Below are 111322 nucleotides of genomic sequence, written 5' to 3'. Positions count from 1 at the left end.
TCCGCGCCCGCCTGGCCCAGAGGGCGCGCCACTTCGCTCGCGGTGGTGCGGGCAAAGGCAAAGGCTTCCGGGTTGAACATCGAGACGCCAAGCACGACGAGACCCGCCACGACGCCGACAACGGCGATCACGTAGCCAGTAAAGATCCCGTATTGCGCCCTGCGCGAAAAGCCCGGGCGCCGGTCAGGCGACCGCGCCATGATATTCTACCCCTGATACTCTACACTATGCCAAAGCCAGAGACGCGATGAAGGCCGGCTGAACCGTCCTGGCACCGCGTGCATCCCTGGTTCCAAATCCGGCATTCCTCAGGCGGTCATCAGCACGCCGCGATAGATCGGATCTTCCATGGCGCGGCCGGTGCCGAGCGCCACGCACGACAGCGGATCTTCCGCCACGCTCACCGGCAGGCCGGTTTCCTCGCGCAGGTGCTCGTCCAGCCCGCGGATCAACGCGCCACCACCGGTCAGCACGATGCCCTGGTCGACGATGTCGGCGGCCAGTTCGGGTGCGGTGTTTTCCAGCGCGATGCGCACGCCTTCGACGATGGCGCCGATCGGTTCAGACAGCGCCTCGGCCACGTTGGCCTGGGTGATGGTGATTTCCTTGGGCACGCCGTTGACCAGGTCGCGGCCCTTGATGTGGATGGTTTCACCAATGCCATCGGCCGGCATCGTGGCGATGCCGTAATCCTTCTTGATCCGCTCGGCCGTGGCTTCTCCAATGAGAAGATTGTGGTGCCGGCGGACATAGCTGACGATGGCTTCGTCCATCTTGTCCCCGCCGACACGCACCGAGGTGGTATAAGCCAGGCCGCGCAGCGAGAGCACGGCCACTTCGGTGGTGCCACCGCCGATGTCGACGACCATCGAGCCGACCGGTTCGGTGACGGGCATGTCGGCGCCGATCGCGGCGGCCATCGGTTCCAGGATCAGATAGACCTGGCTGGCGCCGGCATTGCTGGCCGCGTCGCGGATCGCGCGGCGTTCCACCGAGGTGGAGCCCGAGGGCACGCAGATCACGATTTCCGGGTAGCGCAGCAGGCTCTTGCTGCCGTTCACCTTGCGGATGAAATGCTTGATCATTTCTTCCGCCACTTCGATGTCGGCAATCACGCCGTCGCGCAGCGGGCGGATCGCCTCGATGCTGTCGGGCGTCTTGCCCATCATCATCTTGGCGTCATCGCCGACGGCCTTGACCTTCTTGATGCCGTTGAGCGTTTCGATGGCAACGACCGAGGGTTCGTTGAGAACAATGCCGCGATCCTGGACATAGACGAGGGTATTCGCCGTGCCGAGGTCGATCGCAATGTTCTGGGAACCGAACTTGAAGAATCGGGAAAACATCGATGCCATCAGAAAATCCGTGTGATTCGCGCGCGGTACCAACCGCAATGGGTGGCCTATGCGCAAAAGTGAGCGCCCGGGGAAGGCGGCTCATTAGCGCAAGCGGGGGGGAAAACCCAATATTTTGTGCACTGCCGGCATGGGATAACTCATGCTGCCCGTCTCGAAAAAGGGCACGTTCGTCGCTACCTTGCCGGGATCATGGCCAGCACACCCCGCGTCATCCGCCGTCTGCCCGACACGCTGATCAACCGCATCGCGGCAGGCGAGGTGGTGGAGCGCCCCGCCAGTGCGCTCAAGGAGCTGGTGGAAAACGCGATCGACGCCGGCGCCGGGCAGATTTCGGTGCGGCTGGCCGAAGGCGGGCTGGGCCTGATCGAGGTGACCGACGATGGCTGCGGCATGCGCGCGGACGAGATCGCACTGGCGCTGGAACGCCATGCCACCTCGAAATTGCCGGACGAGGCGATCGAGCTGGTCGCAACACTGGGCTTTCGCGGAGAGGCGCTGCCTTCGATCGCCTCGGTCGCGCGCGTCACCATCGAAAGCCGCAGCCGCGCCGATGGCGAGGCGTGGAAACGCACCATCGACCATGGCACGCTGGTGAACGAAGGCCCCGCCGCGCTGCCGCCCGGCACGCGGGTGCGGGTGGAAGACCTGTTTGGCAAGATCCCGGCGCGGCGCAAGTTCCTGCGCAGCCCGCGTTCGGAATGGGCCTCCAGCCTCGATGTCGTGCGGCGCCTGGCCATGGCCAAGCCCGATATCGGTTTTACGCTGGAGCATGACGGGCGCCGCGCGCTGCATGTCCAGCCTGGTGACACCCTGGCCGCGCGCGTGGCGCAACTGGTGGCACGCGAACTGGCCGACAATGCCGTGGCCGTCGATCTGCTGCGTGGCGACTATCACCTGATGGGGGTTGCGGGCCTGCCGACCTACAACCGTGGCGTGGCCGATCACCAGTACCTGTTCGTCAACGGCCGGCCGGTGAAAGATCGGCTGCTGCTCGGCGCGGTGCGCGGCGCCTATGCCGATATGCTGGCGCGTGATCGCCATGCCGTGCTGGCGCTGTTCCTTGATGTGCCGGCCGCAGAGGTGGACGTGAACGTCCATCCTGCCAAGACCGAAGTGCGCTTCCGCGACAGTGCGCTGGTGCGCGGGCTGATCGTCACCGGCCTGCGCCAGGCGCTCTCCACCGGCGATCGCCGCTCTGCCCAGGCGCCCGATGCCGGCGCGATGCGTGCCTGGCAGGCCGAACCGGTTGCGCCGGCGCCACTCGTCACCCCGCCACCCGCGCCAGAACCGGCGCGCCAGGGCAGCATCTTCACGCCGTCCTATCAGCCCGCCCGCGTGAGCGAGGCGGGGCAGGCCTGGCGCGGCTATGAGGCCGGCGTGATGGCGCCGCCCGTGGCCCGCGCCGAAGCCGCGGCCGAGCCGGTGCCCGAGGCGGTGGAGCATCCGCTCGGTGTGGCGCGGGGCCAGGTGGCCAAGACTTACATCGTCGCTGAAGCCAGCGATGGCCTGGTCATCGTCGACCAGCACGCCGCGCACGAACGCCTGGTGCTCGAACGCCTGCGTGCCGCCGGCGCGGGCGAGGGCACGGCCCCGGCCCAGGCCCTGCTGCTGCCCGAAGTGGTCGACCTTGATGAACCATCGTGCGACCGGCTGGAAGAAGCCGCGCCGCGCCTCGCCGATTTCGGCCTCGCCCTCGAACGCTTTGGTCCGGCCGCGATGCTGGTGCGCAGCGTGCCGGCGGCGCTGGCCAAGGGCGATGTCCAGGCCCTTGTGCGTGACGTGGCTGATGACCTCGCCAAGCATGGCGACGCGCTATTGCTGGGCGAGCGGCTGGACCTGGTGCTGGCAACGATGGCCTGTCACGGCTCCGTGCGCGCTGGCCGCGTGCTGTCGGTGCCGGAAATGAACGCCCTGCTGCGCGAAATGGAAGTGACCCCACGCTCGGGCCAATGCAACCACGGCCGGCCGACTTGGGTGAAGCTGGCGCACGGCGATATCGAGAAGCTGTTCGGGCGGAAATAAGATCCTCCCTCCGAATGGCGGGGGGAGGGGGACCGCGCGCGTAGCGCGTGGTGGAGGGGGCGCCCCCTCCGTCGGGCCTGCGGCCCGCCACCTCCCCCGGTGGGGGAGGATTTGATGCGTATTGCTGTGGGAGAGAGATCATGCGTTCGATTGTTCTGGCCCTGCCTCTGGTTTTGCTCGCCGCGTGTCACAAAGCCCCGCAGCAAAGCGACGATGCGGCGATTGCCCAGGTGGAGGCGGCGCAGAAGGAGCGGGCACCGGCGCAAGAGATCAGCCCGCAGGTCATCGACTTTTTCGACATCACCAAAGGCAAGCTGACCGGATCGGGATGCAACTTCGTGCCCGACAATGGTGGCATGGGGGCGGTGCTGCTGGCGCAGGAGGATCGCGGCCTCATCAAGATCAAGGATCAGATCGTGGTATTGGCCGCCGACAAGGGCAGTGCCACGCTGCCGCAGCACGGCTGGTCGCACTATACCGGGCGCGAATGGGCGCTGACGCTGACGCGGCTTGATGATGGCAAGGCCAAGACGATGGGCGTGATCGACAGCTTTGACGGGCAACTGGTGATATCCGACGCCGACAGCCGCCCGGTTTATACCGCCAAAGGCAATGTGCAGTGCAAGCCGATGTAGGTTTTGGCGTCACATCCTGCAAAAGCACCAATCTGGCGCGTTTCGGTCCATTTCGGCGTGACTCTTTGCCCTCTCATGCGTCTTGCATCGCGCGGGGGCGCCAAAGACTAAGGGAAACGCCTATGAACAAGGGTCGTCACATCGTGTTGCTTTCCGCACTTCTGCCAATGGCGCTGGCAGGGTGTGCAACCACCGGATCGGTTATGCGAGCCCAGGCTGCGGCCGATCAGGCGCAGGCGCGCGCTGATGAAGGCGTAACAACGGCGCAGCGTGCGCAGGGTTCGGCCGATTCCGCAGCACAGGCTGCGGCACAGGCACAGGGTTCGGCCAACAACGCGATGACTGCTGCGCAGAGCGCCGGTTCGGCCGCCCAGGCTGCCTCGATGGCGGCGCAATCGGCCGGTAGCCGGGCTGACAGCCTGGAAACGCGCCTGCGCTCGCTCGAGCGGTGGAAGTGGGCCAAGACCCACCCCAAGAAGGCCAAGAAGCACCACGCGCGTCATCACCACGCCAAGCACAACGCGGCGCTGCATCGTCCGGTCACCGCCGATCAGACCTCTGCCCAGAAGATGTGATCACGCACATCTGATGCAAGGAAACGGGCGCGTGTGGCCAATGCCACGCGCGCCCTTTTTCGTGGACCCTGCCTGTTCAGTCGGTGCCGTTGGGGTCGCGCGTGCTCACCATGGCGTTGCTCACCATGGTCAGTACGATCACGTCATCCTGGTTGAGCACGCGGGTTTCGGCACGGAACAGGCCCATTTCCGGGCGCGACTGGCTGCGCCGCTTGCTCAGGATCGTGGTTTCCACGCGCAGCGTGTCGCCGGGATAGACCGGGTGGCGCCAGCGCAGTTCGTCGATGCCGGGTGAACCAAGGCCCTGGTGGCCGGCGCGGTCCTGCTCTTCCACGATCATCGCCATGGTCATGGCACAGGTGTGCCAGCCACTGGCGGAAAGCCGCCCAAAGTGCGTGGCGGCGGCCGCCTCGTCAGACAGGTGGAACGGTTGCGGGTCATATTTTCCCGCAAACTCGACCACTTCCTCTCGCGTGACGTGGCGTTGCCCGAACCGGGCAACGGCGCCCACTTCCAGATCTTCATAGTATCGCATGGGGGCAGGGTGAACCTGCTTTCCCCATGCGTCAACCATCCGATCGAACAGGTTCAGACGTTGAACTTGAAGTGCATCACATCGCCGTCCTTGACGATGTATTCCTTGCCTTCCTGGCGCAGCTTGCCGGCATCGCGCGCACCCGCCTCGCCGCCCAGCGAAACGAAATCGTCAAAGGCGATGGTTTCGGCGCGGATGAAGCCGCGCTGCATGTCGGAGTGGATTTCGCCGGCAGCCTCGGGGGCCTTGGCGCCCTGGTGGACGGTCCAGGCGCGGGCTTCCTTGGGGCCGACGGTGAAGAAGGTCAGCAGGTGCAGCAGATCGTACCCGGCGCGGATCACGCGGTTGAGACCGGTTTCATGCAGGCCCAGTTCGGCCAGGAACGCCAGGCGTTCCTCGCTGTCCATGCCGATCAGGTCGGCCTCGATCGCGGCGGAAACCACCACGGCTTCGGCGCCTTCGGCCTTGGCCTTTTCAAACACGCGGGCAGAGTGGGCATTGCCGCTGGCGGCGCTTTCTTCTTCCACGTTGCAGACATAGAGCACCGGCTTGGCGGTGAGCAGCTGCGCCTGCTTGAACAGGCGCTCTTCCTCGTCGTCCTTGGGCTGGGTGAGGCGGGCGGGCTTGCCTTCGCGCAGCAGTTCCAGCGCCTGGCCCAGCACCGAGGCCATGGCCTTGGCTTCCTTGTCGCCGCTGGTCGCCTTCTTGGCGGCGGCGGGTACGCGCTTTTCCAGGCTTTCCAGGTCGGACAGCATCAGTTCGGTTTCCACCGTGTCGGCGTCCGACAGCGGATCGACGCGGTTATCGACATGCTGGATATCGTCGTTTTCAAAGCAGCGCAGCACGTGGATGATCGCATCCACTTCGCGGATGTTGCCCAGGAACTGGTTGCCCAGGCCTTCACCCTTGGATGCACCGCGCACCAGGCCGGCGATGTCGACAAAGCCGAGCTGGGTGGGGATGATCTTCTGGCTGCCGGCGATCTTGGCCAGGGTATCGAGCCGGGCGTCGGGCACGCCCACGTTGCCCACGTTGGGTTCGATCGTGCAGAACGGATAGTTGGCGGCCTGGGCCGCCTGCGTTTCGGTCAGCGCGTTGAACAGCGTCGACTTGCCGACATTGGGAAGGCCGACGATCCCGCAACGAAAACCCATCTTCGTGTCCTTGGCTATGGCCCCAAGCCGATGCGGGGCCGCATATTGCCGGCCGCGATGGTGGCTTGTAGGCCCAAGGTCAAGGGGGCAGCGCCCTGTGGCAAGGGGTTTTGCGTGGCCGGTCGGCAATCTTCACCGAAGTTTCAGGCCTTGCTGGCATGGCAACCGGCATGAGGCGCGCTATCCTGCCATCGTTTTTGCACCGCCATGCCCGTGCCGGTCTGCCGCGCGGCGCGCTGATCACGCCGGCATTGGCGCTGGCCCTGGTGCTGGCCGGCTGTGGCGACAATCCCGCCGCCCATGCTGCCAAGGCCCGCAGCGCCTTTGCCGCGCAGGATTTCGTGACGGCGCGGATGGAAGCGCTGAGCGCGCTCGACTCGGGCAAGCTGCCCGCCGCCGACTCGCAGGCGCTGCTGCGGCTGCTCGCCCGTGCGCAGTTGCAGATGGGCGATGGCGATGGCGCGCAGGCAACGCTGACGCGGCTGGAAGATGCCGGCGGTGGCGGGCCGGCGGTCAACCGCATGAAGGCCGAAGCAGCCCTGCTGCGCGGCCTGCCGCGCCAGGCGCTGTCGCTGCTGGGCCAGGATGGCGATGCCGATGCCTGGCGCCTGCGGGCCGCAGCGCACCAGGCTCTGGGTGACAATGCCCAGGCACTTTCTGCATTTCGCCAGGGCATGGCCGCCGGAGACAATGTGCAACTCGCGCGCGACTATGCCCGCTTCCTGATCACGGCCGAAGATTTTGCCGGGGCCGACCAGGTCCTGGCCGTGATGCAGCGGCTCGATCCCAAGGGCCTCGATACCGCGATGGTCGAAGGGGCGCTGCGGGTCCGGCAAGGCCAGCTAGACGCGGCCGGCGCTGCCTATGACCGCGCAATCGCGGCCTATCCCCGCCGGATCGAGCCGCTGATCGAGCGGGCCAACCTGGCTGACATGCAAAGCCAGCTCGACCGCGCGATCGGCCTCATCGGCAAGGCCGCGCGCCTCGCGCCGGGCGATTCACGCGTGCTCGATCTGCAGGTGCAGTTCGCCAGCGAAAAAGGCGATTGGGAAAAGGTACGCCAGCTCTTGGCGCCGCATGAGGTCGATCTCGATCCACGCACCCCCAACGGGCTGACCTATGCCGAGGCGTTGCTGCGTCTGGGCCATCCCGAGCAGGCCCGCGTGATCTTTGCCCGCGCGCTGCTGCTCTCGCCGCAAAATCCCTATTCGCGCATGATGCTGGCCGAAGCACAACTGGCCACCGGCGATCCCGGCACGGCGCTGCGCACGATCCGGCCCTTGTCGGATTCGCTGCTGGCTGGCCAGCGCGAACTCGATCTGGCCCTGCGTGCGGCGCGGGCAGCGGGTGATCCCTCGGCCGATGCGCTGGCGGCGCGGCTCCGCTCCGGCCAGTGGCAGCAGGACCAGCGCCTGGCCGCCGATGGCCAGGCCGCGCTGGGCCGGCGCGATTGGGCCGCAGCAATCACCGCCTATACCGCGTTGCTGGGCAATGGCAGCGATCCCGAAGTGCTCAAGCGGCTGGCGGTGGCCTATACCAGCGCTGGTCGCCACCAGGAAGCGATCGCCTATGCCGACCGCGCCCTGGCCCAGGCGCCGCGCGATCCCGACATGCTGCATATCGCTGGCCTCGTGCGGCTCAACGCCGGGCAGGACATGGCCGCCGCGCAGCATCTGTTGCGCCGCGCGGTCGATGCCGATCCGGCCAACCGCCTGTTCCGCGCCGATCTCGCCCGCGCCCAGGCGCGCTGAGGCCATAGACCTCTTCCGAACGCAAAAATGCCGCCCAAGCCAGGCTTGGACGGCATTTTTGGAGAAACATCGCTTGGCGGCGGGATTTGGGCCAGCCGGGCGGCATGCGCAAGGCGTGCCGGCCCGTCCCTGTGCTGGTGCCCCCAGGCCCGCGTGCCGCGATCAGCGGCGGCGACGACGCACGAACGCCAGGCCAGCCAGGCCAGCGCCCATCAGGCCCAGCATGCCCGGTTCCGGCACGTCGGTGCCACCGGTCGACGACGAGGTAGTGCTGCCGCCCGAGGTCGACGAGGTGGTCGAGCCGCCGGTCGAGGTCGAAGTGGTGCTGCCACCCGAAGTCGACGACGTGGTCGAACCGCCCGAGGTGGACGAGGTGGTCGAAGACGTGGTGCTGCCACCCGAGGTCGAGGTCGAAGTCGACGAGGTGCTGCCGCACATCGCGGCGCCGGCCGAGTGGCCGCAGTTGCAATAGTGGGTGTGGAAGAAGGTGGCGTGGGCCGGGGCAGCAGCGATGGTGGTGGTCAGCGCGGCGGCGAGGATGGCAATCGAACGCTTCATGGTCAGTCCCCTGTCAAACTTGAAGTTTCAAACTGGAAGGCAGACGTTCGAACCATTAGATCCGAATGCACTGTCTTGGTTGACAGAGGTAAAAGCAAAAGCGGTGCCAATTGCAGAAATCAGCGCTTTTTGGTGGTTAACGCCGTTTCACGGGTGTGTCGGTTGTAAGCGATTCCGACGGTTTTTCCGGAAATTCGCGTTAACCTTTTCAGGACATTTCAATCTTGCTGGCGCGTTTCAATCCTGCTGGCGCCGGGCCACATCGCTCATGAAGCGAGTATCGTCGCCTTGGGCCAGCCGATCGGCTTCTGCTGCCACGGCGCCCAGCATGGTGACCAGGTCATCGTGCTCCGCCTTGGCAAAGGGGCCCAGCACATAACCGGTCACGCGGTCCTTGTGGCCGGGGTGGCCGATGCCCAGGCGCACGCGGCGGAATTCCGCGCCACAGTGCTGGTCGATCGAGCGCAGGCCATTGTGCCCGGCATGGCCGCCGCCCTGTTTCACTTTCACCTTGAACGGCGCCAGGTCCAGTTCGTCATGAAACACGGTGAGGGCATCGGTGGCGAGCTTGTAGAAGCGCAGTGCCTCGCCCACGGCGCGGCCGCTTTCGTTCATGAACGTGGCGGGCTTGAGCAGGATGATCTTCTGCGCGCCGATGCGGCCTTCCTGCACCCAGCCCTGGAACTTCTTCTGCACCGGGCCAAAGCCGTGGACATCGGCAATCGTGTCGAGCGCCATGAAGCCCACGTTGTGGCGGTGCAGGGCGTATTGCGGGCCGGGATTTCCCAGGCCAACCCAGACTTGCATGGCAGACGCTCCGGTTGTGGTTGGAGTTTGCAGGGTGTTTTGCGGTGAGGGCGCGCGTGCCTATTGCATGGGCGCGGCGCAAAAAAGAACCCCTCCCGGTTGGGGAGGGGTTCCTTGAACCGATGCGACAGCCCGAAAGCTGCCGTGCCGGAAAGATCAGCCTTCGCTGGCTTCGCCAGCAGGAGCTTCTTCCTCGGTCAGAACGGTCGGCGTGGCGATCGTGGCGATGGTGAAATCGCGGTCGGTGATCGCCGAGCGGGCGCCGGCCGGCAGCTTCACGGCGCTGATGTGCACCGAATCGCCGATTTCCAGGCCCGAGAGATCGACGATGATGTCATCGGGGATCTTGTTGGCTTCGCACACCAGTTCCAGTTCGTGGCGCACAACGTTGAGCACGCCGCCCTGCTTGATGCCGGGGGCCTTTTCTTCGTTCTGGAACACCACGGGCACGTTCACGTGCACTTCGGCGTTCGCGCTCACGCGCAGGAAGTCTGCGTGCTGCGGACGGTCGCTCACGGCGTGGAAAGCCACGTCCTTGGGCAGAGTGCGGACCTTCTTGCCGCCGATGGTCAGTTCGACGATCGAGTTGAAGAAGTGGCCGGTGCCCAGGGCACGTGCCAGTTCCTTTTCTTCGAGGTGGATGGCAACCGGTTCCTGGTTGCCGCCATAAACCACGGCAGGAGTGCGGCCTTCGCGGCGCAGGGCACGGGAGGCTCCCTTGCCTGCCCGTTCGCGCAGCTCAGCCGACAGGGTCAGCGTCTCGCTCATGTGAAATACCTTCCGAAATGAATCTGTTGCATGTTCCTTCCGCCACGCCTCCAGGGATGACCATGACGGGGAAGCGGCGGCCCTTAGCGGATCGGGCCGAAAAAGCAAGGGGCGTGCGCGATCACTCCACCCGGCGCACCAGCCAGCCCTTGGCCTGGAGCAGCGCGGGCAGGCCATCGCTGCCGGCCACGTGCGCCGCGCCCACGGCGATGAAGGGGGCGGCGCCATCCTTGAGCATGGCATCGATCTGGCTGGCCCAGGCCGCATTGCGCGCAGTGAGCAATGCCTGGTGCAGCGTGGGATCAGACAGAAAGCCCTTCTGGCTTTCGCGGGCAATGCCCAGGTCATCGCCGCGCAGCCACAGGCGCACCATGTCGGCATCATCATCGCGGCTGTCTGCCGCTTCCACGGCGATCTGTTCCAGCAGGGTCTGCTGCGCGCGATCGGGCAGGGCGTCGAATATGCCAAACTGCCCATCCAGCGTTTCCAGGCCCGCTACCGGCTTGGTGCCGATCAGCTTGCGCAACTGCGGCTCCACCCCGCTGGCTGGGTCCATGCCTTCCTTCTGCCCACCGATCGCGGCGATCTGCAGGGCAACCGCCCAGGATTCCTCGTTCTGGAATTGCGCGTCGGTCAGGTTGAGGTCTTTGTAGACCTTGGCCAGGGCATCGCGATACTTCATGGCGACGCGCGCCGAGGGCGGCGGCAGGCCGGGCGTATAGGCAAGGCGCGCCAGGGCGACGCCGGCGACATTGCCATCGAGCGGCTGGGCGATTTCCAGCACCAGGCGATCGGCATTGGCCAGCGCGCGGTCGATCGCCGGGCGGCGCCATTGCACGCCGGCGGGCAGGGCATGGACAGTGCCGAATATCCAGCCGCGCGTGCCGCTGGTATCGGCGATTTCCCACAACGCCACCTTGGCCGGCAGCGGCGGCGGCGCGGCCTTGTGGCACGCCGCCGCGAGCAGGGCGAGGGCAGCGACGAGGAACGGTTTCCAGCGCATGGTCATGCTCATTGCACCCGCGTCACAGTGATGCCGTCGCGCGCCAGGTCTTCCTGCACGCTGCCCTTGCCGGCCAGATGCCCGGCGCCCACGGCCACGAACACGGTGCCCGGCGTTTTCAGCCGCTGTTCGATCCACTTGGCCCAGGTGGCGTTGCGCCGGATCAGCAGTGCGTCGATCAGGCGGGGATCGTCTTGCATGTCGGCGGTCATCAGCTTGCCCAGTTCCTCGGCATTGCCCTGGCGCCAGGCAGCAACGATGCCGGCGATCTGTTCGCCGATCGTGTCGTACTGGGCGATCACGCTATCGAGCCAGGCGATCTGGGCATCCTGGGGCAGGCTGTCGATCAGGCCAAGCTGGAACGCCACGGTTTCCAGCCCCGCTTGCCGTTGCGGGTGGGCCGCCTGCAGTGCGGCTTCCACGCCGTGCGAAGGCTGATAGCCACGCTGCACCAGTGGCAGCATCGACAGCGCGGTGGCCGCCATCCAGGGCTTGTAGCCATCCAGTTGCGTGGCCGGCACGCCCGACGCGGTGAGCGTGGCCGCCAGCCGCGCCGCGCGCTGTGGCCCCAGCAGGGCAGTCAGGGTCTGCCCCTTGGGCAGCAGGCCTGGCGCGGTATCGACGGCGGCGTGCATATCGGCCTGCGTAACCTCGGTCACCAGCGTGTCCGATCTGTTCAGCGCCTGGGCCACCGGGCCCACCAGCCACGGCGCGCCACCCTTGGGCAGCATGTGGATCGTGCCGAACAGCCAGATCGTGGTATCGGCGTCAGCCACTTTCCACAGCGCCGGGCGCGAGGGCGCCGCATCGGCGGCGGCCTCTTGCGGCGCAGGCAGCGGGATGGTCTGCGCATCGGCAGAAAAAGGGGCCTGCAGCAGCGCCATGGCGGCACAGGCGGCGATGCGGGTGGGGATCTGGGCAAGGAAGCGGCGCATGCCTTGTCCCATGCACAGGGCAGCGCGCAATGGGAAGTCCCCATGTTGCGCCTGCTGGCGGTTGATTTGCGCTGCGCCATCGGCCATGGGCGGCACACCATGGCCGATACTGCACCAAAGCCGCTCAGCCTGCAGGACATGATCCTGCGCCTCCACGCTTACTGGAGCGACAAGGGCTGCCTTGTCCTGCAACCCTATGACATGCGCGTGGGCGCGGGCACGTTTCACCCGGCCACCACGCTGCGCTCGCTGGGGCCAGAGCCGTGGAACGCGGCCTATGTCCAGCCCAGCCGCCGGCCGACCGATGGCCGCTATGGCGAAAATCCCAACCGGCTTCAGCATTATTACCAGTATCAGGTGATCATGAAGCCGAGCCCGGCCGACATGCAGGATCTCTATCTCGACAGCCTGCGCGCCATTGGCGTCGATCCGCTGCAGCACGATATCCGCTTTGTCGAGGATGACTGGGAAAGCCCGACGCTGGGCGCCTGGGGCCTGGGCTGGGAAGTGTGGTGCGACGGGATGGAAGTGACCCAGTTCACCTATTTCCAGCAGATGGGCGGGTTTGATTGCAAGCCGGTGGCCGGCGAGCTGACCTATGGCCTGGAACGCCTGGCTATGTACATCCAAGGCGTCGATAACGTCTATGACCTGGCCTACAACAGTCACGGCGTGACCTATGGGCAGGTGTTCCTGGAAAACGAACGCCAGATGTCGAAGTGGAACTTCGAGATCGCCAACACCGACGCGCTGTTCGACCTGTTCAACAAGGCCGTGGCGGAATGCCGCAACTGCCTCGATGCCAAGCTGCCGATCCCGGCTTATGAACAGGCGATCGAGGCCAGCCACGTGTTCAACCTGTTGCAGGCGCGCGGCGTGATCTCGGTGCAGGAACGCGCCAGCTACATGGGCAAGGTGCGCGACCTCGCGCGCGGTTCGTGCGAAGCCTATATGGACAAGTACAAGGACGAATGGGCGCAGAAATTCCCGGGGTGGAGCGCATGAGCCGGTTGGTTGCGCGTGGGGCTTCGACAAGCTCAGCCCCAACGGACCTCTGGATCGGTTCTCACACCCCGTTCGCCCTGAGCCTGTCGAAGGGCGCTGACACCACCTTGAACACACTCAAGCGAGACGCCGCATGACCGCCGATTTCCTGCTCGAACTGCGCAGCGAAGAAATCCCCGCGCGGATGCAGGCCGGCGCGCGCGCCGATCTGGAAAAGCTGTTCGTCAAGGAACTGACCGCCGCCGGGCTGACGCCGGGCGCGATCACGGTATGGTCCACGCCGCGCCGGCTGGCGCTGATCGCGCGCGATCTGCCGCTGGGCACGCAAGCCGTTAGCGAGGAAGTGAAGGGGCCGCGTGCCTCGGCCCCGCCGCAGGCATTGGAAGGCTTCCTGCGCAAGACCGGGTTGACCCGCGAGCAACTGACCGAACGCGATGGCGTGCTGTTTGCCATCACCGAAAAGCCCGGCCGCGCGACCAAGGAGGTGCTGGCCCAGGCCATCCCGGCGATCGTTCGCGCCTTTCCCTGGCCCAAGTCTCAGCGCTGGGGCGCCGCCTCGTTCAGCCCGGAATCCTTGCGCTGGGTGCGCCCGCTCTCGGGCATCATCGCAATCCTGGGCGGCGAGGCGATCGACCTCGAAGTGGGCGGCATCCGCTCTGGCACGGTCACGCGCGGGCACCGTTTCCACCACAGCGGTGACATCACGATCACCGGCGCGGCCGACTATGCCGCCCGCTTGCGCGAAGCCTTCGTGATCGTCGACCACGCCGAGCGCGAGGCGCTGGTGCGCGATGGCGCGCGCGCCGCGGCGCAGGCCGCTGGCCTCGTGCTGGTGGACGATGAAGGCCTGGTCGTGGAAAACGCCGGCCTCACTGAATGGCCCCAGCCGCTGCTCGGTCGCTTTGACGAGGCATTCCTCGACGTGCCGCCCGAAGTGATTCAGCTGACCGCGCGGGTCAACCAGAAGTATTTCATCTGCCGCGATGCCGCCGGCAAGCTGGCCAATGCCTTTGTCTGCACCGCCAATATCGCCGCCACCGATGGCGGCGCGGCGATCGTGGCGGGCAACCGCAAGGTTCTCGCCGCGCGCCTGTCGGACGCCCGCTTCTTCTGGGAGCAGGACAAGAAGGTTCCGCTCGCCCGCCAAGCTGAAAAGCTGGCGCGCATCACGTTCCACGAAAAGCTCGGCTCCGTGGCTGACAAGGTGGCCCGCGTGGCCGACCTGGCCGAATGGCTCGCCCGCGAAGGCGTGGTGCCCGGCGCCGATCCGGCCCTGGCGCGCCAGGCGGCGCAGCTGTGCAAGGCCGATCTCGTCACCGACATGGTTGGCGAGTTCCCCGAACTGCAGGGCCTGATGGGCGGCTATTACGCCCGCGCCGAAGGTCTGGGTGATGCCGTGGCCGACGCGATCCGCGATCACTACAAGCCGGTGGGGCAGGGTGACGATGTACCCACCGCGCCGGTTTCGGTCTGCGTCGCGTTGGCGGACAAGCTCGATACGCTGCGCAGCTTCTTTGCGATCGACGAAAAGCCGACCGGGTCGAAAGACCCCTTCGCGCTGCGCCGCGCGGCGCTTGGGATCATTCGCCTGATCACCGAAAACGGCCTGCGCTTTGCAGTGGCCGAAGGCGACCTACTCGGCTTCTTTGCCGACCGTCTCAAGGTGCAGCAGCGTGAAGCCGGCGTGCGCCATGACCTGATCGATGCCGTGCTTGCCCTCGGCGGTGAAAGCGATCTCGTGCGCCTGCTGGCGCGCGTGTCGGCGCTTCAGGCGTTCGTCGGCACCGAGGATGGCGTCAACCTGCTGGCGGGCTACAAGCGCGCGGCCAATATCCTCAAGAAGGAAGCGGCAGCAACCGCTGGCGCGCAAGGCGAAGGCGTGGTGCCGCCCACTGGCGAGGAAGACCCTCTGGTCTTGGTCGATGATCCCCTGTTCAAGGATGTCGCGGCCGAATTTGCCCATGGCGAAGCGGCGCTGTCCTACACCCCCGAACCGGCCGAAGCGGCGCTGATGGCGGCGCTTGCCCAGGCCGAGCCGCAGGTGGCCGAGGCTGTGGCGCACGAGGCCTTCACCACCGCCATGGCCGCGCTGGCCTTGCTCCGCGCGCCGATCGATGCGTTTTTCGATGACGTTACGGTCAATGACGCAGATGCGGAAAAGCGGGCCCATCGCTTGGCCCTGCTTGACCAATTCCGTGCTGCGGTGCACAAAGTAGCGGACTTCTCGCGGATCGAGGGCTAAGCGCCCTCGGTCCATTTCCTGGACCTCGCAATGACTGACCTTTGCTCAAGGAACGGACTGTAATCATGAGTGCATACGTATTCCATTTCGGCGGTGGTGCGCGCAACGACGATCCTCGGGCCAAGGATAAGACCATTACCGGGGGCAAGGGCGCCAACCTGGCCGAGATGGCGGGCATCGGCCTGCCGGTGCCGCCGGGCTTCACCATCAGCACCGAAGTGTGCACGCAATACAATTCGGCCGGCAAGCAGTTTGACGCCGACATCAAGGCCGGCGTTGCCGCCGGGCTCTCGCACATCGAAGCGGCGACCGGCCGCGTGTTTGGCGATGCGGCCAATCCGCTGCTGGTCTCGGTGCGCTCGGGCGCGCGGGTGTCGATGCCGGGCATGATGGATACCGTGCTCAACCTCGGCCTCAACGACGTGACGGTGGAAGGGCTTTCGGCCGATTCCGGCGACGCGCGCTTTGCCTGGGACAGCTATCGCCGTTTCATCCAGATGTATTCCGACGTGGTGCTGGGCGTGGACCATCACCGCTTTGAAGATGCGCTCGAAATCGCCAAGGAAGACAACGGCTATTACGCCGATGTGGAAATGAGCGCCGACAACTGGCGCAAGCTGGTGGGCGAATACAAGGCGATCGTCGAAGAGGAACTGGGCCGCCCGTTCCCGCAGGACGTGCACGAGCAGTTGTGGGGCGCGATCGGCGCGGTGTTCGATAGCTGGGAAAGCGAACGCGCCAAGGTCTATCGCAAGCTCAATGACATTCCGGCCGAATGGGGCACGGCGGTCAACGTCCAGGCCATGGTGTTCGGCAACATGGGCGATACCTCGGCTACGGGCGTTGCCTTCACCCGCGATCCGGCGACCGGCGAAAAGGCCTATTACGGCGAATGGCTGGTCAACGCCCAGGGCGAAGACGTGGTGGCCGGCATCCGCACCCCGCAATACCTGACCTTGGCCGCGCGCGAGCGGGCCGGGGCCAAGCCGCTGTCGATGGAAGAGGCCATGCCGCAGGCCTATGCCGAGCTGGCCAGCGTGTTCGAGCTGCTGGAAAAGCACTACAAGGACATGCAGGACATCGAATTCACGGTTGAAAAGAACAAGCTGTGGATGTTGCAGACCCGTTCGGGCAAGCGCACTGCCAAGGCCGCGCTCAAGATGGCGGTGGACATGGTGGGCGAGGGCCTGATCGATGAAGCCACCGCGATCGCCCGGGTCGATCCCATGGCGCTCGACCAGTTGCTCCACCCCACGCTCGATCCCAAGGCCCCGCGCGACGTGTTGGCCAAGGGTCTGCCCGCCTCGCCGGGCGCAGCCAGCGGCGCGATCGTGTTCGATGCCGATACCGCCCAGGCGCGCGCCGAACGTGGTGACAGCGTGATCCTGGTGCGCGTGGAAACCAGCCCCGAAGACATCCACGGCATGCATGCGGCCAAGGGCATCCTCACCGCGCGCGGCGGCATGACCAGCCACGCTGCGGTGGTGGCACGCGGCATGGGCCGTCCCTGTGTGTCCGGCGCGTCGGGCTTGTCGATCGACATGGCCGCGCGCAAGGCGCGGATCGGCACCCGTGACCTGGCCGAAGGCGACGTGATCACGCTCGACGGTTCGACTGGCGAGATCATGGCCGGCGAAGTAGCGATGGTGGAACCCGAACTCGTCGGCGATTTCGCCACGCTGATGGTCTGGGCCGACAAGCACCGCCGCATGAAAGTGCGCACCAACGCGGAAACGCCGCTGGATTGCCAGGTGGCGCGCCAGTTCGGCGCCGAAGGCATCGGCCTGTGCCGCACCGAGCATATGTTCTTCGAAGCCGGGCGCATTTCCGCCGTGCGCCAGATGATCCTGGCCGAAGACGAAGCCGGCCGCCGCGCCGCGCTGGCCAAGCTGCTGCCCGAACAGCGCGCTGATTTCATCGCGATCTTCGAGGTGATGGCCGGCCTGCCGGTGACTATCCGCCTGCTCGATCCGCCGCTGCACGAATTCCTGCCGCATGCCGATGCAGAGTTCGAGGAACTGGCCGAAGTGACCGGCCTGGGTGTCGACCATCTCAAGCGCCGTGCCGGGGAACTGCATGAATTCAACCCTATGCTGGGCCATCGCGGCTGCCGCCTGGGGATCACATTCCCCGAAATCTATGAGATGCAGGCCCAGGCGATCTTCGAGGCGGCGGTGGAAGTGGCCACCAAGTCTGGCGAAGCGGTCGTGCCCGAGGTGATGATCCCGCTCGTCGCCACCAAGAAGGAACTGCAGATCCTGCGCGCGCTGGTCGATCGCGTGGCCGCACAGGTCTTTGCCGACAAGGGCAAGACGCTGGATTACCTGGTCGGCACGATGATCGAGCTGCCACGCGCCGCGCTGATGGCCGGGGAAATTGCCGAGGAAGGCACGTTCTTCTCGTTCGGCACCAACGACTTGACGCAGACCACCCTCGGCGTAAGCCGCGACGATGCCGCGCGCTTCCTCAACCCCTATGTCGACCAGGGCATCTATCCGCGCGACCCGTTCGTCAGCCTCGATATCGAAGGCGTGGGCCAGCTGGTGGAACTAGCGGCCGAGCGCGGCCGCAAGACCCGCCCCGATATCAAGCTGGGCATCTGCGGCGAACACGGCGGCGATCCCGCCTCGATCGCGTTCTGCGAAAAGGTTGGTTTGGATTACGTCTCGGCCAGCCCCTACCGCGTGCCGATCGCGCGCCTGGCCGCAGCGCAGGCGGCGTTGAAGGCGTAAGGATCAAAGCCCCTCCACCAGCCTGCGGCTGGTCCCCCTCCCCACGTTGTGGGGAGGACCTTGGCGATCCTCCCCATGGCATGGGGAGGGGGACCGCCGCGCAGCGGTGGTGGAGGGGGCGTTCCGCCTAAAACTTCGGCGCGCGCAGCGGCTTGGCCCAGCCGCTCAGCGTCAGGATCTCGAACGTCTCGGTAACCCGCCCTTCTGCATCAGCAGCGGCGGCAAAGGCGTCTTGCGCGCGCGCCAGGGCAGCCTTGCCGAGCGGCGCGCCGGGGCGGGCGAGGCAGTTGGACAGGCCCTGGTCGCGCAGGTCCTGCACCAAGCGCGACAGGCTGCGATAGCGCACCGCCAGGCTGCGGCTGTCGATCACCGGATCGGCAAAGCCGGCGCGCTGCAGCAATTGACCGCCGGCGCGCACATCCACCTGCGGGTGTACGCGCGGGGCAGGCCGATCCGCGTCAGCAGCCAGCATCACGCTGCGCAGCGCCGGCAGGCTGCCGGCGGCGGTAAAGCTCACCATCGCCAGGCCATCGGGCGCCAGCGCGCGGCGCAGGTGGACCAGCGCGCCGGGCAGATCGTTCACTGTGTCGAGCGTACCCAGCACGGCGATGAAATCAAACCCCTCGGCAAAGGGTAGGGGGGCTTCCTGGTCCACCCCGGTTTCGCCGGGCAGCGCGGCGGGATCAGCGTGGGTGACGGCCACGCCTTGCGCGGCCAGCGCGGCGCCCAGAGTATGGTCCACATCGCCGATAATCAGCGCGGTTTGTGGCGTGTGGCGCAGGAACGCGAGGCGATCGAGCATGTCCTCGATCATGTCATCGGCCAGAAAGCGCGCGGCATCGGGCCGCGTTGCCAGGCGGCGCATGCGCGCGCGCTGGGCCAGGCGGCGGTGGCGGGCAAAGATTTCGGGCGGGGCGGGGGGCGTGGTTTGGGCCATGCCGTGCTGCCTGCCCGCAAGCTGCGCGCTTGCCAAGCCTCTTGCGCTGGTGGAAGCATGGTCGGCGATGGTGCGCCCCGCGTTTCTTGCCCCGGTCGTTGACCTGCTGTTTCCGCCGCGCTGCCCGCTGTGCGGGGAAACCCTGGCCACGCATGGCGGGCTGTGCGCCGCGTGCTGGGCCAACCTGGAAATTCCCGGGGAGCCGAGCTGCCACTTGTGCCAGCGCCCCCTGGAAACCAGCCTGGCGCGTGACGAGACAGCGCTGTGCGCCCCCTGCATGGCGCAGCCGCCACGGCATGATGGGATTGCTGCCGCCACGCTCTATGGCGATGCCACACGCACCCTGGTGCTGCGATTCAAGCATGGCCGCAAGGTGGGCCTTGCCGGGCTGATGGCACGCCTGATGGTGGCGCGGCTGCCGCCACTCGACGGGGAATGGCTGATCGTGCCGGTGCCGCTGCACCGCTGGCGGCTGTGGCAGCGCGGCTATAATCAGTCAGCGTTGCTGGCAACGCAGATTGCGCGGGCGATCGGGCAGCGCCTGCTGGTCGATGCGCTGGTGCGGCGCAAGCGCACGCCTTCGCTCGGCGGTTTGGGTGCCAAGGCGCGCGCGCAGGCGCTGGCGGGCGCCATCGCGCCTCATCCGCGCCACGCCCCTGCGCTGCGCGGCGCGCAGGTGCTGCTGGTCGATGACGTGCTGACCAGCGGCGCCACCAGCGATGCCTGCGTGCGGGCGCTTCGCCGCGCCGGCGCGGCCAAGGTCAAGATCGCCTGCTTTGCCCGCGTGCTGCGCGAGGCCGAAGGGCGGGGGTAAAAAAGGAGAGTTGATTCGCGGGCGACAGGCGCGATGCAAGCGGCATCAAACCGAAAACGCCCGGAACCTTGCGGCCCGGGCGTTTCGTGACGAAACCTTGTGATTGACGGGGCTCCCTCTCGGCCCTGACCGTAACCCCGTCGCTCAATATCTCCAGATGGCTGCGCCTTCCTAGTCAGAAGGTCGAACCAGCCCCCCGGTCCCTCGCGTGTCCCTGAACTTTGGCGCTTGCCGCGCCGCCTTTCGGCGGTTCAGATCGCGGTTCCCTCAAACCGCACGTTCTTTCTTGACGATTGCGCCGCCGGAAGGAAGGGGGACATGCGTATGCCGCCGATTTTGCCCAGGCCATGTGGTTATCGTGCAACAATGTATGCTGTGGCAGCCCGTTTGCAGAAGGGAATTACCTACCGTGTCGGTCGATAACGATTCGCTACAGCGCGAACAGGGCAGCGCATTCATGCCGCGCTTCGATTCTCACGGCCTGGTCACCGCCGTGGCGATCGATCACCGCACCGGGCAGTTGCTGATGCTGGCGCACATGGATGCCGAGGCGATCACCCGCACGCGCGAAACCGGCCTGGCGCACTTCTGGTCGCGCTCGCGCCAGAAGCAGTGGATGAAAGGCGAAACCTCGGGCCACGTGCTCAAGGTGCTCGAAATCCGCGTGGACTGTGACCAGGATGCGCTTGAACTGCGGGTCGAGCCGGCTGGCCCGGCCTGCCACACCCTGGCGCAAAGCTGCTTCTATCGCCGGATTACCCCGCAAGGGACGCTGGAGCGGATTGAGGTTTGACGTTTACGTAAGCTGCGCGGTATCGTGGCGGGCATGGACACCGTGCCCGCCTCTTCCCACACCGGCCATCTCGACCGGCCCGATGCCCTGGCCCGCGACCAGTTCACCATCACCGACCTGTCGGCCGAATTCGGCGTAACCGCGCGTGCGCTGCGGTTCTACGAGGACGAGGGCCTGATTTCGCCGACGCGGCACGGCACGACACGGATTTATTCCCGGCGTGATCGGGCGCGGCTGGCGTGGATCATGCGCGCCAAGAATGTGGGTTTCAGCCTGGCTGACATTCGCGAGATGATCGATCTCTACGATCTGGGCGATGGCCGCGCGCAGCAGCGCAAGGTGACGATCGCCAAGTGCCGCGAACGCATCGCTGCTCTGGTGCGCCAGCAGGCCGATATCGCCAGCACGATTGCCGAGCTGGAAGGCTTCGTCGCGCAAGTGCAGCAACTGGAAGGTGCCGAGGGCGGCGGCCCGGCCTGATCGGCCGGCCACCGCCCCGCGGCGGATGGGTATCAGCTATAGATTTCGTCGAGCAGCGCGGTCAGCGCCAGCCACGATTGGCGGTCGGCGCTGGCGTTGTAGCCGAGGAAATCCTTGCCGCGCGCCTCGCTGTCGGGATCGGTGAACCCGTGCTTGACCCCGGCATAGGCATGGAAGTGCCAGTTGCCGCTGGCGGCATCCATTTCCTTCCAGAAATCCAGTACCTGCTCGCGCGGGACGAGCGGATCGGCATCGCCGTGGCAGATCAGCAGGCGCGGCTTGATCGGGGTTTCCGCCGTGGCCGGGCGATCAGAGGTGAGCAGGCCGTGGAAGCTGGCCGCCAGCACGATCGGTGCGCCCATGCGCGCCAGTTCCAGCGCCGCCTGGCCGCCCATGCAATAGCCGATCGCCGACAGCGTCAGCCCCCGCGCCGCCTTGGCCAGCGCGTCGAGCCCGGCGGTGATGCGGGCGCGGTAGTGATCGACATCGGCACGCAGGGCATTGCCCAGCGGGAACGACGCTTCAAAGCTTTCCACCGGCTCGCCATAGAAATCGGCGACCATGGCAACAAAGCCTTGATCGGCCAGCATGCGCGCACGCTGTTCCATTCCGGCGTTGACGTTGGCGATGGTGGGCAGGATCAGGATCGCGCCGCGCGGGGTGCCTTCGGGGCGGGCAAGCCACCCCGTCAGCGCCACGTCACCATGCGCATAATCGATGCGTTCAAGGCTCAAGGCTGGTTACTCCGGAAGAAAATCGGGCACCGAGAGGTAGCGCTCGCCGGTGTCATAGTTGAAGCCGAGCACGCGGCTGCCGGCGGTCAGTTCGCGCAGCTTGGCGGCGATGGCGGCCAGCGTCGCGCCAGAGGAGATGCCGACTAGAAGGCCTTCCTCACGCGCCGAGCGGCAGGCCCATTCCTTGGCATCGGCCGGATCGACCTGGATCGCACCGTCGATTGCCTGGGTGTGCAGGTTGCCCGGAATGAACCCGGCGCCGATGCCCTGGATCGGGTGCGGCGCGGGCTGCCCCCCGGAAATGACCGGCGAGAGCGTCGGTTCCACGGCATAGGCCTTGAAATCGGGCCAGTGCTTCTTGAGTTCCTCGGCGCAACCAGTGAGGTGGCCACCGGTGCCAACCCCGGTGATCAGCACGTCGATCGGGCTATCTGCGAAATCGGCCAGGATTTCTTGCGCGGTGGTGCGCACGTGCACGGCCACGTTGGCGGGATTGTCGAACTGCTGGGGCATCCAGGCGCCCGGCGTTTCGGCCACCAGTTCCTTGGCGCGCTCGATCGCGCCCTTCATGCCCTTTTCGCGCGGCGTCAGATCGAACGTGGCCCCATAGGCAAGCATCAGCCGGCGCCGCTCGATCGACATCGATTCGGGCATGACGAGCACGAGCTTGTAGCCCTTGACCGCCGCCACCATGGCGAGGCCAATGCCGGTATTGCCCGAGGTCGGCTCCACGATGGTGCCGCCGGGCTTGAGGCTGCCGTCGGCTTCGGCCGCCTCGATCATGGCCAATGCGATCCTGTCCTTGATCGAGCCACCTGGATTGGTGCGCTCGCTCTTCACCCATACCTCGTGGTCGGGAAACAGGCGGGACAGGCGAACATGCGGCGTGTTGCCGATCGTGGCGAGAATGGAATCCGCTTTCATGTCGCGTGTGCTCCTTGGTGTTGAGCGGGTCAGGATTGGTATTTTGCAGCAAAGGTCCGGGCGCGGCGCAATTCGGGAAAGCCGATCGCCCAGGCCAGAGTAACGACTATCGCACCCACCCCGCCAAACACAACCGCCCCGGTTGCGCCAAGCAGGGCCGCAGCCACGCCCGATTGCATGTCACCCAGTTCGTTGGAGCAGGAAATCGCCAGGCCCGAGATGGCCGAGACGCGGCCGCGCACGGTGTCTGGCGTGTGCAATTGCACCAAGGTGGTGCGGATATAGACCGAAACCATGTCCGCCGCGCCGATCAGCACCAGCATCGCCAGCGACAGGAACAGATTGCGCGACAGGCCAAAGCCGATTGTCGCCACGCCAAAGGCGGCGACCGCCAGCAGCATCTTGGCGCCGACCTCGCGCTCGACCGGGCGCCGCGCCAGGAATGCCGCGACCAGCGCCGCACCGAGCCCAGGCATGGCCCGCATCACGCCCAGGCCATAGGAACCCACGGAATGGCCATCGAATGTCAGGATATCGCGGGCATAGACCGGCAGCAGCGCGGTTGCGCCGCCCAGCAGCACGGCAAAAAGATCGAGCGTGATACAGCCCAGCAGAAACCGATCGTGCGCCACGAAGCGAAAGCCATCGGCGACCTGCCGAAACGGGTGCGTGCGGCGATTTTCCGCTGGCGGGGGCAGGCGGCGAATGCCGAATGCGCCGAACGCGGCCAAGGCCAGCAGCGCCACCGAAACGCCATAGGGCAAGGCGGGAGAGAAGGCGAAGAGCACGCCGGCCAGCGCTGGCCCGCCCATCGAACCGATCTGCCAGGCCATGGAATTGATCGCCACCGCCCGCGGCATGAGCTTGGCCGGCACGATGTTGGGCGCGATCGATGACAGGGCCGGGCCGATGAACACGCGGCTGGTGCCATGCGCTGCGGCCATGGCAAACAGCAGCGGCAGAGACAGCGTGCCACTGGCGGTGGCGATCGTCAGCACCAGCGCGATCAGCGCGTCGAGTACCATGGTCAGCCCGGCGATCACCCGCCGGTCGAACCGATCGGCGACGACGCCGGCGACGGGCGTAAGCACGAACTGCGGCAGGAACTGCACCAGCCCCATCAGGCCAAGCTGAAACGCCGCTTCCTTGATGCCCATGCCATATTGGCCGCGCGCGACGTCATAAAGCTGGTACCCCAGCACCACGACCATGCCGGACGTGGCCAGGACGGAAAACAGGCGTGCCACCCAGAACCGCCGGAAATCGGCAATCTGGAACGGTGATGAAGGGCTATCGGGCGCCGGGGCAGGGGTGTCGGTCACGGCTTGGTCTGTGGCAGCGGCCCAGTGCTTTGCCAAGCCAACAATTGTTTGTCGTCGTTTCAGAAAATCATGATCGGCGCCAATCGCGCCGGGCCCCGATCAGCCCCCCGCCCGATCAGCCCTTGCCGCGCAGGCGGGTGTTGGGCTGGAGCTGTTTGATCATCTTGGCAAAATCATCGTGCCGCACGATCCGCTCGAACTGGAAGCCAGCACGGCTTTCATCGCTCCACACCAGAAACGCCTCGATCCGGCCGATCTGGGGCAGGCGGATGGTCACCCGCTCACCCCGGCCAAGGTCGAGCGTGTCGCGCACCATGAAGCCGGTCGTGGAAATATTGACGATGTTCAGCATCACGTCGCCCAGGCGGCGATGCTCCCCGATCACCGGCAGGTGAACGGGGTGGCGGGTAGACCGGCGCAGGTCGGTCACTGAAAGCTGCGCGCCGCCGGACATGGCTTCTCCTGCCGGTATGAGGGATTACAGGCGGGAAAAATACATCCAGATTGACTTAGATTTGGTTAATGGGCGGCAGCGGCCTGCCGCCGCCCTGCAACGGCAAGTCGTTAAGCGGGCTTGATTATGCCGTGCTTCTTCTTGCCGGAAGACAACCGACGCTCGGCCGAAACCGCGATAACGGCGGTATCGTCGGTGATCGCCTCGCCATCCAGCCGGGCGCCGCCGCCGGCGATCAGGCGCTTGGCCTCACCCCGGCTCGCGGCAAAGCCCAGGCCGATCAGCGCTTCGATCACGCTGATCGTGGGCTCGCCCACTTCAAGCGTCGGCAGGTTCTGGCCCAAGCCACCGCCGGCAAACGTGGCCTTGGCCGTTGCCTCGGCAGCCTCGGCAGCCTCCCGCCCGCGGATCAGCGCAGTCACCTCGTTGGCCAGCACCGTCTTGGCGGCGTTGATCTCGCTGCCTTGCAGCGCTTCCAGGCGGGCGATTTCATCGAGCGGAACGTCGGTGAAGATGCGCAGGAAACGGCCCACGTCGCGGTCGTCGGTATTGCGCCAGAACTGCCAGAAATCGTAGTTGGGCAGCTGTTCCTCGTTCAGCCAGACCGCGCCGTTGACCGACTTGCCCATCTTGGCGCCATCGGCGGTGGTCAGCAGCGGCGTGGTGGCACCGAACACCTCGATCCCATTCATGCGCCGGGTCAATTCGATGCCATTAACGATGTTGCCCCACTGGTCAGACCCGCCGAACTGCAGGCGACAGCCATGGCGCAGCGCCAGCTCGCGGAAGTCATAGGCCTGGAGAATCATGTAGTTGAATTCCAGGAACGTCAGCGGCTGTTCGCGATCCAGGCGCAGCTTGACCGAATCGAAGGTCAGCATGCGGTTGACGGTGAAGTGCGGCCCCACGTCACGCAGCAGGTCGATATAGCCGAGCTTCGACAGCCATTCGTCGTTGTTGACCAGCGTGGCCCCGGTGGCGCTGTCGTCGAACGTCAGCAGGCGGTCGAACACCTTGCGGATCCCGGCGATGTTGCTGGCGATGATCTCTTCGGTCAGCATCTGCCGGCTGGTGTCCTTGCCCGAAGGATCGCCGATCTTGGTGGTGCCGCCGCCCATCAGCGCAATCGGCTTGTGCCCGGCCTGTTGCAGGCGGCGCAGCAGCATGACAGAGGCGAGGTTGCCGACATGGAGCGATGGCGCGGTGGCGTCATAGCCATTATAGCCCACCACGATTTCCTTGGCCGCCAGGGCATCCAGGCCCTGCGCATCGGTCAACTGGTGGATATGGCCCCGCTCGGACAGCAGGCGCAGCAGGTCGGACTTGTATTCGGTCATGGTTGCCTCGATGTGGAGCGGGGCGCCTAGCATGAAAGGACGTGCCTTGGAACCGGCGCTGCTTGTTGCCCATCCCGATCACCCGGCACTGGCCGTGCGGCAGGTTGCGGCGCGCATCATCTCGATGGACGATCACTGGCTGTGCCTGCGCTGGCGCGTAGAGGGCACCTCGGCGTTGGTCGTGCCGCCGTTTTCCGGCCGTGCGCGCACCGATGGCCTGTGGCAGTCGACCTGCTTCGAACTGTTCCTGGGCGAAGACGATCCGGCCGCCGGCGGCGCCTATGCCGAATTCAACTTTGCCGCTTCGGAACGCTGGGCGGCTTATGACTTTGATGGCTATCGCGAGGGTATGGCGCCGCGCCCGATCCCGCGCGAGCCGGTGATCACGCCGCGTCGTGGGCAGGATGTGCTGATCTTCGATGCGGCGCTGCCGATTGCCGGCCTGCCGCCGCTGCCCTGGCGCATGGGGCTCAGCGCGGTTCTGGAAGAGGCAGGCGGGGTCAAATCCTATTGGGCGCTGGCCCATCCACGCGGCAAACCCGATTTCCACCATGCAGCTTGCTTCGCCGCGCGGGTTGAGGCACCCCACGCGCCATGAAGACCGGACTTGATCGCCTGCTGGCCGAGCCTACGCTGCGTGCGCCGCTAGCCGGCCGCCGCGTGGCCCTGGTGGCCCATCCCGCCTCGCTTACCGCTGGCCTGGTCCACGCGCTCGATGCGCTGGCCGCATGCCCTGACGTGACGCTCAGCGCCGCGTTCGGGCCGCAACATGGCCTGAAGGGCGACAAGCAGGACAACATGGTCGAATCGCCCGACTATCGCGATCCGGCCTTGGGCATTCCGGTGTTCAGCCTCTATGGCGAAGTGCGCCGGCCGACGCCCGCGATGATCGATACGGCCGATGTCTTCCTGTTCGATCTGCAGGATCTGGGCTGCCGCATCTACACGTTCGTGACCACGCTGCTCTATCTGCTGGAAGCCTGCCACGGCACCGGCAAGGCGGTGTGGGTGCTCGATCGGCCCAACCCGGCCGGGCGCCCGGTCGAAGGCACGCGGCTGGTGCCGGGCTGGGAGAGCTTTGTCGGTGCCGGGCCGATGCCGATGCGCCATGGGATGACGCTGGGCGAAATGGGCCGCTGGTTCATCGCGCACTACAACCTTGATGTGGATTACCGCGTCATCACGATGGAAGGCTGGCACCCCGATGCCGCGCCGGGCATGGGCTGGCCGCAGAACCGCATCTGGATCAACCCGAGCCCCAATGCGGCAAGCCTGGCCATGGCGCGCGCCTATGCCGGCACCGTGATGCTTGAAGGCACCACCCTTTCCGAAGGGCGCGGCACCACCCGCCCGCTCGAAGTGCTGTTCGGCGCGCCGGATGTCGATGCATTGGCCGTGAAGGCAGAAATGGCCCGGCTGGCGCCGCACTGGCTGGCCGGCACCGCAATCCGCGAATGCTGGTTCGAGCCGACGTTTCACAAGCATGTCGGCCACCTGTGCCACGGCCTGATGCTGCATCCCGAAGGCCCGTTTTACGATCACGCCGCGTTCCGCCCCTGGCGGCTTCAGGCGCTGGCGTTCAAGGCCATCCGCAACCTCACTCCCGATTATCCGCTGTGGCGCGATTTCCCCTATGAATACGTGCTCGACAAGCTGGCGATCGACGTGATCAACGGCGGCCCGGCCTTGCGCGCATGGGTCGATGACCGCGCCGCGCAGGCCGGTGATCTCGATGCCGTGGCCGACCCGGACGAGGCCAGCTGGATCGAAGAACGCGCGCCCTTCCTGCTTTATTGAGCCGGCTGGCCGGGCGCGGGCGGTTGCCCGGCAAAGCTGGCGGCGCGCTGGTCGATCTGCGCCCAGGCCGGCGCATCGTCGGTCCAGATCACCGCATCGGGTTCCAGCCCATGGCCGGGATCGAGAAAGCCCAGGCGCACCGTGCGCAGATGCATGCGACCCGATGACTGGGCCATGACCCCGGTGCCGCAGGCCGGGCAGAAAAACTGGGTGAGCGTGTTCCCCGATGGCGCCACATAGGAAAACGATCCCAGGGTTCCCGCGATGGCAACGGCCTCGGCCGGGAACACCGCATTGTTGGTGCAGCCGCCGGCAGCGGCCTGCTGGCACTGCCGGCACCAGCACTGGCGCACGGCCACCGGCTCGTGCGCAGAAATGGTGGCGCTCACCGCCCCGCATGCACAGTGTCCGGTAAAGCTCATGCGAATTCTCCGATCGGGTATTGTTAGGTTTGCAAACAATCGTTAGGCTGCGTGGACAAGACCGGGCCGCAGCCCGGGAGAGGATATCAGGCCCGAGGATAACAGGCTCCATGCTCAAGCTCTACAGTTTCGGTCCCGCCGCCAATTCCATGAAGCCCTTGCTGACCCTGTTCGAAAAGGGGCTGCCATTCCAGGCCAATCGGCTCGACCCGGCCAAGTTCGAGCATCATTCCGACTGGTTCAAGGCCATCAACCCGCGCGGGCAGGTTCCCGCGCTGGTCGATGGCGACAAGGTCATCACCGAAAGCACGGTGATCTGCGAATACCTGGAAGATGAATATCCCACGCAAGTTTCGCTGCGTCCGGCTGACAGCTTTGGCCGCGCGCAGATGCGGGTGTGGACCAAGTGGGTGGACGAATACTTCTGCTGGTGCGTCTCGACCATCGGCTGGCACCGCTATGTCGGCAAGATGGTGCAGGGCCTGTCCGACCAGGAGTTCGAGAACAAGGTCAAGGCCATCCCCGTGGTCGAGCAACAGGTGAAATGGCGCCGCGCCCGCGAAGGCTTCCCGCAGGACCTGCTGGACGAGGAAATGCGCAAGATCGCCTTTTCGGTGCGGCGCCTGGACGATCACCTGCGCGATCATGAATGGCTGGTGCCGGGGCAATATACCCTGGCGGATATCTGCAATTTCGCCATCGCCAACGGTATGCAGTTCGGGTTTGCCGAGCTGGTCAACCGCGAGGATACGCCGCACCTGGTGCGCTGGATCGAGCAGATCAAGCAGCGCCCCGCCGTGCGCACCATGTTCGACAGCGTGGAACTGGAAAAGCTTGGCCCGCGCGATTGAGGTGGCTATCCTTTCCCGCGCACTGCTTTTTTTCTGGGGCTGGCGAAGGGTGGGACGCAATCGGAGGGTTTTGTCAGTGGCAGCCTTGGTATAGGGCGGCCGCTTGCAGGAGTGTCCGCGCGCATGCGCGGCGCACGGGCACCCTGCGGTGACGGAGCCTTGATGCAAGACGTGCTGCTTGCGGAAGGGGGTGGGCGCTATGGCGCAGACCCTCGCCGCCGTTCCATCTCGTTCGTGCTGGCGTTGGCCATGTCGCTGCTTTTGCTGGCGGCACTTCTCTCCGTGGGCCTTTACGAGCCACCGGCCAAGCATGAGGGGGGCACGCTCACCGCGGTCAATCTGTCCGCTGCGGCCGGCGACAAGAGCGAAAACCCCACACCCAAGCAGCAGAAGGCCGCCCAGCAGGCCACCCATGCCACGGCGACCGCGCCCGCTGCTGCCATTCCGCCGCGCGTGGTCGTGCCGACGGACAACAAGGTGGTCTGGCCCGAGGGCTTCATCCCGATGAAGCGGTCAGACTTTGCCGCGTCCGACATTTCCAAGCTGGCCGGCCCCGCTGGCACCGGCAGCGCGGCGCAGCAGGCCTCGGCCGGCGGTGGCGGCGGCGGCACCGCCGGCACCGCGCCCGATGGTTCGCGCCTTTACAATGCGCAGTGGTATCGCGAGCCGCGCGACGCAGAAATCGATGGCTATATGCGGCCGGGGCAAGCCTCGGGCCGGTGGGCGATCATCGCCTGCCGCACGATTGCCGATTACCATGTCGACGATTGCCAGGAACTGGACGAAAGCCCGCGCGGCTCGGGCATGGCCCGGGTGCTGCGCCAGGCTGCCTGGCAATTCCTGGTCCGTCCCCCGCGCATCAACGGCACGCCCCAGGTCGGCGCCTGGGTGCGCATCCGTTTCGATTTCATCCGTGGCAAGCGCAACGATGACGCCGGCGGCAGCGACGGCGCCAGCGGTCCCAGCGGCGACGGCTGAGCCGAGCGCCCATCAGAACTCGGACCAGTCTTCCATGCCGCTGCCTCCGCCGCCAGCCGCGCTGATCTTGCGCGGGGCGGGGGTAGCGGCGGGGGTGGGCAGGGCGCGCGGCGCCGGTGCTGCCACTGGCGTGGGAACGGGCAGGGGGGCAGGGCCCGCCGAAGGGACGGCAACAACCGCTGGCGCGCGGTGTGCGGGGCCGCTGCTGCCCGCGCGGAAGCGGGCGACCAGGTTGCCCAGCGCGTCGGCCTCGCTCGCCAGGGTGCGGGCGGCGGCCGTGCTTTCTTCGACCATGGCGGCGTTCTGCTGGGTCATCCGGTCGAGCGAGCCGACGGTTTCATAGACCTTCTTCACGCTGTCAGATTGATCGGCGGTGGCTTCGGCAATACCCGCGACAAGGCCGCGCACGTTGCCGATGCGGGCGATGATCGCCTCCAGTGCCTCGCCGGTGCGGGTCACCAACTGGACCCCGGCGGCGACCTGGCCGGTGCTTTCCCCGATCAACCCCTTGATATCGCGTGCGGCGTCGGCCGAGCGGCGGGCGAGGGCGCGCACTTCGGTGGCGACCACGGCAAAGCCCTTGCCGGCGTCGCCCGCGCGCGCCGCCTCCACCCCGGCGTTGAGAGCAAGCAGGTTGGTCTGGAAGGCAATACCATCGATCAGGTCGATGATCTGGTTGATCGTCTGCGACGAGCGGGCAATGCCATCCATCGCCGCCACTGCTTCGGTCACCACCTGGCCGCCGTCGCTGGCAGCCAGAGCGGTTTCCTCGATCGTGTGGCGCACGGCTTCGGCCTTGGCCGCGCTATCGTCCACCATCGCCGTCACGTTGCGCATGGCGGTGGCGGCGGTTTCCAGTTGCGCCGCCTGGGCCTCGGTACGGTGGGCAAGATCGTCAGACGCGGCGCGGATCTCGGTCGATCCGGTGCGCACGTTATCGGCCGCGCTGGTCACCGCGCCGATCACTTTGCCCAGTTCGGCCGCCATGGTGTTGAAATCGTCGCGCAGCTGGGCAAACGGGCCTTCGAGCCCGCCCTCGATCCGCGCCGCCAGGTTGCCGCTCTTGAGGTCGGCCAGGGCCACGCCCAGCGTGCGCACGATCAGGTCCACCTGCGCTGCCTTGGCCGCGTCGGCCGTGGCGAGTTGGTCGCGCAGTGCGCCAAAGGCACGGGCCAGGTCGCCGAGTTCATCCGCGCTGTCAGCGTGATCGACCTGCGCTGTGCGGTCTCCCGCGCCCAGCCGGGTGAGCGCCTGGGTCACCTCGGCTACCGGGCGGGCGACCAGGCGTTCGAGCAGGCGGTAGCTCCACACCAGGACCGCGATCAGCCCAGCCAGCGCGCCCAGCCCGGTGATCAGCGAAAACCAATATGCCTGGTTGGCCGCGGCCGTCGCCTGGGTGATATGGCCACGCTGATAGTCGATCAGCTTGTCGAGGCTGGAATCGATACCCTGGGCCAGTTCCTCGTTTTGCTGGATCAACCCCTGGGCTTCGGCCATGTGGGCCTGGCCGGCCAGGGCCTGCACCTGTTCGGCCGCAGTGGCATAGCTGGTCCAGCCCTTGGCGAAATCGCCGACAAAGCCGGCTTCGTTGGCATCCAGGTCGGTGGCCTTGAGGCTGGTCACCGCCTTGTCGATCATCGCGCGGTTTTCGGCGATGCGCGCGGTGTAGCGGGCGGCCGTCTGGCTGGATGACGGCATGGTGAGCGCGCGCAGATCGGCGTCGATCTGGGCAATCGCGGTGTCCATGCCATTGGCCAGGAGCGCCTGCGGCACGTGGTCGCCGGTGATTTCAGCGTCGTTGGCGCTGATCTGGTGCAGCCCGGCACTGATCATCGCCAGGGCCGCCATGATCATCGCGGCAATGATCACGAAAAGCCGCGACAGCTTGCGGCGGATCGGCGCGTTCTTGAGATATTCCATCGACACTCACCTGGCCAGCCGGCAGCGCAGGCCGCCGGTTCTCGAACAGATGAAATGCCACAGTCTGCTTAGGTGCCTTTCAATGCCGGGCTAAGCGAAAGCGCCTAGTCCGGACAGCCGCGCCAAGCCTCAGGCGTCGATCAGGTCGCGGTCCAGATCGCCGGCGCGGTTCTGGATGAACATGAAGCGGTGTTCGGGGTTGCGGCCCATCAGGCGGTCGACCAGGTCTTTCACTGCCGCGCGGCCTTCGTATTCGGGCGGTAGGGTGATGCGCAGCAGGCTGCGGCTGGCGGGCGCCATGGTGGTTTCGCGCAACTGGCCGGGGTTCATTTCGCCCAGGCCCTTGAACCGGCCCACGTCCACCTTCTTGCCCTTGAACTTGGTCGATTCCAGTTCGGCGCGGTGCGCGTCGTCGCGGGCATAGGCCGAAACCGTGCCGGCGGTGAGGCGATAGAGCGGCGGCTGCGCCAGGTAGAGATGCCCGCGCTTCACGATCTCGGGCATTTCCTGGAAGAAATAGGTCATCAGCAGCGTGGCGATGTGCGCGCCGTCGACGTCGGCGTCAGTCATGATGATCACGCGGTCATAGCGCAGCGCGTCGGGGTTGCAGTCCTTGCGCGTGCCGCAGCCGAGCGCCAGGCACAGATCGGCGATTTCCTGGTTGGCGCGGATCTTGTCGGCCGTGGCGCTGGCGACGTTGAGGATCTTGCCGCGAATGGGCAGGATCGCTTGCGTCTTGCGGTCACGCGCCTGCTTGGCACTGCCGCCAGCCGAATCGCCTTCGACGATGAACAGTTCGGTTTCGCCGCTGCCTTCGCCCGAACAATCGGTCAGCTTGCCGGGCAGGCGCAGCTTGCGCGCATTGGTGGCGGTCTTGCGCTTGACCTCGCGCTCCGCCTTGCGGCGCAGGCGATCGTCCATCCGCTCCATCACCGCGCCGAGCAATGCGCGGCCACGGTCCATGTTGTCGGTAAGGAAATGGTCGAAATGGTCGCGCACTGCCGCTTCCACCAGCCGTGCGGCTTCGGGCGAGGTGAGGCGGTCCTTGGTCTGGCTCTGGAACTGGGGATCGCGGATGAACACCGACAGCATGATCTCGCTGCCGGTGATCATGTCTTCGGGCGTGATATCCTTGGCCTTTTTCTGGCCAACCAGTTCACCAAACGCGCGAATGCCGCGCGTCAGCGCCGCGCGCAGGCCCTGCTCGTGCGTGCCGCCATCAGGGGTGGGAATGGTGTTGCAGTACCAGGAATAGGCCCCGTCAGACCACAGCGGCCAGGCGATCGCCCATTCCACGCGGCCCATTTCCTGCCCATCGGGCCCGGCGGGAAAGTCCTGCCGCCCGGCAAAGGGCAGGGCCGTCACGCATTCGCGGCCCTTGACCTGTTCGGCCAGGTGATCGGCCAGGCCGCCGGGGAACTGGAACACCGCCTCGGCCGGGGTATCGTCGGCAATAAGCGCGGGATCGCACTTCCAGCGGATTTCCACCCCGGCAAACAGATAAGCCTTGGACCGCACCAGGCGGAACAGGCGCGCCGGTTTGAACTTGGCGTCGGCGCCAAAGATCGTGGCGTCGGGAATGAAGGTGACGGCCGTGCCGCGCCGGTTGGGCGCATTGCCGACGCGGGCCAGCGGGCCCTTGGCCAGGCCGCAGGAAAACTCCTGCGCATAGAGTTCCTTGTTCCGCGCGACTTCCACCCGGGTGAGGGTGGACAGCGCGTTGACCACCGAAATCCCCACGCCATGGAGACCGCCCGAGGTGGCATAGGCCTTGCCCGAAAACTTGCCGCCCGAATGCAGCGTGGTGAGGATCACCTCCAGCGCAGACTTGCCGAGATACTTGGGGTGCTCGTCAACCGGGATGCCGCGCCCGTTGTCGGTGATCGTCACCTTGCCGGCGGCGCCATCGGCAGCTTCCAGGAAAACCTCGATGCGGTTGGCATGGCCCGCGACGGCTTCGTCCATCGCGTTGTCGAGCACTTCGGCAACCAGATGGTGCAGCGCGCGCTCGTCCGTCCCGCCGATATACATGCCGGGGCGGCGTCGCACCGGTTCCAGCCCTTCAAGCACCTCGATGGCAGAGCCATCATAGCTTTCTTGCGGGCTGCCCTGGGGCAGCTTGTCGAACAGGGAGCTGGAATCGTCTGTCGCCATGAGAACGGCTATAGAACACGCGCGAATTGCCGCGCAAGCCGTGCCGGCCCCCTTATCCGATGGAATCGCCTAGTTCGTGAACTTTTCCGGCGCGCGCGACACCGTCACCACGGTGCCGCCCGAAACCTCGCGCACTTCCAGCGCGCGCTCGGCCACGCCATTGGCGTTAAAGCGGAAAACGCCATCGGTGCCGATGAAGCCATCGGTGGCATAGAGCTTGGCCGTGGGGAACAGCGTGCCCGGCTTCCAGCTGCGCGCGATATTGAGCGTGAGCAGCACCGAATCATACCCCAGCGTGGCGATGCGCGCGGGCGCGGCGCCAAACCGCTGGCGGTAGGACTGTTCAAAGCGCGGCAGGCGATCATCGGAAATCGCGGCGAACCACGCGCCCTTCATCGCCGGGGTGCGGGCGAGCGTCGGATCACCCTTCCACAGTTCGGTGCCCAGCAGGCGGGTGCCCTTGGCAAAGGGCGCGGCCTGCACCGCGATGCGCGCGCCATCGCCGATCAGCAGCGCATCGATCGGCCCGCGCGCCTTGACCCGGCGCACCGCGCTCGCGGCCGAGGTATTGCTGCGGTCATAGGTTTCGATGGCAGTCAGGCGAATGCCCTGCATCCGTGCGGCATCGGTCAGCGCGATGCTCACCCGCTGGCCATAAGTGCCGCTTGGCACGATCGCACCCACGGTGCGGATGCCCTGGCTGTGGGCATAGCCGATCACGCGGGCGATCGATTGGCCGGGCACCTGGCCCAGCACGAAGACATCGCGATCGGCCACCGCGCTGTCGTTGGAATAGGTGATCATCGGCACCTTGGCCTGGCGGGCTACACCAGCCACGGCGCTGACATCTTCCGAGGTCAGCGGGCCCAGGATCAGGCGGTTGCCATCGAGTACGGCCTTGCTGGCCGCTGCGGCAGCACCAGCGCCGGTATCATAGGTGGTGATGCGCAAGGACTGCGCATTGGTGTCGAGCAGGGCCATCGTGGTGGCATTGGCAATCGCCTGGCCCACCGCGGCGTTGGGGCCGGTCAGCGGCACCAGCAGCGCCACGCGGTGGCGGCCGGCATCGCTCGGCAGCACATTTTCTTGCGGCGCGGTTTCGCGCGGCGGGGGCGGGGTGCCTGGCGTTCCGGGCTTGGGAATGACCGAACAGCCGGCCAGCAGCGCCGCCGGCAGCGACAGCGCCAGCCACTGGCCCATGCGGCGGCGGCTCAAGCCGGAAGGCGCCCTGCTGCCGTCCGCAATGCCGTTGTTGCCGCTCTTGCCCATCATCATCTGCTTGCCGCTCCCGTAAGGCCGGTCCATGGAAAAGGAATGGATACACCACCCCTTGCGCCCGGGCTCTATATCGTGGCCACGCCCATCGGCAATCTTGGCGATATCACCGCCCGTGCCGCCGACATCCTCGCCCGGTGTGACGTCATAGCCTGCGAAGATACCCGCGTCACGGGCAAGTTGCTCAATCATCTGGGAATCCGCAAGGCCATGCGCCGCTATGATGACCACGCCTCGGCCGATGTGCGCGAGCGGCTGCTCGGTGAAATGGCCGAAAAGTCGGTCGTGCTGGTATCTGACGCCGGCACGCCGCTGATTTCCGACCCCGGCTATCGCCTGGTGCGCGAGGCACGTGAACTGGGCCTTGCCGTCACCAGCGTGCCGGGGCCGAGCGCGATGATCGTGGCGCTGACGCTGGCAGGCCTGCCGACCGACCGCTTCATGTTTGCCGGTTTCCTGCCGTCCAAGGACAAGGCGCGCGGCGATGTGCTGGCCGAACTGGCCGCAACGCCGGCCACGCTAGTGTTCTATGAAACCGGGCCGCGTCTGGTTGCCTCGCTCACGGCGATGGAACAGCATCTGCCGGGGCGCGAACTGGCCGTCGCGCGCGAATTGACCAAGCTGCACGAGGAATGCCGCAGCGGCACGCCCGAAGAACTGATCGCGCACTACTCTGCCCATCCGCCCAAGGGTGAGATCGTGCTGCTGGCCGGCCCACCGCCCGCGCCTGCTGCGCCAGCGGGCGATGACGTCGACACACTGCTGCGCGCCGCGCTGGAGCACCTGTCGCCCTCGCAGGCGGCCGGGCAGGTGGCCAAGGCGCACGGCCTTGATCGCAAGGCGCTTTATGCCCGTGCCATGGCGCTGAAAGAGGCCCCGTGAAGAGGGTGGCATGAACCGCGCCCGGGCGGAGGCACAGGGCCGTCGCGGCGAATGGCTGGCCGGGCTCTACCTGATGCTCACCGGCTGGCGCGTGCTGGCGCGGCGGGTGAAGATCGGCGTGGGCGAGGTGGACCTGGTCGCGCGGCGGGGCCGCACCGTAGCCTTTGTCGAGGTGAAATGGCGGGCCAGCGCGGCCGCGCTCGATACCGCGATCGACGCCCGCCGCCTGGCGCGGGTTGCCCGTGCGGCGCAGGCACTGGCGCCGCGCTATGCTGGGCCAGGCGATGATGTGCGCATCGATGTGATCCTGATTGCGCCGGGCCGCTGGCCGCGCCGCATCGTCAACGCCTGGCAGCCGTGACCATCAGGCGTGTACCAGGCCCGGCACGTCGATCAGTACCACCGCGCAGGCAATCAGGCACAGAAACGGGGTGATAAGCCGGGCGGCAAGCATGGTTGATTTTTCCTGATGCGGTTGCGGCTCCTTTTTGGTCGCGCTGCTGCCAATTCGCCTTTAAACGGGCCACCCGCAAGACCACGGATATCATTCGGAGCACTGCCTTGACCCTGCGCGTTGCGGTCCAGATGGACCCTCTCCATTCGATCAAGATCGGTGGCGATTCGACCTTTGCCCTGATGCTGTCCGCCCAGGCGCGCGGGCATGAACTGTGGTATTACCACGTCACCAGCCTGGCCTGGGAAGCGGGCCGGGTAACGGCCGATGCGGCGCCAGTCACGGTGCAGCACGTCGAAGGCGATCACTATCACCTGGGTGAGACGCGCAAGATCGATCTGGGCCGCGATGTCGATGTCGTGCTGATGCGGCAGGACCCGCCGTTTGACCTGGGCTATATCACCGCCACGCACTTGCTGGAGCGGCTGGAGGGCGAGACCCTGGTGGTCAACGATCCCCGCTCGGTCCGCAATGCGCCCGAAAAGGTCTATGTCCTCGACTATGCGCGCTTCATGCCGCCCACGCTGATCACGCGTTCGGCGCTCGACGTGCGCGCGTTCCAGCACAAGCATGGTGACCGCGCCGTGGTGGTCAAGCCGCTGCATGGCAATGGCGGCAAGGCGGTGTTCAAGATTGATGCCGATGGCGGCAACCTGTCGGCGCTGGCCGAACTGTTCGGCCAGGTCTGGCCCGAACCGTTCATGGTCCAGCCCTTCCTTCCCGAAGTGGCCGAGGGCGACAAGCGCATCGTGCTGGTCGATGGCGAAGTGGCCGGCGCGATCAACCGCAAGCCGGGCGAGGGCGAGTTCCGCTCCAACCTGGCGGTGGGCGGCTACGCCGAGGCCGCCACCCTGACCGCGCGCGAGCAGGAAATCTGCGAAGCCATGGGTCCCGAGCTGAAAAAGCGCGGCCTGATCTTCGTGGGCATCGACGTGATCGGCGGCAAGTGGCTCACCGAAATCAATGTCACCTCGCCCACCGGCATCGTCGCGATCGACCGGTTCAACGGCAGCGATACCGGCAGCATGATCTGGGACGCGATCGAACGGCGGATTTGATTTTTGCGCGGGGCCGTTTGCGGCTCCGCGCGTTGTTCCGACCATGAACGACTGGATTTTGCAGCTTATTGCCGACGGCGGCTATTGGGGCATCGCGTTCCTGATGGCGCTGGAAAACATCTTTCCGCCCATCCCCTCCGAGGTGATCATGGGGCTCGGCGGCATTGCCGTGGCCCAGGGGCGCATGGATGTGGTGCCGCTGATGATCTTCGGCACGGTCGGCTCCACGCTGGGCAATTATGCCTGGTTCCTGCTTGGCCGCCATCTTGGCTATCAGCGGCTGCGGCCGTTCGTGGCGCGCTATGGCCGCGTTTTGACGCTCGATTGGCCGGCGATGCGCCGCCTCGTTGCGTTCTTTCGCCGCCACGGGCAATGGGTGGTGTTCGTGATGCGGTTTTCGCCGGCGATGCGGACGATGATCTCGCTGCCGGCGGGCCTCGCCGCCATGGGCCATGCGCGCTTTCTGGTCTTCACCTTTGCCGGCGCGGCGATCTGGAACGGTTTGCTGGTCTGGGCCGGCTGGCACCTGGGGCAGCACTATGAAAAGGTGGCCGCCTATACCGGGCCGGCCTCGCTCGGGCTCACAGCCGTGCTGGTCGGCGCCTATCTCTGGCGCGTTGCCACGTGGAAGCCGCGGGAAGTTCAGCGGGACCCCGGATCAAGTCCGGGGTGACGTAAATCTATTGTCGTCGTCACCCCGGACTTGATCCGGGGTCCCGCTTGTCCAAGCAACAAAAAAGGCCGCATCTTGCGATGCGACCTTTTCGTGTTACTTGCCGCCGCCCTGGGCCAGCCATTCCTCAAGATACTTGATCGAATAGCCGCCATCGAGAACCGTCGGATCTTCCAGCAGCCGCTGGTGCAGCGGGATCGAGGTCTTGACCCCGTCGATCACCATTTCCTCCAGCGCGCGCTTGAGGCGCATGATGCAGCCTTCGCGGGTGCGACCATAGACGATCAACTTGGCGATCATCGAATCGTAATAGGGCGGGATCTTGTAGCCGGCATAGAGCCCGCTATCGACGCGCACGTGCATGCCACCGGCCGCGTGATAGCTCTTCACCAGGCCCGGTGAGGGCGCGAACGTGAAGGGATCTTCCGCGTTGATGCGGCACTCGATCGCGTGGCCCTTGAACTCGATCTCGTCCTGCGTCACCGACAGCGGCTTGCCGTCGGCAATACGGATCTGCTCGCGCACCAGGTCGACGCCGGTGATCGCTTCGGTCACCGGGTGTTCCACCTGCAGGCGGGTGTTCATTTCGATGAAATAGAACTCGCCGTTTTCCCACAGGAACTCGATCGTGCCGGCGCCGCGATAGCCCATGTCGGCCATCGCCTTGGCCACAACGCCACCCATGCGGGCGCGCTCGTCAGACGAGATGACCGGCGAGGGGGCTTCTTCCAGCACCTTCTGGTGGCGGCGCTGCAACGAGCAGTCGCGCTCGCCCAGGTGGATGGCCTTGCCATTGCCGTCGCCAAAGATCTGGAATTCGATGTGGCGCGGATTGCCCAGATACTTTTCGAGGTACACCGTGGCATCGCCGAACGCAGCCTTGGCTTCAGAACCAGCCTGCTGCATCAGCGTGGCGAGGTCATCCGGGCTGTTGCACACCTTCATGCCGCGCCCGCCGCCGCCAGAAGCGGCCTTGATGATCACCGGATAGCCGATTTCCTCGGCGATCTTGCGGGCTTCTTCCACATCGGAAATCGCGCCGTCCGAACCGGGCACCAGCGGCAGGCCGAGCGCGCCGGCGGTGCGCTTGGCTTCCACCTTGTCGCCCATCGTGCGGATGTGCTCGGGCTTGGGACCGATCCAGGTAATGTCGTGCGCTTCGACGATTTCGGCAAAGCGCGCGTTTTCCGACAGGAAGCCATAGCCGGGGTGGATCGCGTCGGCCTGGGTGATCTCGGCCGCCGAAATGATCGCGGCGATGTTGAGATAGCTGTCCTTGGCGGCGGGCGGCCCGATGCACACGGCATGGTCTGCCAGGCGCACGTGCATGGCATCGGCGTCGGCGGTGGAATGCACCGCCACCGTTTCGATGCCCATTTCGTGCGCGGCGCGATGGATGCGCAGCGCGATTTCGCCGCGATTGGCGATCAGCAGGCGCTTGATGGCCATCTTTTCTATGTCCTTAGCCGATGACCACGAGCGGCTGGTCGTATTCGACCGGCTGCGCGTTTTCGACCAGGATCGCCTTGATCGTGCCGGTGGCCGGCGCGGTGATCGGGTTCATCACCTTCATCGCTTCCACGATCAGCAGCGTGTCACCGGCCTTCACCGCCTGGCCCACCGCGATGAACGCGGGCGCGCCTGGCTCGGGGGTGAGATAGCAGGTGCCGACCATCGGCGATTTCACCGCGCCGGCCAGATCGGCGGCGGCGGGAGCGGCGTCTGCCGCAGGGGCGGGGGCTGCAGCGGCCGGCGCGGCCACGGCAGCAGCAGGCGCTGCCACCATGTGTGCCACCGGGGCGGCCGTCAGCGTGCGCGCCACGCGGATCTTGCGGGCACCGTCTTCCACTTCGATTTCGGAAAGCCCGGTGTCGGCCAGCAGTTCGGCCAGTTCGCGCACAAGCGCGCTGTCGATTGCCATGGTTGCGGCGGGCTTGTCGCCGGTGTCGTGGCCCATTGTTAACCTCACAGGTGGGAAAGTCTGGCGCAGCGCCATGCCCGCACGGGGGCGCGCTGGCAAGGGGAAAGGCAGGCGAAATCGCCCACCCTTCGGGGAAAAACCGGGCCTAAGCGCGGTTAAAGATGCAAAACCGCGTCGAGCGCGACGATATAGCTCGCCGCCCCGAACCCGGCGACAGTGGCCTTGGCCGCCATGCCAACATAGCTCTTGTGGCGGAATTCCTCGCGCTTGTGCGGGTTGGAAAGGTGCACTTCGATCACCGGGGTGACGATGCCCTTGATCGCATCGTGCAGCGCCACGCTGGTGTGGGTATAGGCGCCGGCATTGAGCAGCACCGCGCGCGCGCCCACGGCCTGGGCCTCGTGCAGCCAGTCGATTAGGTGGCCTTCATGATTCGATTGGCGCACGTCCACCGTCAGGCCCAGGTCCTGGGCGCGGTCTTCCAGGCGGCCGGCAATATCGTCGAGCGTATCGTGGCCATAGATGGCCGGCTCGCGCATGCCCAAAAGGTTGAGGTTCGGCCCGTTGAGCACGAACACCACGGGCGCGGTGGCAGGGGCGGCGGTATCGGTCATGATCGGGCTAAACTCCTGCCGGGAACGGTGCGCGGGTGATAGCGCCTTGTTCCATGGGTGCAAGAGCTGTGCCTTGGCTGCAAGAGGCAGCCGATCAGGAAGCGACTGGCGGGCTGCCCACATCGACCGGGCCAGGCACGCCGACCGGCGGCGGCTGGATCACCAGTTGCGGTCCTTCGTTGTCGGGCTGGAAATCGGCCGATGGCTGGTTGTCGCTTTGCTGCTGCTGGTCGACGTCACCTTCCACCGGCGGCTGGTCTTCCGAGGTTGCCTCCTGGCTGTCGCTCTCGTCGCTCACGGTGCCGGTCGTGACGGGTGACGTCGATCCAGCAGCGGCCTCTGCTGCCGCCGCGCGCTTTTCCGCGGCAGCGGCCTTGGCCTCGGCCGCGGCAATGCGCTCTTCCATCTTGCGGTCGCGCTCGCTTTCGCAACCGGCCAGGGCCAGGCTGCCCACGGCCAGCGCCATGAGCGAAAGACGGGGCAGGTGCATGCGCAAGGGTCTGGACAGGTTGGGCATCTTGAACCCGAGCCTAGCAGCCAAAGGTTACCGCAAGCTAACCACCATGACGCCGCAACCTGTCCCTCCTCCGGCTTACTGGTGGCGATAGACCGCGCGTTCATGGCTGAAGCACTTGAAGCCGAAATAGCCGTGGTAGCTGCCCATGCCGCTGGTGTTCACGCCGCCAAACGGCAGGTTGTTTTCCAGGTAGTGCGAGAACACACCGTTGACGGTGACCCCGCCAGACGAGGTACGGGCCAAGACCGTCTCGACCACGTTTTCGTCGGGGCTATAGACATACAAGGCCAGCGGCTTGTCGCGCGCCTCGATATAGCCGATCGCCTGGTCGAGCGATTCATAGGTCATCACCGGGATGACCGGCGCAAAAATCTCGTCCTGCAGGATGGTCATTTGCGGCGTCACGTCGGTGAGCATGGTCGGGTGGATGGTCAGGTCTTCGGCCTCGAACGTGCCGCCCACGGCCACCGTGGCGCCCTTGGCCACGGCATCATCAAACATGCCTTTCACGCGATCGAAATTGGCCTGGTTGACGACCTGGGCAATGCCATCCTTTTTCAACTGGCCATCGTCGCCATAGAGATTGGCGCGGACGCTGGCGGCAAAGCCTTCGACCAGCGCGGCTTTCTGCGCTTCCTTGACGAAGACATAGTCGGGGCTGATGCAGGCCTGCCCGCCGTTGAACTGCTTGGCGGCGGCCAGTTGCGCTGCGACCTTGCCGATATCGGCACCGTCATCGACGATCACCGGCGACTTGCCGCCCAGTTCGAGCGTGACCGTGGTCAGATGCTTTGCCGCCGCTGCCATGACGATCTTGCCCACGCGCGGGCTGCCGGTGAAGAAGATATGTGAAAACGGCAGGTCGAGCAGCGCCGTGGCCACCGAAACGTCGCCTTCGAACAGCGCGACATCCTTCTCGTCGAATGCCTCGCGAATGATCGTCGCCGCAACGCGGGCGGTCGCCGGGCACAGGTCGGTCAGCTTGACGATGCAGGTGTTGCCCGCCGCAATCGCTGCCGCCACTGGCCCGAGTGCCAGGCCGAGCGGAAAGTTCCACGGCCCGAGGACGAGGCAGACACCCCGTGCTTCGTAGATGATCTGTGCGCGATCGGCCGGATTGAGCGACGGCGTCACCTCGGTCGGCGCCATCCAGGCATCGAGATTGTCGATATTGCGCTGGATATTGCCGGTTACATTGAGCACCTCGGTGACGCGGATCTCGCCCACCGGCTTGCGCGTGTCTTCCAGCACGGCGGCAATAATGGCGTCGGCATGGGCCTCCACTGCCGCCTTCAGCCGTGCCAGCTTGGCCTTGCGCACTTCTGCACTCGATGCCTTGGCCTCCCACTGATGCGCCTGTTGCAGGGCAAAGACGCGACGGATGTCGTCGGCAAGGTCGGCGGCGGTCGGGGCGGTCGTCGTCATGGCTATCGCATCCTGCTCAGTGTTTTTGTTCGTTAGACACACTAACTAGTGCAGGGGCCGCTGGCAACGATGTCCGAAGGGGTGGGCGCGGGTTGCCGGCCTGCCGATGTGGCAGTGGCGCGCTGGCGTTAATATCGGGGTTGGTCACGGACGGTCGCACGACTCAGCCAGGCTCACCAAGGGATCGGGGCGGTCAGCAACGCATATCGGGAGAGGATTTTCTGGCACGTCGATCTGTCCCGCCAGCGCCGCTTGCGCGGAATTTCGGGGAGCCCCCAGAGGGGTAGGATATCGACTATGTCAGTGAAAAATTGGTCGGGACAATAGATCACATTTCGAACTTCTTCCTGGTTCCAACGCTTGAATCTCGACAGTTGGTTGCGCGTTTTCGCGCCGCGTTCAGAGACGCGGCGTGAAGGTGCGGTTTCAAAAATTCAGTGGGCGGCTTCGGGATGATCGAGGCTGCCCGTCGAGCTTTTGCGTCATGCTTCATGAATGGCGGAAGACGTAGGCACGTTGTCGTACAGGTTCAAAATTCCCAATCGGGGTATGTAGCACTGCACGCATTCCGGTTCGTTCATCGAGTCACTCGTGATGTCAGGGCGCGAATGATCAGTCCGATGCCAGCTTAATGCGCAGATTGAAGGTCCGTGGCACGGGGCAAGCAGGTTCAAGACCTCTTCGGTCCTGTAGCGCAGCTTGCCTTCCGGTTCGTTCTTTCAATGTTGCGATCCTTGATCGGACGCATGTTATGCCAGGTGAGAATGTCTCCTTCGAAGTTGTGGAGGGATTTTCGATAATCGTGATGGGGAGGGAGGCGGTTTAAGGGGATCGATATGGGCGTGTGAGCGCGCAATTGTTCGTTGCTTCGTCAGAACCGCGTTTCCCGCCTCCGCGAAACGGGCTATATTGGAACTTGAAGGGATACGTCGATGGAACGTGACAGCGAGCCAGAGAATTCGAAGGTCGAAGCTGTAGTTCCAGCGCCGCACATCCGCCTGCGCGATTATCTCTGGCACCCCCGGATCGCCAAAATCTGGTGGTCCGGATCGCTGGCGTGGTGGGCAGGCTTTGCTCTTGCGCAGCAAACCGGCTGGCTACTCGATTTCTACGAGACGGCCACCTCTGGCTATCTCAACATCCTGTTCTATCCGATGACCACTGCTGCGGTACTCGGCGTGCCTTTTGTGTGGGCCAAGCTGGATCGTGGCGACTGGGTGCTGATCACGCCGACGCATGAGCAGATGTTCCCGCCCCGGTCCGTGGGCGGGATGCGTGACCCTGCGGCTGACCCTTTGGACCCGCGATCCGGGTTGCATTGGCAGTGGTTCCATCATCGCAAATGACATCACTTGTCTCGGCGATCCTTGAAGCTGCTATCGCTATCGCCTGATCCATGATCGGGATCGATGGAGAAACGACCAGATTTGAGGACCGAGGATTGCTCGATCGAGGTCAGCGGCCCGGTGATGTCGAAGGTGCCGCGTCCAGAATCGGCCTGATCGAGGTAGCGGTTACGCAAGCCGTCCTGTCCGAGAATCTGGTTATGCAGTTCCTGCGTGAAGGTTTGGACCGGATCGTGAGAATGAGCGGCTTTGCGCTCGGCTGCCGCAATCGCATTGCGGACATCGTAGTTCACGATGTCCATGCTGGCTTCCGCATTCTCGGTAGTGATCCCGCGATCAGTGCTGGTAAAGCCGATCCCGCCGCTAATCCCGGCACCGACAGAGCCTCCACCCGACTTGCTGGCACTGCCGCCACCTCCACGGCCAGCGGACGCAGATATCCCGGCGTTGATGTCCGTGCCCATCGAGGTCTGGTCCTGCGCCGAGCGTGAGAGGCTTCGCTGCCACCCGGTCTGCGCCACGATCGCTTGCACGTCGCGGGTGAGCGTATCGGCGACCTGCGGCTTCAAACGCCACTGTCCCTTGCGATCCATCTCGAACCCACCCTTGAGCCAGTTCGCCATCATCGCCTGACCCTGCTGGCCATCACCAAGGAAATGCTCGACGGTATCGGGGCCGGCCTGCTTGCCCGCCTCGAAGCGGGTGCTGGTATCCGAACGCGCCGACTGGCTGTAGCCAGTGCTGCTGGAGACGAGCAGATCGTTATGCGCGAAGCTGAAGCGCGCCCGCCCGCCATTGGCGACGGCGCCGAGCTGGCTTTCGTTGATGAGGCCGCCCTTCCACAGCGCCGCGGCGGTCTCGGGCGTCAGATTAAGGTTGAGATCGCCGTTCTGGTCCATGGCGATCTGCCGTTTGGTCAGGTTCACGCCATGGTCTGCCAGCAGCTTCTGCATCCGGGTCAGGCGCTCATTGTCGACGATCCGGCCAAGCCGCTCGTTGCGGGCGCGATCGGTAACGCCGCCGACACCACCTTCTGCCATATCGGTCTGATTTCCTGCGGTGCGGGTGAGGGCCTGCATAAAGCTGTCGAGCCGCGCCGCCTCACGCACCGAGACGCCGGCGGCCGCCGCGCCCTGGGCAAAGCCGGCATTGTCGGCCTGGCGGCGCTCCTCACCGATGCGTGCGGAAGAACGCGTGCCAGCGGTACCGACCTCGCGCTGGGCATCAAGCTTGCCCGACCTTTCAGCAAAGTCGTAGCCCGCCGCTTCGCGGGTCCGACTGTAGACGCCGGTATGCTCGCGGGCCGCTTCGGCGGTGGCGCCGTCGGCCGTCCCCAATTGGGTTGCGGCATTATAGGTTTCGAGAGCGTGCATGACCTGCGCCTCGTTGCGACCCGTCGCACGGGACAACTGGGTGACGGCGGAAGAACGAGCCTCGCCGCTGAGGCCGTTGATGAAGGAGATACGGCGGCTGGTTTCACCGAGCGAGAGTCCCAGCATGGCGGCGGCGTGACGTTGCCCGGCATTGCTGCCGGTACGCCAGGCCTGCTCGGTCGCGACATTGCCGCGCTCGGTGGCGGCGACATGGCTGCTTGCGAAGTCGCGGCGGCCTTCCATGGCGCCGACCTGCACTTCGGCCCCGGTGATGTCGTTACGCAGCATCTGTTCCTGGTCGAAGGCATTGGCCGAGAGCTTGGCGAAAGTCGGATCGGCCGAGGCCTGGGCGATGACGGTCGAGGCCTTCAGTGCTGCATCCTTGACATCATAGCCAGTGCGCTCGAAATGCCGCTGCGCGCCCGATTGCATCATGTCATAGGCGCGGGTGTCGCCGAAGGCTTTCCACTGCACCATGTTCTGGCTGAAGGCGGCAAAGGCGCGTTCGCCTGCCTGGCCCTGGCCGAAGTAGCCGGTGCCGAGGCTGCGCAGCGCATCCTTTTCGGCAAAATTATGGATGGCGCCGGTCGCGGCATTGGCGCGCACGGCTTGGGCGACCGCGGGATTGGAAAGATCGCGTCCGGCCAGTGCCGGGGCGAGGCCGCCGAGTTCGCGTAATGCATCGATCCCGCCAAGGGCAAAGGCGGCGCCTCCGACAAGCCCGTTGCCGTGCTCGCCGATCACCGTGCCTGCCATGCCGAAACCGCGGTTAGCGCCGAAGTTGCTGCGTTCGCCAAAGTCCCCGAAGCTGGACGAAGCCCCGCTCCTCGCCATCGTGCCTGCGGCGGAAGCCTGCGACTCGAGTGCGGAAGCATAACCTTCCTTCGTCATCAGCGGCGCGGCGGCGGCGGTACCCAAGCCCTGGGCCTGTAGGGCTTCGCCGGTGAATGCGGTGAAGACGTTGCCCGACAGGCGGAACACGGTGAACACGAACGCCCCGGCCAGCCCGGCGGCGGCGGTGCGGAACGAGCCGAAGATGGCGAGCGCTTTCATCGCCGAGGACGGCGCCAGCATCCAGGCATTGGCCGCGACATGGTTGGAGCGCATCTCGGCCAGCACGTCCATCGCCCGGCCATGGGTCAGTTGGTAGATGCCAGCATCGATCACGCCCCAGAGCGCCACGAACACGAACAGGCCGAAGGTGAAGCTGGCGACGCGCAGATTGATGGGGGTCAGGATGAACAGCAGGGCGATCGGCGTCATGAACAGCATGATGCCGAACACGGTGGCGCGGATGGTCGGCATCCATTCATTGGCCACCGACATGGTGGTGAGGCCGCTCGAGATCACCGCCCGGTTGGCCATGACCCGTGAGGCGGTCGCCGGGCTGTCCTCGAACAGCACATCGCCCACGGCGTTGCCGAGCATCACGTCGGTCATGAAGGCCGGCATGGTCAGCGGCGTTCCCATCATCATGTCGCCCATGTTCCAGAGCTGGCTCTTGCAGCGGGTCAACTGGTTCACATCGGTCACGTCATAGCCGGTACGCTGGCAGACCTGTTTGGCGTAATCATCGAACAAGGTGGAATCGGAGAGGCGCGTCTGGATGGCGCTCCAGGCATCCGAACAGCTCATCGTCGTCCCCGCCTTGTCGGCGGAGGTGTAGACGGTCGAGTAGGTTGCGGGACCAGCCATCGCCGCGAAGGTGGCGGGCAGGTCGGTCGAGGTGTGAAACAACTGATCATCATCGACATTGTAAGCGCCCGAGGTGCGCGCCACCGGGTAGCATTGGCGGACATAATCCTTGATCGTCGCGTCAAGGAACGTGTCAGTCATCGGCCCCCGCGGGGACACCGCGTTCAAGAACAGGTCGAAGGCATGGCCGCCGGCGCCGAACTCCAGCTTGGCGTTGGGATCGGTGGTGTTGTCGTCGATCACCTCGGAGAGCGCCCGCTCCATGAGGTTAGTGGTGCCTGCGACCACGACGATGAGATTGGGCACGCCGCCGACCGGCTGATAGGCGTTGCGCACCTTGTCGTAGACATGGACCGTGCCCGTCGTCGACACCAGCCCCACGAACAGGCCGATGCCGACCAGCATCTGGAAACCGAACGCGACTAGCCCCATGCCCTGGCCCCGCACGCTGGCGAGCAGAGCACCCAGCGCAATGCCCGCGACCGCGCAGATCACCACCAGCGTCTCGTAGCGCGGATCGGCGAAGATCAGCGCAACGAGGTGGAAGGCGTCGACCGTCTCGGCAAAGCCGTCATAGGTATAATAGCTCGTATCGACGGCCAGCGCGGGGGTGGCGCCAAGGGCGAGGGGAGCTGCGAGCAGAAGCGCGGCAAGCGAGCGGTCAGAACGGAACAGGCGCGAAAAGGGGAGGCGCATGGCGGGCGGCCCTTCGGATCAGTGGTTGCGATAGGAGGCGGTGCCAGCGGCTTCGCGTGCGTCGCGGTCGCGCTGGCGCAGGAGGCCCGCGTAACTGGCGGAAAGGTTGGCCTGGCCCAGCGCCGCCAGATAGGACTGGCGCATCTGGGCGCGCTGGCGCAGCACTTCCTCGCGCAGGTCGCGCAATTGCTCGAGGCCCTTGGACAGGATTTTCGTCTGGCAGATCTTGTTGCTGTCCGAACTCGAAGCCCCGGCCACCGTGGTGCCGCGCTCGGCGTTGGTGACGGCGAAGTCGATCGAACGGGTGAGATCGTTCAGCATCTGATAGGCGAGGGAGAGCGCCACCAGCTGGTCGGTATCGCCGATCACCGAATCCGGCACGCCCTGGCGCACACCCCATTCGAGCAGGCGATAGACCGGCAATGTGTTCACATTGGCGACGAATTGCTTTTCGTCGGTCGAGAGCGCGGAGCGGGTGCGGATCTTGGTGGCGATCGACTGCATGCGGCTGCGGGCAAGTTCAAGCGCCCCCTTGCCGCTGTCGTTCGAGCAGTCGGCGGCCGTCGGGGGCACGTTGAGGGCGCGGGTCTGGACCTTGCCGGAGAGGAAATCATCCGGCGAATCGGTGTCCTGATGCGGGCAGGCGGGGATCGCCGAGAAGATCGGCACCTTGTCGGTGGAATCCCAGCGCATGTAGATGTCGCCGACGCGGGCGCGCATCACGCCCGCCCAGTCGCCCGCGCCGACGCGGCTCGCGGCATGGGCGAGAAGAGAGCCGGTCTTGAAGATGTCGGTCACTTCCGAGGGGCAGTTTTCGAGGGCGTCCTTCAGATCCTCGGTCGGGTTGCCCTTGTTCGACTGGATCTTCTCGCGGCTCTGCTGGTAGCTCTTGGCGAAGCCTTCCGAGACGGATTTGGAGCCGGTCATTTCCTCGATGATCCCGCTCATATTGTCGTCGCCCTTGGCGATCTGCACCATGCGGTTGGCGAGGCGGCAGTCGTTGACCTGGATCGAGTTCAGGTAATTGGTGGCCGCCTCCATCTTCGAGATGATGTTGCCCATCTTCTCGTCGAGGGTTTCGAGCAGATACTGAAACGCGACGGCGGGCGCGGCTTGCAGGATGCTTTCGAGCTTCTGGACGAGATAGTCGGGATCGAGGAAGGACATGCCGCCCAGAAACATGTCGATGCCACCGCAGCCCGCCTTCACCTTGGGGAGCGAGAGCGACATCAGGTAGTCGTCATGCACATCGACGCGGCCCGACATGCCGCCTGCCGTCACATAGCCGCGGGTCTGGTCGGAGAAGCTGCCGGGCGAGGTGTAGGTGACATTGTCGAACCAGCTTTCCGCCCAGCTTTGCGCGTGCGCGGGTTCGCTTGCCGCGCAGGCGGCGAGCAGGGCGATGGCGGACAGGTTCAGCGCGTGGGAAAGCTTGGGCATGGCGGGCCTCTTCTTGGGACAGGGAGACGAAGCCGTCGGCCCGCCATGCGCGGCGACTTCGTGGGTCGATGATGGGTGAGGGCAGTCATTGAGCGCGCTGTTTCAGGGGGACGCCGACGATGCCGGTATATTTGGCCATGGCGCGCAGGGCGACATCGGGCCTGACACCGGCGAGTATCTTGGTCGCGAGATAGGCATTGCGCGCCATATTGACGAAGTGATCGGTGCCGACGGCAATGGGGATCGTGCGTCCCTGATCGCTCGCCGGCCGCACCCAGGCCACGGGATGACCAACCCAGGGCAGGCCAAGCCGTCCCGAGCGCAACAGGGCTTCCTCGCCGCTGATCGTGCGCACCTGCCAGTGATAGCGGATGCGCAAGGTGCTGAGCTTGTTCCACAGATCTGCACAGGGAATGCAACCGGGCGCCGTCGTCATTTCGATCACGCTGTAGGGCGCAGCACTTGCCAGCGTTGCGGCAAAATCGGGCGGGAACTCGCGCGTTACCGGCACACGGGCAAGCCAGCCTTGCATGTCGGCGACATTCGTCACGGGATGGATCGCGGCGCGCGCCGCATCCTCGCGGGTGATCGGACGGGCCGATACCATCGGGGAAGAGGCAAGCATCGCGATCGCCAGCAGGCAATTCCGGACGGTTTTCATGGCCGCGCACCGCTGTTCACCAGATCGCCGCTGATGACGCGCGGATCGGTCGGCGAGACCGGCCCATTGGCGAGCGCGTCGAAGAAACCGTCCTCTTCGCCCGCTCCGGTGAGGAACTGCTCGGGACGGATGTCTCCCGAGAGAAGTCGCACCGCATTGTAGGCGGTCTGGATGAGGTTGGGATAGGCCTCGACGCCATTGGCGATGACCATGCGCTGCGCGGAATTGCGCCGGATGAGCATGGTGGTGGGCGTCACCTCCACCCCGAAGCGTGCCCCAAGATCCGGGCGGCGATCGAGGTCCATCAGCGTGACCTGCCAGCCCATCTCGTCCTGGAAGCGCTGGACGATCGGCCATTGCACCCGGCAATAGCCGCAGGTCGAGCGGCCGAACATGACGAGCGCGAATTCCCCGGCGTGGGCGCGCAGATATTGCCGCCGCACCGCATCCTTCTGCGCCAGCAACTGGTCGCGCGCTTCGCCGACCATCGGATTGGCGGATTTCGAATTGAGTTCGGGATGCTGGAGCATGGCGATCTGCGTCACGCCGGCAAAGGCCCGGGCCTTGCGGCGGGCGAAGTCCTCGAGCTTCCAGAAATCGGCGACCGCATCGACCGTCAGCACGGTTGCCGCATAATCGCGCTGCGCTTCGATCAGCTTGCGGATCTTGGGCGGGGTCCATGTGGCCAGCTCCGCCATCGGCGGGATAGCGGGCTTCACCAGCGCATCGGGATCGGGCTTGTCGTCGGCGGGTTTGGGCGGCGCCTGATACCACCAATAGCCCTGACGGGCATCGACGGCAGGCGAGAAGCCGCCATCCTGGGCGTGGGCCACAGGCGTCAATGCGGTCAGCAGCACGAGCGCGGCAAGAACGGGCCGCCTCACAGCACCTTCTCCATCCGGTGCAGGCGGTAAAGCAGCACGGGTCCGTAATAGCGGCTGTCGAAGCTGTCCCTGTGCGCGGAGCCGACATAGGCATAGCCGGCGGGAATGATGCGCGATGCCGGATGCCAGTGGTCAAGAGGGTGGCGGCCGCGCCCGACGGGCTTGCTGACGCCGAGCAACTTATCGTTGCAATAGTACCAGCCATCCCACGAGCCGGGCTGCATCGGTGACGGCTTTTCGATCATGTCGATCCTGTCGCCCGGCATGCACAGGGCATATTTGGTGACATCGACGGGTTTGGGACCGGCGAGCGGATGCGAGAGCTTGAACGAGACGAGATCACCGCGCGCGATTGCGCCGGGTGCCGCGCGCACGACCCAGGCATCGATCGAGGGGCTGGCGACCAGCGTCACCTGCGGGATGGCCCACCAGGTCAGGAGACCTACGGGGAGCACGATGCCAAAAGCCTTCCAGAGCTGTTCGGGACGGGGCGGTTGGCCCAGGCCCGAACTGCCGAGCGCCACGGCAGCGCGCAAAGGCAGCAGTTTCACCTCGGGCCACACGGTCCTAGCGGCGTTCCAGGCTAGTCTGAACATCGCGCACCTCATCTTGTCCGCCCAGACGGGCATATTCATCGAGCAATCCGGAGAGCGCGGTATCGCCATAGACGACGTGGTTGCCATGGGGACTGTTATCCTCGCGCTCGCAATAGGGCTGGGTGGGATCGCCGGGGATCAGGGTGAGTGCGGGCACGCGGGTGACGCCGTGCTGGCGGAACACCAGCGGATCGACGATCACCTGCACCTTGCGCATGACGCAGGCGGGGCCCTCGCAGCCGGGATCGAGCCGCAGCATTTGCGCTGTGAGCTTCGCCATTGGCCCGATCCGGGTCAGGCCGCCCGGCATCCCGCGAAAAGCGATCACACCGCCGACTGGCTCTAGTTGTGCGGCATAGGCGCGCAATTCATCGAGCGGCATCGAGGAAGAGGCGAAGATCACCGGCACACGGGTCTTGGGCGCGAGCGGTGCGATACCGCCTGCAAGGGCAGCGGTATCGGGCGCTTCCAGTCCAAGCGCCTGCGCCACGCGCTTCGCCATCGCCTCGCGCTGTTCGGCAAGTCCGGCCTGGCCATGGTCGAACGCCGAGCGGGCGCGTGCGTCCATAGCGGGCGATGGCGCGCGCCGGTGCAACCCTTCGAAGGAGCGGCGGCGTTCGCTATCGGGCAGGGCGGGTAGTGCCGGGACGGCCGGTGTTGCTGTGCTGGCCTGCTTTTGCTGCGCAGCAATTGCCGCTTTCAGGCGTTCCATCACGGCATCGCCTTGCGCCTGCGCAGCAGCGCGCGCATCGGTGGAGGTAGCTGCTGGCTGGGCCTTGTCCTGCGCCAGCGCGGGACACGCGATGAGCAGGGTGCCTGCCAGCAGGAAGGCGCGGTCAAGGTTTGACCGTCTGCATATAGGCATCGATCTTGTCCTTCATGTCGATCTGGATGTCGGATTGCGCGCGGGACGCGATGTCCGAATAATATTCGGAAAGGTCCATCTTGCTGAAATCGAGCGCCTGAAACTCTTCGGGCGTGAAGCCCCGGCAATAGGGGGCTTTTGGCGTGCCCCAGCCAACAGCGTTGAACGACTTCAATTGCGGACGGCCCTGCTCCTGGATGATGCGCCCCAATTTGGTGTTGAAGCAGCAATTGCCGACCGACTTCTGGATGCAGATGCCCAGGATGCTGGAGGAGCAGTAACTGCCGACCTCGTGGCACATGCCCGAGCCGCGCAGGATGCCAGCTTCCATGTCTTGGCTGTCACAGCCCGAGAGCAGGAATTCGATGACGAGATTGACCGCAAGGCTGATCGCCAGCGAGGTGGGGTCGATACCGATGATGGCGCCCGCGCCGGCGCTTGCGGCCTCGCTCGCCGAAGACCCTGCCTGAAAAGCCGCATAAGCCGCCTGCATGCCGGAGATGACACCCTTGGCGACGGCGATCTTGGTCGAGAGCGAACCCAGCGAGGAGCCCATCCCGTCCTTGACGATGGTCCCGCGATTGCGGCAGCAATTGGAGAATGTGTCGAGCAGGCCCGGCGGACGGCATCTGAGCGCGCGCCCCGAAAAGATCTCGATGGCGCCATAGCAATTGCCGGCTGCATCACTCGCGCCGTCATTAGGCGCGCCGGGATCATCGACCACGGGGGGCGTGGTGATCGCGGTGCTGACGGGTGCGCAGGCATTGGGCGAGCAGGCCGGGGTGCCGCCCGCGACAGGCGTCAGGCATTGGTATTGGGTTCCGAGCGGACAGCTATAGGCCCCTAGCGCGTCCGCCACGCAATCCGTGCGTTGCAGTGGGCAGAGATAGCTGCCTGCCTGCATGGCGGTGCAGCTGGCGATCTCGCCGGGATCGGCGGCGTCGCCATTGCCGTTGAGATCGGCGGCGCAGAGCTGCTGTTCCTGCGCGCGGGCGGAGGGGGCGATGCCGAAGGTCAGGCAGCTTGCCGCCAGCAATGCGGGCAGCAGGCGGCGGACGAGAGGAGAAGCCGCGCTCATCTTTGCGTCGCCGTGCAGACGAGATCGGCGCCGCCGAGGCGCACGGTCTGCATCATCACCACCGCCTCGGGAAAATCGTCGAGACAGCCGCAGTCGGTGACGAGTTCCTCGCCGGCGCCCAGCGGGCAAGTGTTCACCCCGGCGCCGTTGCTCGTGCAAGTGTGATAGAAGGTGTCGTAGCCGGAAGGATTGTTCTGCTTTGCGCCCACCACGCCATCGAGCGCGGCGTCAGCATTGGTCTTGGGGGCGCGGGTCTTGCAGATCGCTTCGCAGGAGGGGACCGTGCCCCTGTCCGGCAGGGCAAAGGGACTGGTCGTGGTGGTGACTGTGCCGTCGGCGGCGGTGGTGCGGTCGGCGAGCAGGGTCTCGGTCGAATGATCGATGATATAACCGCCGCGCGAAAGGTCGGGCGTGGTCGTAGATGCGACGCATTGATAGCGTCGGTCGCGCTCGAAGAAGTCGCGTGTGACGGTTTGTGAGCAAGTGGCCGAACTGACGATGCGGCTCTGGGCCAGCGGCTTGAGACCGGTGGCGACGCCGCCCCGGAACGTCTCGACGCCATCGACCGTCTCGTTCTGCAAGGTGCAGGTTGGATCGGCGGCATTGCCCATGCAGCCATCGGTCAGCGTCTCGGTGAGGCGGCAAGAGGTATCGACCTCGGCGTGGACCTGGAGATAGGCCTCGCCATGGTCACCGACCGCGACATGTAGCCAGATCTCGTGGTCGCCCTTGGTCATCCAGGGCATGAGATCGATGTTCGGATAGAAATAATTGGTGCGCCCGAGCTCGCACGAACCGGGCGGATAGCCCGAACCTGTCCAGGCGCCGGGCCCATAGGAGATCAGCGTCCCGTCGATCCGGACCTGCCCCCAATCGTCGACGAACCATGTCGGTAGCGTGACCGCCTTCAGCCGGTCGGGCTGCTCGACATGGATCGTCATACGAAAATCGAAGAAGCCGCAGGCGCCGCCATAGAGCGTGTTGTCGGACGGCGAGCCCATCACGAAATCCACGTTGCCCGCGCCGTCGTCATAAGTGGCGTAGCCCCCGGCGGTGCGCTGGATAACGTCCGAGGCCGCGACCGAAGTCAGCGTCAGATTGCGGGTGATCGCGCAGTCGCGTGAGGAGGCGGTCTTGCCGAGCCCGGCTGGCGATCCTGCCAGCATCTGGAATACGCTGCTTGCCTGCGAGGCGGCATAAGCATCGCCCGAGAGCGCCGAAGGGTTGCTGGCGTAGGTGGTGGCCGTCACGGACGGGTTGGAGGTGCAGGCGGTAGTCTGCGCGCCGGTATAGCGGATCACCGGGCCATCGATGGCGGCCTCAGCGACGCCGATGCGCGGATCGGCGGTGGTGAGCGCGCCGACCACGCCGCCGCCCAGATCCTTGAGCACGGTGGCGAGATTTCCCCACGCGAGATTGCTGCCGCAGGCATTGTTGATGCAATAGCAGCCGGCAAGCTGGCTCTGATCGACTTCATCGAGCTTGAGCACATTGTCGCTGCCGACGCTCCAGCGCAGATCGTGACAATTGTTCCATGTGCCGGGATCGCAGGCGATCACGCCATTGGCGCACACGCCCGAGATGGGCCTCGGCACATGCAGCACTTGATCGAAGCTGCCGTCGAGATCGCTGTCGCGCGAGATGGTGAGCATGCCGATGTCGCCGGTGGCGGATGGCTGGGCGAGGAGTTCGAGCATGGTCGCGGTCTTCTGGCAGGCGATGGAGGGGATGAAGCTCTTGCTGCCATCGACGGTGGTGACGGCATTTCCGGCAAGGCCGGGCGTCAGATAGTTCTGTTGCAGCGCATCGCTGTCGGAGGTTTTGGCCTGCGCGGCGCTGGCGGCGGCGCGGGCGCGGTCCTCGACGGTTTGCGCACACGCCGCGCCTGCCAGCGCACAGGCGATCACCGCCGCGAGGCCAGGCAAGGCGAAATGGGCGGCGCGGCTCATCGGGTGCCTCCCGTCACGGCGCGAAGCCCTTTGCGCAGGCGAAACAGCATGCCTTCGGGCAATGCCGCCCCATCGCCATGGGCAATGCGAAACACTGCCTGTCCCTCAAAGGTGGTCAGCACGGCCGTGGCGACGGGGGCTGTTGTCGCCAGGGGGGCTATGGCCGTGCTGACCACAGGTGGAGCGACGCCGCCGGGAGGAGATTGCGGCGTCGCTCCGTCTTCACGCCGACCCAGGCCGCCAGGGGCACTGTGGCGGGCAGGCCGTGCAAGGCCCGGTATTGGCGCGAAGATTGGGGGAAGGGGGATGCTCATGGAACTGCGGGTCATGGGATTGGAACCCCTGCGCAGCAGATGGTCTTCTCGAAGATCATGAACTGGGCGTTGTCCTTGCCCGGCGCGTGCTTGGCCGAGGTCCACAAGGAACCGGGACGGCCGATATTGACGCATTTGCCGCCCTTGACCGGCTCCATGATCTGGAGCTTGTAGCGGCTCTTGGTCCAGACCGGCTGCGCCTTGAACGAGCAGCCGTCGCTCGAACTGATGGTGAGGAGCCCCAGGCGCCCCATCATGAAAATGCCGCGCGAGGCGAGCCCTGCCCAGGCTTCGACCGAATCGTCGAAATGGATGTCGCCGGCGACCGGGTAGGTGTTGCCCCAGGAACCCATGCACCAGAATAGCGGATCGAGCGTCTTGCCCGCGGCGGCGGCCGCGCTGTCGGCCATGCAGGCAAGGCCGGCGGCGGGATTGCCGAACAGGATGCCCACGGGCTGGATGATCGCGCCCAATGTGCCCGATTGCCAGGTCGGCATCACCTCGGTGATCAGCGCGACATCGAAACCGTCGTCCTCGAAACACGGCAGGTCGGTGAACATGTCGAGCATCTTCCAGACCGGCGAGATGTAGTAGTGCATCTGGGCGAACATCTTCCTCGTGTTCGTCCCGTCGGCGATCGACGACTGGCTGCCTTGCAGCTTGCCGCCGGTGGACATGAGATCGGCGCCGAGCGCCATCATGCAACCCGGTTCGGTCACCACATCGACCATGCGATTGGGTGACCAGAAGCTGACCTTGACCCCGAACCAGAAGGTCGCGCCCTTGCGGCAGGCGCACAGGGGCTTGGACGCGCTCTCGGCGTCGAGCGCCTTGTCGAGCTTGTCGTAAGAGCCGATCCGCACCCCGCCGATGGTGATCGGGAAGATGCAGTTCCAGCGCACCTTGGTGATGGGGTTGAAGGTCGTGCCCACCTCGCATTTCGAGGCATGGGCCGGGCTCGCTATGGCGCAGAGCGCGGCTAGCACAGCGCCGGCACCAGCGCGGGCGAGTTGGCGGGCCTTCATGACCGGGGCTTCCCGTTCTCGAGGCGCACCTCATCGAGTTGCAGCCGCTGGCCGACCTGATGGACGATGACCGGCGCGACGGTGAGGCCAAGGCGCGTCTTCACCCGATCCTCGAGGATGAAGAGGGCGCGGGCGTGCTTTTGTCCGAGCGCGATCGCGTCGGCATCACGCGGACCGCCAGCGGCAAGCAGGATGAAGTCGCTGGGACGCGCCTGGGCCAGCGCCCAGTCGAGATCGCGGGGCTGCACCACGATCAGGCGCTGGGCGAGCGTCACATAGGCGAGCGGATTGAAGGTGTAGCCTTTGGCGTAGAGCAGCCTGCCGCCGGGGAGGGTGATATCCTGATCGAGCGTATAGAAGGGCACGACATAGCGCGTGCGGCTTAACGCGGTGCGCGCGAGCGATGCCGAGCGCATGGCGCTCCACTGGCTGCGGGCGCCGAATTTTCCGGTGATGCTGGCGGGTTGGCCGGCGACCCGGCTCTCGATTTCGGTGAGCGCATCGGGTTCCACGATCGGCCAGGTTCGCCCGATCGTTGAGGTTCCGGCATGGGCCGCCACCGGCAGGCAGCTCGCCAGCGCCAAGGCGAGGAACGCTGTCCCAGGCTTGGATTCTGGCCTAGGCATAGATATCGTCCTCATGGGTGCTGTAGAAAATTCGCCGCTGGAGAACGCGTTCCACACCGGCAAAGCCGAACAGGCAGGCCGACATCGTCCCGGCGCAGGCAGCGACGATCAGCGGCATGTGCAGCATGAGGCAGACGAACGCCGCGATGAAACCCACGAGCAGCGACACCGCTTCGAGGTGCCTCGGCAGGAGGAGTTCAAAGCCGAGCGGGCTGGTGATCTCGACGATCATGCGGTCATCGAGATGATCGTAATAGATCGGACCATCGTAGCCGTAATGTCCCGTGCGGTCGTAGAGCAGCCGCCAGGGTGGAACCGGATCGCCGTTCCAGATCTGGGCATCGTGCCAGGCAGGGTAGGGATAATGGGGATGTTCGTGTCTTGGCGCCTGAGCGGACCAATCCCCGTGATCGGGCCAATCCCCATGATCAGGATCGAACGGGCTTGCGACGTCGATCATGAGCGAGCGCCCCATTCGGTGAGCTTCAACCGGATGCGGGTGATGAGATGGTTCGTCACCACGGACAGCCCGATGAGGAGGAAGCCCGTCGCAAGACAGGCGAGACCGATCAGCGCGCTGCTGCGCAGCACGACCATGATCGGCAGCTTGACCGCCAAACCGCCGCCCACCACCAGCGCCGTCATCAGGCAGCTTTCGGTGAGGATCAGGCGCAGGCGCCAGCGGATCGCTTCGTTTTCGGCGCGGATGGCGACGCGCGCTTCGATCATGCGTTCGGTGGCCTCGGTCTGGCCAAAGACCATCGGCATCTGGTTCGGGTCGGAAACATGCCTGCTCATGGGTCAAGACTCCTGGGGCTGGGGAAGGATGGTCGCGGGATCGACGCCGGCGAGCCAGCACACCGCCTCGAGCGGGCTCGAACCTGCACGCAGCAGCGCCTCGAAGGCAGCGACCTCGTTGGGGGCCGAGGTGTTGATCCAGTAGGAGAAGGGATCGACGACGAGCCGGGCAATGCCGAGCCCGAGCGGGCTATCGATGAAGACCTCGCTGTAATGCGGCTTGGCGTTGCGCACCGATTTCAGGAGATCGAGGACGAAGGGCGAATAATCGATGATCTTGTTCTGCGCGGCCTGTTCGTAAGTCGAGCCCTGGAGCAGAAAGCGGGTGGCGGCGTTTTCGAGGATGACCTGGCCGGTGCCGCCGAACAGCAGCAGGTCGTTCATGCTCTGCAGCACGACCCCGAAGCTGCCCTGATATTTGCGTGCACGGCGATAGCCCTGGCCGAAGGCCTCGGCGAGCCGCGACAGATCCTGTCCGTCGCTGCGGGTCATGAACTGCGCGGCCTCGTCGCACAGCACGAAGCGGGGCTTGTCGCGTGCGGAGAGATAAAGCTCCTGCGTGACCGCGTTCACCACCACCATGACGATGACGTTGAAGAGGTCGGGCATGGCCTTGAGGCGTTCGAGTTCGAGCACCACGAATTCGTCGCGCGAGATGTCGAAGCTCGACGGACCGTTGAAGAAATGGCCGTAAGCCCCGTCCGACCCGAAGTCCCGCAAGTTGAACGCAAGTTCGCGCGCGGCGGGGACCAGATGCTCGACCCGGTCGAGATCGGTGAGGGCGCCGGCGGGGTAGCTTCCCAGCCATTCGCGCACCGCATCGATGCCCTGTTCGGCGCGGCCGGTGTCAATCGTCCACTGCACCGCGGATTTGAGGAGGTTCCATTCCGAGGTGGAGACGCCCTTGCGCGTTGCCGCATTGGCCATCTCGGCGACGATGGCGACCGCCATGGAAATCGCCGACTGTTTGTCCTCGCCGTCGAGCGCGAAGCCCATGTCGAAGGGGTTGAGGACCAGGCGCTCCTCGCCGATGTCGATATAGCGGCCCGAGCACAGCGTGCAGAGCTTGCGGTAGGAGCCGCCGATATCGATCACGCGGATCAGCGCGCCTTGCGCGTAATATTGCTGGCAGAGGTTGTTGAGGAGGAAGCTCTTGCCCGCGCCGCTCTCCGCCGAGACGATGAAATTGTAATTGTTGATGCGCGGATCGAACAGGTCGAGGGTGATGAGCTGGCCCTTGCGCCCGGCATAGAGCAGCGCCGGGCGGCCGCCGCCGCGAAAGTCGGTCTGGACGGGGGCGAGCAGCACGGCAGCGCGCACCGGCATGCGGAAATCGCGTTCGAGCAGGCGCAGCGTGCGCTTTTCCGGATAGAGTCCGAAGGGCAGGCTCATCGGCAAGAGGATAGGATTGAGGTAGCTTTCCTCCTGCATCATCCAGGGGAGCGGCTCGGATTCCCACAGCCGCTTGGCGCGCGCCGCCATCTCGCGGGCCTCGGCGCGGGTCTGGCCGAACACCCAGACGCAAGGGATGATCGTGAGAAACCGGCTGTTGCCGGCTTCGTCGAGCACCCAGGAAATTTCGTCGATCTGCTTGCCGACTTCGACCGCGAACGAGCCGGCGGCCTTTTGCGCGGAGAGAATCTGCGCGCGCTTGTGGATCTCGAACTGCGAATGATCGAACAACACGTTCAGAGTGACAAGGAACGGCCCGCCGATCTGATCGCTGTCCTCGGCGTTCCCGCGCATCCCGCCCAGCAGGCGATTGGCGCGTTCGGCGGTGATGCGTCGGGCAGGGCTGCGCGGCGTCAGGCAGCGCGCGACCTGGTTGCCGAGAAAGACCTCCGGGCCGTCGAAAGCGAGGTCCGGCCCGGCATCGATGATTTGTTTGCGGATCGGCCGTGCCTGCGCACCATCGCTGCCATCGGCGAAATGGCCAGATACTTGCGTAAACAGGCCATTGAACACGCGGCGATAGAAACTGACGGTTTCCTCAGGCTCCATGCGCCGGATCGCCAGCTTGGCGAGCTGTTCCTCGACCTGTCGCCGCAGATCCTGTCCCAGCGCCTCGCGGGTCTTGATCGACAGGAACAGCCGGAAATCGCGCAAGGGGATGTCGTGCATGGCGGCAAGCCCCGCCGTGCCCTCGCGCAGATAGTCCGCCATGCGCCGCGCCGAAGCCTGGATCAGCGGATCGGGCCTGGTCTTCAAATCGAGAAAAGCGTCGAGCGCGGCGTCGATCACCGGATCGGCGAAGCAATGGAGTTGCAGCACCGTGCCTTCGGGGAAGTGGATGTTGAACAGGCCGGTGAGCGCCTGATGGACATGGCCGAAGAGATAGGCTGTGGGCACCAGCTCCCAGGCATAGCCCCAGCCATCGTCGATGCAGAGGAAGGCTTCTTCCTCTGCGTCCCAGGCGACCAGCGGGAGATAGTCGGAGTAGGTGTCGCGGGCGACGGCGCGCTGGAGGCGGGCGAAGCTGAGGCCGCCCGCGCCTTCATGGCCGAGCGCTTTCATGGGCGGTGCTCCTCGGGCGCGGCGGCAGGGACGGGCGCGGGATCGCCCAGGGTTGCAGCTTCCGCCGGGTCGGCGTGCCCCTTGTCCTTGACCTGTTCGAGCACGGGCACGCGCGCCGCGGGCTCGACCGGGTTCACCAGATAGTCGCCCACCACCCATTGCGGGCGTTCGAGGATCGAGAAGACGTAGCGCGGCATATAGAGCCGGTCGGGCCGTTCGCGGTCGGCATAGGGCATGATCAGCGTGCGCACGGTGCGCCCCGGGCGTAGCATGGGCGTCGTCGGCGCCTCGATCAGCCCCTGCATCTCGCGATAGACGCTGTCGCGATAGGAATAATAGGGCGAGGGGGCCTGCTTTGCTGACCTCGCGCTTCCCGTAGCCGGTGCGGTGTCCGGAGTGCCCTTCAGCATCGCCTTGTCATGGGTGACGGCGGGATCGGAGCGCGAGGGCACGCCCGCCACCGCATCGGCATAGGCCTGATCGGGATGGATGCATTGCCCGTGATCACGGTTCTTGCAGGAGAATTTTTCGCTGTAGGGCGACATCAGCGAGCCGAGCGTGGCGCAGCCCGATAGCAGGCCGAGTGCGGCGACGGCGAGACAGGGCATCGTAAAACGGGGCATCGCAAATCTTGGCAGGGTGCGACGCCTCGCGGACGGGGAGGAATGGGGCATGGCAGGATCTCCTGAGAAGGCGCGGGGCATCAGAACTTGACGCCTGCGGTGGGCTTGATCTCGAGCGTGACACCCTCCTGGATCACCACCACGACGTCCTTGGCCGCGCCGACCTCGACGATCGGGCCAGCCTGGCGGGCAAGGTCGAGGTAGAAATCGGTGAGCTTGTCCGAGGATTTGGAAAGACCGCCCGCGATGCTGGTCTTGGCGGCGTCAGCGGCATCGAGCGTGCGCACCGAACCCAGCGCCGAGGTTGAAGTCGAACCGAAGCTGCCTTCGACTGCGCTGGCGAAGCCCGAGACGGTGCCGGCGATGAACGAGCGGGCGAGCGCGGCCCCGGCGCGGGTGACGACCTTGCCGGACAAGCCCTTCTTGCCGTCGGTATCGACGAAGAAGCCCTTGATGGGTTGATCGACCACCGAATGCTCGTCGAAATCGACGCAGGACAGGGAGACGAGCTGGACCTCGACGCGCTCCTTGGCGAGGCTGCCGGTGGCGTTGCCGATGACGAAGCAACCGGCGAGGTTGGCCTTGACGTCATTGGGGAGCACGGCGGGGGCCTGCACCCGGGCGATCAGCGGCTCGGGGTTCTGCGTCGCGTCCTTGCTCGCCAGTGCGTCGATGCCGGTCAGCAGCCGCGCCTTCATGAAACCAGGCGGTAAAAAGATCGTCCGGTTCTTTTTTTTGAAGTCGGAACCGCCGTCCTTGCCGCCGCCAGCACCTCCGCCCGCCGCGGGCACGATGCTGCTGGTGGCGGCGCCGATCGCGCCGACGGTCTTCAGCACCGGCGGGGCAGGGGGCGCGGGCGGCGCCGAGGCGCTGGAGCCGGCGGGCGGCGCGGGCAGACTATCGACCTCGCTGCCCTCTTGTCCGCGCCCGCGATGTGCTGAAACCGGCGGTGAGGCGGGCACATCGGGATTGGGCAGCGCTGCGGGCAGATCGCCCATGTCGTGAGAAGTGGTGCCCGCCTTCGAGCCCGGCGTGACCTTGCCTTCCTCGATCGCGCTGACGCGGCCGGCGAGCTGTTGCTGGCCATCGCGGATCGCTTGCAGATCGCCGTGCAGCTTGGTTTCGAGACTGTCGCCCCTGAGGCCTGCGCCCATGTCGAGCTTCGTCGCATTGGCCGGGAGGGACTGATGGCTCTTGGAAGCCGAGGATGCGGTATAGAGGCCATAGCCCAGGAGCGCGATGGCAAGGCCTATCCCCGCCTGTTTGACGCGCAATTGCTGTTTGGCCGACAGCGCGCGCCAATGCGCCCCGAAATCGAGCAGCGAGGATGGCCGCGCGGTCCTGGCGGCGTCGGCGCGGGCTTCCTCCTCGGCGGTGCGGTTGAGGTGGGTCTGATAGGGGCTCGGCTCCGCCGGTGCGCCGGATACCGGCGGCTTGGGCTCGCGGTCCGCGCTCATGGGGTCGAAAGGGGTGTCGGGGCCGCTCATTCGCCGGCCTCCCGGCGCACGACGATAATCCGCGCCGCTTCTCCAGCCTTCAGCGCCAGGCGGTCGGCACTGACCGCGAAAATGCGCGCGCCGAGCGTACGGTCGAGAAAGGCGCGTTCATCGAGCGTGGTGTCGGCAGGGACGTCGATGCGGTATTCCGAAGCCGAGAGCCCCGAGCCCTCGATCATGACACGGCGGCGTTCGGTGATGCGCGCGCCGGGAAGGCCGGCAAGATCGATTAGCCCGAGGCGCGGCGCGACGGCCGAGAAGCTCGCCGGGATACGATCCTGCAACATCGCGAGCGTTACCGAGACGGCGCGTTCTTCCTCGACCAGCGGACCGAGCAGATCGTCATTGGCTTTGGCGCGCTGGGCCTTGCCCGGCGCCAGCGTCACGGTCTGGGCCGGGATGTCCGAAGGCTCGGCATAGAGCGGGTAGATCGCGCCGTTGCACGAGACGAAAAATTCGGACGGCACGGTGACGTAGCTGCGCGTTACTTGCCCCGCATCGTCGATTTCCTTGACCAGGAACTTGATCCAGGCGTCGGAGCCGGACTTCTCGACGGCGATGGCCTTCTCGGCGGAAAACTTCACATCCTCGATCTCGCCGCCCACGCAGATCACATGGTTCACGTCGCGATTGGAAAGGCGGATCGCGCTGGTTTGGTCGGGCAGGGCAGTGATGGTTTGGGCCTGCGCCATGCTGGCGGCTGTCCCGGCGAGAAGCAGCGAAGTGATGAGCGCGCACCAGCGCGCCCGCGCGCGAGCGGCGCGATCAGCGGTTTTCGGCATCGAACTTGTCCTCGATGAGATGGGTGAGCCAGAAGCGGCCGTTCTCGATGGCGTAGCCAATGCGAAGATTGCCGCGGAATTTGCGGATGACCCCGCCGATCACGCGCACCTTCTCGACTGGCACGGTGATCTCGGTGTTGGTCCAGGTGACGGGTTGATCGCCCCGGATGTAGGTCGCGATCGAAAACGTCGGATTGGCGGCGAGTTCGTCAAGAATCGCGTTGAGACTGTCGCGCATCGAGTTGTAGGCGGACGGGTGCGCGATACCCAGCAGTGCCTGGAATTGCTGGTCGGCCGAATAGGCCGAATAGGTGCCGGAGAGCGCGACCACGTTGCGCGTCATCGCGCTCATGTAATCGGCCGAAGGCTTGGTGCCCGTCACGTAGAGATCGCCGCCCGCGCCGAAGGGCACGATCACGGTGCGCCGGTTCTGATCGGAAGAATAGATCTCCGCGCCCAGCACTGTGGTGATGCCGAACAGGCCGACGATTGCGAACTTCAGGAGGCGGTTTTCCTCGAAGAGGTTGGCCGAGCCTTGCAGATAGCGGTGGATGCCGAAGCTTGCCGGCTTGCCGAGCAGCGGATCGGTCTCGCTTGGCGGTTTGCGCTTGAGGAAGGACATGAAGGTTACCTCACTCGAAGAAGCGGATCTGGGTCGGACCCGGGTAATGGGGGAAGGAGATCAATCCCCAGCGCCAGGCGAGGTGCGGCAGAAAGCCGCGCGGCTTGGAGCGCTTCCAGGGGATGAAAAGGAGAAGAGCCAGGACGAGGCCCCAACCGGGCATCCCGCCGACGATCGCGGCGACAAACACGGTCGATAGCACCAGCACGAATTCGTCCGAGGCAAACCAGAGGATCTGCACCGGGCGGTGGAGATACTGGGGCAGGCGTTCGTCCATGGGTCTCTTCTCCTTCCCGCTTCCAACCCAGGCAAAGCCCGGGGGTGACCGGTCCCGCATGCGCACGAAACCGGTTTGGGTGTTGCCGATACGGGGCGGGTCAGCCCCGAAGCGGCTGAGGTGTCAGATCACCATGCCGAAGGTCTGGAGGATCGAATCCGCCTTGATCAGGCAGACCGCCGCCACGATCGTCGGGATGCCGATCATGATGTTGGAAAACAGGCGTGAAACGCCGAACAGGAAGGCGGCCACCCCGCCCACGAAGCCGAGCGGTCCCTTGACGCCCTTGTTCACGACGATGTCGTAGATGTCGTAGCCAAGGTCGCCCTGTGCGGGAGCCTGGAAGGCATGGGCGACACCGGTCATGGCAAAAAGAGCGATAAGGCCGCCCAGCGCATAGTCGGATGCCACCAGCGCCTTTCGCGGAAAAGGGTTCAAATCGAGAAGCCTGATCATGGATTTACTCCGCTTGGAATGAAGCCGTCCGGATAGACTTGCCGTCGAGAATTCCCGTTGGCGGCCGGCACCCGTGTCGGACGGCTCCATGAGCCCACGGGCCTCGGCGTTCCGATCCGTCGGGGCAGCGGGTTCGCCCGCGTCGGCCCCGGCGGCCGCCAGAAAATGGTGAGGGCGATCAAAGGCCATGGGGCGTGCTCGCGCTTGCCGATGGCGCGACCGCTGTCGCCGGCTTGATCGCGGGCGCGGCGTGCTGCGCGAGGAAGGCTTCGAGTTCGCCCTGCTGGAAACCCGAGATGATCTTGCCATCCACGATAAGGGTCGGCGTGCCTGAGACGCCCACTTTGGCGACCAGCGCGGCGTCAGCCTCGACTTTCGCGCGGCCCTTATCGCAGATGACAAGTTTTGCGGGCGCCGCGCCGCCGTAGATCGCCTTGAAAGCAGCGGCGGGATCGGGGGAGCACAGGATATGCTCGGCTTTGGATGCAGCCCCGGCGTGGATGCCCGACACGAAGTAGATGAGGCGGCGCACCTGCTTGCCTTCTGCCGCCTTGGCCGCCCAGAAACGGTCGAGCGCGCGGCAGTAGGGACAATCGGGATCGGTGAACTCGATCACCGTCGGGGCGCCCGCCGGACCGATCGTCAGCGCCTTGGCGGGATCGATCGCGGACAACTGCTTTTGCGCCCGCGCGCTCTGCGCCAGCGCGGTCAGGTTGATGCCGTTCTTGTCGTAGATGGTGGCGAACAACAGGTGCTCGCTCTGCGGCGCGTAATAGAGGATCCGTCCACCCGCGTTGGCCTGGTAGATGGGGCCTTGCACAGGTGATGGCCCGAAATCCTCGAATGTGAGGTTCGTGAAGGTCTGGTGGAGCTGGCGTTCGGCTTCTGCGGTAGCTTTGCTGAGCACATCGGCATCGGCGCTGGACTGCTGAACCGATGCTGTTTGCGCTGCAGCGAAACCTGGGCTGGCGAGCAGCATTGCTCCTGAAAACAAAACCGTGAAGATGGTGGCGGTCTTCATTGCGCATGATCCTTGGTTGGGCCTGCGAAGGCCGAGGGAAGGGGAGCGATCCTGGCGATCGCGGCATCGAGCCAGACGCTGGACCCGACTTGGCGGGCAGCCTTCTGCGCGACCTGACTTGGCGGTAGAGGTCCCGCTGCCGCGCGCCGCACGATGATAAAATCCGCGCCCTCGTTGACGATGGCGAGGGGCTCGGCGCACTTCGCGATGGCCACGGGCGGCGGTGGGCAGGCCAGCGCGGGACTGGCGGACAGAAGCCCGATCACCACGGCAATTCTCGTGTTTCTGTATCCCATTGTCGAAACACCTCATCTCGAAGTCGCCATCCGAATGGCTGTCTTTGCGGTGAGGATCAGGCTGGGAGCCTTGGGGGCGAACACTGGAAGCGGGCCTGCCCTCATCGCGATGGGCACGGGATGGACATGGCTTCGGTCAGGCCGCAACGGGTGGGGTACGCATGTGCCGAAGGGAATCCCGGACGTGCCGGAAATATTACCTGGCGTGCCGAGAATCGGCACTAAAATGCCGATGTGATCGCTGGCACTGACCCTCATCGATTCGTGTCGATAACGGGCGTCGGTTGTTCCGCGCGATTCTATCGCGATGGGTTCCCGAACGGTGGATTGGGCATCGTCACGGTACACCCGGGTACGTCTGTCGCCTTCTCAAAATGAGAACGATTGCTGTTGATGTCATGTGGAAGATGGCGCAGCTTTTTGCACTGGAACGCGTGTTTTGGAGCTTTGAGAACTCTTCGGGGAGACCCTGACGATGTCCTCTCAGAGCCAATATCCGGTTGATCGTGCTGCGATCATGGCTGAGTTGAAGAAGATCATCGGTCGCCGGATCGAGGATCAGCGTCTGCTTCAGCGCATGACCCAGGCCAGACTTGCCGCCAAAGTGGGGATCGGTATCCGCTGGTTACGCGAGATCGAGATGGGAGGTCCCAGAGCCCGTCTCGACGATTATCTACGTTGCGCCCATGGCGTCGGCCTGTCCTCGGCGCAGATCCTGATACCCATGCTGTTTCTCGAGCACCAGAAACCCGTTCCGCCAGCGATGTACTATGAGAATATTTATGATATTGAGGAGCAATGGATTGAGAGGTTGAGGAGTTGATAGTGAGCATAATTAAGTTTTTGACAAAAATCTGCGGAAAACGTTACGCGCTATTCAGGTAATATTCTGGCAAATGTGTTTAAGAGGCTTGATATAACCGTCACAGTGAAGCGGTTTTGAGGACGGCATTGGCAATTGTGGCGAGCCTGCGGGCGATTGCGATGATGGGCGCTGTTGTACAAATGCACATGCGAGCAGGATAAGCCCCACCCGGTTTGATTTATGCAACGGGCTTTGTGACGGGGATCCCGAGCACTGAGTATCGATTGAGTGCTGCAATGCGGATCTGGATTTCCGCGACTTGACGGTCGAAGTCTCGGGCCATGAGGCGTTGTCCGAGGAGTTTGAGGCAATACATCTTTGTCTCGACGCGGCTTCGGCGATCATAGTCGCTCCATCGTCGCCATAGCTTCCGGCCCAGATGGTTGGTGGCCCGCAGAATGTCATTGCGTGGCCTGGCCCCAGCGGTGTCTGGCTTCCAAGGTTTGGCGCACCAGCAATTGACCGCAGCAGGCCTGCCAACCTGCATCCCCATCATGACGGATATGATGCGCACCTTCTCGTGCGAAGGTCTATACGATCCGCAGCTTGGCCTTGCTCTTAAATCTGCCGTTGTTCCCAATACCGTCAGGGCCGATGGGGCTTCGCTCGTGGTTATCACAGGTGCTAATCAAGGCGGCAAATCAACCTTACTGAGTGCGTTCGGCATTGCCCAACTCATGGCCCAGCGCGGGATGTTTGTTGCGGCAGAGCATTTCAGTGCAAGCCTCGTGCCGGCGCTAGCCACACATTACAAGCGCGAGGAGGATGCCGCGCTCGCCAGTGGTAATTTCGACGAGGAGTTGGCCAGGATGAACGAGATTGTCGATCATTTCCATCCGGACATGTTGTTGCTCTGTAACGAATCCTTTGCCGCCACCAGCGAAAAGGAGGCTTCGGAGGTGGCTGACGGTGTGATCGAAGCCTTGCGAAAGGCAGGTGGCCGGGTGATTTTCGTCACGCACCTCTATGAATATGCCCGGCGTGCGGTCGAGCGGGATGATCCGGCGGTTCTGTTTCTGCGGGCGGTACGTGATGACAGTGGCGAGCGGCCTTTCGTGATCGCTCCAGGCGTGCCGCTGCCCACCAGCTTCGGTGAAGACCTCTATATAAAGATCTTCAATCCGCCCCCCGTCATCGAACCAGGCACGCCAAAAGTGGCCGACATCGTCGGCTAAAGGGAGCTCATCATTGCAATGTCGGATATCTCTGGAAAACTCGTCCTCATTCGACATGGCGAAAGCGTGGCCAATGCGAAAAATATTTTTACGGGCAGAAGTGCTTCTCCACTGACGCGACGAGGCGAACAGCAGATGAGAGACCTCGCCCATCACCTGACGCTCAAGGGGTTAAAGCCTGATCGCTGTTTCACCTCGACCCAGGAGCGCGCCAGGAAATCCGCTGCGATCCTTCTCAAGGCAATGTCCGCCGAGAATGTACCCACGGTCTCAAGCGCGGCGCTGGACGAAAGGGACTACGGCGCTTTAACTGGCCTCACCAAGACGGCAGCCGTGAGCAAATGGGGTGAGGAACAGGTGCGCATCTGGCGGCGTTCCTACGCGATCGCGCCACCTGGCGGCGAAAGCTTGCAGGAAACCGCCGCGCGAGTGTTGGCCTTTTACAAGCAGGCCATCTTGCCGTCGGCACAGGCAGGAGGAATCACTTTGGTAATCGCTCACGGCAATAGCCTTCGTGCACTAATTTCTATTATAGAAGGAGAAAAGAATATAGATATTAATAATATAGAGATTGCGCCCGGAGAGGCGATTGCCTTCCTCATGGATGGGGGCAATGCAGGAAGGAAATTATTAAATATATTGCCAATTAATCCGACATGGTGAAAATATAATAAAGTAACATGAAAAAATGCAGTGATAAAATCAAAAAACGCAAAAATAAATTATTGTTATAATAAATTATTTAATATTCACATTGAGCAAGAAGAGCCCTCAGATTCTTTCTAGAAGCAAGCTGATTCCTTGCCCAACGCCGATGCACATGAAGGCCATCGCATAACGCCCGCCGTTGCGTTGCAACTCTTCCACCGCACTCATGGCGATGCGCGCGCCCGACATCCCGAGCGGGTGACCCAGCGCGATCGCCCCGCCATTGGGGTTGACGCGCGGGTCGGCCGGATCGACGCCGAGATCGCGCAAGGAGGCGATGCCCTGCGCTGCGAAAGCTTCGTTGAGTTCGATCACGTCGAGTTGAGCCATCGTGAGGCCCGTGCGCGCCAGCAGGCGCTTCGCGGCATCGACCGGCCCGATCCCCATCACGCGCGGCGCGACACCGGCGCTGGCCATCGCCACCACGCGGGCGCGGGGGGTGAGGCCGTTGGCCTTGGCCGCAGCCTCGCTGGCCACCAGCATAGCAGCCGCGCCGTCGTTCAGCCCACTGGCATTACCCGCGGTGATTGTACCATCGGCGCGTACTACCGGCTTCAGCTTGGCGAGGACTTCAAGGCTGGAAAGGCGCGGATGCTCGTCCACCGTGAAGATCATCGGATCGCCCTTCTTCTGCGGGATTTCCACCGGCACGATTTCAGCCGCCAGACGCCCATTGGCCTGCGCCGCCGCGCATTTCTGCTGGCTGGCCAGCGCAAAGGCATCCTGGTCTTCGCGGCTCACGTCCCATTCCTGTGCCACATTCTCGGCGGTCTGCGGCATAGTATCCACGCCCCAGGTGGCCTTCATTGCCGGGTTGATGAAGCGCCAGCCGAGCGTGGTGTCCTCGATCTTCTGGTCGCGGCCGAAGGCGCTGCCGGCCTTGCCCAGAACGTAGGGCGCGCGGGTCATGCTCTCGGCACCGCCCGCGATCATCAGATCGGCATCGCCGCTGCGGATTGCCTGTGCCGCGATACCCACGGCATTGAGCCCCGAACCGCATAGCCGGTTGACAGTGGCGCCAGGCACTTCCTTGGGCAGGCCCGACAAAAGCCCCGCCATGCGCGCGAGATTGCGGTTGTCCTCGCCCGCCTGGTTGGCGCAGCCGAGGATGATGTCGTCGAGCGCACCCCAGTCCACATGCGGGTTGCGCGCGATCAGTGCCTTCAGCGGCAAGGCCGCCAGATCGTCCGCGCGGATGGTGGAAAGCGAACCGTTCAGCCGCCCGATGGGGGTGCGGATCGCGTCACAGATAAAGGCGTCGGTCATGCTACTTTTACCTTCAAGGGAGCGCCGGTCCTGGCGATAACGTCGTCCACGGACACGCCGGGAGCGGTTTCGAGCAATGTGAGTCCGCCGGCTTTCCTGTCCACCGCGATCACCGCCAAATCAGTAATGATCAGATCGACAACCCCCTTTCCGGTGAGCGGCAGGGTGCAGGCGGGCAGGATTTTCAGCGCTCCCGATTTGGAGCAATGGTCCATCACCACCACGATGCGCTTGACGCCCGCGACGAGGTCCATGGCGCCGCCCATGCCCTTCACCATCTTGCCGGGGATGGTCCAGTTGGCGAGGTCGCCATTTGCGGCGACTTCCATCGCGCCCAGCACCGCCATGTCAATATGGCCGCCCCGGATCATGGCGAAGCTGTCGGCGCTGGAGAAGAAGCTGCTGGTGGGCAGGGCCGTCACGGTCTGCTTGCCCGCGTTGATCAGGTCGGGATCAGCCTCGCCCTCAAAGGGGAAGGGGCCGATACCGAGCAGGCCGTTTTCCGATTGTAGCGTGACGGTGATCCCCTCGGGCACGTAATTGGCCACCAGCGTTGGGATGCCGATGCCGAGGTTCACGTAAAACCCGTCCTGTAATTCCTGCGCGGCGCGGGCGGCCATCTGGTCGCGGGTCCAGCTCATTGGGCGGCCTCCTTCGGGCGGGTGGTGAGTTTCTCGATGCGCTTTTCGTTGATGGTGGCGAGCACGATGCGGTCGACATAGATGCCCGGGGTGTGGATCGCGTCGGGGTCGAAAGTGCCCTCGGGCACGATCTCCTCCACCTCGACCACGGTGATCTTGCCGGCGGTGGCCATGTTGGGGTTGAAGTTGCGCGCGGTTTTGCGGAACATCAGATTGCCTGCCGGATCGGCGCGCCATGCCTTCACGATCGAGAGATCGGCGCGCAGCCAAGTCTCGCGGACATAGTCCTCGCCCTCGAAGGTCTCGACCGGCTTGCCGTCGGCCACCACTGTGCCGACGCCGGTCTTGGTGTAGAAAGCTGGAATGCCTGCGCCGCCCGCCCGGATACGCTCGGCCAGCGTGCCCTGCGGCGTCAGTTCCAGTTCCAGCTCGCCGCTGAGATATTGCTGTTCGAACAGCTTGTTCTCGCCGACATAGGACGAGATCATCTTCCGAATCTGCCGCGTTTCCAGCAGCATCCACAGGCCAAAACCATCGGCGCCGGCATTGTTGGATATCACCGTCAGATCCTTCACGCCACTGGCGCGGATTTCCGGGATCAGGCTTTCCGGATTGCCTGATAGGCCAAAGCCGCCGGACATGATCGTCATGCCATCGAAGAGCAAGCCTTTCAGCGCTGCGCGTGGGTGAGGGTAAATTTTAGAGGACATGACCACTCCCAGTCGGTCGATAATCGAACATTTGATCAATTATCGTGACTTAGGGGAAGGTTTGCAAGAGGCAAACGTTTGGCGCTGCGGGATCGTGTGAGGCAATTGACGGGCGGGTGGCGGACCGGAGTTCGCTGCGTCGAAAAGAGAACGCACAAATATTGTAAATTAAAGTAACTTGTAAATAATAATAGTTATTTAGTAATATGGATTATAAAAATCTATCACTTGGAAGTAGGGGGGCAACGATAAATCTATTTATTATACGATAAAGCTTGTCTTCCTCCAGGGTTTCATCGGCGAGGCGAAATTGGAGGACGGTTTGCATCATGATCAACCATCCGACGATTTCTTCCAGAGACAGATCGCCCGCCAGTTCGCCGCGCATCGCGGCGCGCTCCATCATGTCCTTCCAATAGGTGAGGTTCAACTGGTGGGAACGGCTTTGTGCACTGGCGGCCAGGGTCTGGAAGCTGGGCACCTCCACGATCTGGCGGAGAATAGCGTTTTTGTTTCCCTCGGTAATGATAATAAAGAGCGCGTCGGTAAGGGTCGTGGCAAAATTGGCGTCGCGCTGGATGCCCTTGCGTACAAGCTGGTTAATCTTCACCGCCTCATGGCAGCATAGTGTGTCGAGAATATCATCCTTGCTGCTGAAAAAACGATAGACAGTCTGGCGAGAAACCTTTGCACCGCGCGCAATGTCCTCCATCGTTGTCTTCGCAATACCATAACGATCAAAACAGATGTACGCGGATTCTATGATCCGGGTTTCGATCTCGCCGGACGGATTGGATGAGGCAGTTGATTGGGTCATGATGTCCGAATGTCTGTAATCAAGGTCGCACTGGGCGTCGAGCGCCGTGGTTTCGATCTTTCGCGTTCCAGATAGGAAAGGATAAAAAAGCATATCTCATCAAGAATATTGCCAGCGTCCAGGAAGGGCGGTCGTTCAATCACGAAGCGCTCGATCACCTGGTTGATAAAGGTTTCTATGAAGAAAGTGTGTTTGTCCGAATAGGTCAGATCGAATTCGGGGTGCTGGCTGAGATAGAGCTTGATGTTACCCTGGTTGAGCCGTTCCAGTGAGGTAAGGCGTATCACCTGCGCCACCTGCGGTACCTGGCGAGGCATTTCAATCAATGGTAGCCAGTGCAGTTCATAAATACGCAGCAGTTCGCCGCAGGCAATGCGGATCGCCTGTGGCAGGGGATGGTCCATGACATCAAGCGTGGTCAGTCGGATTTGCTGCGCCGCCTCCATCGCCACGCGTTCATACCAGGCGAGGAGGATCGCCTCATAGGTCGGGAAATATTGGTAAAGGGAGCCGATGCTGACGCCAGCCCGTTCCGCGATCGTCCGTGTATTCACTTCGTCGAAGCGACGTGCGGAGACCAGTTCCTCTGTGGCTTGAATGATCGCATCGACTGTATGGCGTGCACGTTGCTGCACCGGCATGCGCCGACGCCTCACCGCGCGCCCGACGCTGTCGCCCTCGTCTTTATTGCGGGCGTTTTGTTGCTTCTCCAGAGCCATGGTTTGATCATGCCATAATGCGAATAGAATGTGAATAGGTTTCGCATTATAACTCTCACACGTGAGGATTTCGAATCCGATCGAGGATCATACGTCGGCACACCAGCGATAAAGCCGGCGGGATTTGGGAAGGGATTGCAAGGCTATGTCGGGATGTCCCGTCAAGATCGGTGAGCTGGAGGCTCCTGCGGAATTCCTGGATTTCGATCACCGCTGTCCTCGGCACCGGAAGGATGCTGAAGCGCTCTGGACCCGGATGCGCGAGGAAGGGCGCATTCATTTTGAAACTTATTGAATGATGCAGATCGATTAAGGGAGACAGGTCAATGACAGCCGAAACGTTGCAGGGAAATTGGGTCGTGCCAGAAAATATCGATCCGAAGCTCGTCGTGGATTGGGATATTTACACTCAGCCAGAACTTCTGGAAGATATCCACCTTGGCTGGCATTCTCTTCACGGTCGCGCGCCAGATATTTTCTGGACTCCGCGCAACGGCGGCCACTGGGTGGTTCTGCGCTTCGACGATCAGTCGCTCATTCTGAAGGATGCGGAGCATTTTTCCAGCAATGAACTGCATATCCCGCCGATGCACAATAATTATAAGATGATTCCTCTTAACCTCGATCCACCAGAACATACCCGTTATCGTGCTGTTTTGATGCGCTATTTCGGACCGGCGGCGATCAACGCCATGGAACCCAAGCTGCGCGTCTGGGCTAACCGCCTCATCGATCGGGTGATCGACAAAGGTGAATGTGATTTTACCGAGGCGCTGGGCGCGGCCTTCCCGGTCTCGGTGTTCATGGAACTGATGGGTATGGACCTCGGTCGTTTCGAGGAATTCCGCTCCATCGTCACCGAATATTTCGCCCATATCCCTACCGAACGCCGGGCTCAATTGCAAGAACAGATCTTCACGATCAATCGCGCTTTGCTGGACGAGAAGCGCCGCAACCCCGGTGAGGACGTCGCCAGTGCGCTGGTTCGCGAGTCGGTGCGCGGCGAACCGCTGACCCAGGAAGAACTGGAATCGATCGGCTATGTGCTGTTCCTGGGCGGCCTCGATACGGTGGCCAATGCCCTGACCTTCGCCTTCCGCTTTCTGGCGACCCGGCCCGACCTGCAGGATCGACTGGCGCGTGAGCCGGAACGCTTGCCCGATTTCGTGGAGGAATCATTGCGCCGTTTTGCGGTTGTCAACCAGACCCGCGTCGTCAAACATGAAGTGGGGATCAAGGGCGCGCATTTCATGCCCGGGCAGATGCTGATCTGCCCGCTGACCGCTGGCGGTCTCGACCCTTTGCGTAACCCTGATCCGGAGAGCTTCGATCTGGACCGGAAGGATCGAGGACACATCACTTTCTCGATCGGGGCGCATACTTGCATCGGCAATGTGCTGGCGCGCATGGAAATGCGTGTATTCACCAATGTCTGGCTCGAGCGCATCGGGCATTTCCAACTGGGTGTGGAAGGCAAAACGCCCTGGCGAGCCGGGATGGTGATGGGGCTGGAGCATCTGCCGCTGACATGGAAGGTGCCGGCACACGCCTAGACTTCGCGGGGTGGCGCAGCCTGTCTTTCAAGGGGCGCCGCCCAGAAGGAGAAAACAGATCATGCTGAAAATGTTTGTTACTTTGCGTGACGGAGAGGTTCGCGAAGTAGGCGGAAAGCCAGGGCTAACCGTGAAGGACGTGATCCTTGATGCCGGTATCGATGAAGTCCATGGAATCACCAATTGTGGTGGAAGTTGTTCTTGTGGAACTTGCCACGTAATATTTGATCCTGAAACTTCGAGAAAGCTTGAGCCGCCCCACGAGTGTGAACTGGACTTGCTGGAGATCGTAGTTGATCGCCAGCCAGAGTCGCGGCTGGCCTGTCAGGTGCTTTTCACTGATGCGCTGGATGGCGCAAAGGTGCGTATCGGCGCGGAGCCTTGACTATCTGACTTTGGATCACTGGTCTTAATGCGCGGCGGCCCTGCATCCGTGCGGGGCCGCTCTCTGTTTTCGGGATATTTCGTCATGTCGCAGTCTGTCACCCGCTTCCTTGGTAAAACCGTATTGGTCACCGGCGGAGCATCGCTCAACGGCATCGGTTATGCCGCCGCCCGGCGGCTGGCGGCCGAAGGTGCAAAGGTGGTGATCACCGATATTGACGGCGTGGAAGCGGAGCAGCGGGCAACGGAATTGCGTGTAGAGGGGAGCGAGGCTCTGGGGCTGATGCAAGATGTTACGAGCGAGCAGCAATGGGCGGATGTGGTGGCGCAAGTGGTCGCTCGCTTTGGTGGACTGGACGGATTGGTGAACAATGCCGGCATTTCGCTCCTGCATGGGATCGAGGAGGTTGGCCTCGATGAATGGAACAAGCAGATATCTATCAACCTCACGGGCACTTTTCTGGGGTGTCGTGCCGCTATCGCGCATATGCGAGCGCAGGGGCGGGGCGGGGCGATTGTCAACGTCTCTTCTGTGGCGGGCCTTGTCGGTATGCGGAGGACCTCTGCCTATTCCGCGACCAAGGGGGGTGTGCGATTGATGACCAAAACGTTGGCACTTGAGGCTGGGCTGGACGGGATTCGTGTCAATTCGGTCCATCCAGGTGTGACCGAAACCGATATCCAGATCAACGTGCGCAAATCCGATCCTGCGCAATCGGCAGCGATCGCTGCGTCGATTCCGCTGGGCCGGGTTGCCGCACCTGCAGAATTGGGCGCGGCGATAGCATTCCTGCTTTCCGAAGACGCCAGTTACATTACCGGGAGCGAGCTAGCAGTAGACGGTGGTCTGACTGCGCAATGAGACCTGTGGAGTTAAGTGGGATTCAATTGCTCAAGGTCTCATTCTTCCGGCTGGAAATCCGTACATTCTCAGGAATGATGCACGGCGTGTTCGAAATCGAGTCGGCGGCGTTCGTGCTCCCCAAGCACAATCCATAGCAGCAGTAGAGCGATCGGAACGAAAATTCCGCCGATCAGCGCCAAGGCGATCGATAGCGGTTGCTCCACGCCGTGAAGCCGGTCGCTCAGCACGCCGGCCAGTACGGGGCCCAGCCCGGTTCCCACCAAAGCTGCAACCATCGCCATAAGGGCGATCGCCTGGGCGCGCAAATGGCGTGGGGTCATGAATTGGAAGCTCAGCGGCGATAGGCTGGTAACTGAACTGATCAGGAACAGGGCAAGGCCCATCATGACCAATTGAGCCGTCAACGATGAGGTGAGAAATGCGAATATGGACAGTGGCCACAGCAGCAGCAGGGCCATCAGCATCATCCGCAGAACCACCCGCACAGGATTATCGCCCGAGCGCCACATGACATAAAATCCCGCTCCTAATGTTCCTGCTACGCCCGAGAAAGTATAAACCGGGCCAAACAAGACCCCGACCCGCGCTTCGCTGATCGACTTGGAACGCATGATTGCCGCTGGTAACCAGGTAACATAGCTTGCGAGCACGACCATCACCACTGCCATGGCAACCGGATAGAGAATGAATATCTTCCATTCGCGCAGAAACAGTTTGAATACCTCGCCATTGTTGCGGGGCCGGGAAGCGTGAGGCTTGTTCTGCGCATGATCGACAATCAGCAGCAGCAGTGCGGCAGGAATGAGCCCGAAGGCGCCGATCACCAAAAAGACGATCTGCCAGTCCTTCAAGCCCAGTTGTATCAACAAGGAGGCAGAACCCAAGTGCTGAGCCCAGCCGTATAACCATGCACCCAGCGATAATGCCAGCCCTCCTCCGACAAAGGGTGCCAGCATGAACAGCGAAGTTGCCAGCGCCAGTGACCGTCGATCGAAGCGATCGGATAGGGTTGCTTGCGCGGCTGGTGTAAGTCCGGCCTCGCCGATCGCTACGCCTATGCGGGCGAGTAGCAACTGGAAGAAGGAATTTGCCATCCCGCTGCCCATGGTCATCGCGCTCCACCCCGCGACGCAGGCGGCCATCACGCGGGAGCGGCGGGTTCGGTCGGCCAGCCAGGCAAGCGGATAAGCAGCACTGACATAGAACAGCGAGAAACTGATCCCATGCAGGAGCCCGAATTGAGTATCGGTGATACCCAGCGTTGCCTTGATGGGTTTGATCAATAGGCTGATTACCTGTCGATCAAGATAGGCAAGGGCGTAGCAGGCGGCGAGCAGAATCGCGATCAGCCAGTTTCTCCAGGCAGGTGGCATATCTTCTCTCTGGCCTGTGCCATGCCCGGCATCGCTCATAGGGATGATATCCTCTCGTTATCGCGGCGCCGGTACGATCCGGTTTTTGCCCATTAGTCGCTATTTGATTCGTTATAGAACATTAGAGCGATAATCAACCAATGTGCAGTTTGTATCAAGCGTTACGGATCGCCGCAGGTCAGCCCGATTTGCTTGACAGGATACGCCTTAATCGGCTTTATGTGCGTATAAGATACGTTCGGTCGTATATCGAACTTTGGGATTGGCGAATAATGATAGCGGCAGGCACATCGAACGCGCTGGATGAATTCGATATCCACCAACCCGACGCTCGTCTCGGCGCGGAATATGCCTGGCAGCGGATGCGCGACATGCCCGGCCTCTATCACAATGGTCGTTACGGCGGGTTCTACGTCGCCGCGCGCTATGAAGACGTTATGACGGTGCTGATGAACCCGAAGATATTCGGTTCCAGCAAGGGAATTACCCTTCCGCCGCCCGATGCTGTGCGCAGTTACCATATTCCGGCCGAGGTCGATCCGCCCGCTCATGGCGAGTACCGCGCCCTGATGATGCAATTCACCACTGTTGAAGCGGCGCGCCAGCGCGAGCCCTTCGTGCGGAAGATGGCAGCAGGGCTGCTCGACGGAATCCCGCTGGGGGAGACCGTGGATTTCGTGCGGGTCTTCGCCCGTCCGCTGCCGATCCTGGTCGCGCTCGATTTACTGCGCTTGCCCGCGAGCGACGCACCGGACTTGGAGCAACTGGTGGGAGATCTCCATCGCGAAGTGGCAACAGGTGTCGTCACCGGGGCTGGAGCCCGGCTGAAATCCTATGCCGAAAGCGTGCTTGAACGGCGGCGGAGCGAAGCGTTGACGGGCGATGAGGATCTGGTTGCTTCAATCCTGCATGGACAGGTCTTCGGTCGATCGCTCACGGACGAAGAGCAGATGTCGATGGTCCGGCTGATCCTGGTTGGCGGCTTCGACACCACTTCCTCAGCCTTGGCTTCGATGATGTATTGGCTGGCGATGAATCCTGCTGAAGTGGAGCGACTGCGATCGGATCCCAAGCTGATCGATACTGCCGGCGAGGAGATCGTCCGTCTGATTTCCCCCTCGACCTATCTCAGGCGGGAAGTGATGGGGGACACCGTGCTGGGCGGAACCTCGCTGAAACGAGGTGATTCTGTGCTGGTGGCCTATGGCGCGGCCAATCACGATCCGCGTAAGTTCGAATGCCCCGAAGCGGTAGTGGCCGATCGCAAGCCCAATCCTCATGTGGGCTTCGGCGCCGGGCGTCACCGCTGCATCGGCTCCTTCATCGCCAAAACCCAGCTCCGTCTGGCCGTGGAGGAGATCCTGGCACGCTTCACCAGTTTTCGGGTCGGTGACCCGGCGGAAATTCAATATACCACCGGGCTGGGGCAGGGCATCAGTAGCCTGCCCATGGTTTTCGCGCGCTGATCCCTTCGGCGCAGTTCGACATACAGGCCATTTGGCAGGCTCGACAATCAGGAAGGAACATATCCGTGCCGGCAATCGACCCTTCACGCTATGAATGGATCAAGATCGCCAAAAGCGATGATGGCATAGCTACGCTCACTCTTAACAATCCCCGTCGCAAGAATGCCGTTTCGCGGCCAATGCACCGGGAAATTGAACGCATCTGGGACGAAATCGACCAGGATGATGATATTCTCGTCTCGATCCTCACCGGTGAGGGCGACGCTTTTTGTGCCGGCACAGATCTTTCCGTGCAGAATGCCGACAATGAATCCGGGCGCAAGGGCCGCCCGCCGACCCGCAGCGCGCGCAAGCTGTTCTGGAGCATGCTCGACGCCGAAAAGCCGATCATCGCCAAGGTCCGTGGGCCGGCCTATGGGGTAGGCGTCAATATCGCGCTGGCCTGCGATATGGTGATCGCGGCAGAGGGCGCGAAATTCTGCGATTCGCACGTTCGGCACGGGATCGCGCCGGGCGATGGGGGGGTTGCATTCTTTCCGCTGCTGCTGGGCTTTCACAGGGCCAAGGAATATCTGATGCTCGGCGAGGCGATCGAGGCGAGCAAAGCCGCGGCGATCGGGCTGATCAACTATTGCGTGCCGGATGCCGAACTCGATGCTTTCGTCGATGGTTACGCCAAGCGCCTTGCCAAGGGGGCGCCGCTGGCGATCGCTTATGGCAAGATGTCAGTCAATCTCCTGATCAAGCAGATGACTGCGGGCGCGTTCGAAGCCTCGCTCGCCTACGACCAATTGACCCTTTTTACCGACGACCACAAGGAAGGCGCACGCGCATTTCTCGAAAAGCGCACGCCCGATTTCAAGGGAAGCTAAATGGCAAATCTGATTGTTACCCGTCGCGACGGAACTGAAGTCACCATCACGGGCAAGCCCGGTGTCTCGATCATGGAGACCATCCGGGATAACGGCATCGACGAGATGCTGGCCCTGTGTGGCGGCTGCTGCTCCTGTGCAACCTGCCATGTCTATGTCGATCCGGCCTTTGCCGACCGGTTGGCGCCGATCAGCGAGGATGAAAGCGACCTGCTCGACTCTTCCGACCATCGTGATGAACGATCGCGGCTGGCTTGCCAGATATCCTTCTCCGACGAAGTGGACGGACTGAAGGTGACGATCGCGCCTGAGGACTAAGTAGGTACGGCCCTCATTCCTCGCGGGGATTACGCTCGCGGTGAAAAATGCGCTGTGCCGTCTGCGGGTACCAGGCCGCCAATACGCTGGCAGTATCCAGACGGTTGGTTTCGTCCACCGAAAGGGCGATGCGGGCCGCTCCGAGATTGTCGGCGAGTTGCGCTTCATCGCGCGCGCCGACAATCACCGAGGTCACTCCGGGCCGATCAATCAGCCAACGCAAGGCAAGCTGCCCAAGGGTGCGTGGCACATCTCCCTCGCGAGAGATAGTGTCCAATACGGAGACGATGGCACGCGCCTTTTCGGTATCGACGCCGGCAAGCTGATTGGTTGCCACCAGTCGCCCCTCCTTTTCTCGCTCGGTGAACTTCCCGGTGAGATAGCCTTGCGCCAGTGGGCTATAGATCAGTGAACCGACCCCTTGATCCATCGCGGCAGGGATCAATTCATGTTCTGCATGGCGGTAAAGCAGCGAATAGAGGATCTGTTGGCTGATATGGGCATGGAGTCCTAGCCTTGCGGAAATGCCCAGCGCCTTGGTCATTTGCCAGGCATAATGGTTGGAGCAGCCGATATAACGCACCTTGCCGGAGCGCACGAGATCGTCCAGCGCTCGCAGCGTTTCTTCCATCGGCACCAGCGCGTCGTGATTGTGTATCTGGTACAGGTCGATCCAGTCGGTTCCCAACCGCTTCAGGCTGGCCTCGCAAGCCGCTATCAAATGGCGGCGAGACAGACCGATATCGTGCGCACCTCGACCAGTACGGCCGAAAGCTTTGGTCGTCAGTACAATGTCCTTGCGTTTCGGCCCCAGAGCCTGGCCAAGGATTTCCTCGGAGCGACCGTTGGCATAGTTATCTGAGGTATCGAACAGGGTTACGCCATGGTCGATGGCAAGGCTTACCAACCTGCCAGCTTCAGCTTGGCCGGTCTGGCCGAACGCGCCGTATCTCGTATCGTCCGAGTCGTTGAACGTCATTGTGCCAAGGCCGATAACCGAACATTGCAGGCCGGTGCGGCCGATCAGACGCTGTTCCATTTTTGCTCCCTGTTTGGCCGGTTATGCGCCGGATCGAAATTCATCTTGGAGCATAGGGAAAGACTGGCGTAAAGCCGCTCTCTATTATAATATGTAACAGGCGAGCGATAATCGCACATTTTAAGGGTGTTTTGCCCGACAGAGAGGATTCGAAAATCGTGATCGATCAGCAGACCCTTCTAGACCCCCATGCCCGGAACAGCCGGGTAGGCGCCGAGGCCATATGGGCTGAAATGCGTGAGCGTCCCGGCCTGACATACAACCCCGAATATGGCGGTTTTTATTATGTCACCCGCTATGCCGACGTGCTGAAGGTGCTGACCAATCCCACGCTGTTTTCTTCCGCGCACGGCATTACGCTGCCCCCGGCCAAGGTGCGAAGCGCGCATGTGCCGGCCGAGGTCGACCCGCCGGCACATGCTGAATATCGCAACCTGCTGGTGCCGCTGATGACGCCTGCGCGTGTGCGTTTGATGGAAGATCAGGTGCGTAACTGGGTGACGAAGCTGCTTGATGCGTTCCAGGGCGAGGAGAAGGTGGAATTCTTCCGTGCCTTTGCCCGCTCGCTTCCGGTTCATGTGGCGCTGGATTTCCTGGGATTGCCGCAGGAAGACGGGCTGATTCTCGAGCCTTTGGTGGATGAATTGCATGAAGAGGTGGCCACTGGTGTGCGTACGGGTGCCGCCGATCGGCTGACCCAATATGCCCGCAGCATCGTGGAAAGCCGAAAGGATGTGGTCACTGATCCGGATGCGGATGTGGTTTCTTCCGTGCTTCTTGGCAAGAAATTCGGCGAACCGCTGACGGTGGACGAACAGATCTCGATGTTCCGCCTGTTTCTGGTTGGTGGATTCGATACGGCGTCGATGGCGCTTGCGGCGGCTGTTTGGTGGCTGGCGCAGCATCCGGAGGATTTCGAGCGACTGCGCGAGCATCCAGAGCTCATCGATTCGATGAGCGAGGATGCCGTGCGTTTTTCCTCACCTGCGACCTATCTGCGACGCGAAGTGACGCAGGATATCGAACTTGGTGGTACCCAGCTTCAGGCCGGAGACCAGGTGCTGGTCTGTTTCGGAGCGGCAAATCGCGACCCCGCGAAATTTTCCGAACCCGACAGGATACTGCTCGATCGCAAGCCCAATGTCCATGTCGGTTTCGGCGCGGGGAACCACCGCTGCGTCGGCTCCTTTATCGCCAAACTGGAAATGCGTCTGGCGCTTGAAGAAATGCTGAAGCGTTATAAACACATAGCTCTGGATGAAAGCCAGCCCGTGCTTTATTCGCATGGGCTTAACCAAGGTATCGTGTCACTGCCGTTGCTTCTTGTCCCGGCCTGATGGAAAGGCTGCCGGGCTTCGGTAACGAAGCCCGGCGCTCAAAGAAGGACCTGGGTCAACTGCTCCTGCATTTCCAGCATGGCAGGCAAGATGTCATTCTCGATCCGTTCGGGGGAACTGCGAGAAACATGCATCCCCACCGTCACCGCCGCGACGACCTCGCCAGAAAAGTTTTTGATCGGCACTGCGATTGAGCGGGAGTTCGTTTCCACCTCCTGATCGATATAGGAATAGCCCTGAACACGAACTTTTGCCAGTTCGCCCATCAGCGCCTTGACCTCAGTCAGCGTGCGGTCGGTCAACTGGATGCGGTTGCTGGACTTCAGAATCTCGCGAGCCTGGTCTTCCGGCAGCGCCGCGAGCATCACGCGGCCAAGCGAGGTGCAATAGGACGGCAAGCGGCTGCCTGGATGCAACCCCGCACCGACCATCCGGTGATGAGAAGCCCGGGCAATGTAAACAACCTCGGTTCCATCCAGCACGGCGGCGGAGCAGGATTCATGCAGCTTGTCGGCCAGTTCGGTCAAGGATGGCCGAATCAGCCGAGGCATGGATGCGGCCAGGTAGGAATGGCCCAAGCGCAGGATGCGCGGGGTCAACTCAAAATAGCGATCATCGGTGGAGGCATAGCCTTTTTCCACCAGCGTCAGCAGGCAACGCCGGGCCGAGGCACGATCCAGATTTGAGAGGCGGGCGACCTCGGCGATTGTCAGCCGGTTCTGGCCCACGGCAAAGGCCTCAATGACGGAAAGCCCCTTTGCAAATCCGCCCATTCGGTCAACGTCGCGCAAAGGCGCCCCTTGTTTCTGTCCGGTTGTCGATGTCTTCGCGCTGGATGCCATTTAGAAGCCTCAAAGTGTAAGAGTTGTGCGATTATTGAACATTTTTCCGGCTCTGTAAATCGGCATTCGCAATTTCCCAAGTTTTCAGCCTCGCTTGACAAGCTCGGCCGCGCGCCAGGCGATGGCCATCACGGGGGCGTTGGTGTTGCCCGCCAGCATAAAAGGGAAGATGGAGGAGTCGATTACGCGCACCCCCTCGACCCCTCGCACCCGGCATTCCGGATCCACGACTGAGGCCGCGTCCTGGCCCATGCGGCAGGTTCCGCTGGAATGGTAGTTCGCATAACCATATCGCAGCCAAGCCTGATCCAATTCTCCATCGCTGGCGAATTGGGGCCCAGGGCGGGTTTCTTCCAGGATCAGTTCGGAGAGCGGCGATCGCGATACGAAATCCCGAACATATTTCATCATCACGGGGATGATTTCGCGATCCCCTGCCGTCGCGCCATAATTGGGCACGATCAGCGGCAGGGCCTCCGCGTCCCGCGAAGAGATTGTGACTGAGCCGCGCGATTCGGGGCGAATGCGATAGACGCAGATGTTGAGCCCTCCGTGGTGCTCGATGGCTATGGGAACCGCATTGAAGTCCATCGAATAGGGAGAAATCAGCAGTTGGAGGTCGGGGCGCTCCAGTGTGGGATCGGATTTCACATAGGCGACAAGGTCATAGGCCCCGGATGCCATAGGACCCTTGTGCATCAGAAAATAACGCGCGACGCTTTTGAGAAGCCCAAGCCCGCCGAGTTCCCGATTTTCGGAGAATTCATCCGGTACGCGCCATTGCATCACGACGCCGCGATGTTCGAACAGGCCGGCGCCGACACTGGGGTGGTCTGCGACAACCGGAATGCCAAGGCCCGCGAGATGACTGGCTGGGCCGACTCCCGAGCGTTGCAGAATCGCGGGTGAGGCATGGGCACCCGCGCTCAGGATCACTTCGCGGTTTGCCCGATAGCGTATCTTGTCTCCGCCGCGCATGCCGGAAACTCCCGTCGCGCGCGTACCGTCAAAATCGATCCGGTCGATCACCACGCCGGTTTGGACCGTGAGGTTGGGGCGCTTCATGGCGGGGTGGAGAAAGGCTGTTGCCGCGCTTTGCCGTCGGCCCTTGTAGATCGTGCGCGGGGCATATCCGATGCGCTCACGGTCATCGGGGTCATTGATGTCTTCCAGCGGGGTGAGCCCGGCCGCCGCGCCGGCGGCAATCACCGCTTCAGTGAGTGTATTGCGGGATTCTGGAAGCGTGACTTTGAGCGGCCCGTTTGCGCCGCGCGTTGATGCAGGGCCCAGTTCATGCGCCTCCATTTCGGCATAAGCGCGTCCGATATGCGTCCAGCCCCAGTCGTCGCTGCTCACGGCTGCAAGGCTGTTGAAATCTGCGGCCGCGCCGCGCACATAAACCATGCCGTTGACGGAACTGGATCCTCCGAGCGTACGGCCCCGCGCCCAGATTTCGGCAACATTGTTCGACCGTTCTTCCGGCCGGGTGGCGAAAGGCCAGATGTAACGCGGGTTCGACATCACCTTGGCCAGCCCGCGCGGCATGGTGATGAAGGGATTGGCATCGCTGCCGCCGGCCTCCAGCAACAGCACGCTCACCTTGGGATCCTCGCTCAACCGGGAGGCGAGTACGCAGCCGGCCGAGCCGGCGCCGACGATAATGTAGTCAAAGTCGGCCATGGCGTCAGGCTCCCAAAGTTGAGGAAGAGAGTCCGTTGGGGCGGCCCTGAAGCAAAACCGTCTTGCTTTCGAGATAGGGCTTTAGCCCTTCCACGCCGCCCTCACGTCCCACGCCTGACATCTTGAAGCCGCCAAAGGCGATGGTGAAATCCATTTGCAACCCGTTGTGGCCCACCGTGCCCGAACGCAATTGCCGGGCCACGGCATAGGCGCGGTCTACGTCATTGGTGAAAACGGCGTTGTTGAGGCCAAAGATCGTATCATTGGCGATCCGTACCGCCTCGGCTTCGTCTTGTGCGGGGATGACGGATAGCACAGGGCCGAAGATTTCCTCCTGGGCGATGCGGGCCGAAGGATCGACATTGCCGAACACGGTGGGTTCGATGAACCATCCCCGTTCGATACCGGCAGGTCGGCCGCCGCCCGTGGCCAGCGTCGCGCCTGATTCCCTGCCGCTGGCGAGGTAGGCTTCCACCCGTTCGCGCTGCCTTGCGGTGGCGAGCGGGCCCATGCGGGTTTCCGGATCGAAGGGATCGCCCAGCCTTACCTTGCCGAAAGCGCTGCTCAAGGCTTCAAGGAAGGCATCGTGGCGGTGCCGGGAGACGATCACTCGGGTCAATGCCGCGCAGACCTGGCCGGTCATGTCGGGCGCGCGGCGAGCCAGTGTGGCAGCAGCGGTTTCGATGTCATAATCGTCGAGAATGACGGCTGCGGACTTGCCGCCCAGCTCAAGCGTATAGCGCGCCATGCGCTCACCCAGAATCGAGGCGATACGGCAGCCGGCGGTGCTGGAACCGGTGAAGCTGATCTTGTCTACACGAGAATCGCGCACCAGCACTTCAGAAGCGGCCCGATCGGCGGTAATGACATTGAGCACGCCGGCAGGCAGTCCGATGCTTTCGGCCACTTCGGCCAGGAGCAGGGCATGGCCCGGGGCCTCGGGCGAGGCTTTCAGCACCACGGTACAGCCGGCGGCGAGGGCCGGAGCGACCTTCAGCGCGGCGAGCATGGCGGGGGCGTTCCAGGGAACGATCGCGCCGACCACGCCCACGGGCTCACGCACCAGCAATCCCAGTTTCGCGCCGGACACCGTGGGATGCTCCTCCACGAAGGGGAAGCGTTCCACGATGTCAGCATAGCTGCGGTAGGTATAGGAGAGCCCACCGGACATCATTTTGGCCATCTTGAAGATGACGCCCATTTCACTGGACCAGACCGAGGCGAAGTCATCCGCGCGGGCATCGATCGCATCGGCGAGCTTGCGCAACCACTGGGCACGTTCTGCCGGGGTAAGCCAGGGCCAGCCACCGTGATCAAAAGCATCGCGGGCTGCGGCGATGGCTTGGGCGACGTCAACCTCATTCGCTTCAGCGACAGTGGTGTAGAGTCCTTCGCTGGCTGGATTGATGACTTCGATCGTCCGCCCGCTGGATGCCGGTACCCAACTACCGCCGATGTACAGTTTGTCGGGATGGGCGAGGGGGGACGCTGGGGCAAAGCTTGTGGTGGTCATGATGTGATCCTCTCCGATTCGATGCTGTCAGTTTTGCAATTTCCTGGCCCGGTCAAAACGATCGAGCATTTCGGTTTCGATTTGGGATGCGGCGTCCGCGGCGGCCATGCGATCGAGCATGGTCGTGTGCAGATCGAACGAGAGTGGTTGTAGCAAGGCCCGTTCGGCCATGGCCCGCGCCAGCTCGGCAGCGCGGTCCAGCAATTGAGGGGTGGCGATGAGTTCGTTGATCAGGCCCCAGGCCAGTGCCGTCGATGCGTCGACCATCGCCCCGGTCAGCATCATCTGCCGCGCGCGGCGTACTCCGATTGCCGAAGTCAGCAAAGTACCCCCGCCCCAGCGTGGAAACAGTCCAACCTTGCAATGGGTGTCGGCAAAGCGGGCCTCTGGCGTGGCGATGGCAATGTCGCAGGAAAGGGCCATCTCCAACGCGCCAGTAATGCAAGGGCCGTCAATCGCGGCAATCGTCGGTTTAGCCAGACGGCGCAGGGCAACCCCTGGATTGGGTTCAACCGGCGGCGCGCCGGGAATGCGGTCCTTGAGATCGACACCGCCGCTGAAACAGCCACCGGCGCCTGTCAGCACCAGCGCATCGATATCGGCGCTGACATCGGCCTCGGCCAGCAACCGGGCGAAATCGGCGCGCATGGCGCGCGTCAGCGCGTTGCGCGCGGCAGGGCGGTTGAGCACGAGAAAGCGGATGCGGCCCCGATCAGCGATGACGAGGGGTTCAACGCTACCAGCGAGAAGGTCGGCAATCTCTGTCATGGTCAGGCCGGAACCGTTTGAGGCTGTACCGTCGAGCCGGCGGGATCAGGAAACAGGTCTGGTGCGTGGCAAGCGGCGGCATATTCCTGGTGCAGCCGTGCCACCAGCGTGGCGACATCGGGAATGTCATGGATCAGATTGATGCCCTGGCCCGCACTCCACAGGTCGCGCCAGGGGCGGATATCCTCGGGCAGGTGGTGATAGGCTGGCAAAGCGGGGGGCAGGTCTTCTATGACGATGTTCTCCCGCTTCAGCGAGGCGTTCAGCCAATTGGCGTGAACGCCTGTGATCGCGGGGGAGTAGGTGAGATCGGCATCGTTGCCGCTCACCAGCATGGCCTTCCATTCATCTGGCGCGCGCGCTTCCCGTGCGGCGATGAAGCGTGTGCCAAGATAGGCCAGATCGGCCCCCAGCACTTCGGCTGCGCGAATGGCCGAGCCACTTGATACACAACCGGCAAAGACGATCACGCCATCGAAGATGGACCGCACCGCGGGAATGAATGCAAAGGGATTGAGCGTGCCTGAATGGCCTCCTCCCCCCCCGCCAATGCAGATCAGGCCATCGACGCCTGACGCAATAGCCTTTTCCGCGAAGCGGATGCTGGTGACGTCATGCAGGATAATCCCGCCCCGGTCATGGATCAGCTTCGTCGCTTCAGCAGGATTGCCAAGCGCCGTGATGAAATGGCGAATGCCATGGGCAATGCACAGATCGACCACCTCCGCCAATTCCTCCGCCGTGCGTTTGAGTGTGATGTTGACCATTACCGGGCCTATTTTCGCGGCAGGATTGATCTCACGCCAAGCGCCCAGTTCTTCGCGAATATGGCGGAGCCATCCGGAAAATTGCTCGATGCCACGAGCATTGTGCCAAGGCAGCGCTCCCGCCAGCCCGGCCTTGCAAGCGGCAAGAACGAGTTCGGGCCCGGACACCAGCATCATCGGCGCGCAAATGGCGGGGAGGGCAAGGCCCGATCTCATGTCAGCACGCAGGCTCATGGCGTTGTTCCTTTCAGAGGCATCCAGAAGTGCGTTATTCGCTCTTATGTTCACTATCGGACTTTTGGCTTGTCCTGCCACAGTTCGTCAAGTAGGCCGTGCCTCACGGGAAAGGAAATTCGGACATGAGCGAGAAGCTGGGCGTTGCCACCTATCGGGTTGAAAGCGGAGTGGCCGTGCTCACGATCGATTCGCCGCCGGTCAATGCGCTGGGGCTTGCTGTGCGCACGGCCCTGAGCGAAGGTGTGGCCCGCGCGCTGGCTGATGATTCCGTTGCTGCGCTTGTCCTGATTTGTGCGGGTCGAACCTTTTTCGCAGGTGCCGATGTCACCGAAATCGGCAAACCAATACTTCCCCCGCTGCTGGGCGACGTGATTACCCAGTTCGAAAACTCGGCCAAGCTGATCCTTGCGGCGATGCACGGCACCGCTTTGGGTGGCGGTCTGGAACTGGCGCTGGCGGCTCATTATCGTGTGGCGGTGCCCTCTGCCACAGTCGGCCTTCCCGAGGTTGCGTTGGGGCTGCTGCCTGGTGCCGGGGGGACGCAGCGTGTGCCGCGATTGATCGGCGTTGCTGCCGCTGTGGAGATGATCGGGCTGGGTCAGCATGTGAATGCCAGGCAGGCGCTGTCGACAGGGCTGATCGATGCCATCGTCGAGGAAGGTGAACTGGAAACGCAGGCGATTGCCTTCGCGCGCGATCTGTTGGCGAAACAGGCTCCGCTTCGCCGCCTGCGGGATCTGTCCACCGATCTGACGTTGGAACAGGCAACGCCAGTGTTTGTTGGGTTCCGCGCAGCACACCCCGAACTGTTTGCCGGGGTAAAAGCCGCAGAAGGTGTTCTGCAGGCCATCGAGGCTGCGATTACCCTGCCGTTCGACATGGGAATCGAGCGAGAGAGGGAAATCTCGAGATTCTTGATCGCCAGCCCGGAATCGGCTGCCCAACGCCACCTTTTCTTTGCCGAACGTGCTGCAGCAAAATTCCCTGGTCACGAGAGGGAGAAGGCTCCAGCGATCGGAACGGTAGGAGTGGTCGGTGACTGGATTCATGCTCCTCTGCTGGAGCAAAAGGGACTGATCGGGGATGGGGCGGCGCAGGCTATCATTCTGGCCATGTCGAATGATGGCAGCCAGCCGCTGGAAACATTGTCGCGGGATGCGACCATCGTGCTCGTCAACCGGGTGGAAAAACTGGACGCACTGGCTATGAAAATGCCGGACCCAGGGGCCGTGGTGGGGTTGTCTTATACCCGGGGTGTGGCGGAAATCGTGGTTGGCGGTGCAACGCGGCCCGCCGCCGCACTGGCGGCGGGGGTGATCGCGCGCAAGCTGGGCTGGGCCGCCATTTTCGTGGGGGCTGTGCCGGGGCTGGTGCTGGGTCGGCTGGCTGCGGGGTTGCAGGCAGCCATTTCGGCGCTGCTGGCCGATAGCGTCGCCCCCGCCGACATCCGCGCCACGGGCAAGGCCTTCGGTTTTGCGGGCGGACTGCTTCCCGATGCTGCCGAGGGTGGCGTGGTGGATGCCGGGCTGGAACAGCGCTTGGTCTGGCCGGTGTTGGCTGAAGCGTCGGTCCTTGTGGATGAAGGTGCGGCGAAGCGCAGTTCGGATATCGATTTTGCCATGGTTCGTGCCGGCTTGTGGCCCCTCTGGCGGGGTGGCCCGGCGTTCATGGCGGAGCGGGTGGGGCACGGGCAGCTTACGGAATGGATGGCCGCTACGGGGCATCCCGCCCAACTGGCCAGTTGAGGCTGACCGGCGCTGATGCGGGTCGGGATCGTTTCCGATATCCATGGCCAGGCGCGCGCGCTTCGACAGGCGATTACGGCGATGGGACCGATTGATCGATTGATCTGTCTTGGCGATGCGATCAGCGAAGCAAGCTTTTCCAACGATACCGTGGAATTGCTGCGTTCGCATGACGCGTTGGCCATTCTCGGCAATCATGAGGAGGCTTTTTTTGCCGGACATGGGCCGCGTGCAGCGAGCGTCGATACCGATCTGGCGAATTGGCTGGCGGCTCGCCCGACCCGGATCGTAACCTGGCTTGGCGGTCGGCGTGTGCTGATCGTCCATTCCACGCCATGGCGTTCAGGTCATGCCTATGTGTCGCAGAGCCACAGGGATTTCCATCGCATGGCTGAGCCTGGTTTCGACATCGTACTCTATGGCCACACCCACCAACCCGTGGTGCGCGAGGTGGGGGCAACACTCATTGTCAATCCTGGATCTCTGGGTGAAGGGCGTCCCACCGAACAGGGTTTCGTGCGCAGTTATGCGATGCTGGATCTGACTACGCGCGAGGCAAGGATCGTGGATCTCGATTGAGGCCGATCGGATCGGTAGAAGAATCCATGCAGGCACCCCACCGATCCGGCCAGATTATCGGACGCGCTCGAGGAACGCAGGCGCTTCCTTGTATTTGTCGCGCAGTGCAACCTTCGCGATTTTGCCCGAGGGCAGGCGGGGTAGCGGGGTAGGTTCAAAGACCACGTAACGCGGCACTTTGTAGGCGGAAAGTGTCTGGCGACAGTGATGCAGCACGGCGCGGACATCGACCTTGCTATTAGCGGAATGGATCACGGCCAACGGAGTTTCACCGAATTCTGCGTCCTTGGCGGCGAGAACCACCACTTCGATTACCCCGTCGATTTCGGCGATCGTGCTTTCAACCTCCATCGCCGAGACATTCAGACCGCCGGAAATGATAATGTCCTTTATACGGTCGATGAAGGTGAGATTGCCGCGTTCGTCCTGCACGCCGCGATCGCCAGTATGAAGCCAGCCATCCCTGAATGTTCTGGCCGTTTGTTCGGGATCGGCCCAATAGCCCGCAGCGAGAGCCGGGCTGCGAATCAGGATTTCGCCAGCTTCGCCGGCGGGCGCGAATTCACCCTGCGGTGTGAGGACCGCATATTCGGTGAACAAAGCTCCTGGACCGCATTTCTCAGGATCGGTGAAGGCGGTTTCATTGCGTGCTGCCCATGCTCCACCGGCTTCGGTACAACCATAGGCCTGGCGCAAGGTGATACCCTTTTCAGCATAACGGGCCAGCAGTTGGGTGCTGACGCGCGACCCGCTGATCTGGGCGAATTTGACGGTGGAAAGGTCTGCGTTTTCGAACTCTGGCAATGCGGCAATACGTTCGTAGAAGATTGTCGAGGCCAGAAAGGTGGTGAGTTTGTGTTCGGTCAGCATTTTCAGGGCCCGTTCGGGCGTGAACTTATTTTCGGCGAAAATGGTGGCGCCGACGGACAGGAACTGATGCAGCAGTAGCGTTCCGGAAGCCGACGAATAGGGCCCTGCGGCGAGCACGCTACCGCCATTGCCCGTGGCAGGTTCCATGATCGCGAACTCGGCGGCATAGACCATTGTTGAACCCTGGGTGTAGACCACACCCTTCGGTGTTCCGGTCGAACCGCTGGTGCCGATGATGAACATCGGATCATCAGGCTTGGCTTCATGGAGCAGGGATGGCGCGGGCGCGTCGCGCAAGCTGCGTACCATCTCCATGAGGTGAATCCGGGCCTGACCTTTGGCTCCCAGAGCTGTGCTGACGATCTCTTCGCGGCTGCGGTCGGTGAAAATCAGGGTCGGGGTAAGCAACTTGATCGAATGAGCCAATTCGCGCTCGCTGGAGCGGAAGGTGACCGGCGCGCTGATGCCGCCCGCCAGCGTGGTGCCGAGCAGGAGCATGGCGTATTCGAGCGAATTTTCCGCCACCATCATCACCCGATCCTGTGGGCCAATGCCATGCTCGCGCAGCCAGGCTGCTATCCTGATGCCCCAGGCATAGAGGTCCGCATAGGAGACGATTTCGCCTTCGTAGTTCAGCGCGACCCGATCGGGCTTGTCCCAGGCCCACCATTTGATCGCGCGGCTGACCGTAAAAGCCATTTGTTTCTTGCTCCCAAAATTCCAGAATATTGAATGGATCAGAGCGTTTCTTCGGCGCCCAGCAGTGCAGTGGCGCTCATCAAATCGCCAGGTCCGCCTGTCACCAGCGAAAGCCTTGCATCAGGCACCTGATTGGTCGAGGTGCCGCGAATTTGTCGAACCGCTTCCGGAATCAGACCCATGCCGTGAATGAAGCCCTCAGCCAGATCCCCGCCGGAGGTGTTGATCGGCAATCTCCCGCTGGGGGCGATGAGGTTTTCGAAGGTGCAGAATTCGCCCACCTCCTCATATGTGCAGAAACCGTGGTCGATCATCGCCCCGATGCCCATGGAATTGCAGTTCATATAGACTTGCGCGACGTCCACATCCTTTGGTCCGTATCCTGATTCCAGCCAGAGGCGTCGGGCAAGTTCAGCTTGCCCGGCAGTGGCATAGTAGGGCCGCCAATTCTCCTCCAGCGCGCCGCCGCCCTCCATCGTGCCCATCGGTGCAGACAGAACATAGGCCGGCTTCTGCTTCAAATCTTTGGCCCGTTCGGCGGAGACCAGCAGAATGCAGGCGGCGCCATCGTTTTCGCGGGAGCAGTCGAACAGGCGATAGGGCTCGGAAACCATCCGGGCGTTATCGTAGACTTCCTGGTTGAACTCGATGTTGCGACCGTAGGCGCGCGGATTGTTCTTTGCGTGAAAATAGGACGCCTGGGTGGTCGCAAAAAGAGCGGATTGTGGTACGCCGTGATATTCCATAAGCCGTTGTGCGCGCAGCCCGAGTATCTGCACCGGCGAATCCAGCCCGTTCACAAGATATTGCGACGAGGTATCGTCCTGTGCAACTACCACGCGCAGCCGTCCGGCATTGCCCTCCGCCATGGAACGGTAGACCGCCACGATATCCGCCTGACCCGAGATGATTGCTGCCGACGCGATGTTGAGCGTTGCTGGCAGTGCGCCGCCGTGAAACCACACAAGTGAGGCGAATTTGCATTCGCGTGTGCCCAGCGCCGGCATCAGCTTGGCCGGGTCGCTGCGTTCGGAGGCATAAGAGACAAAGCCATTGATGTCGCGCACGTCGATGCCGGCATCTTCGGCGGCCTGTGTGATCGCGCGAAGGGCCAGTTTCAGTTCCGGTTCCGGCGAGGTTCCGCGCTTGTAATAGGGGGTCTGGCCAATGCCGACGATCGCCGCCGCGCCACGCATTTTGCTCACTTGATCGCACTCCCTTGCATTTCAGCCATTGTCTTGTGCCGGCCCGTATCCGGTTCGCTCGTGGCGATCAGTCCACCACTTCCCAAGTGATGGATGGATAGAATTTGCTCTTGGGGCTGGGCGGATTGATCGTGCCACGTACATGGGCGCCTATCTTCAGTTTGCTTTCGTCGCCTTGCAGCACCCCCATCACCCTTGCATTGCCTGCCTCGGGGATTTCGACGACCAGGCTGACATAAGGCACGTCGTCCTTGCGTTCCAGCACACGATCGAAGGCATAGCGCGAGCGAGTATAGGTAAAGACTTTGCCTGCCGGCTCCAGTTCGACCCACTCAAAATCCCATGATCCGCAATGGCCACAGCGGAAATGGGCAGGCCAGGTCCAGCCCTTGCAGCCGGAACAGCGTGGCAGGGTGAACTTGCCGTCCTCGAGATTGCGCCAGAACTGATCGTCAGCCTCGATAGCGCCGACAATCTTGTGCTGTTCGAAGCTGTAACTCATCTGCTCTCCCTTGCCCGATATCGCCGGAATCATCTGGGCGACTTTCAATTCATTGTGCGACTATGTTACAGATGTACGATGTATGATATCCCGGCCGCCCTGACAATCCCATATTGCGCTGCCTTGCCTCCGGTCGGACTGTTGCGGGTCATGCCTTGCGAGGCGACAGCGCACGACGGGCTGCTGGCTTTCGCTTGACTGTGGGAAGGTTATCGATGGATGGTCTATTATTGCTCATATGGGCTATATTGTTACGATAGCGAAGTTTTACGGAGGATGAGGATAGAGTGATGAACGAGGTTCCAGACGATCGCCAGTGGGCATGGATCGGTGAATGTGGAGAGTTCGCCGATCACGCCGGCATGATCTATATGACGCAGGATCGGCTCGAATCGGATGAAGATGTTCGTTTCGGTTTCCGGGTCGCGCCTCATCATTGCAACAGGCGCCCACAGTGCCACGGTGGGATGATGGCGACTTTTCTTGATATCGCTCTGGCACGTGGTCTTCGGGTAGTAGGCCAGGTTGAACCACCGCTGCCAACGATCTCGCTGTCGATCGATTTCATGAAACCTGCGCCGCTTGATGCCTGGGTCGAGGCCAGGGTGCGACTCGGAAGAGTCGGTAAGTCGACTGGTTTCATAGCAGCCTGGGTTTACGCCGATGACGCGCTCGCGGCACGCGGCAGCGGTGTATTCCGTCACTTCGGCAAAGAAATCTCGGGTAACTGAGCAAGATTATCGCGGCGCAGCCCCAGAATTGCGCGCGCTTCACGGGCGGTGGCGATTTCCGCCCCCAGGTCCTCAGCGATTCGTCTGCCCTTTTCCACCAATGCGGCGTTGGAGGGCGTGAGCAGGCCTTTCGAAAGATAGACTGCGTCTTCCAGCCCGACGCGGATATTGCCACCGGCCAGCACCGCCTGGGCGAGCAGCGTGAAGGTGTGCCGCCCAGTTCCGAAGCCGGTCCAGAGCGAACCCTGGGGCAGCAGTGAGCGGGCCAGCAGCATCATTTCTATGGTAGGCGCAAAGCCGTATTTCACACCCATCACCAGCGAGCACAGCGGTTTTTCGTTCAGCGTTCCATCGGCGATCAGATCATGCAGGAGCATGATATCGCCGGTATCGAACAGCTCGATCTCTGGCCTTGCGCCGGCTTCGCGCATCACGTTGGCCATGCGTCGAAGGTTTTCGGGAGTATTGATCACCACCTCGCGCCCGAAAACCATGGTGTTGAGGTCGAGCGTGGCGATATCGGGCCTGAGCCGTGCGACATGCTCCACCCGCCGCTCCGGCACCAGCAGATTGGTGCGCGGTCCGGGCACCACCGGATCATGCTCGCTAGGCTGAAAACGTCCGCCGGGCCCGGTAGTCAGGTTGATGATGAGTTCTGGATCGTTGCGGCGGATTTCCTCCACCACCCGTTCATAGAGTGCGATTTCCATTGATGGCGCTCCGGTCTCCGGGTCGCGCACATGGATATGGACCGCCGCGGCCCCGGCTTCGCCCGAGGCAAGCGCTGCCTCGGCGATTTCACTGGGGGTAACGGGCAAGCCGGGGTGCTGGGCACGTGTCGTGTGGTTGCCGGTGACGGCGCAGGTGATGAAAATCTTGCTCATTGTCTTTTCCTGAGCGATTATGAACGATATTCGCCTAACTGAGCGAATATCGAACGTTAGCAGATCGCGCCACGGCGACGCAAGTGATGGAGAGGCAGTCGATGAGGGCCAAGGACATGGCGGGGCGAAGACGGGCGGCAGTGCTGGGAGCGTCTGAGGAAAACGGCACCGGCTGGGAAATCGTCAAGGCACTGGTTAGACAGGGTGATTTCGTCACGATTGGCGCGCGTCGGCGCGAAGGTATCGAGAGGCTGGCGGGCCAAGTGGGTGGCAAGGCCTTTCCTGCCGACGCTGTGATCGAGGCCCAGGTGGAGCGCTTCATGACCGAGGCTGCGGCCGAAGGCCCGCTTGATTGTGCGGTGCTGGTCGCAGGTGCTGGGGTTAAAGGGCATATCGACGATATCCCGCCAGAAAGGCTCGCCCATTGCCTGAAACTTAATTTCGAGGCTCCGCTGCTTTTTATCCGTCATGCCGCCCGCAAATTGAAGGATCACGGTTCAATCGTGCTTATCAGTTCGATTGCTGGCAATAATGTCTGGCCGGGCTATGTCGCTTACGGCGCAGCCAAATCGGCGATGCAGATGCTCGTTAAATATGCGGCAGTCGAATATGGCGCTCGCGGTATCCGCGTTAATGCGGTTTGCCCCGGTCCGATTTCGACGCCCGCCGCGCAATATCTGGTCGATCACCCCAAAGCCGGGCCGATCGTTGCCGGCGAAGTTCCGTTAGGGCGAGTCGCGGGCCCTGCCGAAGTAGCGGAAGCGGTGGCTTGGCTTTGCACTTCCCCTGCTTGGATTACTGGCGAGACTGTCCATACCGATGGCGGCATGTTCCTGCGGCGTCCACCGAACGTGGAGGACCTCCAGACTGCGCTGGCCAGTTGAAGCTCGCGTTTGACCAACTCCAATCCAGTTGTCGAATTTTTGTAAATGAAGGAAAGATGTGATGGAAATTTCGGGAGTTACAGCGGTTGTCACGGGCGGGGCCAGCGGGCTTGGCGAAGCCACTGCACGTGCGCTTGCGGGGGCGGGCGTCAAGGTCGCGATATTCGACCTCAATCGAGAAAAGGGCGAAGCGCTCGCAGCCGAGATTGGCGGCGTGTTTTGCGAGGTTGATATCACCAGCGACACTTCAGTCGATGCAGGCTTTGCCAAGGCCCGGACCACTCTTGGACAAGAACGCATTCTGGTGAACTGCGCCGGCCGCGGAAATACGTTCAAGACCGCGCAAGTCTTGCGCGAAACCGGTGAGATCAGCCATTTCCCGATCGATCAGTTCGAAAAAGTGGTCATGCTCAATCTGGTCGGCACTTTCCGTTGTGTCGCCAAATCTGCTGCGGGAATGCTGACGCTCGATCCGCTGAACGAGGACGGTGAGCGCGGCGTCATCGTCAACACCGCATCAGTTGCGGCGATCGATGGTCAGGCCGGGCAGGCGGCCTATGCTTCGTCCAAGGCTGGCATTGTCGGGCTGACACTGCCCATCGCGCGCGATCTGCGCAAGAATGGTATCCGCTGCAATGCCATCCTGCCCGGTATTATGGATACGCCATTGTTTGCCACCGCGCGTCCTGAATTGCGCAAACAATTAGGGGACAGCGTACCGTTCCCGCGGCGCATGGGGCAGCCAGAGGAGTTCGCCAGCCTTGCGGTGGAAATGTGCCGCAACAGCTATATGAATGGTGAGCATGTTCGCCTCGACGGCGCGATCCGGATGTGAGCGAACAACAATTCATAACGACTGAGCGTGACGGTCCGATTCTGGTCGTCACGTTCAATCGGCCGGAGGTCATGAACGCGCTTCATGGGCCAGCTCATGCGGAATGTGCGGAGGTTTTTGACCGTTTCGCTCGGGATGGCGGTCTGAGGGCAGCCATCGTCACCGGCGCAGGTGTACGTGCTTTTTGCGCCGGCAACGACCTCAAGGCGCAGTCCGCCGGTGCAGCGACGCGAATGCCTGCATCGGGCTTTGCAGGGCTTACAAGTCGATTTGATCTCGTCAAGCCTGTCATCGCCGCTGTCAACGGCCTCGCGCTTGGCGGTGGTTTCGAGACCGCGCTGGCCTGCGACGTCATCATTGCCGGGCGGCATGCGCGGTTCGGCCTGCCGGAGCCGAGGGTGGGCCTGGCCGCCTTGGCCGGGGGATTGCTGCGCTTGCCGCGTGCGATAGGGATGAAGCGGGCGATGCCGCTGATTCTTACCGGGCGTCAGGTTTCGGCAGAGGAGGGATGGCGCCTTGGGTTCGTCTCTGAACTGGTCGAGCCGGGAGGTGAACTCGAGGCGGCAAAGGCTCTGGCAATGGAGATCGCCGACTGTGGGCCGGCCGCGATTCGGGCTGCTAAGGAGGTTGCGATGCACGGGGAAGATCTGCCGCTGGCGCTAGCGATTGCCGGGCAGGGCGATTTGCCGATGGTTCAGGCGATGCGTGCATCGCCTGATTATGTGGAGGGGCCGCGGGCCTTCGCCGAGAAACGTTTGCCGCACTGGTCTTGCGATTAGGTCATACGCTTCTGGCAGCTCTTGACAGAAGGCAGTGGGGCCGCAATGTAGCATCAATATATCGAACTATTGGGCGAATATCGCTCAATTTGATTTCGCGGCGCAAATGAGGGTCCGAAAGGGCCCCGGGTGGAGGCTGAAGGCATGAGCGAAGTATGGATTATTGATGCGGTTCGCAGCCCACGCGGGCTAGGCAAGCCGGAAGGCGCCCTGGCCAGCCTTCATCCGCAGCATCTCTTCGCGCAAATGCTCACCGCGCTTGTCGAGCGTACCGGTCTCGACCCCAAGGACGTTGAGGACGTGATTGCTGGCGTCAACACCCAGCAGGGCAAGCAGGGTTTGGATCTGGCACGTATGGCGGTTCTGGATGCCGGCCTGCCTGAAAATGTTCCGGGGTTCTCGCTGGACCGCTTCTGCGGTTCGGGGCTGACGGCGGTCAGTCTTGGCGCGATGGGCATTCTCTCTGGCGCCCAGGACGTCGTCATCGCTGGCGGTTGCGAAATGATGTCTTATACCCGCACGCAACAGCGTGAATTCATGATGGATTCTGGAAATCTGGAATTGCGGCATAGAATTCCCCAGGTTCATCAGGGACTGTGCGCCGACATGATCGCTACGCTTGATGGTTTCACCCGGCAGGATCTCGACGCGCTGGCTCTGTTGAGTCAGCAGCGGACTGATCGGGCGGTGAAGGAAGGGCGCTATGCCAAGTCGCTTATCCCGATCAAGGACGGCGAAGGCAAAGTGCTGCTTGACCATGAGCAATATCCTCGTCCCCAGACGACCGCCGAGATTCTCGCGGGTCTCAAGCCAGCCTTCGAAAGCGCCTTCGATCGTCAGATCGATGCCGACGGAACCACCTTCGGCTCGTTGGTGCGGCAGGTCTATCCCGAACTCGACATCCAGTATGTCCACACCGCTGCAACCAGTTCCGGCGTCGTCGATGGGGCTGGGGCACTGCTGTTGGCATCGCCCGACTACGCCAGGGCGCATGGGCTGAAGCCCCGGGCGCGCGTGCGCGGCATGGCGGTGGTGGGGTCGGATCCGACGCTGATGCTGAACGGGCCGGTGCCGGCAACCCGGAAGGTGCTGGAAAAGGCCCGGATGGCAGTGGACGATATCGATCTTTGGGAAATCAACGAGGCTTTCGCCGTGGTGCCGGCCAAGTTCACCCGTGACCTGCAACTCGATCCGGAAACCGTCAACGTCAATGGCGGGGCGATGGCGCTGGGCCATCCGATCGGGGCAACCGGCGCGATTCTGACGGGAACCGTCCTTGATGAGCTGGAACGGCAGGACAAGGCGACAGGGCTTATTACCATGTGCGCGGCCGGGGGCTTGGCCCCGGCGGTCGTTATCGAACGCATCTAAGTGTCGGCGGTCTTGGAAAAGAGGCATTTCCTGGTTGAGTCTGGCCTCAGGCTGGTGGGGGATGTCGCCGGCAACGAGCAGGCTCCTTGCGTGGTGCTGATGCATGGCGGTGGTCAGACGCGGTTTTCCTGGTCGCAAGCTGGAAAACACTTGGTCGCAGCCGGTTATCGCGTGATAAATTTTGACGCGCGCGGCCATGGTGAGAGCGAATGGGCAGGGCCTGGTGGTTATACGTTAGGTCGTCATGCCGCTGACCTGCGTGCCATCCTTCGGGAAATGGGGCTTACTGAGAGCGGTGTCCCCTTTGCATTGGTCGGGGCTTCCCTCGGCGGCGGCACGGCCTTGCGCGCGCTTGCCGAGGGCATGTGTCCGGCGGCTGTGGTGCTGGTCGATATCGTGCCAAACCCCGATCCCCGCGGCGTCCGCCGAGTGCGTGATTTCATGTTGGCACGGCCAGACGGCTATGCAAGCCTTGACGAGGCGGCCGATGCCATCGCAGCCTATAATCCGCATCGCCCGCGACCGGCCGATGTCAGCGGGCTGAGGAACAATTTACGCGAGGGCCCGGATGGGCGTTTCCATTGGCATTGGGACCCGGCCTTCATCAAGCGGGATGTTGATGAATCCATCGCAGAACTTGCTGAAACCTTGGAAGGCGCGCGCTCGGCAGGAGACATTCCGGTGCTGCTGATCAAGGGCGGGGACAGCGATGTTGTCAATGATCAAGGGGCGGCGCTCTTGCGGGAGGCGCTGCCCAATCTCGAAATAGCTGAGATTGCCGGCGCTGGCCATATGGTTGCCGGCGATCGCAACGATGCCTTCAATGCGGCCGTCCTTGATTTTCTCGACGGTCATTTCCCGGCAAACCAAACGATCAATACAAGGGATGTCTGACATGACGTTAGCGGGCAAGTGTCTGTTCGTCACCGGTGGAAATTCGGGCATCGGCTTTGCCACCGCGCTGCGTTTCGCACGTGAAGGCGCGGACATCGCCATCCTTTCGCGCCGTGCCGGCGCCAATGAGGTAGTAAAGACGGAGATTGAGGCGCTGGGCGTCCGCTGCCTGACGATCGCTGGCAGCGTGACGGATGAGGACGCGGTGAGGGAAGCCGTGGAGGCGACCGTCAAGACCTTTGGCGGCATCGACTATGCCTTCAACTGCGCTGGGCTGAGCCAAAGCGTAACGCCCATCGAAAGCCTTGCGCTGGAAGAATTCATCGGGTTGATGGACATCAACGCCCGGGGCACTTTCCTCTCGATGAAATATCAGATTCCGGTCATGCGTGCCCGGGGCGGCGGCGCGATCTGCAATTGTGCTTCGGCAGCGGGGCTTATCCCGAGCGCCTTTCAGGTTGCCTATGCAGGTGCCAAATTCGCAGTGGTCGGGCTGACGCGCGGTACGGCGTTGGAGGTGGCGAAAGACAACATTCGCGTGAATGTGGTTTGTCCTGGGGCGACCACGGGGGAAATGTGGATAGAGTTCGCCGAGCGGCATCCCGATCGTGCCGCTTTGGCGCTTGCCAAGCATCCGCTCGGCCGTGTCGGCTATAAGGAAGAAGTCGCCGATGCGGTGCTTTTCCTCAACCGCGATGCAACCTTCACCACCGGTCATGCCCTTCCGGTCGATGGCGGCAGGACCGCCGGATGATGCATGGCCAACTGGCGGGCAAGGTCATCATTCTCACCGGCGGGGCAGGGGGACAAGGACGTGCCGCCGCGCGCCTGCTCGTCTCCGAAGGCGCTAGGCTGGTCTTCACGGACCGCGATCCTTCGGGTGAGGCGCTGTCCAGTGAATTGGGATCTGATGCGCTGTTTCTACGGCATGATATCGCCAATCCGGAGCACTGGGCACGAGTCGTGAATACCACTGTCGGGCATTTCGGTGGCATCGACGGGCTCGTGAACAACGCGGGAATTGCTGGGCGCGACAGGGTGGAAACACTCACACCTGACGGTCTTCACCAGTATTTCGATATCAATGTCGTCGGCGCGCTGAATGGCATCCAGGCCGTCCTGCCGGCGATGCGCGAGCGGGGAGGGGGCTCTATCGTCAATGTCGCCTCGACTGCGGCCTTGCGCGCCACGCCAGGCTTGGCCGGCTATGCTATCAGCAAATGGGCCTTGCGCGGGCTTACGCGCAATGCCGCTTCGGAATTGGCAGCAGACCGTATCCGGGTCAATCTGGTCTTACCAGGTGCAGTCGATGTCCAGATGATCAAGGATGAACAGGCACCTGCCGGCAAGGCTTCGGTTGCGGCACAGATACCGCTGGGGCGTGTGGCCAGGGCAGAGGAAATCGTCCGCGCCTCGCTTTTTCTGCTTTCGGATGCGGCCACCTATATCACTGGAGAGGAATTGGTGATCGATGGGGGATGGTCCATCTAAGAGAAGTTTGGCGGAAAGGAGAGGCAAGGTAATGCTGGGGTATGCGCTGGTCGGTACACGCGATCTTGAACGGGCCAGGGCCTTTTTTGACCTGGTGTTTGCAGAGCTTGGCATGGCGCGGCTGCATGATGCCGGCCACATGACCTATTGGGGCGGTGGTTTTGATCGTGGCGCCGTCGGAGTCTGCCTGCCTTTGGATCGCAATTCTGCGACGGCCGGTAACGGTACGATGCTGGCGATCGCCGCTCCCAGCCGGGAAGCCATCGACACCGCCCATACCGTCGCTCTGGCATCTGGCGGTGTCGATGAAGGCCGGCCGGGCGTGCGCGCAGGCGAGGGGGCTTCTGCCTTTTACGCTGCTTATTTCCGCGATCTCGACGGCAACAAGTTCAGCCTTTTTCGCATCGGCGAAAGTTAGGAATTAAAACAGCCCCTGGTACGCGCCGCCATCGTTGATAATGTTCTGCCCCGTAAGGTAGCCCATTTGAGCCGCGCAGAGCATGGCTATAAGGTCACCGGCTTCTTGCGGGTCGGCTAGCCGGGCAGCGGCGCATCGGGCACGGACTTCGGCCTCTACCGCTTCATAGGGTACCCCCCGGGCTTTGGCACGATCGGTGAGACTGGCCTGCAGCGCCTCGGTATTGATCAGGCCCGGCAGCACGGAATTGATGGTGACATTGAAAGGGGCGACCTCGCGCACCAGTGATGCGATTGCACCTGCCAACGCCAGTCGCGCGGCGTGGGAATGGGCCACCCCCACCTGTGGGAACTTGATGAAATTGGCTGATACATTCACGATCCGCCCGAAACCGCGTTCGCACATGCCCGGGGCATAGTTCTGGATGAGCTCGAACGCGGAAAAGAAGTGAGCGTCGAACCACCACATCCAATCTTCGCGGGTCAATTGCTGGTAGGGGATCGAACTCTGCGGCACGCCGGCGTTGGCAACGAGGATATCGGGATCGGGATGTGCCTTGATCAGCGCCTGACGCCCTTCAGGTGTCGTGAGATCGGTCGCGAACCAATGGACCGGATGTCCGCTCTCGGCGGCAAGTTCCGCGGCTGCGGATTCAAGAGATGCGGACGTGCGAGCGACGATAGTGACTTCGGCCCCTTCAAGCGACAGGCGTCGCGCTGCGGCTTTGGACATGCCCCTGCTGCCGCCGCATATGATTGCGCGGCGTCCTGCGATTCCAATATCCATACTTTTCTCCCATTAGTTCCTTTGGCCGTCGCCTTTCACCAGAGAAAGGCGAGTGAGTTGAAATTCAGCCAGTCGCCAACCTTCCGCGGTCCGGCGATAGAGGTCGAAATAATGTCCGCGCCCGGAGACGATCAGACGCCCCTCGCGGTCGCGCAATTCATCGGTCATCGCCCAGATCACCCGGGCGTTGTTGTCATCCTCGAAATTGAATTCGGGCATATAGCCCTGGTGGACGGTGCGAAGCATTTCGACCGCACGGCGCACCATGGCCACCACGGCTTCGCGTCCCTGCACCAGCAAGGGTTCGGGAGGTAACGGGGGCGTCCATTCGCCTGTCCAGGGGTCGTGTACGGAGCTGCCGTAGGTACGATCCAGCGTGATATCCTCGGTAAAAATCTGGGCCAGGCCATCCCAGTCCCTGGTATCGACGCAGCGGAAATAGCGTGCCTTCACGCCGCGAATCTCCTCGATCGCGATCAGCCTTTCCAGGGGTTTCATGCCGCATCTCTCTCGCTTGCCTTTGGTTTAGCCCAGGTTAGCCGATGTTCCAATAAAGCGCAATTGCGCGAATATCGCTCAATCGCATTCAATTTCTGCAATTCGCCAGTTGACAGTTTCGCGTAAAACCCACATCGGTTTCATATGGAACATATGGGCGTTTATCGCACATGGGAGAGGCTGTCAGCAGATTCGATCGACTTCGGTCCGGTGGGTTTTCCTGGCAGCGAACTTTGTGCCCATGCAGGGGGCACGCGAGGTGGCTATGAGTGAAATGCTGCAGGAGATGCAGAGGTTGGAACCCTTCCGCAGGGAGGTCCGGGAATGGCTCGTCCATAATCTGCCGGACGACTGGCGCGAACGGATGCTCGGCGCCGATGAGGAGGCGGGCGTAGCCTTTCAGAAGTGGTGGTTCCGTAAATTGATGGAACCCGGTTATGCGGCACCGCATTGGCCCAAGGAATGGGGCGGCGGCGGCTTGTCCTTTGCCGAACAGATCGTGCTTTATGAAGAGATCGCACGCGTTGGTGCGCCGCGCCTGATCCTTTATTTCGTGGCCTTGCATCACGTGCTGGGTACATTGCTGCACTGGGGCACCGATGAGCAACGCAAGCGCCACTTTCCGGCCGTCCTCAGCGGAGATGAGATATGGTGCCAGGGTTTCTCCGAGCCTGGCGCCGGGTCTGACCTGGCATCCCTGCGCTGCCGGGCCGAACGTCGCGGCGACCATTATGTCGTGAACGGGCAGAAGACCTGGTCGTCCAACGCCCATCTCGCGCGCTATTGCCTGCTGCTGGCCCGCACCGATCCCGATGCGCCCAAGACCAAGGGCATTTCCTATTTCATTCTCGATCTGCAAACACCGGGCATCACGCTACGCCCGATCAAGCAGATGACCGGAGCCTCGCATTTCAACGAAATCTTTCTGGATGATGTCGTCATTCCGGCGAAAAATCTGGTGGGGCCGGAAAACGGCGGTTGGCAGGTGGCGCAGGCCACGCTGTCTTCGGAGCGAGGCCTGTCGGTGCTGGAACTGGCGGAGCGTATGCGCGAAGGGTTCAAGCTGCTGCTAGCCGATGCGCAGAGGTCCCGTGCCAGTGGCAAGGTTCCTTATGAGGATGACGAGATCCGTCGGCAACTCGTCAATGTCCACATTCGGATCGACGCGCTGCGCTTGCTGGTCAACGATCAGCTTTCGGCCGTGCTGCGCGGCGGTGCCGTAGGAGTCGAGCCTTCGATCATCAAGCTCTATTACAGCGAGCTTCTGCGCGAGTTCACTCAGCTTGGCGTCGAAATCGGCGGTATCGACGCGCAGTATCTGCAGGCCGTGCTGATGGGCGGGGCCAATGAAACCGGATATTGGATGCAGGATTTCCTCTATTCCTGGGCCTGGACCATTTCCGGCGGCAGTTCCGAAATCCAGCGCAACATCATTGCCGAGCGCGGCCTGAAGCTGCCGCGCGAGCCTCTGACGGCGTAACTCTAGCGACGACGGGAACACCGATGGAATTCGCTTGGACGAAAGATCAGATTGAATACCGCGAGCGTGTCCGCAAGGCGCTCGACGAGTTGCTGCCCGCCGATTGGGACGAAAAATACGTGCCCGAAAGCTATGCTTCGGACTTGCAGGTGGAGTTTTCACGCAAATTCTGCGCCGATCTGGCTGAGCGTGGGTTGCTCATGCCGCATTGGCCCAAGGAGTATGGCGGCAGCGAGGCTCCGGATTGGTATCACTTCATTCTTGGCGAGGAAATGAAGGGAGCCGGTGAGCCGCGCGGCTCCCAATATATGAACGTCAACTGGATTGGGCCGACGCTGATGCGCTACGGCAGCGAGAACCAGAAGAAGGAGCATGTGGCAGGCATTGCCAGCGGCAAGGTGATCTGGTGTCAGGGCTTTTCCGAACCCAATGCGGGAACCGATCTTGCAGCTCTCAAGACCCGCGCTGTCCGGGAAGGCGACCACTATGTCGTCAATGGTTCCAAGATCTGGACCAGCTACGCCCGCGGGGCTGACTGGTGCTTTCTGCTGACGCGAACAGGGTCCGAGCGCAAGGCTTTGACCATACTGCTTGTGCCTATGGATACGCCCGGCATTTCGGTCACCAGCTTTCCCGGATTGATCAAGGACGGTCATCTGAACGAGGTGTTCTTCACCGATGTGAAGGTTCCGGTCGGGAACCGGCTGGGAGAAGAGGGGCAGGCCTGGGAAATCGTCACCCATGCGCTGGCCTATGAGCGTGTCGGCGTGCCGCGTTATCATACCGGGCTGGATGCGCTCGACCTTGTCGTTGCCCAGTTGAAGCGAGAAAATCGCTGGGACAATGATCCTGTCGCGCGCTCCCGCGCGGGCATGATCGTCGCCAAATTCGAAAGCGCGCGGATGATGACCTATCTGGTGGTCGATCAGCGGGTGCGAAGGATGCCGCCCAATACCGACGCCAATCTTTCCCGCGTGGTGGCATTGGACGCCGTTACCGAGATGATGAATTTCATCGCGGACTATGCGCCTGACTGCCTGGCTGGCGGGGATATGCTGCTGGAGGACTATTACCGGATCAACATTCCGGCCGGGATCACCGGTGGAACCAATGAAATTCAGCTTGATCTGGTCGCCACCGGCGGCCTTGGGCTTCCGAGGGGCTGATCCATGGATTTTCAACTTTCTGACGACCAGCGGGCGCTCGTGGATGCGCTGCAATCCATCCTTCAGGACTTTGCGGAACTGCCGCAAGATGAGCGGTTGGGCTATGCCTATCACAATCCGGTGCTGCAGCAGATCCTGGCAGACAACGGCTTTTTTGATGCTGCGAGCACCATGGGGCCTCTGGAAGCGGCCCTGGTTACTTTCGAGACGGCCAAGAGTCTGATCTCGATTGAAACTTTTGGCAATGGCCTCGTCTGGCCCATGCTGGGCTTGACGCAAGCCCCGGCTGGCCCTGTGGCGCTGGTTGCCGAGCGGGATCTTGCCAAAGGTATTCGCAACCTGACCATCGCCAGGCAATTGCTGGTCGATTGCGGGGATGATGTCATCGTGCTCGATTTGGCGAGCGCCGCAGTTGTTTCGGTTCCTTCGATCTTTGCCTATCCCTATGGCCGTTTCGCCGAGATCCCTGATCTTGCTGCCGGGCGTCGTTTGCCGGGCAAGGGACAGCTTATGCGGCAGTGGTGGCGCGTGGGGTTGGCAGCGGAGATCTTTGGCGCGGCAGACGCGGCCATTGCCTTCACCATAGATTACGTGAAGCAGCGCCATGTGTTGGGGCGTCCCGTTGGGTCTTTTCAGGCGGTACGGCATAGGCTGGTCCAGCGTTATGGCTATGCCCGCTCAGGCTATTTCCTGACAATGCGTGCCGCCTGGAGTGGGCTTGCCATCGATGCCGATATCGCCGCAACCCGTGCAATCTCGGGTATCAATGATCTGCTGTTCGATCTTCATCAGTTCAACGGCGGCATGGGCGTTACCACTGAATACTCGTTGCATTTCTGGACCTATCGGATTCGGGCCTTGCAGGCGGAGGCCGGTGGGTTGACGGCGGCAGCGCTCGATATCGCGGACAGGCGCTGGAGCAGCAGTGTGGTGACGGCAAAATTGGAACAGGTTGATTGAACGATGAGCGACGGACTCGACATCGATGAGCTGCGCCAGGCAATCCGTGAGGTGCTGGCTGATCGCAACAAGGGGGTGATCGACATCCCGGAGGACAACGGCCGTGCCCTTGACCGGGCATTATGGCTGGAAATGGCTGGATTGGGCTGGCTGGCATTGCCCGTGGCCGAGGAGTTTGGTGGCCTTGGGCTTGGCCTTGAACATCTCAGCGTGCTTTATGAGGAACTAGGGCGCCAACTGGCCTCGGTGCCGATCCTGTCGACGATGATCGCTGCTACGATCATCGCTCAGCATGGCGGTGAGGCGTTGAAGGCGCGGCTGCTGCCTGCCATTGCGGGTGGAGAATGCTTGGTCGGGGTTGCCTTGCCTGATGATATGCCGCTGCCGGTTCAGGCCACCGACGGTAGCTGGTCCGGCAAGCTCGAGCATGTGCTCTTCGCTGACGTCGCCGACCTGCTGCTGCTCCCGGTTGTCGGACATAATGGTGTGCCTCGGCTGGCGGTGATCGCCAGCGATGCCGCCGGGCTTACGGCAAAGCAGCGTCCGCTTGTCGACCTCACACGCAGCATGGGCGAGGTCACGTTGGCAGATGTGCCCACCTCCAGCGTTGAGTTACTGGATCTGGATGCATCAGCCTGGGCGGCGCTGCTCGATCACGCGGCGCTGGGCCTGGCATGCGATGCCATCGGCGGGGCGGATGTGTTGCTGGACAACACTAATGAATATCTGAAGATCCGTGAGCAGTTCGGGCGGCCGATCGGCTCGTTCCAGGCGCTGAAGGCACGGATGGCGGATTGGAAAGTACGGATCGAGGCGGCCAAGACGCTGGTCCGGCATACGGCCGCGGTGATTGCCGGCGGGGCGGACAATGCTTCTGCCGCTGCTTCCGGTGCCAAGGCTTATGCCTGCGATATCTATGCCACTTTTGCTGGTGACGCGGTCCAGTTGCATGGTGGCATCGGGTTCACCTGGGAACATCCCTGCCATTTGTTTCTCAAGCGGGCGAAGCTCAACCAGCAGCTATTCGGTGATGGCAAGTTTCACAGGGATCGCGTTGCCAGCCAGGCCTTTGAAGGATGATCGTCCAATAGATCCGGGTGTATCGCGCAATGCCCCTTGGAGAGCTCGGCGCCCGGCAATTCTGGGGAGAATGACATGGATACCGCAACACAGGTAAAAGCCCGCAAGGGTGAAGTGACCGAAGGCCAGGCCAGGCTGCTGGAAGCCATGCCAGAACTGGCCGATTGCCATTATCCGGAGGTGCGGGACAGCATTCCGGCCCGCAATTATATTGATCCGGCCCGTTACGAGGCGGAACTCAAATATGTGTTCAAGGGAGTGCCGGTAATCGCCGCGCCGGCTGCCGTGCTCGACAAGCCCCGGAGCCATTATCAGGTTACCATCGCCGGCATGCCGCTGCTATTGACGCGCAACAAAGATGGCGAAGTCAAGGTCTTCGCCAATGTCTGCAAGCATCGCGGCATGAAACTGTGCACTTCGGATCGCACCGAACATGGCCCGCGCATCGTGTGCCCCTATCATGCGTGGACCTTCGATCTGGACGGCAAGCTGATTGGTTTGCCGCGCGCGGAAATCTTCCCGGGCCTTGAAAAATCGCAACTGGGATTGCTGGAGCTTCCGTCCCGCGTGGCTGGCGGGCTGGTGTGGGTGGGCCTTGATCCCGACAACCCGCCGGACTTCTCCACGGTCACTGGCGAACTGGCGGAGGATCTCGATGCGCTGGAGCTGGGCGACAGCTATTGCTATGACCACGCGACCTTTCCTGTAAAGGCCAACTGGAAGCTGGTCATGGATTCCATGCTCGACAGCTATCACGTAACGCGTCTGCACAAGAACTCGCTCGCGCAGTTCTCTGTCGATTCTGAAAACCAGATCGATCGCATCGGCCCGCACATTCGCAACGCCGCGCATCGCAGCAATTTTGAGCGTAAGCTGATTACCCGCAAGCATGACGAACTGCGCTGGATCATGGTGTTCTCCTATATCGGCTTTCCCAACGGGATCATTGTCGTTTCCCCACGCTACGTTAGCTTGGGTGTGGTTCGGCCGATCGCGGTCGATGAGTGTGCCGTTGATTATTACATGCTTGTCCCGGAGGAGCCGACCAGCGAGAAAGCCCTTAACGGCCTCAGGAAATCGATGGAACTGATGAGTCAGGTGTTTGGAAACGAGGATTACTGGGCAGCGGCCATGTGTCAGGAAGGACTCAGTTCCGGGACTATGAAGGAGGTGCAGCTCGGCGGCATGGAAGTCCAGGTGAGGATGTTCCAGGACGCTGTGACGGACTGCCTCACGAAGCACGGCGCCGTTTGAAGCTGGCCATGATTACGGCCATCAGAGCTTGATCGTTCCATGGTGCCGTGTGGAATGGCGACGTTACCATAGCGTTATTCCGTTTCTCGTGCCTGGCGGGTTGTCTGCCGGGCACGACGTTTTCTGCGCAGGCCTAGCCTGTTGCTTTCGGCAACAGGCTGGCCGAGCAATCCCTGCTCGTATCGCGCAGCGACCCCTGCGAAAATCAACCGCACTGTTTCCGCAAACAGCTCTTCCTCATTGAAAGGGTTGTCCGCGATAGCGCGGGCAAGCATTGGGTATTGCTCGGAATTGACAGCCGGCATGGAGGGAATGTTGCGCGCCTTCGCCGCTGCTGCGAACAGGGCGGACCCAAAGGTCAGTTTTTCGGTGGCTTCCAGCACTGCCATATGGAATTCTGGTGGATAGGGATTGTCGGCGGCTACTTCGTCATAGGCTTCCAGTAGCAATGTGCGCGGAAAGAAGTGCAGCATCAATAGCGCTGCCTTGGGATGCCTGAGAAGTGACCTGCGTGCGGAGACGCAGAGCATTACCATTCTCTCTTCATAGGGCAGGCGATTCGCGTGCATGCCGGGCAGCTTCAGCAGCAATAGTCGAGCGACCTCTTCCAGCACTTCGTCCTTGTCGCGGAAATGGTGATACAGCGAGGGTGGGCGAACGCCCAACCTGTTGGCGACACGCGCCAGACTGAATTCACTGAGCCCGACCTCGTCAATCACAGCCAGCGCAGCTTTGGCTGCGCTGTTGCGGGAGATGAGCGGAGTGGATGGTCGCGCCAAATCGGTACCTCAGCTTGTTTTGGCTCCTTCTTGCACCGGAAACGCCCTGTTTCAAGCAGGTACATCCCAAGGGGGTGGGAGATTGTTCGATAATCGCCGGTATGGTCGAATCATTTGACATATGGTGCTTGGTCTATAAATCTACGACCATTAGATAATGCCGGGAACAGCCGGCAAAGATGGGAGAGTATATGAAAGGCAGCCCTGCTCTGCGCTGGGGGGCAGCGCCCCTTGTGTTGGCCGTGAACGGAATGATCGCGATGTCCGCCACTGCTCAAACCGCTCCAAGAATGGCCATCACTGGCCCAGGTGTTATCTCCGATGACGCCAGTTCCCCTCCTGCGGTACAGCAACCCAATGCTGGAGACATAGTGGTGACCGCGCGACGTCGCGACGAGCGATTGCTCGATACACCTGTCGCAATTACCGCGGTTGGCGGCGCCAGACTTGCCCGATATGAGGTGACCACCGTTTCGGACCTTGCCTCGCAGGTTCCCTCGCTTCTCGCAGGGAAGGCGGCCTCAGGATCGTCGGCCAGCATATTCCTGCGCGGCGTGGGATCGACCGCGTTGAGCGCGGCCTTTGATCAGTCGGTCTCCTTCGTGATTGACGGATTGGCGATGAGCAGGGGACGTGAAATCAGCCTGCCCCAATTCGACGTGCAGCAGGTGGAAGTGCTGAAAGGGCCGCAGGCACTGTATTTCGGCAAGAACACCACTGGCGGCCTGATCAGCATTAGAACCAATGGCCCCAGCGACCGGTTGGAAGCTGGAATCAAGGGCGGATACGAGTTTGAAGCCCGGCAGAAATATGTCGAGGGGTATGTTTCCGGTCCGCTCAGCGACTCGTTGAAAGTTCGAGTTGCTGCACGCTATTCCGACAGTGACGGCGCTTTCACCAATACTGCGGCTGATACCTATACCGCTTATATCCCTGGTCAGGTTCGGACCCGCACGTCTGATCGTCGAGGTGGTGCGGAAACTTTCGGCGTACGCGGAACTGCGATTTGGGAGCCTGCTCCCAATCTCAAATTCGAACTGAAGGGGGGGTATTCCAGCGTTCAGGACGGTGGTCCCAGCGACAATGTGGAACGCCTGTGCGGCGGTGGGCGAACCACGCCGCTGTCGGCCAACGGTATTCCGCCCAGCCCCAATGCCGATTGCGCAGTCAACGTGTCAACGGCGGAGCAAAAACCGGCCACTGTGGCGGAGTAAAAGTAGGCCACTGACGTTGCGGCAGATTCAAAGCACAGGGGCCCCGATCGGGGC

111 protein-coding genes and 1 pseudogene (1 of these 112 cut by a window edge) are annotated in these 111322 nt (G+C 63.1%); 46 read left to right on the top strand and 66 right to left on the bottom strand.

Annotation, left to right across the window (positions count from 1 at the left end; genetic code table 11):
• Positions 1–200: the 5' end (the start) of a rod shape-determining protein MreC gene (mreC, locus tag C8K14_RS02375; RefSeq protein ID WP_107715584.1), read on the bottom strand. Its footprint begins 712 nt before the window's first position; 200 of the gene's 912 nt are visible here — the first part of the coding sequence; the start codon lies at positions 198–200; its stop codon lies off the left edge, out of view.
• A 108-nt stretch (positions 201–308) separates the two neighbouring features.
• Positions 309–1355 (bottom strand): rod shape-determining protein, encoded by a 1047-nt coding sequence (locus C8K14_RS02370; RefSeq protein ID WP_022674563.1) that lies wholly within the window; start codon positions 1353–1355, stop codon positions 309–311.
• A 192-nt stretch (positions 1356–1547) separates the two neighbouring features.
• Between C8K14_RS02370 and mutL the strand changes: the two genes are divergently transcribed.
• The 3 genes from mutL to C8K14_RS02355 all read left to right on the top strand — a co-directional run bounded on the left by mutL (position 1548) and on the right by C8K14_RS02355 (position 4590).
• A complete protein-coding gene (gene mutL / locus C8K14_RS02365) occupies positions 1548–3380 on the top strand; it encodes a DNA mismatch repair endonuclease MutL (RefSeq protein ID WP_107715583.1) in 1833 nt (610 codons plus the stop codon).
• Positions 3381–3520: 140 nt separating this feature from the next.
• A complete protein-coding gene (locus C8K14_RS02360; RefSeq protein ID WP_107715582.1) occupies positions 3521–4015 on the top strand; it encodes a hypothetical protein in 495 nt (164 codons plus the stop codon).
• Between the two features lie 203 nt (positions 4016–4218).
• On the top strand, positions 4219–4590 hold the full coding sequence (locus C8K14_RS02355) for a hypothetical protein (protein ID WP_199223663.1): 372 nt from the start codon (positions 4219–4221) through the stop codon (positions 4588–4590).
• Positions 4591–4666: 76 nt separating this feature from the next.
• On the opposite strand, the gene C8K14_RS02350 is transcribed toward C8K14_RS02355, so the two are convergent.
• Together C8K14_RS02350 and ychF are read right to left on the bottom strand one after the other, a co-directional pair.
• Positions 4667–5125 carry a MaoC family dehydratase gene (locus C8K14_RS02350; protein WP_107715580.1) on the bottom strand — a complete coding sequence of 153 codons (459 nt, stop codon included), beginning with the start codon at positions 5123–5125 and terminating at the stop codon, positions 4667–4669.
• Between the two features lie 53 nt (positions 5126–5178).
• On the bottom strand, positions 5179–6279 hold the full coding sequence (gene ychF, locus C8K14_RS02345; RefSeq protein ID WP_107715579.1) for a redox-regulated ATPase YchF: 1101 nt from the start codon (positions 6277–6279) through the stop codon (positions 5179–5181).
• A 170-nt stretch (positions 6280–6449) separates the two neighbouring features.
• Here ychF and C8K14_RS02340 point away from each other — a divergent pair, with 170 nt between their 5' ends.
• Positions 6450–8030: a tetratricopeptide repeat protein gene (locus C8K14_RS02340; RefSeq protein WP_107715743.1), complete on the top strand. Its 1581-nt coding sequence runs from the start codon at positions 6450–6452 to the stop codon at positions 8028–8030.
• 162 nt (positions 8031–8192) lie between these two features.
• Here C8K14_RS02340 and C8K14_RS02330 read toward each other — a convergent pair whose 3' ends face one another.
• The 5 genes from C8K14_RS02330 to C8K14_RS02310 all read right to left on the bottom strand — a co-directional run bounded on the left by C8K14_RS02330 (position 8193) and on the right by C8K14_RS02310 (position 12101).
• Positions 8193–8588, bottom strand: coding sequence for a PEP-CTERM sorting domain-containing protein (locus C8K14_RS02330; RefSeq protein WP_084390722.1), 396 nt, complete (start codon positions 8586–8588; stop codon positions 8193–8195).
• 237 nt (positions 8589–8825) lie between these two features.
• Complete coding sequence (pth, locus tag C8K14_RS02325; protein WP_054130943.1) at positions 8826–9395, bottom strand: aminoacyl-tRNA hydrolase; 570 nt, start codon at positions 9393–9395, stop codon at positions 8826–8828.
• 156 nt (positions 9396–9551) lie between these two features.
• On the bottom strand, positions 9552–10163 hold the full coding sequence (locus tag C8K14_RS02320; RefSeq protein ID WP_107715578.1) for a 50S ribosomal protein L25/general stress protein Ctc: 612 nt from the start codon (positions 10161–10163) through the stop codon (positions 9552–9554).
• 121 nt (positions 10164–10284) lie between these two features.
• On the bottom strand, positions 10285–11178 hold the full coding sequence (locus C8K14_RS02315) for a TraB/GumN family protein (protein WP_107715577.1): 894 nt from the start codon (positions 11176–11178) through the stop codon (positions 10285–10287).
• Complete coding sequence (locus C8K14_RS02310) at positions 11175–12101, bottom strand: TraB/GumN family protein (protein ID WP_233250866.1); 927 nt, start codon at positions 12099–12101, stop codon at positions 11175–11177. The genes C8K14_RS02315 and C8K14_RS02310 overlap by 4 nt, the downstream gene beginning before the upstream one ends.
• A 99-nt stretch (positions 12102–12200) precedes the next feature.
• Between C8K14_RS02310 and C8K14_RS02305 the strand changes: the two genes are divergently transcribed.
• From C8K14_RS02305 to ppdK, 3 genes are all read left to right on the top strand, one after another.
• The gene (locus tag C8K14_RS02305) at positions 12201–13106 is read left to right on the top strand and encodes a glycine--tRNA ligase subunit alpha (RefSeq protein ID WP_107715741.1); all 906 of its coding nucleotides are present in this window, start codon (positions 12201–12203) and stop codon (positions 13104–13106) included.
• Positions 13107–13239: 133 nt separating this feature from the next.
• Positions 13240–15348 (top strand): glycine--tRNA ligase subunit beta, encoded by a 2109-nt coding sequence (gene glyS / locus C8K14_RS02300; protein WP_107715576.1) that lies wholly within the window; start codon positions 13240–13242, stop codon positions 15346–15348.
• 65 nt (positions 15349–15413) lie between these two features.
• Positions 15414–18080: a pyruvate, phosphate dikinase gene (ppdK, locus tag C8K14_RS02295; protein WP_107715575.1), complete on the top strand. Its 2667-nt coding sequence runs from the start codon at positions 15414–15416 to the stop codon at positions 18078–18080.
• Positions 18081–18207: 127 nt separating this feature from the next.
• Here ppdK and C8K14_RS02290 read toward each other — a convergent pair whose 3' ends face one another.
• A complete protein-coding gene (locus C8K14_RS02290) occupies positions 18208–19017 on the bottom strand; it encodes a methyltransferase domain-containing protein (RefSeq protein ID WP_107715574.1) in 810 nt (269 codons plus the stop codon).
• Positions 19018–19084: 67 nt separating this feature from the next.
• Between C8K14_RS02290 and C8K14_RS02285 the strand changes: the two genes are divergently transcribed.
• The 3 genes from C8K14_RS02285 (at position 19085) to C8K14_RS02275 (ending at position 21104) form a co-directional block, all read left to right on the top strand.
• Positions 19085–19831 (top strand): ComF family protein, encoded by a 747-nt coding sequence (locus C8K14_RS02285; RefSeq protein WP_107715740.1) that lies wholly within the window; start codon positions 19085–19087, stop codon positions 19829–19831.
• Positions 19832–20288: 457 nt separating this feature from the next.
• Positions 20289–20624, top strand: coding sequence for a phosphoribosyl-AMP cyclohydrolase (gene hisI, locus C8K14_RS02280; RefSeq protein WP_062782959.1), 336 nt, complete (start codon positions 20289–20291; stop codon positions 20622–20624).
• Positions 20625–20657: 33 nt separating this feature from the next.
• Positions 20658–21104, top strand: a complete 447-nt coding sequence (locus tag C8K14_RS02275) for a MerR family DNA-binding transcriptional regulator (RefSeq protein ID WP_107715572.1) — start codon at positions 20658–20660, stop codon at positions 21102–21104.
• A 32-nt stretch (positions 21105–21136) separates the two neighbouring features.
• Here C8K14_RS02275 and C8K14_RS02270 read toward each other — a convergent pair whose 3' ends face one another.
• The 5 genes from C8K14_RS02270 to tyrS all read right to left on the bottom strand — a co-directional run bounded on the left by C8K14_RS02270 (position 21137) and on the right by tyrS (position 25875).
• Positions 21137–21838 (bottom strand): dienelactone hydrolase family protein, encoded by a 702-nt coding sequence (locus C8K14_RS02270; RefSeq protein WP_107715571.1) that lies wholly within the window; start codon positions 21836–21838, stop codon positions 21137–21139.
• Positions 21839–21844: 6 nt separating this feature from the next.
• Positions 21845–22762 carry a cysteine synthase A gene (gene cysK, locus C8K14_RS02265; RefSeq protein ID WP_107715570.1) on the bottom strand — a complete coding sequence of 306 codons (918 nt, stop codon included), beginning with the start codon at positions 22760–22762 and terminating at the stop codon, positions 21845–21847.
• Between the two features lie 29 nt (positions 22763–22791).
• Complete coding sequence (locus tag C8K14_RS02260; protein ID WP_028657730.1) at positions 22792–24084, bottom strand: MFS transporter; 1293 nt, start codon at positions 24082–24084, stop codon at positions 22792–22794.
• A gap of 115 nt (positions 24085–24199) precedes the next feature.
• On the bottom strand, positions 24200–24538 hold the full coding sequence (locus C8K14_RS02255; RefSeq protein WP_022675765.1) for a PilZ domain-containing protein: 339 nt from the start codon (positions 24536–24538) through the stop codon (positions 24200–24202).
• A gap of 110 nt (positions 24539–24648) precedes the next feature.
• Positions 24649–25875, bottom strand: coding sequence for a tyrosine--tRNA ligase (tyrS, locus tag C8K14_RS02250; protein ID WP_107715569.1), 1227 nt, complete (start codon positions 25873–25875; stop codon positions 24649–24651).
• 31 nt (positions 25876–25906) lie between these two features.
• Between tyrS and C8K14_RS02245 the strand changes: the two genes are divergently transcribed.
• Complete coding sequence (locus C8K14_RS02245; protein WP_233250865.1) at positions 25907–26473, top strand: DOMON-like domain-containing protein; 567 nt, start codon at positions 25907–25909, stop codon at positions 26471–26473.
• Complete coding sequence (locus C8K14_RS02240; RefSeq protein ID WP_107715568.1) at positions 26470–27672, top strand: exo-beta-N-acetylmuramidase NamZ domain-containing protein; 1203 nt, start codon at positions 26470–26472, stop codon at positions 27670–27672. The genes C8K14_RS02245 and C8K14_RS02240 overlap by 4 nt, the downstream gene beginning before the upstream one ends.
• Here C8K14_RS02240 and C8K14_RS02235 read toward each other — a convergent pair.
• Positions 27666–28094 (bottom strand): GFA family protein, encoded by a 429-nt coding sequence (locus C8K14_RS02235; RefSeq protein WP_062782320.1) that lies wholly within the window; start codon positions 28092–28094, stop codon positions 27666–27668. The genes C8K14_RS02240 and C8K14_RS02235 overlap by 7 nt on opposite strands.
• 110 nt (positions 28095–28204) lie before the next feature.
• Here C8K14_RS02235 and C8K14_RS02230 point away from each other — a divergent pair, with 110 nt between their 5' ends.
• Both C8K14_RS02230 and C8K14_RS02225 read left to right on the top strand, forming a co-directional pair.
• Positions 28205–28945, top strand: a complete 741-nt coding sequence (locus C8K14_RS02230) for a glutathione S-transferase family protein (protein ID WP_107715567.1) — start codon at positions 28205–28207, stop codon at positions 28943–28945.
• Between the two features lie 162 nt (positions 28946–29107).
• Entirely contained in the window at positions 29108–29923 is an 816-nt protein-coding gene (locus C8K14_RS02225; protein WP_107715738.1) for a hypothetical protein, read from the top strand.
• A gap of 12 nt (positions 29924–29935) precedes the next feature.
• Here the strand turns inward: C8K14_RS02225 and C8K14_RS02220 are convergent, their stop codons facing one another.
• The 3 genes from C8K14_RS02220 to C8K14_RS02210 all read right to left on the bottom strand — a co-directional run bounded on the left by C8K14_RS02220 (position 29936) and on the right by C8K14_RS02210 (position 35272).
• A complete protein-coding gene (locus tag C8K14_RS02220; protein WP_107715566.1) occupies positions 29936–31843 on the bottom strand; it encodes a methyl-accepting chemotaxis protein in 1908 nt (635 codons plus the stop codon).
• Positions 31844–31972: 129 nt separating this feature from the next.
• Positions 31973–33997 (bottom strand): DNA topoisomerase IV subunit B, encoded by a 2025-nt coding sequence (locus C8K14_RS02215; protein ID WP_107715565.1) that lies wholly within the window; start codon positions 33995–33997, stop codon positions 31973–31975.
• A gap of 69 nt (positions 33998–34066) precedes the next feature.
• On the bottom strand, positions 34067–35272 hold the full coding sequence (locus tag C8K14_RS02210) for a penicillin-binding protein activator (protein ID WP_369974354.1): 1206 nt from the start codon (positions 35270–35272) through the stop codon (positions 34067–34069).
• 39 nt (positions 35273–35311) lie between these two features.
• Between C8K14_RS02210 and rsmI the strand changes: the two genes are divergently transcribed.
• The 4 genes from rsmI to C8K14_RS02190 all read left to right on the top strand — a co-directional run bounded on the left by rsmI (position 35312) and on the right by C8K14_RS02190 (position 38339).
• A complete protein-coding gene (gene rsmI / locus C8K14_RS02205; RefSeq protein WP_107715564.1) occupies positions 35312–36154 on the top strand; it encodes a 16S rRNA (cytidine(1402)-2'-O)-methyltransferase in 843 nt (280 codons plus the stop codon).
• A 10-nt stretch (positions 36155–36164) separates the two neighbouring features.
• The gene (locus C8K14_RS02200; RefSeq protein ID WP_107715563.1) at positions 36165–36515 is read left to right on the top strand and encodes a YraN family protein; all 351 of its coding nucleotides are present in this window, start codon (positions 36165–36167) and stop codon (positions 36513–36515) included.
• 200 nt (positions 36516–36715) lie between these two features.
• On the top strand, positions 36716–37666 hold the full coding sequence (gshB, locus tag C8K14_RS02195) for a glutathione synthase (protein WP_107715562.1): 951 nt from the start codon (positions 36716–36718) through the stop codon (positions 37664–37666).
• 43 nt (positions 37667–37709) lie between these two features.
• Complete coding sequence (locus C8K14_RS02190) at positions 37710–38339, top strand: DedA family protein (protein ID WP_107715561.1); 630 nt, start codon at positions 37710–37712, stop codon at positions 38337–38339.
• Between the two features lie 96 nt (positions 38340–38435).
• Here the strand turns inward: C8K14_RS02190 and accC are convergent, their stop codons facing one another.
• The 5 genes from accC to C8K14_RS02165 all read right to left on the bottom strand — a co-directional run bounded on the left by accC (position 38436) and on the right by C8K14_RS02165 (position 42816).
• Positions 38436–39788 (bottom strand): acetyl-CoA carboxylase biotin carboxylase subunit, encoded by a 1353-nt coding sequence (gene accC / locus C8K14_RS02185; RefSeq protein WP_022675256.1) that lies wholly within the window; start codon positions 39786–39788, stop codon positions 38436–38438.
• A gap of 13 nt (positions 39789–39801) precedes the next feature.
• Positions 39802–40296 (bottom strand): acetyl-CoA carboxylase biotin carboxyl carrier protein, encoded by a 495-nt coding sequence (gene accB / locus C8K14_RS02180; protein WP_054130953.1) that lies wholly within the window; start codon positions 40294–40296, stop codon positions 39802–39804.
• A 119-nt stretch (positions 40297–40415) separates the two neighbouring features.
• Entirely contained in the window at positions 40416–40874 is a 459-nt protein-coding gene (aroQ, locus tag C8K14_RS02175) for a type II 3-dehydroquinate dehydratase (RefSeq protein WP_022675254.1), read from the bottom strand.
• 94 nt (positions 40875–40968) lie between these two features.
• The gene (locus C8K14_RS02170; protein ID WP_133726746.1) at positions 40969–41391 is read right to left on the bottom strand and encodes a hypothetical protein; all 423 of its coding nucleotides are present in this window, start codon (positions 41389–41391) and stop codon (positions 40969–40971) included.
• Positions 41392–41466: 75 nt separating this feature from the next.
• Entirely contained in the window at positions 41467–42816 is a 1350-nt protein-coding gene (locus tag C8K14_RS02165) for an aldehyde dehydrogenase family protein (protein WP_107715559.1), read from the bottom strand.
• Between the two features lie 932 nt (positions 42817–43748).
• On the opposite strand from C8K14_RS02165, the gene C8K14_RS02160 reads away from it, so the two are divergent.
• Positions 43749–44162 (top strand): hypothetical protein, encoded by a 414-nt coding sequence (locus C8K14_RS02160; protein WP_107715558.1) that lies wholly within the window; start codon positions 43749–43751, stop codon positions 44160–44162.
• A gap of 2 nt (positions 44163–44164) precedes the next feature.
• Here the strand turns inward: C8K14_RS02160 and C8K14_RS02155 are convergent, their stop codons facing one another.
• The 22 genes from C8K14_RS02155 to C8K14_RS22315 all read right to left on the bottom strand — a co-directional run bounded on the left by C8K14_RS02155 (position 44165) and on the right by C8K14_RS22315 (position 66249).
• Positions 44165–47926, bottom strand: a complete 3762-nt coding sequence (locus tag C8K14_RS02155) for a conjugal transfer protein TraG N-terminal domain-containing protein (protein ID WP_107715557.1) — start codon at positions 47924–47926, stop codon at positions 44165–44167.
• Positions 47927–47944: 18 nt separating this feature from the next.
• The gene (locus C8K14_RS02150; RefSeq protein WP_107715556.1) at positions 47945–49366 is read right to left on the bottom strand and encodes a conjugal transfer protein TraH; all 1422 of its coding nucleotides are present in this window, start codon (positions 49364–49366) and stop codon (positions 47945–47947) included.
• An 85-nt stretch (positions 49367–49451) separates the two neighbouring features.
• Positions 49452–50027, bottom strand: coding sequence for a hypothetical protein (locus C8K14_RS02145; protein WP_369974028.1), 576 nt, complete (start codon positions 50025–50027; stop codon positions 49452–49454).
• Positions 50024–50911, bottom strand: coding sequence for a conjugal transfer protein TraF (locus tag C8K14_RS02140; protein ID WP_369974027.1), 888 nt, complete (start codon positions 50909–50911; stop codon positions 50024–50026). The genes C8K14_RS02145 and C8K14_RS02140 overlap by 4 nt, the downstream gene beginning before the upstream one ends.
• Positions 50908–51507, bottom strand: coding sequence for a S26 family signal peptidase (locus C8K14_RS02135; protein WP_107715553.1), 600 nt, complete (start codon positions 51505–51507; stop codon positions 50908–50910). The genes C8K14_RS02140 and C8K14_RS02135 overlap by 4 nt, the downstream gene beginning before the upstream one ends.
• Positions 51479–52372 carry a type-F conjugative transfer system pilin assembly protein TrbC gene (locus C8K14_RS02130; RefSeq protein WP_107715552.1) on the bottom strand — a complete coding sequence of 298 codons (894 nt, stop codon included), beginning with the start codon at positions 52370–52372 and terminating at the stop codon, positions 51479–51481. The genes C8K14_RS02135 and C8K14_RS02130 overlap by 29 nt, the downstream gene beginning before the upstream one ends.
• Positions 52344–53450, bottom strand: coding sequence for a conjugal transfer protein TraN (gene traN / locus C8K14_RS02125; RefSeq protein WP_107715551.1), 1107 nt, complete (start codon positions 53448–53450; stop codon positions 52344–52346). Before traN ends, C8K14_RS02130 begins: the two co-directional genes overlap by 29 nt.
• Positions 53447–55399: a hypothetical protein gene (locus C8K14_RS02120; protein WP_233250864.1), complete on the bottom strand. Its 1953-nt coding sequence runs from the start codon at positions 55397–55399 to the stop codon at positions 53447–53449. The genes traN and C8K14_RS02120 overlap by 4 nt, the downstream gene beginning before the upstream one ends.
• Positions 55396–55521 (bottom strand): hypothetical protein, encoded by a 126-nt coding sequence (locus tag C8K14_RS23100; RefSeq protein WP_255420042.1) that lies wholly within the window; start codon positions 55519–55521, stop codon positions 55396–55398. Before C8K14_RS23100 ends, C8K14_RS02120 begins: the two co-directional genes overlap by 4 nt.
• Before the next feature lie 203 nt (positions 55522–55724).
• Positions 55725–56738, bottom strand: coding sequence for a TraU family protein (locus C8K14_RS02115; protein WP_107715550.1), 1014 nt, complete (start codon positions 56736–56738; stop codon positions 55725–55727).
• Complete coding sequence (locus C8K14_RS02110) at positions 56735–57322, bottom strand: conjugal transfer protein TraW (protein WP_107715549.1); 588 nt, start codon at positions 57320–57322, stop codon at positions 56735–56737. Before C8K14_RS02110 ends, C8K14_RS02115 begins: the two co-directional genes overlap by 4 nt.
• A 34-nt stretch (positions 57323–57356) precedes the next feature.
• Complete coding sequence (locus tag C8K14_RS02105; protein WP_133726745.1) at positions 57357–57824, bottom strand: hypothetical protein; 468 nt, start codon at positions 57822–57824, stop codon at positions 57357–57359.
• Positions 57821–58162, bottom strand: a complete 342-nt coding sequence (locus C8K14_RS02100) for a hypothetical protein (protein ID WP_107715547.1) — start codon at positions 58160–58162, stop codon at positions 57821–57823. The genes C8K14_RS02105 and C8K14_RS02100 overlap by 4 nt, the downstream gene beginning before the upstream one ends.
• Positions 58163–58165: 3 nt before the next feature.
• Positions 58166–60676, bottom strand: a complete 2511-nt coding sequence (locus tag C8K14_RS02095; RefSeq protein ID WP_107715546.1) for a TraC family protein — start codon at positions 60674–60676, stop codon at positions 58166–58168.
• Positions 60673–61284, bottom strand: coding sequence for a TraV family lipoprotein (locus tag C8K14_RS02090; RefSeq protein WP_233250862.1), 612 nt, complete (start codon positions 61282–61284; stop codon positions 60673–60675). The genes C8K14_RS02095 and C8K14_RS02090 overlap by 4 nt, the downstream gene beginning before the upstream one ends.
• Before the next feature lie 95 nt (positions 61285–61379).
• A complete protein-coding gene (locus tag C8K14_RS02085; RefSeq protein ID WP_107715544.1) occupies positions 61380–62756 on the bottom strand; it encodes a TraB/VirB10 family protein in 1377 nt (458 codons plus the stop codon).
• A 26-nt stretch (positions 62757–62782) separates the two neighbouring features.
• Positions 62783–63577, bottom strand: coding sequence for a type-F conjugative transfer system secretin TraK (locus tag C8K14_RS02080; RefSeq protein WP_107715543.1), 795 nt, complete (start codon positions 63575–63577; stop codon positions 62783–62785).
• Positions 63561–64199 (bottom strand): TraE/TraK family type IV conjugative transfer system protein, encoded by a 639-nt coding sequence (locus C8K14_RS02075; protein WP_107715542.1) that lies wholly within the window; start codon positions 64197–64199, stop codon positions 63561–63563. Before C8K14_RS02075 ends, C8K14_RS02080 begins: the two co-directional genes overlap by 17 nt.
• A gap of 10 nt (positions 64200–64209) precedes the next feature.
• Entirely contained in the window at positions 64210–64476 is a 267-nt protein-coding gene (locus tag C8K14_RS02070) for a type IV conjugative transfer system protein TraL (protein WP_107715541.1), read from the bottom strand.
• A 123-nt stretch (positions 64477–64599) separates the two neighbouring features.
• Entirely contained in the window at positions 64600–64932 is a 333-nt protein-coding gene (locus tag C8K14_RS02065; protein ID WP_107715540.1) for a hypothetical protein, read from the bottom strand.
• Between the two features lie 178 nt (positions 64933–65110).
• Positions 65111–65953 (bottom strand): DsbC family protein, encoded by an 843-nt coding sequence (locus C8K14_RS02060; protein WP_233250861.1) that lies wholly within the window; start codon positions 65951–65953, stop codon positions 65111–65113.
• Positions 65950–66249, bottom strand: coding sequence for a hypothetical protein (locus C8K14_RS22315; protein ID WP_133726744.1), 300 nt, complete (start codon positions 66247–66249; stop codon positions 65950–65952). The genes C8K14_RS02060 and C8K14_RS22315 overlap by 4 nt, the downstream gene beginning before the upstream one ends.
• A gap of 475 nt (positions 66250–66724) precedes the next feature.
• Here C8K14_RS22315 and C8K14_RS02050 point away from each other — a divergent pair, with 475 nt between their 5' ends.
• Complete coding sequence (locus tag C8K14_RS02050) at positions 66725–67072, top strand: helix-turn-helix domain-containing protein (protein ID WP_107715538.1); 348 nt, start codon at positions 66725–66727, stop codon at positions 67070–67072.
• A gap of 220 nt (positions 67073–67292) precedes the next feature.
• Here the strand turns inward: C8K14_RS02050 and C8K14_RS02045 are convergent.
• A pseudogene (locus tag C8K14_RS02045) lies at positions 67293–67562 on the bottom strand (IS5/IS1182 family transposase); the annotation flags it as partial.
• Positions 67563–67608: 46 nt separating this feature from the next.
• Between C8K14_RS02045 and C8K14_RS02040 the strand changes: the two are divergent.
• Both C8K14_RS02040 and C8K14_RS02035 read left to right on the top strand, forming a co-directional pair.
• The gene (locus tag C8K14_RS02040) at positions 67609–68289 is read left to right on the top strand and encodes a hypothetical protein (RefSeq protein WP_107715537.1); all 681 of its coding nucleotides are present in this window, start codon (positions 67609–67611) and stop codon (positions 68287–68289) included.
• An 18-nt stretch (positions 68290–68307) separates the two neighbouring features.
• Entirely contained in the window at positions 68308–68952 is a 645-nt protein-coding gene (locus C8K14_RS02035) for a 2,3-bisphosphoglycerate-dependent phosphoglycerate mutase (RefSeq protein ID WP_107715536.1), read from the top strand.
• 108 nt (positions 68953–69060) lie between these two features.
• Here C8K14_RS02035 and pcaF read toward each other — a convergent pair whose 3' ends face one another.
• From pcaF to C8K14_RS02010, 5 genes are all read right to left on the bottom strand, one after another.
• On the bottom strand, positions 69061–70263 hold the full coding sequence (pcaF, locus tag C8K14_RS02030) for a 3-oxoadipyl-CoA thiolase (protein ID WP_107715535.1): 1203 nt from the start codon (positions 70261–70263) through the stop codon (positions 69061–69063).
• A complete protein-coding gene (locus C8K14_RS02025) occupies positions 70260–70904 on the bottom strand; it encodes a 3-oxoacid CoA-transferase subunit B (protein WP_107715534.1) in 645 nt (214 codons plus the stop codon). The genes pcaF and C8K14_RS02025 overlap by 4 nt, the downstream gene beginning before the upstream one ends.
• Entirely contained in the window at positions 70901–71614 is a 714-nt protein-coding gene (locus tag C8K14_RS02020; protein WP_107715734.1) for a CoA transferase subunit A, read from the bottom strand. Before C8K14_RS02020 ends, C8K14_RS02025 begins: the two co-directional genes overlap by 4 nt.
• A 211-nt stretch (positions 71615–71825) precedes the next feature.
• The gene (locus C8K14_RS02015) at positions 71826–72431 is read right to left on the bottom strand and encodes a TetR/AcrR family transcriptional regulator (RefSeq protein ID WP_158271854.1); all 606 of its coding nucleotides are present in this window, start codon (positions 72429–72431) and stop codon (positions 71826–71828) included.
• The gene (locus tag C8K14_RS02010) at positions 72428–73150 is read right to left on the bottom strand and encodes a TetR/AcrR family transcriptional regulator (protein ID WP_107715733.1); all 723 of its coding nucleotides are present in this window, start codon (positions 73148–73150) and stop codon (positions 72428–72430) included. Before C8K14_RS02010 ends, C8K14_RS02015 begins: the two co-directional genes overlap by 4 nt.
• Positions 73151–73476: 326 nt before the next feature.
• On the opposite strand from C8K14_RS02010, the gene C8K14_RS02005 reads away from it, so the two are divergent.
• The 3 genes from C8K14_RS02005 to C8K14_RS01995 all read left to right on the top strand — a co-directional run bounded on the left by C8K14_RS02005 (position 73477) and on the right by C8K14_RS01995 (position 75949).
• A complete protein-coding gene (locus C8K14_RS02005) occupies positions 73477–74703 on the top strand; it encodes a cytochrome P450 (protein ID WP_107715532.1) in 1227 nt (408 codons plus the stop codon).
• Between the two features lie 61 nt (positions 74704–74764).
• Positions 74765–75088 (top strand): 2Fe-2S iron-sulfur cluster-binding protein, encoded by a 324-nt coding sequence (locus tag C8K14_RS02000; protein WP_107715531.1) that lies wholly within the window; start codon positions 74765–74767, stop codon positions 75086–75088.
• A gap of 84 nt (positions 75089–75172) precedes the next feature.
• The gene (locus C8K14_RS01995) at positions 75173–75949 is read left to right on the top strand and encodes an SDR family NAD(P)-dependent oxidoreductase (protein ID WP_107715530.1); all 777 of its coding nucleotides are present in this window, start codon (positions 75173–75175) and stop codon (positions 75947–75949) included.
• 68 nt (positions 75950–76017) lie between these two features.
• On the opposite strand, the gene C8K14_RS01990 is transcribed toward C8K14_RS01995, so the two are convergent.
• Positions 76018–77364, bottom strand: a complete 1347-nt coding sequence (locus C8K14_RS01990) for an MFS transporter (RefSeq protein WP_107715529.1) — start codon at positions 77362–77364, stop codon at positions 76018–76020.
• A gap of 233 nt (positions 77365–77597) precedes the next feature.
• Between C8K14_RS01990 and C8K14_RS01985 the strand changes: the two genes are divergently transcribed.
• From C8K14_RS01985 to C8K14_RS01975, 3 genes are all read left to right on the top strand, one after another.
• Positions 77598–78791, top strand: coding sequence for a cytochrome P450 (locus C8K14_RS01985; RefSeq protein ID WP_158271853.1), 1194 nt, complete (start codon positions 77598–77600; stop codon positions 78789–78791).
• Positions 78792–78856: 65 nt separating this feature from the next.
• Positions 78857–79663, top strand: a complete 807-nt coding sequence (locus C8K14_RS01980) for an enoyl-CoA hydratase/isomerase family protein (RefSeq protein ID WP_107715527.1) — start codon at positions 78857–78859, stop codon at positions 79661–79663.
• Positions 79664–79981 (top strand): 2Fe-2S iron-sulfur cluster-binding protein, encoded by a 318-nt coding sequence (locus tag C8K14_RS01975; protein WP_107715526.1) that lies wholly within the window; start codon positions 79664–79666, stop codon positions 79979–79981.
• Positions 79982–79994: 13 nt separating this feature from the next.
• Here C8K14_RS01975 and C8K14_RS01970 read toward each other — a convergent pair whose 3' ends face one another.
• Complete coding sequence (locus C8K14_RS01970) at positions 79995–81020, bottom strand: aldo/keto reductase (protein ID WP_107715525.1); 1026 nt, start codon at positions 81018–81020, stop codon at positions 79995–79997.
• 158 nt (positions 81021–81178) lie between these two features.
• Between C8K14_RS01970 and C8K14_RS01965 the strand changes: the two genes are divergently transcribed.
• Entirely contained in the window at positions 81179–82357 is a 1179-nt protein-coding gene (locus C8K14_RS01965; protein WP_133726743.1) for a cytochrome P450, read from the top strand.
• Between the two features lie 38 nt (positions 82358–82395).
• On the opposite strand, the gene C8K14_RS01960 is transcribed toward C8K14_RS01965, so the two are convergent.
• From C8K14_RS01960 to C8K14_RS01940, 5 genes are all read right to left on the bottom strand, one after another.
• Positions 82396–83130: an IclR family transcriptional regulator C-terminal domain-containing protein gene (locus tag C8K14_RS01960; protein ID WP_199223659.1), complete on the bottom strand. Its 735-nt coding sequence runs from the start codon at positions 83128–83130 to the stop codon at positions 82396–82398.
• 153 nt (positions 83131–83283) lie between these two features.
• Positions 83284–84879 carry a GMC family oxidoreductase gene (locus C8K14_RS01955; protein WP_107715522.1) on the bottom strand — a complete coding sequence of 532 codons (1596 nt, stop codon included), beginning with the start codon at positions 84877–84879 and terminating at the stop codon, positions 83284–83286.
• 4 nt (positions 84880–84883) lie between these two features.
• Positions 84884–86392 (bottom strand): aldehyde dehydrogenase, encoded by a 1509-nt coding sequence (locus C8K14_RS01950; RefSeq protein WP_107715521.1) that lies wholly within the window; start codon positions 86390–86392, stop codon positions 84884–84886.
• Positions 86393–86419: 27 nt separating this feature from the next.
• On the bottom strand, positions 86420–87160 hold the full coding sequence (locus tag C8K14_RS01945) for an enoyl-CoA hydratase-related protein (RefSeq protein WP_107715520.1): 741 nt from the start codon (positions 87158–87160) through the stop codon (positions 86420–86422).
• Between the two features lie 2 nt (positions 87161–87162).
• Positions 87163–88215: a nitronate monooxygenase family protein gene (locus C8K14_RS01940; RefSeq protein WP_233250860.1), complete on the bottom strand. Its 1053-nt coding sequence runs from the start codon at positions 88213–88215 to the stop codon at positions 87163–87165.
• A gap of 71 nt (positions 88216–88286) precedes the next feature.
• Here C8K14_RS01940 and C8K14_RS01935 point away from each other — a divergent pair, with 71 nt between their 5' ends.
• Both C8K14_RS01935 and C8K14_RS01930 read left to right on the top strand, forming a co-directional pair.
• The gene (locus C8K14_RS01935; protein ID WP_107715518.1) at positions 88287–89909 is read left to right on the top strand and encodes an enoyl-CoA hydratase/isomerase family protein; all 1623 of its coding nucleotides are present in this window, start codon (positions 88287–88289) and stop codon (positions 89907–89909) included.
• A 15-nt stretch (positions 89910–89924) separates the two neighbouring features.
• On the top strand, positions 89925–90488 hold the full coding sequence (locus C8K14_RS01930; protein WP_107715517.1) for a metallophosphoesterase: 564 nt from the start codon (positions 89925–89927) through the stop codon (positions 90486–90488).
• Between the two features lie 54 nt (positions 90489–90542).
• Here C8K14_RS01930 and C8K14_RS01925 read toward each other — a convergent pair whose 3' ends face one another.
• The 3 genes from C8K14_RS01925 to C8K14_RS01915 all read right to left on the bottom strand — a co-directional run bounded on the left by C8K14_RS01925 (position 90543) and on the right by C8K14_RS01915 (position 93764).
• Positions 90543–92057, bottom strand: coding sequence for a class I adenylate-forming enzyme family protein (locus tag C8K14_RS01925; RefSeq protein WP_107715516.1), 1515 nt, complete (start codon positions 92055–92057; stop codon positions 90543–90545).
• 38 nt (positions 92058–92095) lie between these two features.
• On the bottom strand, positions 92096–93253 hold the full coding sequence (locus C8K14_RS01920) for a transporter (RefSeq protein ID WP_107715515.1): 1158 nt from the start codon (positions 93251–93253) through the stop codon (positions 92096–92098).
• A 76-nt stretch (positions 93254–93329) separates the two neighbouring features.
• Positions 93330–93764, bottom strand: a complete 435-nt coding sequence (locus C8K14_RS01915) for a Zn-ribbon domain-containing OB-fold protein (protein ID WP_158271852.1) — start codon at positions 93762–93764, stop codon at positions 93330–93332.
• A gap of 290 nt (positions 93765–94054) precedes the next feature.
• On the opposite strand from C8K14_RS01915, the gene C8K14_RS01910 reads away from it, so the two are divergent.
• Positions 94055–94495 carry a PaaI family thioesterase gene (locus tag C8K14_RS01910; protein ID WP_107715513.1) on the top strand — a complete coding sequence of 147 codons (441 nt, stop codon included), beginning with the start codon at positions 94055–94057 and terminating at the stop codon, positions 94493–94495.
• Here the strand turns inward: C8K14_RS01910 and C8K14_RS01905 are convergent.
• A complete protein-coding gene (locus tag C8K14_RS01905; RefSeq protein ID WP_107715512.1) occupies positions 94465–95379 on the bottom strand; it encodes a 3-keto-5-aminohexanoate cleavage protein in 915 nt (304 codons plus the stop codon). The two genes, C8K14_RS01910 and C8K14_RS01905, sit on opposite strands and share 31 nt — an antisense overlap.
• Positions 95380–95480: 101 nt before the next feature.
• On the opposite strand from C8K14_RS01905, the gene C8K14_RS01900 reads away from it, so the two are divergent.
• The 8 genes from C8K14_RS01900 (at position 95481) to C8K14_RS01865 (ending at position 102051) form a co-directional block, all read left to right on the top strand.
• Positions 95481–96263 carry an SDR family oxidoreductase gene (locus C8K14_RS01900; RefSeq protein ID WP_158271851.1) on the top strand — a complete coding sequence of 261 codons (783 nt, stop codon included), beginning with the start codon at positions 95481–95483 and terminating at the stop codon, positions 96261–96263.
• A gap of 61 nt (positions 96264–96324) precedes the next feature.
• A complete protein-coding gene (locus tag C8K14_RS01895) occupies positions 96325–97098 on the top strand; it encodes an SDR family NAD(P)-dependent oxidoreductase (protein WP_107715510.1) in 774 nt (257 codons plus the stop codon).
• Positions 97095–97877, top strand: a complete 783-nt coding sequence (locus tag C8K14_RS01890) for an enoyl-CoA hydratase-related protein (RefSeq protein WP_233250859.1) — start codon at positions 97095–97097, stop codon at positions 97875–97877. Before C8K14_RS01895 ends, C8K14_RS01890 begins: the two co-directional genes overlap by 4 nt.
• Before the next feature lie 144 nt (positions 97878–98021).
• Entirely contained in the window at positions 98022–99248 is a 1227-nt protein-coding gene (locus C8K14_RS01885) for an acetyl-CoA C-acetyltransferase (protein WP_107715731.1), read from the top strand.
• A complete protein-coding gene (locus tag C8K14_RS01880) occupies positions 99249–100142 on the top strand; it encodes an alpha/beta fold hydrolase (protein ID WP_233250858.1) in 894 nt (297 codons plus the stop codon).
• A gap of 1 nt (position 100143) precedes the next feature.
• Positions 100144–100896, top strand: a complete 753-nt coding sequence (locus C8K14_RS01875) for an SDR family NAD(P)-dependent oxidoreductase (RefSeq protein ID WP_158271850.1) — start codon at positions 100144–100146, stop codon at positions 100894–100896.
• Entirely contained in the window at positions 100896–101633 is a 738-nt protein-coding gene (locus tag C8K14_RS01870; RefSeq protein WP_107715508.1) for an SDR family NAD(P)-dependent oxidoreductase, read from the top strand. The genes C8K14_RS01875 and C8K14_RS01870 overlap by 1 nt, the downstream gene beginning before the upstream one ends.
• A 31-nt stretch (positions 101634–101664) precedes the next feature.
• On the top strand, positions 101665–102051 hold the full coding sequence (locus C8K14_RS01865) for a VOC family protein (RefSeq protein WP_107715507.1): 387 nt from the start codon (positions 101665–101667) through the stop codon (positions 102049–102051).
• Between the two features lie 3 nt (positions 102052–102054).
• Here the strand turns inward: C8K14_RS01865 and C8K14_RS01860 are convergent, their stop codons facing one another.
• Positions 102055–102837: an SDR family oxidoreductase gene (locus C8K14_RS01860; RefSeq protein ID WP_107715506.1), complete on the bottom strand. Its 783-nt coding sequence runs from the start codon at positions 102835–102837 to the stop codon at positions 102055–102057.
• Between the two features lie 12 nt (positions 102838–102849).
• On the bottom strand, positions 102850–103335 hold the full coding sequence (locus tag C8K14_RS01855; RefSeq protein WP_107715505.1) for a nuclear transport factor 2 family protein: 486 nt from the start codon (positions 103333–103335) through the stop codon (positions 102850–102852).
• 241 nt (positions 103336–103576) lie between these two features.
• On the opposite strand from C8K14_RS01855, the gene C8K14_RS01850 reads away from it, so the two are divergent.
• The 5 genes from C8K14_RS01850 to C8K14_RS01830 all read left to right on the top strand — a co-directional run bounded on the left by C8K14_RS01850 (position 103577) and on the right by C8K14_RS01830 (position 109275).
• Positions 103577–104815 carry an acyl-CoA dehydrogenase family protein gene (locus C8K14_RS01850; protein ID WP_233250857.1) on the top strand — a complete coding sequence of 413 codons (1239 nt, stop codon included), beginning with the start codon at positions 103577–103579 and terminating at the stop codon, positions 104813–104815.
• Positions 104816–104838: 23 nt separating this feature from the next.
• Complete coding sequence (locus tag C8K14_RS01845) at positions 104839–105981, top strand: acyl-CoA dehydrogenase family protein (protein WP_107715504.1); 1143 nt, start codon at positions 104839–104841, stop codon at positions 105979–105981.
• A gap of 3 nt (positions 105982–105984) precedes the next feature.
• Positions 105985–106941 (top strand): acyl-CoA dehydrogenase family protein, encoded by a 957-nt coding sequence (locus tag C8K14_RS01840; RefSeq protein WP_107715503.1) that lies wholly within the window; start codon positions 105985–105987, stop codon positions 106939–106941.
• Positions 106942–106944: 3 nt separating this feature from the next.
• The gene (locus C8K14_RS01835; RefSeq protein ID WP_107715502.1) at positions 106945–108021 is read left to right on the top strand and encodes an acyl-CoA dehydrogenase family protein; all 1077 of its coding nucleotides are present in this window, start codon (positions 106945–106947) and stop codon (positions 108019–108021) included.
• 75 nt (positions 108022–108096) lie between these two features.
• Positions 108097–109275, top strand: coding sequence for an aromatic ring-hydroxylating dioxygenase subunit alpha (locus C8K14_RS01830; RefSeq protein WP_107715501.1), 1179 nt, complete (start codon positions 108097–108099; stop codon positions 109273–109275).
• A gap of 74 nt (positions 109276–109349) precedes the next feature.
• Here C8K14_RS01830 and C8K14_RS01825 read toward each other — a convergent pair whose 3' ends face one another.
• Positions 109350–110054: a TetR/AcrR family transcriptional regulator gene (locus C8K14_RS01825; protein ID WP_107715500.1), complete on the bottom strand. Its 705-nt coding sequence runs from the start codon at positions 110052–110054 to the stop codon at positions 109350–109352.
• 251 nt (positions 110055–110305) lie between these two features.
• On the opposite strand from C8K14_RS01825, the gene C8K14_RS01820 reads away from it, so the two are divergent.
• Entirely contained in the window at positions 110306–111268 is a 963-nt protein-coding gene (locus C8K14_RS01820) for a TonB-dependent receptor plug domain-containing protein (protein ID WP_107715728.1), read from the top strand.
• The last annotated feature ends 54 nt before the right edge of the window (positions 111269–111322 follow it).

It is taken from the genome of Novosphingobium sp. GV079 (assembly GCF_003058045.1).
In the GTDB taxonomy this organism is placed as follows: domain Bacteria; phylum Pseudomonadota; class Alphaproteobacteria; order Sphingomonadales; family Sphingomonadaceae; genus Novosphingobium; species Novosphingobium capsulatum.
The sequence above is the reverse complement of the archived record's forward strand: the minus strand, read 5'-3'. Positions and strand labels throughout refer to the sequence as shown.

Excerpts from the sequence above, each read along its gene's own strand:
- C8K14_RS02370 (WP_022674563.1), bottom strand. The coding sequence starts at position 1,355 with ATGGCATCGATGTTTTCCCGATTCTTCAAGTTCGGTTCCCAGAACATT.
- mutL (WP_107715583.1), top strand. The coding sequence starts at position 1,548 with ATGGCCAGCACACCCCGCGTCATCCGCCGTCTGCCCGACACGCTGATC.
- C8K14_RS02360 (WP_107715582.1), top strand. The coding sequence starts at position 3,521 with ATGCGTTCGATTGTTCTGGCCCTGCCTCTGGTTTTGCTCGCCGCGTGT.
- C8K14_RS02355 (WP_199223663.1), top strand. The coding sequence starts at position 4,219 with ATGCGAGCCCAGGCTGCGGCCGATCAGGCGCAGGCGCGCGCTGATGAA.
- C8K14_RS02350 (WP_107715580.1), bottom strand. The coding sequence starts at position 5,125 with ATGCGATACTATGAAGATCTGGAAGTGGGCGCCGTTGCCCGGTTCGGG.
- ychF (WP_107715579.1), bottom strand. The coding sequence starts at position 6,279 with ATGGGTTTTCGTTGCGGGATCGTCGGCCTTCCCAATGTCGGCAAGTCG.
- C8K14_RS02340 (WP_107715743.1), top strand. The coding sequence starts at position 6,450 with ATGAGGCGCGCTATCCTGCCATCGTTTTTGCACCGCCATGCCCGTGCC.
- C8K14_RS02330 (WP_084390722.1), bottom strand. The coding sequence starts at position 8,588 with ATGAAGCGTTCGATTGCCATCCTCGCCGCCGCGCTGACCACCACCATC.
- pth (WP_054130943.1), bottom strand. The coding sequence starts at position 9,395 with ATGCAAGTCTGGGTTGGCCTGGGAAATCCCGGCCCGCAATACGCCCTG.
- C8K14_RS02320 (WP_107715578.1), bottom strand. The coding sequence starts at position 10,163 with ATGAGCGAGACGCTGACCCTGTCGGCTGAGCTGCGCGAACGGGCAGGC.
- C8K14_RS02315 (WP_107715577.1), bottom strand. The coding sequence starts at position 11,178 with ATGAGCATGACCATGCGCTGGAAACCGTTCCTCGTCGCTGCCCTCGCC.
- C8K14_RS02310 (WP_233250866.1), bottom strand. The coding sequence starts at position 12,101 with ATGCGCCGCTTCCTTGCCCAGATCCCCACCCGCATCGCCGCCTGTGCC.
- C8K14_RS02305 (WP_107715741.1), top strand. The coding sequence starts at position 12,201 with ATGGCCGATACTGCACCAAAGCCGCTCAGCCTGCAGGACATGATCCTG.
- glyS (WP_107715576.1), top strand. The coding sequence starts at position 13,240 with ATGACCGCCGATTTCCTGCTCGAACTGCGCAGCGAAGAAATCCCCGCG.
- ppdK (WP_107715575.1), top strand. The coding sequence starts at position 15,414 with ATGAGTGCATACGTATTCCATTTCGGCGGTGGTGCGCGCAACGACGAT.
- C8K14_RS02290 (WP_107715574.1), bottom strand. The coding sequence starts at position 19,017 with ATGGCCCAAACCACGCCCCCCGCCCCGCCCGAAATCTTTGCCCGCCAC.
- C8K14_RS02285 (WP_107715740.1), top strand. The coding sequence starts at position 19,085 with ATGGTGCGCCCCGCGTTTCTTGCCCCGGTCGTTGACCTGCTGTTTCCG.
- hisI (WP_062782959.1), top strand. The coding sequence starts at position 20,289 with ATGCCGCGCTTCGATTCTCACGGCCTGGTCACCGCCGTGGCGATCGAT.
- C8K14_RS02275 (WP_107715572.1), top strand. The coding sequence starts at position 20,658 with ATGGACACCGTGCCCGCCTCTTCCCACACCGGCCATCTCGACCGGCCC.
- cysK (WP_107715570.1), bottom strand. The coding sequence starts at position 22,762 with ATGAAAGCGGATTCCATTCTCGCCACGATCGGCAACACGCCGCATGTT.
- C8K14_RS02255 (WP_022675765.1), bottom strand. The coding sequence starts at position 24,538 with ATGTCCGGCGGCGCGCAGCTTTCAGTGACCGACCTGCGCCGGTCTACC.
- tyrS (WP_107715569.1), bottom strand. The coding sequence starts at position 25,875 with ATGACCGAATACAAGTCCGACCTGCTGCGCCTGCTGTCCGAGCGGGGC.
- C8K14_RS02245 (WP_233250865.1), top strand. The coding sequence starts at position 25,907 with ATGAAAGGACGTGCCTTGGAACCGGCGCTGCTTGTTGCCCATCCCGAT.
- C8K14_RS02240 (WP_107715568.1), top strand. The coding sequence starts at position 26,470 with ATGAAGACCGGACTTGATCGCCTGCTGGCCGAGCCTACGCTGCGTGCG.
- C8K14_RS02235 (WP_062782320.1), bottom strand. The coding sequence starts at position 28,094 with ATGAGCTTTACCGGACACTGTGCATGCGGGGCGGTGAGCGCCACCATT.
- C8K14_RS02230 (WP_107715567.1), top strand. The coding sequence starts at position 28,205 with ATGCTCAAGCTCTACAGTTTCGGTCCCGCCGCCAATTCCATGAAGCCC.
- C8K14_RS02225 (WP_107715738.1), top strand. The coding sequence starts at position 29,108 with ATGCAAGACGTGCTGCTTGCGGAAGGGGGTGGGCGCTATGGCGCAGAC.
- C8K14_RS02220 (WP_107715566.1), bottom strand. The coding sequence starts at position 31,843 with ATGGAATATCTCAAGAACGCGCCGATCCGCCGCAAGCTGTCGCGGCTT.
- C8K14_RS02215 (WP_107715565.1), bottom strand. The coding sequence starts at position 33,997 with ATGGCGACAGACGATTCCAGCTCCCTGTTCGACAAGCTGCCCCAGGGC.
- C8K14_RS02210 (WP_369974354.1), bottom strand. The coding sequence starts at position 35,272 with ATGATGATGGGCAAGAGCGGCAACAACGGCATTGCGGACGGCAGCAGG.
- rsmI (WP_107715564.1), top strand. The coding sequence starts at position 35,312 with ATGGATACACCACCCCTTGCGCCCGGGCTCTATATCGTGGCCACGCCC.
- C8K14_RS02200 (WP_107715563.1), top strand. The coding sequence starts at position 36,165 with ATGAACCGCGCCCGGGCGGAGGCACAGGGCCGTCGCGGCGAATGGCTG.
- C8K14_RS02190 (WP_107715561.1), top strand. The coding sequence starts at position 37,710 with ATGAACGACTGGATTTTGCAGCTTATTGCCGACGGCGGCTATTGGGGC.
- accC (WP_022675256.1), bottom strand. The coding sequence starts at position 39,788 with ATGGCCATCAAGCGCCTGCTGATCGCCAATCGCGGCGAAATCGCGCTG.
- accB (WP_054130953.1), bottom strand. The coding sequence starts at position 40,296 with ATGGGCCACGACACCGGCGACAAGCCCGCCGCAACCATGGCAATCGAC.
- aroQ (WP_022675254.1), bottom strand. The coding sequence starts at position 40,874 with ATGACCGATACCGCCGCCCCTGCCACCGCGCCCGTGGTGTTCGTGCTC.
- C8K14_RS02170 (WP_133726746.1), bottom strand. The coding sequence starts at position 41,391 with ATGCCCAACCTGTCCAGACCCTTGCGCATGCACCTGCCCCGTCTTTCG.
- C8K14_RS02165 (WP_107715559.1), bottom strand. The coding sequence starts at position 42,816 with ATGACGACGACCGCCCCGACCGCCGCCGACCTTGCCGACGACATCCGT.
- C8K14_RS02160 (WP_107715558.1), top strand. The coding sequence starts at position 43,749 with ATGGAACGTGACAGCGAGCCAGAGAATTCGAAGGTCGAAGCTGTAGTT.
- C8K14_RS02155 (WP_107715557.1), bottom strand. The coding sequence starts at position 47,926 with ATGCGCCTCCCCTTTTCGCGCCTGTTCCGTTCTGACCGCTCGCTTGCC.
- C8K14_RS02150 (WP_107715556.1), bottom strand. The coding sequence starts at position 49,366 with ATGCCCAAGCTTTCCCACGCGCTGAACCTGTCCGCCATCGCCCTGCTC.
- C8K14_RS02145 (WP_369974028.1), bottom strand. The coding sequence starts at position 50,027 with ATGAAAACCGTCCGGAATTGCCTGCTGGCGATCGCGATGCTTGCCTCT.
- C8K14_RS02135 (WP_107715553.1), bottom strand. The coding sequence starts at position 51,507 with ATGTTCAGACTAGCCTGGAACGCCGCTAGGACCGTGTGGCCCGAGGTG.
- C8K14_RS02130 (WP_107715552.1), bottom strand. The coding sequence starts at position 52,372 with ATGCCTATATGCAGACGGTCAAACCTTGACCGCGCCTTCCTGCTGGCA.
- traN (WP_107715551.1), bottom strand. The coding sequence starts at position 53,450 with ATGAGCGCGGCTTCTCCTCTCGTCCGCCGCCTGCTGCCCGCATTGCTG.
- C8K14_RS02120 (WP_233250864.1), bottom strand. The coding sequence starts at position 55,399 with ATGAGCCGCGCCGCCCATTTCGCCTTGCCTGGCCTCGCGGCGGTGATC.
- C8K14_RS02115 (WP_107715550.1), bottom strand. The coding sequence starts at position 56,738 with ATGAAGGCCCGCCAACTCGCCCGCGCTGGTGCCGGCGCTGTGCTAGCC.
- C8K14_RS02105 (WP_133726745.1), bottom strand. The coding sequence starts at position 57,824 with ATGATCGACGTCGCAAGCCCGTTCGATCCTGATCATGGGGATTGGCCC.
- C8K14_RS02100 (WP_107715547.1), bottom strand. The coding sequence starts at position 58,162 with ATGAGCAGGCATGTTTCCGACCCGAACCAGATGCCGATGGTCTTTGGC.
- C8K14_RS02095 (WP_107715546.1), bottom strand. The coding sequence starts at position 60,676 with ATGAAAGCGCTCGGCCATGAAGGCGCGGGCGGCCTCAGCTTCGCCCGC.
- C8K14_RS02090 (WP_233250862.1), bottom strand. The coding sequence starts at position 61,284 with ATGCCCTGTCTCGCCGTCGCCGCACTCGGCCTGCTATCGGGCTGCGCC.
- C8K14_RS02085 (WP_107715544.1), bottom strand. The coding sequence starts at position 62,756 with ATGAGCGCGGACCGCGAGCCCAAGCCGCCGGTATCCGGCGCACCGGCG.
- C8K14_RS02080 (WP_107715543.1), bottom strand. The coding sequence starts at position 63,577 with ATGCCGAAAACCGCTGATCGCGCCGCTCGCGCGCGGGCGCGCTGGTGC.
- C8K14_RS02075 (WP_107715542.1), bottom strand. The coding sequence starts at position 64,199 with ATGTCCTTCCTCAAGCGCAAACCGCCAAGCGAGACCGATCCGCTGCTC.
- C8K14_RS02070 (WP_107715541.1), bottom strand. The coding sequence starts at position 64,476 with ATGGACGAACGCCTGCCCCAGTATCTCCACCGCCCGGTGCAGATCCTC.
- C8K14_RS02065 (WP_107715540.1), bottom strand. The coding sequence starts at position 64,932 with ATGATCAGGCTTCTCGATTTGAACCCTTTTCCGCGAAAGGCGCTGGTG.
- C8K14_RS02060 (WP_233250861.1), bottom strand. The coding sequence starts at position 65,953 with ATGAAGACCGCCACCATCTTCACGGTTTTGTTTTCAGGAGCAATGCTG.
- C8K14_RS22315 (WP_133726744.1), bottom strand. The coding sequence starts at position 66,249 with ATGGGATACAGAAACACGAGAATTGCCGTGGTGATCGGGCTTCTGTCC.
- C8K14_RS02050 (WP_107715538.1), top strand. The coding sequence starts at position 66,725 with ATGTCCTCTCAGAGCCAATATCCGGTTGATCGTGCTGCGATCATGGCT.
- C8K14_RS02040 (WP_107715537.1), top strand. The coding sequence starts at position 67,609 with ATGACGGATATGATGCGCACCTTCTCGTGCGAAGGTCTATACGATCCG.
- C8K14_RS02035 (WP_107715536.1), top strand. The coding sequence starts at position 68,308 with ATGTCGGATATCTCTGGAAAACTCGTCCTCATTCGACATGGCGAAAGC.
- pcaF (WP_107715535.1), bottom strand. The coding sequence starts at position 70,263 with ATGACCGACGCCTTTATCTGTGACGCGATCCGCACCCCCATCGGGCGG.
- C8K14_RS02025 (WP_107715534.1), bottom strand. The coding sequence starts at position 70,904 with ATGAGCTGGACCCGCGACCAGATGGCCGCCCGCGCCGCGCAGGAATTA.
- C8K14_RS02020 (WP_107715734.1), bottom strand. The coding sequence starts at position 71,614 with ATGTCCTCTAAAATTTACCCTCACCCACGCGCAGCGCTGAAAGGCTTG.
- C8K14_RS02015 (WP_158271854.1), bottom strand. The coding sequence starts at position 72,431 with ATGACCCAATCAACTGCCTCATCCAATCCGTCCGGCGAGATCGAAACC.
- C8K14_RS02010 (WP_107715733.1), bottom strand. The coding sequence starts at position 73,150 with ATGGCTCTGGAGAAGCAACAAAACGCCCGCAATAAAGACGAGGGCGAC.
- C8K14_RS02005 (WP_107715532.1), top strand. The coding sequence starts at position 73,477 with ATGACAGCCGAAACGTTGCAGGGAAATTGGGTCGTGCCAGAAAATATC.
- C8K14_RS02000 (WP_107715531.1), top strand. The coding sequence starts at position 74,765 with ATGCTGAAAATGTTTGTTACTTTGCGTGACGGAGAGGTTCGCGAAGTA.
- C8K14_RS01995 (WP_107715530.1), top strand. The coding sequence starts at position 75,173 with ATGTCGCAGTCTGTCACCCGCTTCCTTGGTAAAACCGTATTGGTCACC.
- C8K14_RS01990 (WP_107715529.1), bottom strand. The coding sequence starts at position 77,364 with ATGAGCGATGCCGGGCATGGCACAGGCCAGAGAGAAGATATGCCACCT.
- C8K14_RS01985 (WP_158271853.1), top strand. The coding sequence starts at position 77,598 with ATGATAGCGGCAGGCACATCGAACGCGCTGGATGAATTCGATATCCAC.
- C8K14_RS01975 (WP_107715526.1), top strand. The coding sequence starts at position 79,664 with ATGGCAAATCTGATTGTTACCCGTCGCGACGGAACTGAAGTCACCATC.
- C8K14_RS01970 (WP_107715525.1), bottom strand. The coding sequence starts at position 81,020 with ATGGAACAGCGTCTGATCGGCCGCACCGGCCTGCAATGTTCGGTTATC.
- C8K14_RS01960 (WP_199223659.1), bottom strand. The coding sequence starts at position 83,130 with ATGGGCGGATTTGCAAAGGGGCTTTCCGTCATTGAGGCCTTTGCCGTG.
- C8K14_RS01955 (WP_107715522.1), bottom strand. The coding sequence starts at position 84,879 with ATGGCCGACTTTGACTACATTATCGTCGGCGCCGGCTCGGCCGGCTGC.
- C8K14_RS01950 (WP_107715521.1), bottom strand. The coding sequence starts at position 86,392 with ATGACCACCACAAGCTTTGCCCCAGCGTCCCCCCTCGCCCATCCCGAC.
- C8K14_RS01945 (WP_107715520.1), bottom strand. The coding sequence starts at position 87,160 with ATGACAGAGATTGCCGACCTTCTCGCTGGTAGCGTTGAACCCCTCGTC.
- C8K14_RS01935 (WP_107715518.1), top strand. The coding sequence starts at position 88,287 with ATGAGCGAGAAGCTGGGCGTTGCCACCTATCGGGTTGAAAGCGGAGTG.
- C8K14_RS01930 (WP_107715517.1), top strand. The coding sequence starts at position 89,925 with ATGCGGGTCGGGATCGTTTCCGATATCCATGGCCAGGCGCGCGCGCTT.
- C8K14_RS01925 (WP_107715516.1), bottom strand. The coding sequence starts at position 92,057 with ATGGCTTTTACGGTCAGCCGCGCGATCAAATGGTGGGCCTGGGACAAG.
- C8K14_RS01920 (WP_107715515.1), bottom strand. The coding sequence starts at position 93,253 with ATGCGTGGCGCGGCGGCGATCGTCGGCATTGGCCAGACCCCCTATTAC.
- C8K14_RS01915 (WP_158271852.1), bottom strand. The coding sequence starts at position 93,764 with ATGAGTTACAGCTTCGAACAGCACAAGATTGTCGGCGCTATCGAGGCT.
- C8K14_RS01910 (WP_107715513.1), top strand. The coding sequence starts at position 94,055 with ATGAACGAGGTTCCAGACGATCGCCAGTGGGCATGGATCGGTGAATGT.
- C8K14_RS01905 (WP_107715512.1), bottom strand. The coding sequence starts at position 95,379 with ATGAGCAAGATTTTCATCACCTGCGCCGTCACCGGCAACCACACGACA.
- C8K14_RS01900 (WP_158271851.1), top strand. The coding sequence starts at position 95,481 with ATGAGGGCCAAGGACATGGCGGGGCGAAGACGGGCGGCAGTGCTGGGA.
- C8K14_RS01895 (WP_107715510.1), top strand. The coding sequence starts at position 96,325 with ATGGAAATTTCGGGAGTTACAGCGGTTGTCACGGGCGGGGCCAGCGGG.
- C8K14_RS01885 (WP_107715731.1), top strand. The coding sequence starts at position 98,022 with ATGAGCGAAGTATGGATTATTGATGCGGTTCGCAGCCCACGCGGGCTA.
- C8K14_RS01875 (WP_158271850.1), top strand. The coding sequence starts at position 100,144 with ATGACGTTAGCGGGCAAGTGTCTGTTCGTCACCGGTGGAAATTCGGGC.
- C8K14_RS01870 (WP_107715508.1), top strand. The coding sequence starts at position 100,896 with ATGCATGGCCAACTGGCGGGCAAGGTCATCATTCTCACCGGCGGGGCA.
- C8K14_RS01865 (WP_107715507.1), top strand. The coding sequence starts at position 101,665 with ATGCTGGGGTATGCGCTGGTCGGTACACGCGATCTTGAACGGGCCAGG.
- C8K14_RS01860 (WP_107715506.1), bottom strand. The coding sequence starts at position 102,837 with ATGGATATTGGAATCGCAGGACGCCGCGCAATCATATGCGGCGGCAGC.
- C8K14_RS01855 (WP_107715505.1), bottom strand. The coding sequence starts at position 103,335 with ATGAAACCCCTGGAAAGGCTGATCGCGATCGAGGAGATTCGCGGCGTG.
- C8K14_RS01850 (WP_233250857.1), top strand. The coding sequence starts at position 103,577 with ATGCAGGGGGCACGCGAGGTGGCTATGAGTGAAATGCTGCAGGAGATG.
- C8K14_RS01845 (WP_107715504.1), top strand. The coding sequence starts at position 104,839 with ATGGAATTCGCTTGGACGAAAGATCAGATTGAATACCGCGAGCGTGTC.
- C8K14_RS01840 (WP_107715503.1), top strand. The coding sequence starts at position 105,985 with ATGGATTTTCAACTTTCTGACGACCAGCGGGCGCTCGTGGATGCGCTG.
- C8K14_RS01835 (WP_107715502.1), top strand. The coding sequence starts at position 106,945 with ATGAGCGACGGACTCGACATCGATGAGCTGCGCCAGGCAATCCGTGAG.
- C8K14_RS01830 (WP_107715501.1), top strand. The coding sequence starts at position 108,097 with ATGGATACCGCAACACAGGTAAAAGCCCGCAAGGGTGAAGTGACCGAA.
- C8K14_RS01820 (WP_107715728.1), top strand. The coding sequence starts at position 110,306 with ATGATCGCGATGTCCGCCACTGCTCAAACCGCTCCAAGAATGGCCATC.